Genomic DNA, 110,887 nt, shown 5'->3' with positions numbered 1-110,887 from the left:
AACGCCCGTAGTGAGGGCTTTGCGCCTGCCTGACAGACAGAGCGGGAAAAATGCGATCCATGCCGCTAAAAGGAAATTTTCCAAAAAGAAGTATTTGAAAAATTTATTTCATTGTAATAGCTTCATAGCACGCTTTTCGTATTGCCTGGTCAGGTGGTGTAGCAGTGATAACCGACTGCCTGCAGGGAACTTCACATCAAAGAGGCAACGACATGACTATCGTAGGAAACTTTATCGGCGGCAAAATTACCCACAGCGCCAGCAATGAAACCATCCCGGTATACGATCCAGCCACCGGCAAAGTCGCGCGTGAACTGACGCAGAGCACCGCTGCTGAAGTGGAAAAAGCGATCGAAATCGCCCATGCCGCGTTCCCTGAATGGTCGAAAACTGCGCCGCTGCGTCGTGCCCGTGTGATGTTCAACTTCAAAGCACTGATGGAAAAACACCGTGACGAGCTGGCTGCGCTGATTGTGTCTGAGCACGGCAAAGTGTGGTCGGATGCGTTAGGTGAGCTGACGCGCGGTATCGAAGTGATCGAGTTTGCCTGCGGAATCCCGCATCTGATCAAAGGTGAAAACTCACCAAGCGTCGGCACCGGCGTGGACAGCTACTCGCTGATGCAGCCGGTTGGCGTGGTCGCGGGTATTACGCCTTTCAACTTCCCGGCGATGGTGCCACTGTGGATGTTCCCTATCGCACTGGCGTGCGGTAACACCTTTATCCTGAAGCCACCGGCGCTGGATCCATCAGCCTCTGTGCGTATGGCTGAACTGCTGAAAGAAGCGGGACTGCCGGATGGCGTGTTCAACGTGGTGCACTCGTCTAACGAAGATGCTGAGCAGCTGTACAAAGATCCGCGTATTGCGGCAGTGAGCTTCGTCGGCTCTTCCGGCGTGGCCGAGCATATCTACAAAACCGCCAGCGCCCACGGTAAACGTGTGCAGGCGTTTGGTGCGGCGAAAAACCACGCTATCGTGATGCCAGATGCCGATCTGGATGCCACTGTGAATGCTATCATGGGCGGCGCCTTTGGTTCTGCCGGTGAGCGTTGCATGGCGCTGCCTGTGGTTGTCGCAGTGGGCAATGATACTGCTGACAAACTGATTGCGCGTCTGACTCCACTGATCAAAGCGCTGCGCATCGGCCCCGGTATCCAGAAAGGTGCTGAAGAGAACGAAATGGGCCCGGTGGTTTCTGCCGCACATCAGAAGAAAGTACTGGGCTACATCGACAAAGGTGAAGCCGAAGGCGCAAAACTGGTGGTAGATGGTCGTGGCGTGAAAGTCGCAGGCCATGAAGAGGGTTATTACGTGGGCGGCACCCTGTTTGATAACGTTACCCCGGACATGGTGATCTGGCGCGAAGAGATCTTCGGACCGGTATTGAGCATCATGCGTTCTACCGATTTCGACAGCGCGCTGAAGCTGGTAAACAGCCATGAATTCGGCAACGGCAGCGCCATCTTCACCAGCAACGGCCACACCGCGCGTGAGTTCGTGCAGAACGTGGAAGCGGGCATGGTAGGCGTTAACGTTCCCGTGCCGGTGCCAATGGCGTTCCACAGCTTCGGCGGCTGGAAGCGCTCAGTGTTCGGTGCCCTGAACGTGCACGGTCCAGACGGCGTGCGTTTCTACACCCGCATGAAAACCGCCACCGTGCGTTGGCCGAGCGGTCAGCAGACTGTTTCAGAGTTCAGCATGCCGACGCTGGGCTAATCTCGCTCTAACAAGGAGATCGATGATGTCTTTGATTTCGAAAGCACAGCAGCCAGACAGCAACGGCCGTATTCAGCACGTCACGCCGGAAAGTGCGGGCTGGGAGTATGTCGGTTTTGATGCTTATCTGTTGAAGAAGGGCCAAAGCCTGAAACTCAGCAGCGGCGATAAAGAGCTGTGCCTGGTGCTGGTGGCGGGTTTTGCTTCAGTGAAAACCCGCAACGCGGAGTTTCCCAATCTCGGCAAACGCCTGTCACCGTTCGAGCGTATTCCACCGTACTCGGTGTATGTGCCGCACGATGATGAAGTAGAAGTCTACGCCGACAGCGATCTGGAACTGGCGGTGTGTAATGCGCCGAGCAAAGGCAACCTGCCTGCGCGCCTGATTGCACCGGAAGATGTGGGTGTGGAGCACCGTGGTAAAGGGCGCAATCAGCGTCTGGTGCACAACATTTTGCCGGACAACAAAGAGGCCGACAGCCTGCTGGTGGTTGAAGTGTATACCGACGAGGGCGCGACCAGTTCGTACCCGAGCCATAAACATGACCAGAAAACCAGCCCGGATGAGACCTATCTGGAAGAGACCTATTATCACCGTTTCGATCCAGAGCCTGGTTTCGCGATGCAGCGCGTGTATACCGACGACCGTTCACTCGACGAGTGCATGGCGCCGTATAACCGCGATGTGGTGACCGTCCCGCGTGGCTACCATCCGGTGGCCACCATTGCGGGTTACGATAACTACTATCTGAACGTGATGGCCGGTCCGGTGCGTTTGTGGAAGTTTACCTGGGAAAAAGATCACGCCTGGGTGAACAGCGATAAGTACCCGCGCAGCAAATAAAGTCGCAGGTCGCCATAATGGCGACCTTATCGGCTAGCGATACGCTTGTCGTTGGGTGTGCAGTGATGCGCACCTGCCAGAACATCGCAAGATATGAATGACACATGTAAAAAGGGCAGCCAAATGGCTGCCCTTTTTGATGTGCAACGCTCGGCGAAGTTATTCGCCGGTGTTGGTATTATTCAACGCTAATGAAACCGCCAGCGTCTGCGCCAGACAGAGTGAGGCGACCTGCGAACGGAAGCCATCAACCTGCGCTTCGCGCACCACAAAACATACATCGCTGAAGGCGGCCAGCGGACTCACCTGGCTGTCGGTGATGGCAATCAGATGTGCGCCGCGTTTGGCACCCAACTCAACCAGCTCAACCGCTTCACGCGCATATGGCGAGTAGCTGATGGCAATCACCACATCTTTGGGATTCACCATGCTCAACTGCTCGGTAAACATGCCGCCGAGACCGTCGATCAGAAACGCACGACGCTCCAGATGGCGCAGTGCATACACCAGATAGGACGCAACGCTGAATGAGCGACGCAGGCCAATGATGTAGATATTCTCGGCTTCATCCAGCATTTTCACCGCTTTGTTCAGCTGGTCCGGATTGACCTGCATGGCTAGCTGCTGCAATGCCTGGCTGTTCACCATGGTGAATACGTTGAGAATCTCAACCGGGCTCTCAGGAGAACTGGCGCTGTCATCCGTTGCGGTCTGGCGGAACAGACGGGCGCGCTCGGTGTAGTTCACCGTTTCTTCCATCAGATGTTGACGGAAAACCTGTTTCATTTCGTTGAAACCACTGAAGCCAAATGCGTTGGCAAAGCGAATCAGCGTCGAGGGCGGCACATCGGCCTGTTGCGCGATGGAAGCGACGGTATCGAAAGCAATGCTGTTGCTGTTATCAAGAATATAACGAGCCACCTGCTTCAGGCGTTTACTCAGCGTCTCATAGCGGCGACGGATATCGTCCTGTAACAAGGTTAATTGGGTTGGATTATTGGTCATGACTTCGGCCCGTCAAAAAAGAAGATATGGCTGGATAATGAGCGCTATAGTACCAGATGGATGGAAAATTTCATTTGTTTGACGCTATCGTGACGCTTATTTCATCGGTTTATGAAATGCCTCACAAAAAGAAGTGATTAGCGAGAAGGCAAAAGCCAATAAAAAAAGCGGCTCTTGCGAGCCGCTTTTAACTGTGATTAAACCCTGTCAGCCACGCGCCGCGCGCCAGTAGCCAATCAGTCGCAGATAGTTGCCCTTCACCGTTTCAATCAGCGCTTTATCATCCAGTTCACCGTTGAGCCATTGGCGTGACGGTTGGCCGAAAATTGTGCGTCCGACGGCAAAGCCTTTCACCCACGGCGCTTGCGCCGCCGCCGCGAAACCGGCTTTCAGCGTCTCTTCCGGTGCATCGAGGCCGAGCAGCAGAATGCCGCGGCAGTGGGGATCGTTCTGTTCGATCAGCCCGCTGATGGCCTGCCAGCTCTCCGCCGACAGCGGTGGCAGCTTCCACCAGTCCGGCTGAATGCCCAGGCTGTAGAAGTGGCTCAGCATGTTGTAATAGTACGCTTCATTACGGTCAGGATTGCTCTCCGGCAGAATCAGTTCCAGCAGCAGCTCATGCCCGCTCTTGTTACAACCGTTCCACACATCGAGTACCAGTTCATCCTGCTCTTTACGCAGCTCGGCGCTGTCGTGCGGATGGTAGAACACCAGGCATTTCACCACGTGCTCTGCCGGCCAGTCGACCAGTTGCGAACCGATGTTGCCGTGCTCCAGACGCAGGGGACGCGAGCTTGGCAGTTCGATAGGTCGGCCAATCCACCAGTTTTTGCCGGTAATGGCGTTCAGCGCTTTCTGGCCGTAGGTGGTATCCGCCAGAATCCCACTCTTCTCATTTAAGCCTGCTTCGTTGGCCGCTTCCTGTGCCGCCTGCAGTAGCAGCAGTTTCAACTGCGGGATCTTATCTTCACTGACGCCCGCTTCACGTGCCATATCGGCCAACTGCTTACGGTGGTCAAAGGCGAACACGTTGAGTTCTGGCCACTGCTGTTTACGCGTGGTGACGCGGTGCAGATGGTTGAGTCGCGCATCCAAATCCGGACGTTTTACATCTTTATCGCGACCGAGGAAATCGTCCAACTCTTCTTTGGTTGGCATCGCTGGCGCGCAACCGTGGCGTGAGACCACCAGCGCACCACAGGCGTTGGCGTAGCGGCAAGCCTGTTCCCAGCTTTCATCGTTGAGCCAGCCGCGTAGCAGGCCAGACATAAAGGCATCGCCTGCGCCCAGCACGTTCAGGACTTCTACGCGCACACCGGTTTGCAGTTTGGTCTGTTCCCAGCTGTCCGGGATATCACCTTCAAACACCACGCAACCCAAGGGTCCACGTTTACACACCAGCGTGGCTTTGCTTGCCTGGCGCACATTTTTCAGTGCTGTCAGCGTATCCGTGCTGCCGCCGGCAATATGGAACTCTTCTTCCGTTCCTACCACCAAATCGAAATAGTGCAGCACTTCCTGCAGCTGTTTCGTGACTTCACCGGATTCAACGAAACGCGTTTCGCCATCGCCCAGTGACGTCAGGCCCCACAGCACCGGACGATAATCGATATCCAGTGCGGTGCGCAGACCATTTCGTTTGGCGATATCCAATGCTTTCAGCACCGCAGCGCGGGTTTGCGGATGTGAAAGATGCGTACCGGTGACCGCGACAGCGCGAGAGGAGGTGATGAATTCCTCTTTAATGTCATCCGGCACCAGGCCCATATCGGCACAGTTGTCGCGGTAGAAGATCAGCGGGAAGGTATCTTCATCTTTAATACCGAGGATCACCAGGCCGGTCAGGCGGTTTTTATCGGTGATCAGCCCATCGGTGTTACAACCTACGCGCTGCAATTCTTCTCGCAGAAAGCGGCCGTTATGTTCATCCCCTACGCGTGCCAGCATGGCTGATTTCAAGCCCTGAATGGCTGTTCCATAGGCCACGTTACCGGAAGAACCGCCCAGATATTTATTAAAGCTGGTCATATCTTCCAGACGTGATCCGATTTGCTGACCGTAGAGGTCGACGGCGATGCGTCCGATACAAATCACATCAAGCCGCTTCTGTTGTGTACTCATACCTGTGGTTTCCTTCTGTGATAAGCAGACACTGGGGCGAAAACGCCCAACATCAAGCGCTATGCTTCCGGGTTCTCAAGGTGCCTGATTGGCTATGGTCGCAGTATGAGGAATAAAAATTCCAAATACAATATGAAATGAAACATCCATCGCGATTTTGTGACCGAGGTAAAACTCTGCACAATGCGCTATCACGGCACGCTGTTTAGCATCAGTTTCACTGATGCTCTGGCTTGTGAGCCAGGTCGCAGGAAAATGGCTGTGAATAAAGGAAGCTACTGAAGTGAAATGAAATTTCGCTATCTTGTTAAAATGCTATTTTGTCATTCCACTTTTACCCCTGCAACGGCCTCCGCTGGCAACGTTTCATCGCTGAATTTGATCTCCATCGCAAAATGAAATGTTTCTTCTGTAATTACGTTTAATGAAAAAAATATTTGTTTATAATCGCCACACGTTTCACTTATCCGCGGGTGCCGTAACGGCAGTGAAAACCCGAACCGCGTTGTACCTCACGTCAGGTACCAGCATGTAAAGGAAGAAGCATATGGGCACAATCAGACTTACCACGGCACAGGCGCTGGTGAAATTTCTTGATAACCAGTATCTGAACGTTGACGGCGTTGAAACCAAATTTGTGAAAGGCATTTTTGCCATTTTCGGCCACGGTAACGTGCTGGGACTGGGGCAAGCGCTGGAGCAGGACAGCGGCGATCTGGTGGTGCATCAAGGTCGTAATGAACAGGGCATGGCGCATGCGGCGATTGGTTTCGCCAAGCAGTCACTGCGTCGTCAGATTATTGCCTGTACTTCTTCAGTGGGACCGGGCGCGGCGAACATGATCACCGCAGCTGCCACGGCGACCGCCAACCGCATTCCTTTATTGCTGCTGCCGGGCGATGTGTTCGCCACGCGTCAGCCCGATCCCGTTTTGCAGCAGATCGAGCAGAGCCACGATCTCAGCATCAGTACCAACGACGCCTTCCGCGCGGTGAGCAAATACTGGGACCGCGTTAGCCGTCCTGAACAGCTGATGACTGCCTGTATTAATGCCTTGCGTGTGCTGACCGATCCGGCGGAGACCGGTGCCGTGACCATCGCGCTGCCGCAAGACGTGCAGAGTGAGGCCTGGGACTTCCCGGAATATTTCTTCCAGAAACGTGTGCACCGTCTGGATCGCCGTCTGCCGACCGCTGCCCAGTTGGAAGATGCTCTGTCGCTGATTGCGCGTAAACACAAGCCGCTGATTATCGTGGGTGGCGGTCTGAAATATTCTGATGCCGGTGCCGCGCTGCTGAAATTCGCGGAGCGCTTTAACATCCCGTTTGCGGAAACACAGGCCGGTAAAGGCACCATTGTTTCTGATCATCCACTGAATGTGGGTGGCGTCGGCGAAACCGGTTGTCTGGCGGCTAACCTGTTGGCGAAAGAAGCCGATCTGGTAATCGGGATCGGCACGCGCTACACCGATTTCACCACCGCTTCGAAATGGATTTTCCAGAATCCTGAAGTGAGCTACCTCAACATCAACGTCAGCAATTTCGACAGCTACAAGCTCGATGCAGTGCAGTTGCTAGCGGATGCGCGTGAAGGGTTGACTGCACTGGAAAGCGGACTGAAAGGCTTTGAGAACCACTGGGGCGGTCAGGTTGAGCAGGCACAAAGGAAGCTGCTGAAAGAGACGCAGCGTGTGTATGCCGCCACTTATAACACCGACGATTTTATTCCCGAAATCGCCGATCACATTGACCGTGAAGCGCTGTTTACTGAGTTTGAGCGCCTGACGCAGTCAGTGCTGACGCAGAGCAGTGTGCTGGGCACCTTAAACGAGCAGCTCCCAAAGGATGCAGTGATTGTCGCGGCAGCGGGCAGTCTGCCGGGCGACCTGCAACGCATGTGGCGCACCAAAGATTACAACTCGTACCACGTTGAATATGGCTATTCCTGCATGGGCTACGAAGTCAACGCCGCGTTGGGCGTGAAGCTGGCGCAGCCGCAGCGTGAAGTCTACGTGATGGTTGGCGATGGCTCGTTCATGATGCTGCACTCCGAGCTGGTCACCTCGATTCAGGAAGGCGCGAAAATCAACGTGGTGCTGCTGGATAACATGACCAACGGCTGTATTAACAACCTGCAGATGGAACACGGCATGGACAGCTTCACCACCGAGTTCCGTTTCCGCAACCCGGAAGGCGGCAAGCTGGATGGCGGCTTTATTCCGGTCGATTTCGCGGCGATTGCGGGCGGTTACGGCTGTAAAACTTATCGCATCACCACGCTGGAACAGTTGGAAGCTGCACTGATTGACGCGCAGAAACAGACCGTTTCAGTGCTGTTCGACATCAAAGTGCTGCCAAAAACCATGATTCACAAATATTTTAGCTGGTGGCACGTTGGTGTGGCTCAGACTTCAACGTCTGAACGCACGCAGGAAGTCGCTGACAAGCTTAACGTGCATATCGAACAAGCACGTAAGTACTAACACCCTTTTTAGGCCGGCGTTCGCCGGCCTTGTTTAACCCTATGTACCCCAAATAATTCGAGAGTCAGGAAGGCGGCCAACGAGAGCAGCCAACGCACCTGCATCTTGAAATATGAAGGGCATACTTATCCGACTCTACAGGTGTAATTATGACGCTCAAACTCGGTGTAATTGGTACCGGTGCAATTGGTCAGGATCACATTCGTCGCTGCAACAATGTGTTGCAGGGCGCGAAAGTGGTGGCGGTTTCAGATATCAACGTGGAAGGGGCCCGTGCGGCGCTGCAGCGTCTGAATATCGAAGCTGAGGTGTATCAGGATGGTCATCAGGTGATTAACTCGCCGGAGGTGGATGCCATTCTGGTGACATCATGGGATCCGACCCACGAAGAATTCACCCTCGCCGCCATTGCTGCTGGCAAGCCGGTGTTCTGCGAGAAGCCGCTGGCGATGAGCGCCGAAGGCTGCCGCCGCATCGTTGATGCCGAAATTAAACACGGTAAACGCCTGGTGCAGGTGGGCTTTATGCGTCCGTACGATTCAGGCTATCGCGCGTTGAAGAAAGTGATCACTGACGGTGAAATCGGCGAGCCGCTGATGCTGCACTGTGCGCACCGCAACCAGAGCGTGGGCGAAAATTACACCACCGATATGGCGATCACCAACACCCTGATTCACGAGCTGGACGTGCTGCGCTGGTTGACCGAAGACGATTATAAATCGGTGCAGGTGGTGTTCCCGCGTTCCACCTCGAAGAGCCACGCCAAATTGAAAGATCCGCAAATCGTACTGTTCGAAACCCAGAAGGGCATTCGTATTGATGTCGAGATCTTCGTGAACTGCGCATACGGCTACGACATTCAGTGTGAAGTGGTGGGCGAAGAGGGCATTGCCAAACTGCCTGAGCCTTCCTCAATTCAGATGCGCAAAAACGCGCGTCTCGGCAATGCGCTGCTCACTGACTGGAAAGACCGTTTCATTGAGGCCTATGACGTTGAACTGCAGGCCTTCATCAATGACGCCACGGCGGGCAAGTTGACCGGTCCTTCCGCCTGGGATGGGTTTGCCGCTTCCGTTGCGGCGGATGCGTGCCATAAAGCCCAGAACAGCGGCGCTATTGAGCCGGTGACCATGCCAGCGCGTCCAGACTTTTACGCCAAATAACTGAATCCGTGCGCTAACACTTCTCTCTCAGAATCAGGGAATTGAAATGAACAAAGACAATGTAAAACTGGCGATTGCGCCAATCGGCTGGACCAACGATGACATGCCAGAGCTGGGCAGCGAAAACACCTTCCAGCAGACGGTGAGCGAAATGGCGTTGGCAGGTTTCACCGGCAGTGAAGTCGGCAGTAAATACCCGAAAGATCCCGCAGTATTGAAACCGATGTTGGATATTCGTGGTATCCAAATCTGCAATGCCTGGTTCAGCACTTTCTTCGCCAACGGTGACAAGGCGAAAACCATCGACGAGTTCACCCATCACATGAACTTCCTGCACGCCATGGGCGCGCGCGTGATTGGCTGCTCTGAACAAAGCAAAAGTATTCAGGGCACCACGCTGGCGGTGCTGGAGCAGAAACCGATCTTCACGGATGAAGAGTGGCGTCTGACGGCGGAAGGCTACAACGAGTTGGCTGAAATCGCGGCGAAGAAGGGCATGCGCGTAACGCTGCACCATCACATGGGGACCGGCATTCAGACCCCAGCGGAAATCGATCGCTTTATGGAATCGACCAATCAGAATGTCGGCCTGCTGTATGACACTGGCCACATCTACTATTCCGAAGGTTCGCAGCAGGCGATGCTGGATGTGCTGACCCAATACCTGCCGCGCATTTTCCATGTGCATCTCAAAGATGTGCGTGACAGCGTGGTGGCCGAAGTGCGCGAGAAATCCCTGTCGTTCCTCGATGGCGTGAAGAAAGGCACCTTCACCGTACCGGGCGATGGCGTGATTGATTTCAAACCGGTGTTCAAAATCCTCGACGATTACGGCTACAAAGGCTGGATGGTGGTGGAAGCGGAGCAGGATCCGGCACTGGCCAACCCGTTCGAATATGCGGTGAAAGCGCGCAAATATATTCGCGAGAATACTGGCTTATAAGTTCATTGATGCACAATAAATTGTGCCGCTACGGATTGTGCACTTCCGTTGTAGCGATTTGATTCATCGGTATGTGCACTTCATTGTAGCGGCGCGATTTATCGCGCTCTTTTGACCGTCAGATACAATAAAAAAGGCCGTTATCCCTTTCAGGATAACGGCCTTTTATTTGGCCAGGATTAAGATGCCAGCGACAGCGCCGGTTTCTGACCGTGTTCTGCCAGCCACTCACTAATGCGCGCCTGCTCAGCTTCTGTCAGCCACATACCTTGTTTGGTACGACGCCAGATCGCATCATCCAGTTCGCGCACCCACTCATTTTTCACCAGGTAGCGCAATTCAGCTTCATAAAACTCGTGGCCGAAGTTCTCGCCCAGATCCGCCAGACTGCTTGCGCCAGCCAGCAGTTCTTCGGTGCGGCTGCCGTAGGTACGGGCAAAGTGGCGCGCCATGCCTTCGCTGATAAACGGATAGCGACGACGTAAGCCTGCGGCGTAATCTTCACGGGTGCCAGAGAAATCACCGCCTGGCAGTACTGCTGATTTAGTCCAGGCTGGGCCAGCGTTGGGATAGTACTTCGCCAGTTTCTCCAGCGCGTGTTCTGCCAGTTTACGATAGGTGGTCAGCTTACCGCCAAACACCGACAGCAGCGGCGCCTGGCCGTTGTCATCGTGCACATCCAGCGTGTAATCACGGGTGATGGCCTGCGGAGAATCCGATTCGTCATCACACAGCGGACGCACACCAGAATAAGTCCAGACGATGTCATCTTTGCTCAGCTGCTGTTTGAAGTGTCCGTTAAACACTTTCAGCAAATAGCTAATTTCGTTGTCATCGATCTTCACGTCTTTCGGATCGCCTTTGTACTCCACATCCGTCGTACCGATGATAGAGAATTCGTCCATCCACGGAATCACAAACACGATACGGTTATCTTCGTTCTGCAGGATGTAAGCCTGCTTTTCACGGTGTACGCGCGGCACCACAATGTGGCTGCCTTTGATCAGGCGAATGCCATAGGGTGATTTTAGTTTCAGACCATCGTCGAACAGTTGCTTCACCCATGGGCCAGCGGCGTTGACCAGGCCTTTAGCGCGCCAGGTGAAAATTTTGCCGGTATCGATATCTTCCGCTTCCACCATCCAGAGACCGCCTTCGCGCCATGCACGGTTAACGCGGGTGCGGGTGCGCACTTCGCCACCCTGTTTCACCACTTCCTGCGCGTTAAGTACCACCATGCGCGCATCGTCCACCCAGCAGTCGGAATATTCGAATCCGCGCGTGATCTCAGGCTTAAGGGCCGATTCCGCGCCAAAACGCAGGCCTTTACTGCCCGGTAAGGTGGTGCGTTTACCCAGGCGGTCGTACATAAACAGGCCAAGGCGAATCATCCACGCCGGACGCAGATGCGGGCGATGTGGCAAGCGGAAGCGCATTGGGAAGGCAATGTGCGGTGCCATTTTCAGCAGCACTTCACGTTCGGCCAGCGCTTCGCCCACCAGACGAAATTCGTAATGTTCCAGGTAGCGCAGGCCACCGTGGATTAATTTAGAGCTGTTGGAGGAGGTTGCACAGGCCAAATCCCGCGCCTCCAGCATCAGCACTGACAGTCCGCGTCCTGCAGCGTCCACTGCAATGCCGGCTCCGTTAATGCCGCCGCCGATCACGATCAGGTCTTTGGTTTCCACGTCATCTCCTCCGATGTTCGGAATAGTTCTAAAATGTTCGTTTTCGAGCGTAATAATAATCGGAAACCAACATTGATGCCAGCGCTTAACTCAATAAAAACATTTTTGCGTGATATAGCTAACATCCCTGCAGGAAAAAAAATCCATAGCCATAACTTTTGTCAGGTTATCGCGACGGATTCTCAGGTTAAACTAGGCGCTAATTGTGACGACCTTATGAGAGACACCATGGAAAACTTCGAATGTATTTCGGTTCAGCAGGCTAACGAGCACCTGGCACAAGGCGCACAGCTGGTGGACATTCGCGACCCACAAAGCTTTGCCATGGGCCACGCGACAGGCTCGTTGCATCTGTCGAATGACAATCTGGCGGATTTTATCGCGCAGGCGAATCATGCGTTGCCGGTGCTGGTGATGTGCTATCACGGCAACAGCAGTAAAGGTGCTGCGCAGTTCTTGTTAGGGCAGGGATTCAGTGCAGCGTATAGCATCGATGGCGGTTTTGACGCCTGGCGTGCCGTCTTCCCCGCGCAGGTGGCCACTGGCGGCGTCTGAGACGATCACATAAAGGAAGGAGAACCCGCACGATGCGCATTACTCAGTTCAACAACCCGCGTATGGCGCAGGCGTTTGTGGATTACATGGCAACGCGCGGCGTCACGCTGCGTATTGAGCGCGAAAGCCACTATGTCATTATGCTGGATGATGAAGCCAGGCTGGAGATGGTTGAAAACGAACTTGCCCAGTTCGTACGCGACCCTAATCATCCACGCTATCAGGCCGCCAGCTGGCATACAGGCAGTACCGAAAGTGGCTTGCGCTATGAACGCAGCAACATCTGGGCGAATATTCGTGAACGCGCAGGCCCGCTCACCATGACGATCATGATCGCCTGCGTGGCGGTGTTCATCATGATGCAGATTGTCGGTGATGATGTGGCGCTGGATTGGCTGGCGTGGCCTGCTGACTCCTCGCAGTATTTCCAGGTGTGGCGCTGGTTTAGCCATGCGCTGTTGCACTTCTCACTGCTGCACATCCTGTTCAATCTGATGTGGTGGTGGTATCTCGGTGGCGCAGTGGAGAAGCGTATTGGCAGCGGCAAGCTGTTTGTGATTATGCTCATTTCCGCGCTGTTGAGCGGCTGGATGCAGGCTAAATTCAGCGGTGTACTGTTCGGCGGACTATCGGGCGTGGTGTATGCGCTGATGGGTTATTGCTGGCTGCGTGGCGAGCGCGATCCCGAAAGTGGCATTTATCTGGAGCGCGGTCTGATGGGCTTCGCTATTGTATGGCTGATTATTGGCTGGTACGGCGCTTTTGGGCTGTCGATTGCTAACGCTGCACATGTCACCGGCTTGCTGGTCGGCCTGGCAATGGCGTTTGTCGATACGCGCAATGTGGCACGTCGGTAGCAGGTATAAAAAGAAAACGGCTCTGAGCCGAGGAGAGAGATGTGAAGCAGACGCAACGTCATGACGCCATTATCGATTTGGTGCGACGCCAGGGATATGTCAGTACGGAAGAGCTGGTGGATCACTTTGAGGTGAGCCCGCAAACCATTCGGCGTGACCTGAACGATCTGGCCGATCAGAATAAAATCCAGCGTCATCACGGCGGCGCGGCGCTGCCTTCCAGCTCTGAAAACACCGCATGGCAGGATCGTAAAATGATGTGGTCGGCGGAGAAAGCGCGCATTGCCGAGCGTGTGGCGAGCCAGATCCCCGATGGTGCCACACTGTTTATCGATATCGGCACCACGCCTGAAGCGGTGGCGCATGCGTTGCTTAACCATAACAATTTGCGCGTGGTGACTAACAACCTCAACGTGGCCATTTTGCTGATGGCGAAACCGGACTTCCGCGTGATCATCGCCGGCGGTGAAGTGCGTACGCGCGATGGTGGCATCATGGGCGAAGCGACGCTGGATTTCATCTCCCAGTTCCGCCTCGACTACGGCATTCTCGGCATCAGCGGTATTGATATGGATGGCTCACTGCTGGAGTTCGATTACCACGAAGTACGCACCAAACGCGCGATAATCGAAAACTCACGCTGCGTGATGTTGGTGGTGGACCATTCTAAGTTTGGCCGTAATGCGATGGTGAACCTGGGGAATATGAGCCTGATTGACTATATGTATACCGATCAGACGCCGCCTGCCAGCGTGCTGAAGGTGATTGAGCAACACGAAGTCCATCTCGAACTCTGCTAATCCATCCTGCCGGGGCGGTCACAGTGCCGCCCGCAGGGTCGCATCAGGTTGAGCGCCACGCTTAAATCCACTTTTTTTCCCTTCATCCGCATTTCTCTGTCGCTTTTTTCTTCGCCCCCGGCTTTACTTATCCTTTCTGGTTATGCGCTCGCCCATCTTTACCGTTAACGGATTCGAAGGGATTGATATGTCGCAGCAAAAATTTAATAAGACACGTTTCGACGCCGCACTTACCCGCCAATGGCAGCACCTTGGACTCACCTCCGCCCAGCAAATGACACCGCATCAGTGGTGGCAGGCATTAAGCCGTGTGCTGACGGAGATGCTCGCCACACAGCCGCCCGCCACACCGCGCGCAGGCCAACGCCATGTGAACTATCTGTCGATGGAGTTTCTTATCGGCCGCCTGACCGGCAACAACTTGCTGAATCTCGGTTGGTACGACGAGGTGAAGGAAGCGCTGGTGGCCCATCAGGTAGAACTCAGTGAGTTGCTGGAGGAAGAGGTGGATCCGGCGCTTGGCAACGGTGGATTGGGGCGCCTGGCCGCGTGCTACATGGACTCCATGGCCACTGTCGGGCAGGCCGCGATGGGACATGGCCTTAATTATCAGTACGGTTTGTTTCGCCAGACCTTTGACGATGGCCAGCAAAAAGAGGCGCCGGACGACTGGCAGCGCAACAGTTATCCGTGGTTTCGCCATAACGCCGCGCAGGATGTGCAGGTTGGCATCGGCGGCAAAGTGAAGAAAAACAGCGATGGCTCGCTGCAGTGGCGACCTAAACTTCATCTTAAAGGTGAAGCCTGGGATTTGCCGGTGGTCGGCTACCGCAATGGCGTGACGCTGCCGTTACGTTTGTGGCAAGCCACCAGCGTGCATCCGTTCGATCTCACCCTGTTCAATGATGGCAAGTTTCTGCAGGCCGAACAGCCCGGGATTGATGCTGACAAACTCACCAAGGTGCTGTATCCCAACGATAATCACGCTGAAGGCAAGCGCCTGCGCCTGATGCAGCAATATTTCCAGTGCGCCTGCGCGGTGGGCGATATTTTGCGTCGTCATCATCTCGCTGGGCGCTCGATTCACAGCTTGCCCGATTTTGAAGTCATCCAGCTCAACGATACCCATCCCACCATCGCCATCCCGGAAATGCTGCGTATTCTGCTGGATGAGCATCAATTGAGCTGGGATGAAGCCTGGCACATCACCAGTCGTGTTTTCGCCTACACCAATCACACGCTGATGCCGGAAGCACTGGAGCGTTGGGATGAACAGCTGGTGCGCGATCTGCTGCCGCGCCATATGCTGATCATCCGCGAAATTAACCAGCGGCTGAAAAAAATCGTCAAGAAGCAGTGGCCTGGCGACAGCGCGACCTGGCAGAAGCTGGCGGTGGTGGCCGACGGGCAGGTGCGTATGGCGAACCTGTGTGTGGTGAGCTGTTTCGCCGTGAATGGCGTGGCTGCGCTGCACTCTGAGCTGGTGGTGAAGGATCTGTTCCCGGAGTATCACCAACTGTGGCCGACCAAATTCCACAATGTTACCAACGGCATCACGCCGCGCCGCTGGTTAAAGCAGTGCAATCCGCTGCTGTCGAACCTGATTGATGAGACGTTGCAGGTGGAGTGGGCCAACGATCTGGATGCGCTGGAGTGGCTGGCGCCCTATGCGCGTAAGAAAGCTTTCCGTCAGCAGTTCCGTATCATCAAGCAGCAGAACAAGCTGCGGCTGACCGTGTATATCAAACGCGTGACCGGCATTGATGTGAACCCTGATGCGCTGTTCGATGTGCAGATTAAACGGCTACACGAGTACAAACGTCAGCACCTCAGCCTGCTGCATATGCTGCACTGCTATCGTCAGTTGCGGGACAATCCTGATAACCCTGACTTTGTGCCACGCGTGTTTCTGTTTGGTGCGAAAGCCGCGCCAGGCTACTACCTGGCCAAGAACATCATCTACGCCATCAACAAAGTGGCTGAAGTGATTAACAACGATCCTAAAGTTGGCGATCGGTTGAAAGTGGTATTTATTCCGGACTATCGCATTACCGCCGCAGAGCTGATGATTCCGGCAGCCGATCTCTCGGAGCAAATCTCGACCGCCGGTTATGAAGCGTCCGGCACCGGGAATATGAAGCTGGCGCTGAACGGCGCGCTGACCATTGGCACGCTGGATGGCGCAAACGTTGAGATCGCCGAAGCGGTGGGCGAGAAGAACATCTTTATCTTCGGCAATACGGTGGATGAGGTAAAGGCGCTCAAAGCCAACGGCTACAGCCCGAAAAAGCTGCGCAAGCAGAATAATTATCTGGATGGTTTGCTGAAAGACCTGGAGAAGGGCAAGTTCAGTGCAGGTGACAAGCAGGCATTTGACATGCTGCTCACCAGCCTGACCAAAGGCGGCGATCCCTGGCTGGTACTGGCCGATTTCGAGGCTTATCTCGAGGCGCAGCAGCAGGTTGAAGCCTTGTGGAAAAATCCGGAGGCGTGGACCAAAGCGGCGATTCTTAACACCGCGCGCACCGGGCGTTTCAGCTCCGATCGTTCGATTCGCGATTACCAGCAGCGTATCTGGCAGGCCGCGCGCTGATTTACAGCTCGCCAACAATGGCAACCCGATGTTGTTCGGTACGGTTTTCGTCGGGTGCGCATGGATGCGCACCGCACCTAAGGAGATGCGATGACACTCAGTAAACTGGATAAGGCCGCGCAGGACGCGGGTATTGCGGTAGATTTTACCAACGCGAACGGTGAGCGGGTGCGCATTAGCGACGACACCAAACGTGCACTGCTGGCGGTGATGAATACGCCGGAAGGTAAAGCGCCACCACTGCCGCCGGTGCTGGTTTTTACCCCGCGCCGTCCGCGTCAGTGTTGCCCGCAGGGCAAAGGCGAGTTTAGCTGGCAGTTTGAAACCGAACGCGGCAAAACTTACAGCGGCACGCTACAGGCGGGGGAAGCCTTCGCGTTGCCACCGCGTCTGGCGCAGGGTTATCACCGTTTGACCTTGCGGCAGGGACGTCAGCAGTGGCACTCGCGCATTATTATCGCGCCACGTCGCTGCTATTTATCCGAACCGCTAGCGCAAGGCGACAAACGGTGGGGAGCGCTGGTACAGCTTTACACGCTGCGATCCGATCGCAATTGGGGGATCGGTGATTTTGGCGATCTTGCGCAAATGCTGGAGCAGGTTGCCGCTCACGGTGGCGATTTTGTTGGCCTCAACCCGTTACACGCGCTTTATCCTGCGCAGCCTGAACACGCCAGCCCTTATAGCCCCACCTCGCGTCGCTGGCTGAATATGTTGTATATCGACATCAATCAGGTCACGGCATTCGCACAAAGTGATGAAGCACAGCGTTGGTGGAAACGCGCTGAAACGCGCAAGGCTGTGCAAGCCGCGCGCGCAACTGACTATGTCGACTATCGTGCGGTGGCGGAGTTGAAAATCACGGCGCTACGTCTGGCCTGGCAGCATTATCAGCCTGAACAGGCGTTCCTGCAATTTGTCGCTGAGGGCGGCGATCATCTGCGCTATCAGGCGGCGTTTGACGGCATTCTGGCAGAACGCAGCGCTCAGCAGGAGAAGGCGTGGGGATGGGCGTCATGGCCGGAAACCTGGCGCAATGCGCATCAGCCCGAGGTGCAACAGTGGTGCTCGCAGCATGAGGACGAGATTCAATTCTGGTGCTGGTTGCAGTGGCTGGCGCAACAGCAATTTGCCGCCTGCTGGCAGCACAGCCAGCAACTCGGCATGACGGTGGGGCTTTACCGTGATCTCGCCGTGGGTGTGGCGCAGCACAGTGCAGAAACCTGGCAGGATGCGCAGCTGTATAAGCTGGGCGCTTCTGTGGGTGCGCCGCCGGATCGCCTGGGGCCACTGGGGCAAAACTGGGCGTTGCCGCCGCTTGATCCGCACGAGATGCGCGCGCGCGGCTATCAGCCTTTTATTGATTTGTTGCGCGCCAATATGCGTGATTGCGGCGCGTTGCGTATCGATCACGTGATGGCGTTATTGCGGCTGTGGTGGATTCCGTATGGTGAGACAGCGGATAAAGGCGCCTATGTGTCGTATCCGGTGGACGATTTAATGGCGATTCTGGCGCTGGAAAGTCAGCGCCATCGCTGCATGGTGATCGGCGAGGATCTGGGCATTGTGCCGCCGATCATCGTGCGCATGATGCGCAGCCACGGTATTTTCTCGTGGAAAGTGTTGTTCTTCGAACAGGAGCGCGATGGCCGCTACCGCCAGCCTTCGGCTTATCCTCGCCAGTCGATTGCCAGTGCCAGTACCCATGATTTGCCCACGTTGAGCGGATTCTGGCAGGCGGAAGATTTGGCATTGGGTGAAAAGCTTGGCATGTATCGCGATAGCGTGCTGCACTCCCTGCAACAACAACGCACGGCACAAAAGCAGGCTTTGCTGGATGCCTTACAGCAGGCGGGAGCCATGCCTGCTCGCAGTCGTCAACCTGCGTTGAAACAACCGCTTACGCCGGCGCTGAATGTGGCGATGCACCGTTACCTGGCCCGCACGGAAAGCGCACTACTGGGATTGCAGCCGGAAGATTGGCTCGGCATGACAATGCCGGTAAACGTGCCTGGCACAGTGGATGAGTATCCGAACTGGCGGCGCAAGTTATGTGTCTCGCTGGAAGAGATGTTTGCCGACAAAGCCGTGAAGCACGTTCTGAAAGCGGTGAATGACGGGCGCAAAGCGAGGTAGAAATCTGCGGCAGCTCGGGTGCGCTGCCGCAAGAAAATCAGTAGTAAGAGTGCTCGCCGCGCTGGTGTTCAGTGAGGTCACGCACACCTTTCAGCTCAGGGAACGCTGCCAACAGCTCTTTCTCGATGCCATCTTTCAGCGTGACGTCGATCATTGAACAGCCGTTACAGCCGCCGCCAAACTGCAGAATCGCGTAACCGTCATCGGTGATTTCCATCAGGGATACACGACCACCGTGACCAGCCAGCTGTGGGTTGATCTGCGCTTGCAGCAGATACTCCACACGCTCAACCATTGGCGCATCATCAGACACTTTACGCATCTTGGCGTTTGGCGCTTTCAGCGTCAGCTGGGAACCGAGGTTATCAGTGACAAAATCGATCTCAGCATCTTCCAGATAAGGCGCGCTCAGCTCATCAACATAGGCTGACAGCTTTTCGAACTTCATTTCAGTATCAGTGGCTTCAACTGCATCGGGTGGGCAGTAAGAAACACCGCATTCAGCGGTTGGCGTACCCGGATTAATGACGAATACGCGAATTTGTGTGCCATCTTCTTGTTTTGATAGCAATTTTGAGAAGTGCTCTTGCGCAGCATCAGTAATAACGATCATGGCGATTGCTCAATAGTTGACTAAAATACTTGGTTATAATACGCCCAACGCCGACGCTCTACAAGGTACGGCACAGACAGCCAATATGCACGCTGGCCGCGCCTTGCGCCAGCAAAATGCGGCTGATTTCTGCCACCGTGCTTCCGGTGGTCACCACATCGTCGATGAGCAGGATATGGCGTCCGCGCACCGGCATTTCAAGGGAAAAGGCCCCGCGCAGATTCTTTTTCCGCGCCGAAGCGCGCAACGCATGCTGGACCAACCCCCGCCGTCTGCGGCGCACCCCCGCACGATATTCACAACCTAGCCAGCGTGCCAGCGGTTTTGCCAGCAGCTCAGCCTGATTATAGCCACGCTGCCAGGCACGACGCCGATGTAACGGCACACTCAACACCAAATCGATGCGCGGCGTCAGGTTAACGCGGCGACTATTTAACAATTTTAACAAAAGTAGCCGCGCCAGCATCACTCTGAGTGCGGTTGCCCGAGAAAATTTCAGCTGGATGACCCAATCACTCAGCGGCGGCAGGTAATCGCTAACGCAGGTCAGGCTGTGCCACGGCGGTGGACGACGCAGACAGCGGCCGCACAATCGGGTGCCGTTGGCCGGCAGTGCACAGCAAGGGCAGATCGCGGGCAGCGCCGGGATTTGTTGCACACAGCGGCTGCATAGCCCATGTCTGGCAATCTGTAATGGCAGGCGGCATAGCCAACACAGGGCAGGGATTGATAGCATAGCGGCCTCTTTTCACTTTTCGGGAGTGTAACCGATGAGTTCGCTTTACTGGCACACCACAGGCACGGGCGATCGCGATCTTGTGCTGCTGCACGGCTGGGGATTGAATGCCGAAGTGTGGCAGAACATTGTTCCACGACTCAGCCCGCATTTTCGTCTGCACCTGGTGGATCTGCCCGGCTTTGGCCGCAGCCAGGGATTTGATGCACTGACCTTAGTCGACATGGCTCAACAGCTGGTTCCACAACTTCCTGAGCGTGCCGTGTTGCTCGGTTGGTCGCTGGGGGGACTGGTTGCCAGCCAGCTTGCACTGACGCAGCCTGAACGTGTCACCGCGCTGATTAGCGTGGCATCGTCGCCCTGTTTTACCGCGCACGAGGATTGGCCGGGCATCAAGCCTGAGACGCTGGAGAGCTTCCAGCAGCAGTTGAGCAATGATTTCCAGCGCACCGTAGAACGTTTCCTGGCCTTGCAAACCATGGGTACGGAAAACGCTCGCCAGGATGCACGTCAGCTCAAAGACGTGGTGCTATCGCAGCCAATGCCTTCGGTCGCGGTGCTGGAAGGTGGGTTAGAGATCTTGCGACAGGATGATCTGCGTACGGCGCTGGATAATCTTGCGCTGCCGTTTATGCGTATCTATGGATCACTCGACGGACTGGTGCCGCGTCGTATTGCGGCGGAGCTGGATGCGCGCTGGCCCGCGTCGCCATCGGTTGTGATGGAGAAGGCCGCCCACGCTCCCTTTATCTCTCATCCTGATGCGTTTTGTCAGCAGGTGCAGCAGTTTATCCACGCAGCCACATAAATTGCCACGCAGCCAGTGTCATCGGCTGGCTGCCGTCGATCTTCTCGCCGCTGATCACATCCTGAAAATGTCGTGTCTGTGGCAGATGCGTGGTGACTTCCCGGCTGCTGAGATTAAACACGCACAAGAGCCCGTCATCACTGCCTGGCGCATGCCGTCGCAACATCAGCACGGTATTTTCACTTTCCAGTAGCGTCATCGCATTATCCGGGTGGAACGCACTCTGGCGGGTGCGCAGCTGGATCAATGCGCTGAGTCGTTCATACACCTGCTGACGCAACGGGTCATCGCCGCTGATCCACTGTTCCATTTCACGCAAACTGTATTTCTGGCGATTGATGGCGCGGTTGTGTCCTGCCGCGCGCACGCCTTCATTGTCGTTGCGCGATCCCAGAATACTTTGGATATAGATCGCCGGCACGCCCGGAAAGGCGAGCAGAATGGCATGTGCCAGCAGGAAGCGACGCAGACGCGTGTCATCGTCATCATTTTGTTGGTTGAGAGCATCGAAATAGGTGACGTTAATTTCGTAAGGGCTGGTGGTGCCATCGGGATTATTTTTATAAGACACCAGCGCCCCTTCCAGCGCTAAATCTCGCACCAGTGCTACGATCTCCACTTCAGACAAAATACCGCGCGCAGGATTGAGGCCAATGCCATCGTGCGAGGCAAGGAAGTTGAAGAAAGTGGTGGTGCCGTTACTGGTGCCCAGCGTGCTGGCCCATTGGCGCAGCGCGCGTGCGGATCCTGAATGAATGGCATGCAGCACCAGCGGCGGCAGTGAAAACTGATACACCATCTGCGCTTCGTCGTGCCCGTTACCAAAATAGCTGATGTTGTCCTTGTGCGGCACATTGGTTTCCGTGACGATCACCGTGCCTGGTGCGACTTCGTTAGCGATGGCGCGAAACAGCTTCACCAGCTGGTGGGTCTTGGGCAGGTGAATACAATTTGTACCCGGCGTTTTCCACATATATCCCACCGCATCGAGACGAACGTAATCGGCGCCTTTGTTCAGGTAATCCAGCAATACGTCGACCATGCGAATCAGCACTTCAGGATTGGCAAAGTTAAGGTCGATTTGATCGGCGCTAAATGTGGTCCAGATAAAGCGTGTCTCACCATCGGCCATCTCGAAGGGTGTGAGCAGTGGCGAGGTGCGGGGACGCGTCACGGCGCTGAGATCGGTGGCCGGCGGCATGCTGATAAAAAAGTCATCCCAGCCGGGATCCAGCGCCAAAAAGTGGCGAAACCATTGGCTGTGCGCCGACATATGGTTGCAGACAAAATCGAACATCAGCCGGGTTTCACTGTGCAGCGCCGCAATATGCTGCCACTCGCCACAAAGAGGGTTCACCTGGTGATAATCAATCACGGAGAAGCCATCGTCGGAAGAGTAGGGAAAAAATGGCAGCAGATGGACCAGGCTGAAAGTGGATTGCAGATGCTGCTGATAGAAGTGCGAGAAGCTGGCAAGTGTGGGCTTATCGGGTTCACGGAACTGATCGGCGTAGCTGATCAATACCACATCCTTCTCATCCCAGTGGGCTTTGCGCGGCAGTTTAGCGGTATCTCGCGCTGCACGAATGTGGGAAAGCAGACGCTCACGTGCGGGGACGGGGAAGCGGCCTGCGTAAATCTCATCAAGTAAGGCGTTGATTATGTCCATCAGATCGTCGGGCCACGCGGAAGGTCATTTTTTCACACGGATTTTTTCAGCGTAGACGGATGAGGGGATTTATCAAATGTGTACGCGCGGAGCGAAGCCGCCTCCGCGCGTTATTCAGGGCTGGGCGTTAGCGTTTTTTGCCAAATGCTGCTGCCAGCGCATCACCCATCGCGCTGTTGCCTGCAGGTGCATTGGCAGGTTTACCGCGTCCTTTGCTGTTAGCGGCGGGACGTGCATTTTCTTTGCCGCTGCTGCGGTTATTGCCGCCGCGCGCATTGCTCTCGCCGGGCTGCTCGTCAAGACGCATGGTGAGGGCGATGCGTTTACGCTGCATATCCACTTCCATCACCTTCACTTTGACGATATCGCCCGCTTTCACCACCTGATGGGGATCTTCGACGAACTTGTCTGACAGTGAAGAGATGTGCACCAGACCATCCTGATGCACGCCGATATCCACGAAAGCACCAAAGTTGGTGACGTTGGTGACCGCGCCTTCCAGAATCATGCCCGGCAGCAGATCGTTCAGCGTTTCCACGCCTTCGGCAAACTGCGCGGTTTTGAACTCCGGACGGGGATCGCGCCCCGGTTTCTCCAGCTCTTTCATGATGTCGGTGACGGTTGGCAGACCAAAACGCTCGTCGGTGAAGTCGCGCGCGTTGAGATCGCGCAACCCACCCGGGTTGCCCATCAGTTCGCTCAGCGCCTGTTCAGTCGCGGCCAGAATACGTTCGACCAGCGGGTAAGCTTCCGGGTGCACGGTGGAGGCATCCAGCGGGTTATCGCCGTGATTGATGCGCAGGAAGCCGGCACACTGCTCGTAAGCTTTTGGCCCAAGACGGCTGACTTTCAGCAGCTGCTGGCGATTCTGGAAGCGGCCGTTCTCATCGCGCCAGGTGACAATGTTCTGCGCCATCATGCGGGTTAAGCCTGCCACGCGCGTCAGCAAGGCGACTGAAGCGGTATTCAGATCCACGCCGACGGCGTTTACGCAGTCTTCCACCACCGCGTCCAGCTTCTTCGCTAGCTGGCTTTGGCTCACATCATGCTGATACTGGCCAACGCCGATGGATTTCGGATCGATTTTCACCAGCTCGGCCAGCGGATCCTGCAAGCGACGCGCAATGGAGACGGCGCCGCGAATGGAAACATCCAGGTCCGGAAACTCCAGCGCGGCCAGTTCCGATGCGGAATAGACCGATGCGCCAGCCTCGCTGACAATCACTTTCTGCGCGTTGATCTGCGGGAACTGCTTCTGCACGTCGAGGAAGAAACGCTCGGTTTCACGTGAAGCGGTACCGTTACCAATCGCCACCAACTCTACCTGGTGTTTGATGCACAGTGCTGCCACAGCTGATGCGGCTTTCGCCACCTGTCCGGTGTGCGGATAGATGGTGTCATGTGCCACCAGTTTGCCGGTGGCATCCACCACGGCGACTTTCACGCCGGTACGCAGGCCCGGATCGAGCCCCATGGTGGCGCGCATGCCTGCCGGAGCCGCCATCAGCAAATCGTGCAGGTTGCGGGCGAATACGTTAATCGCTTCATCTTCTGCGCGTTCGCGAATGGTGCCCATCAGTTCGGTTTCGAGATGCAGCAGCACTTTGATGCGCCAGGTCCAGCTCACCACCGCTTTACGCCAGCTGTCTGCCGGTGCATTGTTCAGACGCAGTTGCAGATGGTCGGCGATCAGCGTTTCACCGTGGCTTTCGCGCGGCGCTTCTTCGAATTGTGGATCGGCGTTCAGAGAGAGTTGCAGCACGCCTTCATTGCGACCACGGAACATCGCTAGCGCACGGTGAGAAGGAACGGTGCTGAGAGGTTCGTGGTGATCGAAGTAGTCGCGGAATTTCGCGCCCTCTTCCTCTTTACCTTCCACCACACGAGCCACCAGATGCGCGTTTTTCCACAGATAATCACGCACTTTTGCCAGCAGCGTGGCGTCTTCGGCAAAACGTTCCATCAGGATATAACGTGCGCCATCCAGCGCTGCGCGAACATCGGCGACGCCTTTATCCGCATCCACATAGCTTGCAGCCAATGACTCGGGTTCCTGAGAAGGATCGCTCCATAGCGTTTCAGCCAGTGGCTCCAGGCCCGCTTCGATGGCGATCTGCCCACGCGTGCGGCGTTTCTGCTTATACGGCAGATACAGATCTTCCAGTTCAGTTTTGTTCAGCGTGCCATTGATGGCCGTGGCGAGTTCTGGGGTGAGTTTGCCCTGCTCATCGATGGATTTCAGAATTGACTGGCGGCGATCTTCCAGCTCACGCAGATAGCCAAGGCGGCTCTCCAGCTGACGCAACTGGGTATCATCCAGCCCACCGGTCACTTCCTTACGATAACGTGCGATAAATGGCACGGTGTTCCCTTCATCCAGCAAGCGTACAGCGGCGTCAACCTGGTCGGCGCGTGCCTTCAGCTCACTTGCGATAATCTGGCTCAGTGAATCTTTCATCATCATTAACAATGCTTACACAGGGTTGGAAAATAGGGGACAGTTATACGGATTGGGGCGGCAAATTGCCAGCCGGGGACAGGCGAATCCGTCTTTTTCTGAATGCAGCACGCACATCACTGCGCACACCTTGCTGATAGCAATGCAGTCGCTTATTGTTGGCCTCTTTGCTGTAAAGACCCATTATTGCCACGAGTAGATGTTATGAAAACCCAACTGATTACCCGCGAAGGCTATAACAAATTACGTGCCGAGCACGAGCATTTGTGGAACGAAAAGCGTCCGGAAATCACCAAAATTGTCTCCTGGGCGGCCAGCCTTGGCGATCGTTCGGAAAACGCCGATTACACCTATAACAAACGCCTGTTGCGGCAGATTGACCGCCGTGTGCGCTATCTGCGCAAGTGCCTCGCCGATTTGAAAATTGTCGATTATGCGCCGCAACAGGAAGGGAAGGTGTTCTTTGGTGCCTGGGTTGAGGTGGAAAATGAACAGGGTGATGCAAAGCGGTTTCGCATTGTGGGGCCGGATGAAATCTATGGCGATGCGGTTAAGGATTACATCTCCATTGATTCACCGATGGCCCGTGCGCTGATCAAGAAAGAGGTGGATGACGAAGTCGTGGTGAATACGCCGGAAGGGCAGAAAGTGTGGTTTGTTAACTGCATCGAGTATGTGAAGAACCCAGAGTAAAAAAGAGGCGGAGAATAATGGCTTGGGTAAAAAAGCCTTGGGTGCAACTTATTCTCCGGTGGCGAAATGGGCTGGCAGTAAAAGGGGGAAGCGCCGCAGCCTTGCCGCGCCTGAAACGTTCGGATTATTTGCCTGGTGTGGTCGCGGTGGTGGTCGATGTGCTGCTGGTGCCTTTGTCACCGCCGCCCATGGTTGCCAGCGCCACTCCCAACAGTGCACCCACGGCACCCACGCCAATCGCGTCTGAGTTGCCTTTGGCAGTGGTGGAAGCCTGGGCTCCCGCCGCTTCGCCCGCGCTAGTGGCAGCATGAGCCTGAGAAAGGCTGACCAGCACCAGTGCACTCAGCAAGACCGCAGTTTTTTTCATTTTTCTCTCTCCAAAGATGCGCAATTTCAGCAGGAACCCTTGCAGTTTCTGAGATCGTTATGCGGGATGAAAGTGCTGATTAGTAACTGATTAATCAGACTTTATTTAACGCTGGCCTTATCAGGCGCGAGATGCGTATTGTTCCGAGAGCAGATGAGCACTGAAAACGAAAAGAGCCAGATATTATGCTGCGAATGATCGCCAACCGAACGATTCTGGCCTGTCGACTTAAGTCAAATGGTCCCAAATGCTGTGATAACGAGCGGTCTGCGGCCCGGTGATCCATTTTCGAAAAGAAAACTACGGAAATTTTCGGATTAGCGCTAAGCGGCTGGAAAGCCCCGATAAAAAGCGGGAGACAACGCGCATTTCAGGGCTTAAATTAAATATAAGCTGCTGTTTAATATGCTTTGTAACAATTTCGGCTAGAATATAAACCATTAATAACTGTCACATGCAGGCATCTTTTTTACACAATATTGACTCAGGCAATGGCGCCTTTGGGAGTTGAACAATGCAAGAGAACTACAAAATTCTGGTCGTCGATGATGATATGCGTTTGCGCGCACTGCTCGAACGCTATCTCACCGAGCAGGGCTTTCAGGTGCGCAGTGTCGCCAACGCCGAGCAGATGGATCGTCTGCTGACCCGTGAATCATTCCATTTAATGGTGCTGGATCTGATGTTGCCAGGCGAAGATGGCTTGTCCATTTGCCGCCGTTTGCGCAGCCAGAGCAACCCGATGCCGATCATTATGGTGACGGCAAAAGGCGAAGAAGTGGATCGTATTGTCGGACTGGAAATCGGTGCTGATGACTACATTCCTAAGCCGTTCAACCCACGTGAACTGCTGGCCCGTATTCGTGCCGTGCTGCGCCGTCAGGCCAATGAATTGCCAGGTGCGCCTTCACAGGAAGAAGCGGTTATCGCCTTTGGTAAGTTCAAACTGAACCTCGGCACGCGTGAAATGTTCCGTGAAGATGAGCCAATGCCGTTGACCAGTGGTGAGTTTGCGGTGTTGAAAGCGCTGGTGAGCCATCCGCGTGAACCGTTATCACGCGATAAGCTGATGAACCTGGCGCGTGGCCGTGAATACAGTGCGATGGAACGTTCTATCGACGTGCAGATTTCCCGTCTGCGTCGCATGGTAGAAGAAGATCCGGCGCATCCGCGCTACATCCAGACCGTTTGGGGTCTTGGCTACGTCTTCGTTCCGGACGGCAGTAAAGCATGAGGCGATTGCGCTTCTCTCCTCGCAGTTCGTTTGCCCGCACCCTGTTATTGATCGTTACCTTGCTGTTCGTCAGCCTGGTAACGACCTATCTGGTGGTGTTGAATTTCGCCATTCTTCCAAGTTTGCAGCAGTTCAATAAAGTCCTCGCCTACGAAGTGCGTATGTTGATGACCGATCGACTGCAGCTGGAAGATGGCACGCAACTGGAAGTGCCACCCGCCTTCCGGCGTGAAATTTATCGTGAACTGGGTATTTCGTTGTACACCAACGCAGCGGCAGAAGAGAGTGGCCTGCGCTGGGCACAGCATTACGAATTCCTTAGCGAGCAGATGGCGCAACAGCTGGGTGGCCCGACCGATGTCCGCGTCGAGGTTAACAAGAATTCCCCCGTGGTCTGGCTGAAAACCTGGTTGTCGCCAGACATTTGGGTGCGTGTACCGCTGACTGAAATCCATCAGGGCGATTTCTCGCCACTGTTCCGCTACACCCTGGCGATTATGTTGCTGGCGATCGGCGGGGCCTGGCTGTTTATCCGCATTCAGAACCGACCCCTGGTCGACCTGGAGCACGCAGCGCTTCAGGTCGGTAAAGGCATCATTCCTCCTCCTCTGCGTGAGTATGGTGCATCGGAAGTTCGTTCCGTCACCCGAGCCTTTAACCAGATGGCGGCGGGCGTCAAACAGCTCGCCGATGACCGTACGCTGCTGATGGCGGGGGTGAGCCATGATTTGCGCACCCCCTTAACACGCATTCGTCTCGCCACCGAGATGATGAGTGAACAGGATGGCTATCTGGCCGAGTCGATCAATAAAGATATCGAAGAGTGCAACGCCATCATCGAGCAGTTCATCGACTATCTGCGTACAGGGCAGGAGATGCAGACCGAACGCGCCGATCTCAACAGCGTGTTAGGTGAAGTGGTGGCGGCGGAAAGCGGCTATGAGCGTGAGATTGAGAATGCGGTGATGCCGGAAGAGTTGATGCTGGATATCAACCCGCTGTCGATTAAGCGTGCCGTGGCGAATCTGGTGGTGAATGCCGCGCGTTATGGTAACGGCTGGATCAAAGTCAGCAGCGGTCAGGAACTGAATCGCGCCTGGTTCCAGGTGGAAGACGATGGTCCGGGTATTAAGCCCGATCAGCTTCAGCATCTGTTCCAGCCCTTTGTACGTGGCGATAGCGCACGCAGCACCAGCGGCACCGGCTTAGGGTTGGCGATTGTGCAGCGTATTATCGATGCGCATGAAGGCTCGCTGGAGATAGGTGAGAGCGAGCATGGCGGATTGCGCATTCGCGCGTGGTTGCCGATTCCGGAAAATAACAGTACAGCGTTAGTCAGTACGCATCACAGTTAACGCCTCGCTCAGATCGATGCAACGCGTTGGACTTCGTATCAATGAGCCGCCATTTGGCGGCTCATTCACATCACAACTGCGGTCCAGCCTGAACCAGCGCCTTGCCTGCATCGTTATCGGTATACTTCTCAAAGTTGGTGACAAAACGCTGCGCCAGCCCCTGCGCGGCCTCATGCCACGCGGCTTCATCCGGCCAGCTGCGACGTGGATCCAGAATCGCGTCATCGACTTGCGCCAGGGTTGCTGGCATCTGCAGGTTAAATACCGGTAGCGTTACCGTCGCTACGTCGTCCAGCTCACCCGCCAGAATCGCATTGATGATGGCGCGGGTATCTTTCAGTGAAATACGTTTACCGCTGCCATTCCAACCGGTATTCACCAGATACGCTTTTGCACCCGCTGCTTCCATGCGCTTCACCAGCACATCGGAATATTGCGTTGGATGCAACGTCAGGAAGGCCGCGCCAAAACAGGCTGAGAACGTCGGCGTTGGCTGGGTGACACCGCGCTCGGTGCCGGCCAGTTTGGCGGTAAAACCCGACAGGAAGTGATACTGGGTTTGTTCCGGTGTCAGGCGTGAAACCGGCGGCAGCACACCAAAGGCATCAGCGGTCAGGAAAATAACGCGTTGCGCATGGCCCGCTTTGGAGACCGGCTGCACGATGTTTTCAATATGCTCAATGGGATAGGAAACACGGGTGTTTTCAGTTTTGCTGGCATCAGCATAATCAACGCTGCCATCTGCCCGCACCACGACGTTCTCCAGCAGGGCATCACGGCGGATAGCGCGATAGATCTCCGGCTCAGCTTTCTCCGACAGATTGATGGTTTTGGCGTAGCAGCCACCTTCGAAGTTGAAGACACCATCATCGTCCCAACCGTGTTCGTCATCGCCAATCAGCTGGCGGTCGGGATCGGTGGACAGCGTGGTTTTACCGGTGCCAGACAGGCCGAAGAATACCGCAACGTCACCCGCTTTACCCACGTTCGCCGAGCAGTGCATTGACGCGATGCCTTTCAGCGGCAACAGGTAGTTCATGATGGCGAACAAACCTTTTTTCATCTCGCCGCCGTACCAGGTGCCGCCAATCAGCTGCATGCGTTCGGTGAGGTTAAAGGCGACAAAGTTCTCTGAGTGTAAACCCTGAGCCTGCCAGTCCGGGTTGGTACACTGCGCGGCGTTCATCACCACAAAATCCGGTTTAAAGGAGGCCAGCTCGGCTTCATCAGGGCGGATAAACATGTTTTTGACGAAATGCGCCTGCCAGGCCACTTCCATCACAAAGCGCACGCTCAGGCGGGTATCCGGATTCGCGCCGCAGAAGGCGTCGATAACAAACAGACGTTTGCCAGAGAGTTGCGCCGTGCAGCGATCTTTCAGCGCCTGCCAGGTTTCCTGCGACAGCGGCTGGTTGTCATTTTTGCCGTTTCCAACGTCATTCCACCATAAGGTGTCACGCGTGGTGTCATCGCGCACGATGTACTTATCTTTTGGCGAACGCCCGGTAAAGATGCCGGTATCCACGGCAATGGCGCCGCTTTGCGTCAGGGTGCCTCGCGCATAACCTTCCAGTTCCGGGCGGGTTTCTTCCTGAAACAGCGTATCAAAGTCAGGGTTGTACACCACTTCTGTGGTGTTGCTGATGCCCAAAGCGGCAAGGGCTTGCGATGTCAGGCCGTGAACGCGCATGTGGCTGCTCCTTAAATCAGTGCTTCATAGCATTTTTATGAGAGATTCTGCGTTCTGCCGCGCATAGCCGGACAGGGCAGATCGCGCGCAGTGTACACGTCTGAGCAGGGCGTAAAAGTGAGGAGAGTTAAAAATGCGAGCTGGAACGTGACAAGTAGAGAAATCCGCCACTTAAGAAACTAAAGTCAGTATAAGGTAGTTAATTTTCGCGAAAAAGTGATGAGTTCATTCCTGACAGGAATGCGGGCGGCGATGCCGCCCGTAGGGGGATTAGTGCAATTGATCGCTGTTAGGCGTTGGTGCGTTACGAATGGCAGCAATGTCTACGGCATCATAAACATAGTGCGAGCCACAATAATCGCAGTGCATATCGATCTTGCCATCCTCTTCGAGAATTTCGTCCACTTCTTCAACCGGCAGCGTGTTTAATACTTCGCCACAGCGTTCACGTGAACAGGTGCATTTGAAGCTGACCGGCGTCGGATCAAACACCGTGGCTTCTTCCTGGTGATACAAGCGCCACAGCACATCCGTCGCGGGCAGCTCAATCAGCTCTTCGCTCTTCACGGTTTCGGTCAGAGTGGCCAGATGGTTAAAATCATCCTGGCTCGGCTCTTGTGCAGGCAGAACCTGCAACAGAATACCGGCGGCGCCTTTATCGCTGGTACGAATAAACAGGCGAGTTGGCAACTGCTCAGAACGCATGAAGTAATCTTCCAGGCAACCAGCCAGCGTATCGGCTTCCAGACCGACGACGCCCTGATAACGCTCGCCTTTTTCCGGAGAAATGGTGATGACCAGATAGCCGTTGCCCACCATCTCTTTCAGGCTGCTGCCCGGCGCAATTTCGCTATCTTCCTTCACGCGTGCAACGCCACGTAATTCCTGTTTGTTGTTGCCGTTGATCACCGCCAATGTCAGTGGACCATCGCCCTGTAACTGAACGGTGATGTCGCCATCGAATTTCAGCGTTGCGGTCAACAAACTGGTCGCGACCAGCAATTCACCCAGCAGGTTTTTCACCGGTTCGGCGTAGTCGTGGTTTTTGACAATCTCACGCCAGGTTTCGGATACGTTGACCAGCTCGCCGCGCACGGCGACATTTTCGAACAGGTAACGGTGCAGTTGATCTTGAACAGACATAGTGTTTCTCTCGTTGGGGCGACGGTTATTCATCGCCCGACAATTTAAATTTCATCAGATCGCGGCGCTCTTTTTTATCCGGGCGGCGATCGGGGTGCGGCATGGTCAGGGCATTCATTTTGCGCGCCAGTGCCGTTTTTTCACGCTTCTCAATGCTGGCGGCGGTCTCCGCATACATCGCTTGCGCTTCAGTGGCTGGGCGGCGTTGATCGCCTATGGCGGTAATCACCACCGTTCGCTCATCGTTGCCCTGGCGCAGTGTTAGTTCGGCCTGCAATTCCACGATTTTACTCGGTTTGCTGCGCTGGCCGTTGTAATGCACTTTACCGCCATCGATCATTTCGCGAGCCAGCGCGCGCGTTTTATAAAAACGCGCAGCCCACAGCCATTTATCGAGGCGGACACCTTCGCTGGTTTTTTCTTTCATTGCGGCTCCTGCTTTAACGCAGCGTTTCACACAACTGGCGATAGTCTCGCACTGCAGCATGACGCTGGAAAGATTGATCGGGCCGACCGGAATCCGGATTGCTGACGCCTAAACACCAGCGAATGCCCCAGCGTGCCGCTGCATCAAGGATCGCTTCGCTATCATCAATGAACAGCGTGCGTTCGCTATCGAATGCCGTTTGCTGCTGCACGGCCTGCCAGAGACGTGGATCCTCTTTCGGATACCCAAAGGTATGGGTAGAAAGTAATAAATCAAGGTGGGGAGCCAAACCGGTTTGCTCCAGCTTTACCTCGAGGTTGTACGGATGCGCATTGGTCAGCAAGATGGTGCGTTTACCCGCAGCACGCAGTGCCTGGAGTAGCGGTAGCGTATCCTCGCGCATGGCCGCACGGTGACGCTTTTCCCATGTCATGGCGCGGATATCCAAGGCCAGTTCTTGCGACCAGTAATCAAGACAATACCAGTTTAGCGTATGCACCACGGCTTGATACTTCTGCTGAATCAGCTGGTGTGCTTCGGCCAGCGTGATATCACGCTCGCGGCTCAGGGTTTCCGGAACGTGCTCCAGCCAGAAATGGCGGTCAAAGGCGAGATCGAGCAGCGTGCCATCCATATCCAGCAGCACGGTATCAATCCCGGACCAGTTTAGCGTCATCGTCATACTCTCTCGCCCTAAAAAATAGGGCGACAGGGTAGCACAGAAGGGAAGGGCTCAGAACAGTGAGCGCACGCTCTGCATAGTGCTCAGATTGTGATTGAAGCACTTGTCGTAATACTGCTGAATTTCCACCATGCGCAGGCGATTACGATGCACACGTCGCAGGGCCAACAGCCCATTGGTGACGCCGCAGAGGATCAGCACCAGCATCAATAATGCGGTACCGAGGTATCGCCATTGCGCCATCGCATCCGGTTCATTGTGCAACGCAATGTGGCGTGTGCCGTTAGCGTCAGTGGTGATGCTGGTAATAATGCCGTTGGCAGCAAACGGTGTGTGCAACAGCATACCGGACATGCGTTGCAATTCGCGCCATTGCGACGGCGCATCGAGATCAAACAGCGACACGGAAGGCTGTGGCTGGTTCACCATCTGACGGCCCTCATCACTCATTATCAGGAAGCCGCCCGGTGGTGGGCTATTCAGATTTTCTGCTGCACGACGGGTTTCACGCGAGAAGAAAGTCGAGGTCGCGGTATTCACCAGGTTCTCCAGCGCTTCCGCACTGACCGGGCGTAACAGCACGTTCATGCCGTTAAGCTTGCCGGAATCAGCGCGGTGGATCAGTGAATCCCAATCCTTAGCATTGCCCAGATTCACCAGGGCATTTTTCAGCCGGACGCAATCTTGCTGCTGGCTGCACAGATCCTGTGTTTTCAGTACTAAATCAGAGAAATCATCCAGCAGAATCATGCCCGATTTCTGAATCGCGGAGGCAAGCTGTGGATTGAGTTTCGGATCGGTGTTGGTTTCCGGATGCAGCTGACGTGTGGTGGTATCAAGCAGAGCGGCAGCTTTATCGATGATATCTGACTGCGGCTGCGGCAGAGGTGCTGCGTTATTCCAGTAAATGGCTGAGCAGTCGAACGGCATATACGCATAGCTGCGATTGCTTTGATAGTTGCCCGGTACGGAACACATGCCGGTTCCACTCACCTTCAGGTTGTCACCGATGTGCAGCGGCAGGGCGTTGAGTTTATCCACGCTATTCACTTCAATGCTTTCGGTGCCTTTTACCCAGGCGAGGCTGAGCTTGATCGGCATACTGAGCGGAATCCAGGTAAACAGCATCACCAGGACCACCAGCGAACCACAAGCCAGCACCAGATTTTTGCGCCAGCGCTGAACCGGGAAATTGCGAACCTCATCGTGCAGTGAGAGGAAACGCCCCTGGCGCACCACTTGCCGATTCAGATAGATGTCGACATCCGTCACCTGGCCCAAATCGTGCGCCACATAGGGTTGCCAGTGGGCGGGATAAATTAAATCGATAATGCCCAGCGAGATATTGCTCTGCTCCTGATTGGATTCACCAAACAGGCCCCAGCGTTTCGGTGCTCCGCGCAAACAGTGCACATCGCGCAGCCCTTTTTCACCCGGGAAGCGGTAAAGGAACCACAAGCTAACCGCGATCGTTGCGCAGGCTGGCAGGGCAATCCACACCATCAGGCTTCCGGGCAGCACCAGGCTGAGGAAGAACAGCAGGAAGGCAAAGCAGATAACAATGGCCTCGCGCGTGCCATCTGGCCGCGATAGACGGTACTCTTCCGGCGATTCTTTACGCACCTGCAGCAGCTCGACATTTTCGCTCTCCTCTTTACGAATAGAGGCGTTGGTCGACATTGAACGCACCAGCGGCGGCAAGGCGGGTTGTTCTACGGCATAATTCACTAACGAGTGACCGTTGAGTGAGATCACCAGTGGCAGCGTTTGAGTGCGGATCAGCTCAACATAATTCTCTTCCGCAATGTACTGCTCCCACAGCGGTGGCAGATGCACTTCCACTTCATCGAGGTAGTAGCGCCATTGATGCGCATCATCCGTTGAGAGGCCATAGCGAGTGATGGAACGCGTGACGGGATAAACATTGTTGCTTTGCGCCGTGAGCGTCAGGGATTCGGTCTCACGCGACTTCTTTGAGGAGCGGGCAGTACTCTGTTTTTGCTGTTTCGCCAGGGACGCAATGTACGCTTCAACGGCGAGACGTTCTTCATCAGTGAGTTTGCGGCAGGGGGGACTAATAAACGGCAGCGGTTTCGCCAACGGCGGACGATGCCGCATAGCGTACCAATAACCTATTCCTGCTATAAGAGAGCAGGCCAGCATGACAGCCAGAATGATGATAAAAGTGCTCATGCTTTGCTCAATCCAGCCAAAAAACTGCCTTCACGTTTACGATGTGCTCCCGGTGGAACCATTATTACCAGTCAATTTTGGCGAGCAGAAGTCATTCTTACAAGAAAAAACTCAGATAAAATAACGCACAAAATCATTGAATTATAATTTATTAGATTATTCCTTAATGGGATGTTAACCACAGGACACTCAATTAAATATCGGTATTTTCTGAATTTAACAAAACCCCATTGACTTATTGTGAAAATTTAAGTGTATAGATAACAATAAGTTGTTAGCAGGCGTAAGCAAATGTGTGTCACGATGCTTTCCCTGCGCTGCGTGTCGCACATTGCTGCGGGCTTCGGTATGCTGGCGTCATCGCGATTCACAAGGCTGTGCTAAGTTTGAGGCTGATATGAAAACTCCAATGAAAAAACCTGACATCCTCAACGTGGAAGCGGTGGCCCGCTCCCGCTTGTTTACTATTGAAGCGGTTGATCTCGCTTTCAGTAACGGTGCACGCCGTGTCTATGAGCGTATGAAACCTTCCAACCGGGAAGCGGTGATGATTGTGCCGATTCTGGGTGATGATGTGATCCTGATTCAGGAATATGCCGTAGGGCTGGAAAGCTATGAGTTGGGTTTTCCTAAGGGGTTAATCGACCCAGGCGAAAGCGTGTTTGAAGCCGCAGACCGTGAGTTAAAAGAAGAAGCCGGCTTTGGTGCCCGAAAACTCGAAGCGCTGGGTAAACTCACTATGGCACCCTCTTACTTCTCCAGCAAAATGAACATTGTGGTGGCAGAAGGGCTGTATGAAGAGAAGCTGGAAGGGGATGAACCTGAACCGCTGATTGTTCACCGCTGGCCGCTCAATAACCTGCTGGCGTTGCTGGAAGAGCCAGATTTCCGTGAAGCCCGGAATGTCAGTGCGCTGTTCCTGGTGCGTGAGTGGCTGGTGAAGCAGGGTCGATTGACCTACTGAAGACGACAAATACACAATAAAAAAGCCGGCGAATACGCCGGCTTTTTTTATCAGAACAGTTCGTGGCTTTGGCCGTTGTCCATGAGTGTGGTGCCCACATCATGCACTGAATACTCCGTTGGCTGAGTGCCATTGATGAAGTACTCCTGACGGGTATTGCCGCCACCGTTGGCCAGCTTGCCCGTACCGCGATCGATCGTCACAGTGACAACGCCATCTGGCGGTGTCAGCGGCTGTACCGGCACGCCATCCAGCGCAGATTTCATGTAATCATCCCAGGCTGGCTGAGCACTCTTCGCGCCGCCTTCATAGCCAGAAATCTGGTCAGGAATCGCACCTGACATGGTCGAGCGGCCCAGCGCGCGTGAATCATCGAAACCAATCCACACTGAGGTCACGACACCAGGGCCGTAACCAGAGAACCACGCATCCTTCGAGCTGTTAGTGGTACCGGTTTTTCCGCCGATATCGTTACGCTTCAGGTCACGACCCGCGCGCCAGCCTGTTCCCATCCAGCCGGGCTCACCGAACACGTTGGAGTTCAGTGCGCTTTTGATCAGGAACGACAGCGGCGTATTGATCACATGCGGAGCATATTGCTGATCACCCGCGGGTTGCGGTTGAGCGGGCACTTGCTCCAGCTCGGGCTGTGGTACCGCTTGGTTCTGCGATTGATCGGAGGTTGCGACGTTTTCCACGCTCTCTTCATTCAACGCCAGCGATTTTTTGGTGTCGCCGTAGATCACCGGCAGATTGCACTGCGGGCAGGCAATCTTCGGTTTCTCTTCAAACACCACGCCGCCTTGCTCATTTTCAATTTTGGTAATGAAGTAAGGATCGACAAGGAAGCCGCCGTTAGCCATCACGGCATAACCGCGCACCACCTGCATTGGGGTAAACGAAGCCGCACCCAGTGCCAGCGATTCGGTATGGATGATGTTCTGTGCAGGGAAACCGAAGCGCTGCAGATACTCTGCGGCGTAATCCACACCCATCGCACGCATTGCACGAACCATCACCACGTTTTTCGACTCACCCAGGCCCTGACGCAAGCGGATAGGTCCCGCATAGGTCGGCGGGGAGTTTTTGGGGCGCCAGTCCGCTCCGGCACCCGCATCCCAACGTGAAATGGGCACATCGTTCAGTATGGAAGCCAGCGTCAGTCCACGGTCCATCGCGGCGGTATACAAGAACGGTTTGATGTTTGAACCGACCTGACGCAGTGCCTGTGTCGCGCGGTTAAACATACTCTGGTTGAAGTCAAAACCACCGACCAGCGCGCGTACCGCACCGTCTTCTGGATTGAGCGAGACGAGGGCCGAGTTGACCAGCGGCACCTGACCTAACCACCAGTCGTTATCGACTTTACGCACCCAAATCTGCTGGCCAGCCTGCAGTACCTGCGTCACGCTGCGGGGCGTAGGGCCTTGTAGCGTGTCGGATTTGTAAGGACGCGCCCAGCGAACGCCCGCCATACTCAGAGAGACGCTGCTGCCGTCTTTCATCATCGCGGTGGCTTCATCGGCCGTGGCCGTGGTCACCACGGCGGCATTCAGTGGGCCGTAGGTGGGCAGGTCTTTCAGCGCGTTTTGAATGCGGCTCTTATCCCAGCTTGCTTCGCCCACTTTCCACAACACGTTGGTCGGGCCGCGATAACCATGACGCATGTCATACGCCATCACGTTATTGCGAACAGCTTGTTGTGCGGCCTCCTGCAGATGACGCGTGACGGTGGTATACACCTTGTAGCCATCATCGTAAGCGGCGTCACCATAGCGTTTCACCATCTCCTGACGCACCATTTCGCTCAGATAAGGTGCGGAGAAGGCAATTTCGGGACCATGATAGGTTGCGACCAGCGGCGTGTTGCGCGCGTCATCATACTGCTGCTGCGTGATGTAATTCTGGTCGAGCATACGCGCCAGTACCACATTACGACGCGCCAGCGCGCGCGCATGAGAGTAAAGCGGGTTAAAGGTTGACGGTGCTTTCGGCAGACCGGCAATCATCGCCATCTCACTCAGTGAGAGCTGATCAACCGGCTTACCGAAGTAGACCTGTGCTGCCGCTCCGACACCATAGGCACGGTAGCCGAGATAGATTTTGTTGAGGTAGAGCTCGAGGATTTCATCCTTGCTCAGCAGCTGTTCAATGCGAATCGCCAGGAACGCTTCCTTGATCTTACGCATCAGCGTGCGTTCGGGGCTAAGGAAGAAGTTACGCGCCAGCTGTTGCGTGATGGTACTGGCACCCTGCGAAGCATGGCCGGACACCAGCGCGACGCTGGCGGCACGGAAAATGCCCACCGGATCGACGCCGTGGTGCTCATAGAAGCGGCTGTCTTCCGTTGCAATGAACGCTTTGATCAGCTCAGGCGGCATCTGTTGCAGGGTGAGCGGCACGCGGCGCTTCTCACCATACTGGGCGATCAGTTCGCCATCCGCGCTGTAAACCTGCATCGGGGTTTGCAAACGCACGTCTTTCAGCGTGTTCACATCGGGCAGCTGCGGCTCTATGTATTTGTACAAACCATAAACCGTGCCTGCTCCCAGCAGAATGCAACACACTGTAAGAATCAATAAATACTTTACGAACTTCACCTGAGAATTCCCATCTGTTGTCGTTTGGGCAGTTTATAAACAATCGCGCGGTAGTATAAAGGCAAGCCTGACGCTTTGATATACCCGTCATACTTCGAGCTGCAGCTGTGTCGGCTGCGCGAGCTTACCTTAGATGCTGACTTCAGTAAGCGCCTGAGCCATCGCTCGTTTTCCGCCTTGCCGCGACTCGAAAGATTTAGGGTATCTCTTTTTTTACCTTAAAAGATAAGGAGATCGCGCATATGGCTTTTCAGCGCTGGCAAATCGGATTGGACATCCAAAACGGGCAACTCTGCGCCCTGGGCATTGAACGCCGACGTCATGGCTGGCAGTTACGCCATTGGTGGCAACAACCGCTGCCGCACGATACGTTACGCAACGGCGTGTTGCAAACTACCCCACTGTTACAGGAGATGTTGACGCGCTGGCAGCGTCATCTGCCGAAACGCTATTCACTGCGAGTTGGCTTGCCGCCGCAACTGGTGTTGCAGCGAACATTGCCGCTGCCAGAAACCTCGCTCAGTGAGCCGGCGATGAGCCGTTATGTGGCATCCTCGGCACCACGCCTGTTTCCGGTTGAACCCGCCACGCTGTCGATTGACTACCGCTCGGCACGTAATGCAACGCAACTGTGCATTACGGCGGCACGGCGTGAAGTGATTGCGCAGTGGCTGGCGCCGCTAAAGGAGGCTGGCCTGCGACCCGATGTCTTTGAACTGAGCAGCCTGGCGTTGACCCAAATCGCCATGCGCATGCCGCTGCATCGTGACCAACTTTTAATCCATCCGCTTAGCGATCACTGGCTATGGACGTTAGCCAGTGAGCCGGGCACTTCAGGCGCGGCCACAGAACCTCTAACGCTGGCGAAACTGCGTGAAACCTTCCCTCAGGCATCGTCCATCTTTTGCACCTCGGCCTTCAGCCTGGCTGAACCCAGCGTGACGCACTGCCGACCGCTCTCATTACTGCACTATCGGCAGCCGCCACTGCCCGCGCAAGAAGGTGAGTTTGCTATTGCGCTCGGTCTGGCGCTGCGCCCGGAGGATGCATGATGCTGGCCGTCAATTTATTACCCTGGCGCGTGCGGTTGCAGCAGCGCCGCCGCCAGCAAAGTTTTTCCCTGTTGGGATGCGTCCTGCTGGCGACGGTAATGATGGTGCTGTCGTTATGGTGGCGCGGAAGCCAGGCACAGGGCCAGATGCACAGGACGTTGGCGGAGATCAGCCAACAGCATGAAGCGTTGCAACGCCAGTTGACGCAACAGCAACTGCTGCTGCAGCAACGCGATGAGCTATTAGAGGCGCAGCTGATACGGCAGCGTAAAAAGGATGAGCATCAGCGCTGGCAACAGTTCTGGCAGCGCTTGCCGATGTTGATGCTGGACACGCTTTGGCTCAAACGGGTGGAGCGGCGCCAGGGCATCTTGCTGTTCGAAGGGCAGGCGCAGAGCATGATGGCGATCCAGGATTTTCGTCATCAATTGATGAGGCAGCCGCTGTTTGCCACGGTAAAACCGGCCAGCGTGCAGCGCCAAACTGCTGGGCACTATCGATTTGTCTTGCGCGCGCGGATGCAGGAGAACATCGGTGAATGATGCATTGCAGCGCTGGCTCGCTTTAGCCCTGATGTGGCGCATTGCCTGCCTGTTGGGCATGTCTCTGCTGCTGATGCTTTTGGCGTGGTGGGTTTTACTACGCCCGCAGCAACAGGTCCATGCTGCCCAATTACGCCAGCAGGCGGTGATGTCACAGCAGGTGATGCAGCGTCAGCAGCTATTGGCTGCACGACCTGCCATCAACCTGCTGGAACAGGAAATCGCACGGTTACAGCAACCCATTAGTGGCGTCACTGAGCAAGTTACGCTCGAAGCTTTGATCACCGAGCGTGGCGAGCAACTGGAAAGCTGGCTGCCGGATAATCAGCCACAGCAGTTACAGCTGCGGCTCGGCTGGACGCAATTTGTCCCGCTGTTTTCAGAGTTGTCATTGACTCGCCTGCCTGTACCGCAGCGCTTTGAACTCAAAGAAGAGCAGGGATCGCTGAACACACAGCTGTGGCTGGAGGATGGAGATGCGCCATAGTGCATGGCTGTTAGTACTGTGGAGCGGCTTTACGCTGGCACGCGATCCCTTTCAGCCGCAGGCCGAGGTGCAATGTCGGATGCAGGTGGCTGAACCTGATGGCTGGCGGTTGCAGGGCATTATCGGTACTCCCACGCGCTATGTTGCCTGGCTACGCTCACCAGAAGGAAAAAACCATCGGCTTGGCCCTTCGGCTCGGTTACCGCGCTCAAGCTGGCAGGTGGCAGCGTTAACCGCGAATAGCATGACCTTGCATGTCGCGCAAAGCTGCCCACCGCAGCAAATCACCTGGTCTATAAAAGGAGGATATTATGAAATGGATGACACTACTGCTGTGCCTGAGTTTTAGCCTGCCCCTGCAGGCAAATGAGGAACGCTTAAGCCTGGTGTTTGATGATGCTCCCGTTGAACGTATTTTGCAGGCGCTGGCAGATTATCAACAAACCAACCTGCTGATTGCACCCGGCGTTGAAGGGCGATTATCACTGCGCCTGGAAAATGTAGGATGGGAGCGCGCACTGGCGCTGGTGACCCGGTTGGCAAAACTCACCGTGGTGCAGGAAGAGGGCGTGCTGCTGGTTTACCCCGAAAGCTGGCAACAGATGCAGACACAACAGGCGAAAACAGAACATGAGGAGCGGCAACAGCGACTTCCTCTCGAACAGCAGTCCGTCACGCTGCATTACGCCAATGCCAGCGATGTCTATCGTAGTCTGCAAGCGGAGCGTTCACTCCTCACTCCACGCGGCAGTGTCACGGTCGATAGCCGCACCAACAGCTTGTTATTGCGTGACACCGCCGCCGCGCTGCGTGATGCCTCGCGCTGGTTGCGCGCGCTGGATATGCCACTCGAACAGATCGAGTTGTCTGCCCACATCATCACTATCAATGAAGAACATCTGCGTGAGCTGGGGGTGAACTGGCACACCGCGCCTGCGCAAAGTGTGACGACGGCATTGCATCATCCACAACTGGCGATCCCATTGGCCGTGAATAGTCCTGCGTTGCGCGTGGGCGTCACGCTGGGGCAGGTTAGTGGGGAATTGTTGAATCTGGAACTCAGCGCGCTCGAGCAGGAGAACCAAATCGAAATCATCGCCAGTCCGCGGCTTTTTACCTCTCACCAGCAAACCGCTTCCATTAAACAGGGAACCGAAATTCCTTACGAGGTGAAGTCGGGCAGCAGTGGTGCAACGGCGATTGAATTTAAAGAGGCAGTGTTAGGGATGGAAGTGACGCCCATGGTGCTGGGGAATGGACGGATTCAGTTAAAACTGCGCTTAAGCCAGAACATGCCGGGGCGCAGCCTGAACGTGGGTGAAAGCAACGTGCTGAGTATTGATAAGCAGGAAATTGAAACGCAGGTGACGCTGCGTGATGGCGAAACGTTGGCGCTGGGCGGGATTTTCCAGCAACAGCGCATGCAGACCGAACAGCGTGTACCGTGGTTGGGTGAACTGCCCTTGCTGGGAACGCTGTTTCGTCAGCAAACCAAAGAACATAAAAAGAAGGAGTTGGTGATCTTCATTACCCCCAGACTGGTCAGGGAAGCAGCGCTTACTACCGGATAAAGCGGAAAATTCACTCTGATTTGCCATCTGCGTTGACGCAGGGCAGGAATTAGCTTACAAGGTTTAGCGATTTTTAAAATGGTGTAGCGGAACGCGGCAGGATAACCTTCCGATGGGCGTCAGTCACAAGCGATACTGGCGTCAGAATATATTTTCCCTAAATAATTCGAGTTAAAGCACGGCGGTGAAAGCGTTAATTCCTAAGCTTATATCTGTAAGTTTAAGGGACGCGAAGACACGGCCAGCGCGCATGGTGCTTGAAGTGTGAGGGAAAACAGGAGGGGCGTTACCGTCTCGCGAACCACAGACCGGTCCTGTTACAAGGTCGCCGGGGGCAATTTATTCGGTTGCCAAACGGCCATGAGTGTTGAGATAATTTTCCGTCTGACTCTTGTTAATGCTCATGAGGTCTCAGTTCCTGTCCCGCCAGCACTATGCTGAACGCGGGGTATCATCAACGAATTCTTAGTAATACCGATAAAATGGCAGAGAAACGCAATATCTTTCTGGTTGGGCCGATGGGTGCCGGCAAAAGCACTATTGGTCGTCAGTTAGCTCAGCAACTCAATATGGAATTTTTCGATTCCGATCAGGAAATTGAGCGACGTACCGGAGCGGATGTAGGCTGGGTATTTGATGTGGAAGGCGAAGACGGTTTCCGCGATCGCGAAGAGAAGATCATTAATGAACTCACCGAGAAACAAGGCATTGTCCTGGCGACCGGTGGTGGTTCTGTCAAATCCCGTGAAACCCGCAATCGTCTCTCCGCCCGCGGCGTGGTCGTTTATCTTGAAACGACTATCGAAAAGCAACTTGCTCGTACACAGCGTGATAAAAAACGTCCGTTGTTGCAGGTTGAAGAGCCACCGCGCGAAGTACTGGAAGCTTTAGCTGGCGAACGTAATCCACTTTATGAAGAGATCGCTGACGTCACTATTCGCACTGACGATCAAAGTGCAAAAGTTGTCGCCAATCAGATCATCAACATGCTGGAAAAAAATTAATCCAGCGCCCTGACGGCTCAGCAATAGGTATCGGTCATCATGGAGAAGATCACTGTCTCACTCGGGGATCGTAGTTACCCCATCACCATCGCTGCCGGACTGTTTAACGATCCGGCTTCTTTTTGGCCGCTAAAAGCAGGCGATAACGCCATGCTGGTGACCAATGAGACGCTTGCCCCGATCTACCTCGATAAGCTGTCAGCACTGCTTTCGCAGGCGGGCGTAAAGGTGGATCAGGTGATTTTACCTGATGGTGAAAAGTACAAGACGCTCGCTGTGATGGACGATGTCTTCACCGCGCTGCTGCAGAAACCGCATGGACGTGATACCACGTTAATTGCGCTCGGCGGCGGTGTGATTGGTGATCTCACTGGGTTTGCCGCTGCGAGCTATCAACGCGGTGTGCGCTTTATCCAGGTACCGACAACGCTGCTGTCTCAGGTCGACTCTTCAGTCGGCGGTAAAACAGCCGTCAACCATCCGCTGGGCAAAAACATGATTGGTGCCTTCTACCAGCCCGCCTCAGTGGTGGTCGATACCGATTGCCTGGCTACGCTGCCGGCGCGCGAATTGGCGTCTGGTCTGGCGGAAGTGATCAAATACGGCATTATCCTCGACGGGGAATTCTTTCAGTGGCTGGAGCAGAATCTTGATGCTCTGCTGGCACTGGATCAGCAAGCCCTGGCCTACTGTATCCGTCGCTGCTGTGAACTCAAAGCTGAAGTGGTTGCCGCCGATGAACGTGAAAACGGTCAACGCGCACTGCTCAATCTGGGCCATACTTTTGGTCATGCGATTGAAGCGCACATGGGCTATGGCAACTGGTTACACGGTGAAGCGATTGCGGCGGGAATGGTCATGGCTGCCCGTACCGCCGAGCGGCTGGCTCAGTTCACTTCGACGGATACCGATCGCATTATTGCGCTATTTTTGCGAGCGGGTTTACCGGTGCACGGCCCGGCAAGCATGCAAGCAGAAGCGTATCTTCCGCACATGATGCGCGATAAAAAAGTGCTGGCGGGTGAAATGCGTTTGGTGCTGCCTCTCGCAATTGGTCGCTCTGAAGTGCGCGCAGGTGTGGCACATGATATGGTGCTGGCTGCGATTAACGATTGTATAAAATACTGAAGATATCCGGAATAAGTTGAGCTGCAGCAAGGTGGCCATCGCATGCGTTCCAGGCGCTGACATCAGTGAGATGTCTGGATGCATAGGATGCAGCCAACGTCGTTTCAGCTCGAAGTATCACGGATAAAGCAGTGAGTGGTGATGCGGTGCGTGGGAAGCGTGCTGTTTTACGGAGGAGGCTAGATGGATGAGTTCAAACCGGAAGACGAGTTAAAACCTGATGCCAGTGACCGCCGTCCAACGCGGCCACGCAAAACGTCTTCTGCGCCGAAAGCGAAGGTACCTGTTTCTCGTCAGCATATGATGATGGGGATCGGCATCCTTGTTCTGCTGTTGGTGGTGCTGGGTATTGGTTCGGCATTGACCGGTCCGGATGATAAGAAACCTGCAAACACGGCCAGCAATGGCAATGCGGCGCCAACGGCAACCGGTGGTGAAAAGAACATCGACCTTTCCGGCTCGACGTCCATGAGTGGCCAGCAAAGCGCCACACCTTCAGTGGACACACCGCAGACGCCAGCGACATCCTCCTCTTCAGCAGGCGGCGATTCCAACTCGATTTCTATGCCAGCAGTGTCTTCAACGCCGACGCAAGCTGCACCTGTCGATACGCCAGCCAATCAGCAACGTGTAACGCTGCCGGGCGATCTCAACAGTGCGCTGAGCAATCAGCAAGGCCAGGTTGATAACGCGGCACAGGGTGCACAAGGCAACAGTTCATTGCCGACCGCCCCTGCTACCGTAAGCGGTAACGGTAAAGCGATGACGCCTCCGGCGATGCGTTCTGAGACACCTGCGCGTACCAACAGCAATGGTTCACGTGAAACGCACAGCAACACCGCGCATAAAGCGCCGACCACGTCGAAACCGGCAGCCGGAGCAAAAGAGAATAAAACGCATACCACTGCCGCGCACAATGCGCCGGTGAGCGCCAGCAGCGGTGCCAGTAAGTCACTGCCAACGGGCGGTAGTTACACGCTGCAGTTGAGCGGTGCGTCGAAAGAAGAGAGCCTGAATGCCTGGGCGAAGAAACAAAATCTGAGCGGTTATCACGTGTATAAAACCACGCGTAACGGTCAGCCCTGGTATGTGTTGGTCAGCGGTGCTTACGCTACGCCAGCCGATGCCAAGCGTGCAGTGGCATCACTGCCGGCTGAAGTCCGTGCGGCAAATCCGTGGGTAAAACCGTTGAGTCAGGTGAAGAAAGAAAGTCAGTAATTGATGTGGGGCTGCGATCGCGCGGCCCCGTTTAAAGCGCAAAGCTGCTGTCGGTTCCACCACAGCCTATAATTAAGATGTAATAACCACGACAGCATGAAGAAAAATCGCGCTTTCCTTAAATGGGCCGGAGGGAAATACCCGCTGCTTGACGATATCCGTCGTCATTTGCCACAAGGTGACTGTTTAGTCGAACCTTTTGTGGGTGCCGGTTCCGTGTTCCTCAACACCGATTATGATCGCTATCACCTGGCGGACATCAACGGTGACCTAATCAATCTCTATAACATCGTTAAAAACCGCACGGCTGAGTTCATTGAAGACGCGCGGCAACTGTTCACGCCTGAAGGTAATATCGCAGAGACCTATTACGCGCAACGTCTGGCATTTAACGCCAGCAAAGATGAATATCAGCGTGCATTACTGTTTCTCTATCTCAATCGGCATGGTTACAACGGTTTGTGCCGTTACAATCTGCGCGGTGAGTTCAATGTGCCTTTTGGTCGTTATCGCAAACCTTACTTCCCGGAAGCGGAGCTGTTGTGGTTTGCCGAACGGGCGCAAAAAGCGACCTTTGTCTGTGAATCGTACGATGTTACTCTGAACAACGCCCCTGCTGGCTCAGTGGTTTATTGCGATCCGCCGTATGCGCCCTTGTCGGCGACGGCGAACTTTACCGCGTACCACACCAATAGCTTTAGCCTGCGCGAGCAGCAGCATCTGGCCGAGCTGGCAAATAAGCTGGCACATGAAAACAGCATACCGGTGCTGATTTCCAACCACGACACGCTGCTTACGCGTGAGTGGTATCAGAATGCGGTTTTACACGTAGTCAAAGCCCGGCGTTCCATCAGCCGAAGCATAAGTGGTCGCACTCAGGTTGACGAACTGCTGGCGCTTTTCCGCTAGCCTGTTTCGTCCGCGACCAACGCATTACGCCAGCTCTGGCTGGCGCACAAAATTGGGAGAATCGGATGAAACAATTTTTGCTGGCCCCTTCAATTCTTGCTGCTGACTTTGCTCGCCTGGGCGAAGATACCGCCAAAGCGCTGGCAGCAGGCGGGGATGTGGTGCATTTCGACGTGATGGATAACCACTATGTGCCTAATCTGACCATGGGGCCAATGGTGCTGAAAGCGCTGCGCGACTATGGCATTACGGCACCGATTGATGTGCATCTGATGGTGAAACCGGTGGATGCGCTGATTCCAGAGTTCGCTAAAGCGGGCGCGACTTACATTACCTTCCATCCTGAAGCCAGTGAGCACGTTGACCGCACGCTGCAACTGATCAAAGAGCACGGCTGTAAAGCGGGTCTGGTGTTCAATCCGGCGACGCCGCTCGATTACCTCGACTACGTGATGGATAAACTCGACATCATTCTGCTGATGTCAGTGAACCCTGGCTTCGGCGGTCAATCTTTCATTCCTGGCACGCTGGACAAATTGCGTCAGGCGCGTCGTCTGATTGATCAAAGCGGTTACGATATCCGTCTGGAAGTGGACGGTGGCGTGAAGATCGATAACATCGGTCAGATCGCGGCGGCAGGTGCGGATATGTTTGTGGCTGGTTCAGCTATCTTTGGCCACCCCGATTACAAGAAAGTGATCGACGAAATGCGCGGCGAACTGGAGAAAGTTAATGGCTCATTTCACTGATATCCGCGCGCTGGCGTTTGATCTCGATGGCACGCTGGTCGATAGCGCACCGGGTCTGTCCCAGGCCATCGATCATGCTTTAGGTGATTTGCAGCTGCCGCCGCCCGGCGTTGCGCTGGCCTCCACCTGGATTGGCAATGGCGCAGATGTGATGATGACACGCGCGCTGACCTGGGCATTAGGCCGCGAACCGCACGCCGAGGAGCAGCGCGACGCGCGCTCGTTGTTCGATAAGTACTACGCCGAAACAGTGGAAGCGGGCAGCACGCTGTTTCCGCAGGTGAAAGAGACGCTGGCGGCGCTGCACGCCAAAGGCTTGCCGATGGCCATCGTCACCAATAAGCCGACGCCGTTTGTCGCGCCTTTGCTGCAATCGCTGGGCATTGCCGATTTCTTCACGCTGATTATTGGCGGTGATGATGTGGTGGTGAAAAAGCCCCATCCGGCAGCGATCTTCCTTGTTTTGGGTCACTTTGGCGTACTGCAAAAAGAATTACTGTTTGTCGGTGATTCTCGTAATGATATTCACGCAGCTCAGGCTGCGGGTGTACCCAATGTCGGTATGACTTTTGGCTACAACTATGGCGAGCCGATTGCCGCCAGCAAACCCGATTTAACTCTCGATACTTTTAGCGAACTTTTGCCCGCTCTCGGGCTGTAATTATCAGGATATAACATGAGCAAACCCATCGTTTTCAGCGGCGCCCAGCCTTCCGGTGAACTGACCATTGGCAACTATATGGGTGCGCTGCGTCAGTGGGTGCAGATGCAGGATGATTTCCACTGCATTTACTGCATCGTCGATCTGCACGCCATCACCGTTCGTCAGGACCCTGCTGCGCTGCGCAAAGCCACGCTGGATACGTTAGCGTTGTACCTTGCCTGCGGTATCGACCCGGCAAAAAGCACCATCTTTGTACAGTCGCATGTGCCTGAGCACGCGCAGCTGAGCTGGGTGCTGAACTGCTATGCCTACTTTGGCGAGCTGAGCCGTATGACGCAGTTTAAGGATAAGTCCGCGCGTTATTCTGAAAACATCACCGCGGGTTTGTTCGATTACCCGGTGCTGATGGCGGCCGATATTCTGCTGTATCAGACCAACCAGGTGCCCGTGGGCGAAGATCAGAAGCAGCATCTGGAACTGAGCCGCGATATCGCCGGTCGTTTCAACGCACTGTATGGCGATGTGTTCAAAATTCCTGAGCCGTTTATTCCGAAATCAGGCGCACGTGTGATGTCGCTGCTGGAACCGACCAAGAAAATGTCGAAGTCGGATGACAACCGCAACAACGTGATCGGCCTGCTGGAAGACACCAAAGCGGTAGTGAAGAAGATCAAACGCGCGGTAACTGACTCCGCTGAGCCGCCAGTCGTACGCTACGACGTCAAAGAAAAAGCCGGTGTCTCTAACCTGCTGGATATCTTGTCGGGTGTCACCGGCAAGTCGATTCCACAGCTGGAGCAGGAATTCGAAGGCAAGATGTATGGCCACCTGAAAGGCGAAGTGGCGGAAGCGGTTTCCGGCATGCTGACTGAGCTGCAGGAGCGTTATCATCGTTTCCGTAATGATGAAGCTTTCCTGAATCAGGTCATGCGCGATGGTGCCACCAAGGCCCGTGCGCAGGCGCAAGAGACACTGAAGAAAGTCTACGAAGCAGTGGGTTTTGTGGCTCAGCCTTAAGCGACGAGCGGTATGATCTAACAACGGCGAGTTGTCATGACTCGCCGTTTTTTTATGAATTTGCGCGTAAGACCTCGCCCAATCGTACGGGTGCAGCCAAGTTTAAAACCAGCGTAACTGGCGGCGCAGGCTGACCACGCGCCCGACGATAATCAGCGCTGGGCTGGCAAACTGCTGCGCCAGCGTGTTGAGTTCAGCCAGCGTTGCGGTCTCTACCCGTTGCTCTGATGTCGTGCCGTTCTGCACGATGGCGACCGGCATTGTTGCATCCATACCATGCTGCAACAGCTGGCGCTGAATCTCGGGTGCCTGATTCAGGCCCATGTAGAACACCAACGTTTGCTGTTCTGCTGCCAGCTTACTCCACTCAATTTCGCCCTGCTGTTGCAGATGGCCGGTAACAAAGCGCACACTCTGGGCGTGATCGCGATGTGTCAGTGGAATGCCGCTGTAGGCGGCACAGCCCGATGCGGCGGTAATACCCGGTACCACGCTGAACGGAATGTGGTGCTGTGCCAGCACCTCCAGCTCCTCGCCGCCACGACCAAAAATAAAGGGATCGCCGCCTTTCAGTCGCACCACACGTTTGCCGCTCTGGGCCTGCTCCAGCAGAAGCTGGTTGATTTGTGACTGTGGGACGCAGTGATGTCCCGCCTGTTTACCGACAAAGATGCGCTCTGCATCGCGGCGCACCAGGTTGAGAATCGGTTCGGATACCAGGCGGTCATACACCACCACATCGGCCTGCTGGATACACTGCAACCCTTTTAGTGTCAGCAATCCGGCATCGCCCGGACCCGCGCCCACCAGCACCACTTCACCTTGTTGTGACAGCGGCGCATTGAACAGCGTATCAACGATATGATCGGCGCGTGGCTGGTCGCGATTCGCCAGCGTTTGTGCCAAACGATCGCTGGCAAAGAAGCGTTCCCAAAAAGCCCGGCGCTGTCCCATGCTGGCGAAAGTGTTCTTCACCCGACTGCGCAGTGTGCCAGCGAGTGAAGCCAGTTGGCCTAAATGCTGTGGCAGCATCGCTTCCAGCTTCTCGCGTAGCAGGCGAGCCAGCACCGGAGCACGACCACCGGAGGACACCGCAATCATCAGCGGGGAGCGATCGATAATCGATGGCATGATAGCGCTGGCTTCCTGTGGTGCATCCACCAGATTGCAGAAGATGCGGCGTGCTTCGGCAGCATCGCCCACTTGCTGATTCACGGTGTCATCGTCGGTGGCGGCAATCACCAGCCAGCAGCCTTCTAGCCAGCACTCTTCAAAGGTGCCGGACATGAGGTGCAACTTTCCCTGCTCGGCCCACTGCTGAAATACAGGGGAGAAATCCAGTGCGCCGACGTGCAGATCGGCACCGGCATCCAGCAGCAGGCGCGCTTTGCGTTCTGCCACATCGCCACCGCCAACCAGTAAGCAGCGTTTGCCCTTCAGGCGGCAAAACAGTGGAAAATAGTCCATCGCTCATCCTCAAAAAAGCCCGCGAGCCGTGCGATGGTAATCAGTTAAGCAACTTAGTTTCGGTACGCATAATCCGTAGCGGCGCGATTTATCGCGCAGGCGCTTAAACACGCGCAATAAATTGCGCCGCTGCAAATCTGTGTGACCGTTAATGTTGATAACGTGATTCACATAACGAGGTTCGTGGGCTTAGAAACATTTAAACCGATTTGAGCGCAGCGGCTTGTGTCGCCACTTGCGGTCTTTGAGCTTGCGGGGTGGCGTACCAATAACCGAGGCCCATTAACACCATACCAGAGAACATATTACCCAGCGTCACCCACAGCAGGTTATGGCCGATGCCGCTCAAGGTGAGTTCGGCATTATGCTGACCAAACCACGACAGTGCAAAGACCGTCATATTCGCGACAGAGTGCTCATAGCCGGAGGCGATAAAGGCCAGCAGGCACCACCAGATGGCAATGAATTTTGCCGTGCCTTCGGTGCGCACTGCCATCCAGATCGCCAGACACACCAGCCAGTTGCACAGCGCCCCTTTAAAGAACAGCGCTATTGCCGGTTGCGTGGTTTTCGCCAGCGCCGCGCTGTGAATCAGTGCGCCTGCATTGGGCAGCATCGCGCCTGCCGCGTAGTAATAGAGCAGGGCGACAAATACCGAGCCGATCAGGTTGCCCAGCCAGGTTTGCGGCAGCACACACCACATCTGACCCTGGCTAATGCTACCGGCTTTAACGCCCACGGTGAGGAACATCGTATGGCCCGTAAACAGTTCTGACCCTGCAATGATCACCAGGGTCAGAGCGATACCAAAGGTAGCGCCCATGACTAACGGACGCCAGGCTGGATCGGCCAGATTGCCGAGGGTGAAAATCAGGATGATGGCGAGGCCAACGTAAGCGCCCGCCATCGCCGAACTGATCCAGAAGGCCAGCGGGCTGTGTTGTGCCGTACGCACAATGCGCGCCGCGTTGGCGGCGCAGGTATTCAGGGTGTCAGTAAACATAGTGACGTCTCATAAAGTAAAAGAATTCTGTCAGGCGCACACTTCGACCTGGCCCGCAGTAACGCGCACCGGATAGCTCGCCACGGAACGGGCGGCATCTTCCAGGCAGACGCCATCGCTTAAACGGAAGCGCTGTTTTTTCAGCGGGCTGGCGACCCACAGCGTGTGCTGATGTTCGGCAATCAGGCCGCGTGACAGCACGCTGGCGGCGGAGAAAGGATCGATGTTACTCAGCGCATAGAGTTGCTCATCATCATGCGGACGGAAGATGGCAATCTGCTGGCCTTTCACCAGCGCGCAGACGCCGGTGGCAGGCAGGATTTGTTCGAGTTCACACACGGAATGCCACTGGCTCATGCGTCGATCTCCTCAATCTGGGTGATGGCAATACGCTCGGCAGGGCTTGCCGGACGGTGCTGATCGCGCTGAGCGACGTGCTGCACCAGCGGATCGCGCTGATCGCTGTTGATGAAGGTGCTGAAGTGGATGTGCTGCCGGGGATCGTTCACCGTTGCAGTCCATTCACACTCGACTTCAGCCCGAAGGCGCGCCAGTTCAGCTTCCAGCTGCGCATTCAGGCTGAGTTTGTCATCGATAATCACGCTGCGCAGATAGTCGATACCGCCTTCCATGCTTTCCAGCCACAGCGAGGTACGTTGCAGGCGGTCACCGGTGCGGATATAGAACATCATAAAGCGGTCGAGATAAGTCAGCAGGGTATCGCGATCCAGGTCCGCTGCCAGCAAATCGGCGTGGCGTGGCTTCATGCCACCGTTGCCGCACACATACAGATTCCAGCCTTTTTCCGTCGCGATAATGCCGACATCTTTGCCCTGCGCCTCCGCACATTCGCGTGTGCAGCCCGAGACGCCAAACTTCATTTTGTGCGGTGTACGAATGCCTTTGTAGCGGTTCTCGAGCTCGATACCGAAGCCGAGGCTATCGCCGACGCCATAGCGACACCAAGTGCTGCCCACACAGGTTTTTGCCATGCGCAACGCTTTGGCATACGCCTGGCCGGTTTCAAATCCGGCATCAATCAGCAGCGACCAGATGGCAGGCAGGTCATCACGCTGGGCACCGAACAGGCCAATACGCTGCGAGCCGGTGATTTTGGTGTAAAGGTTGTACTGGCGCGCCACCGCACCGATCGTCATCAACCCTTCTGGCGTGATTTCGCCCCCGGGTGAGCGCGGGATGACCGAGTAGGTACCATCTTTCTGGATATTGCCAAGGAACAGATCGTTGCTGTCCTGAAGTGGCGCGAGTTGCGGTTTGAGCACATAGTCGTTCCAGCAGGAGGCCAACAGCGAGCCCACGGTCGGTTTGCACACTTCACAGCCATAACCCTGACCGTATTTCGCCAGTAAGGCTTCGAAGGAAGTGATCTCTTCGACACGAATCAGGTGATACAACTCCTGGCGTGAATAGGGGAAGTGCTCGCACAGGTGATTGTTGACTTCGATGCCCTGGCGGCTCAGTTCCGCGTTGAGCACCTGAGTGATCAGCGGAATGCAGCCGCCGCAGCCCGTTCCGGCACGGGTATCGCTTTTCAGCATCGCCACGGTATGGCAACCGCCTTGCACCGCTTTGACGATATCGCCTTTACTGACATCAAAGCAGGAGCAGATTTGCGCGCTGTCCGGCAGGGAATCGACGCCCAATACCGGCTTCTCGCCACTGCCTGCTGGCAAAATCAAACCTTCAGGATTATCGGGCAGCGCGATGTTATTCAGCGCCAGCTGCAGCAGATTGCCGTAATCACTGGTGTCACCGACCAATACCGCGCCGAGCAGCGTGCGGTTGTCTTCGCTGACAATCAGGCGTTTGTAGATGTGCTTTTGCTCATCAAGCCACATATAGCTGCGCGCGCCCGGCGTGCGGCCATGCGCATCGCCAATACCACCGACATCCACGCCCAGCAACTTAAGTTTGGCGCTCATATCGGCACCAGAAAAGGCACTGTCGCGTCCCAGCAACGCATCGCTGGCGACCTGTGCCATTTTGTAGCCCGGCGCGACTAAGCCGAACAGCCGGTTCTGCCAGGCTGCGCATTCGCCGACGGCATAAATCGCCGGATCGCGCGTCTGGCAGCGGTCGTTGATGGCAATGCCGCCACGCTGGCCGATTTCCAGCCCACACTGTTTTGCCAGCTTGTCTTGCGGACGAATGCCGGTGGAGAACACGATGAAATCGACATCCAGCGCGCTGCCATCGGCGAATTCCAGCGTCTTACCGCCTTTAGCGTGGTGCACAATTTGCTGGGTATTTTTGCCGGTGTGCACACGCACACCCATTTGTTCGATCTTACGACGCAGTTGCTCGCCACCTTGCGCATCCAGCTGTTCCGCCATTAATCCGGGCGCGAACTCAATTACATGGGTTTCGATACCGAGGTTTTTCAGTGCGCCTGCCGCTTCGAGGCCAAGCAGACCGCCGCCAATCACGGCACCGCGTTGGCTGCGGCGGGCGCAGGCTTCTATGGCGTTGAGATCTTCGATGGTGCGATAGACAAAGCAGTCGCTGCCTTCGGCGCCTTTTATCGGCGGTATCCACGGATAAGAGCCGGTGGCAAAAATCAGCGTGTCGTAATGCACCGCGCGACCGGTATTGGAGTGAATCAGTTTTTCGTCGCGGTTGATGGTAATCGCCCGTTCACCGATCAGCAGTTTGACCTGATGTTTTTCGTAATAGCCGGGGCGAACCAGTGACAGCTCTTCAGCGGTGTGATGGGAGAAGTAGGCGGAAAGGTGGACGCGGTCATAGGCGACGCGCGGTTCTTCACAAAAGACGGTAATGGAAAATTGGCCGGGCTCGGCTTTATCGATCAGTTCTTCTATAAAGCGGTGGCCCACCATGCCGTTGCCAATGATCACGACACTGTGCTTGCTCATGCTTGCCTCAAAAATTGCGGTATCTGCGCTTACGATAGCGCGCTACATCAGGCGCTTATTGATGCACATCAAGCACACCTTCATATACCTATTTAGAGGTATGTAATTGATTTTGAACGAAATAGATAAGTGACTTATTTGGTTGAATATTGTGCAGTGCTGGTCACTGCCGATGACGCCGTGAAAAGTCACTCGCTGGTTCGCCAATAATGACATCCGAAAAATCGATGACGCTGACAGACAGTTTTTCGTGCTAGCTTAACCTGTTGCTTTGAACAGGAGGATGGCATGGCGAACCGGTCACTGAAGTGGATCAACAATCTGCGCTTAGCGGGCCAGCAGGGCTTGTGGCAAATGGAAATCAACGGTGGAAAAATTGCGGCGATACGTCCCCAGCCACCGCAAATCGTGGATCAGAGTGACGCACTGGACGCCGAAGGAGGGCTGGCGAGTGCGCCGTTTATCGAACCGCACATTCACCTCGACACCACGCAAACTGCCGGGCAGCCTGCCTGGAATCAGTCCGGCACCCTGTTTGAAGGTATTGAACGCTGGGCGGAGCGCAAAGCGCTGCTCAGCCATGACGATGTCAAACAGCGCGCACAGCAGACGCTGAAGTGGCAAATTGCCAACGGTATCCAGCATGTGCGTACCCACGTTGATGTTTCCGATCCCACTCTCACCGCGCTGAAAGCGATGCTGGAAGTGAAAGCGGAAATGGCGCCGTGGATCGATATTCAAATCGTGGCGTTTCCGCAGGAGGGAATTCTCTCCTATCCAAATGGTGAAGCACTGCTGGAAGAGGCATTGCGTCTCGGCGCCGATGTGGTGGGTGCCATCCCGCACTTCGAGTTCACACGCGAGTATGGCGTGGAATCGCTGCATAAAACCTTCGCGCTCGCCAACCGTTATGACCGCATGGTGGATGTACACTGTGATGAGATCGATGATGAGCAATCGCGCTTTGTCGAAACCGTCGCGGCGCTGGCGCATCGTGATGGCAATGGCGAACGCGTAACCGCCAGCCACACCACGGCGATGCACTCCTATAACAACGCCTACACCTCGCGATTATTCCGCTTGCTGAAGCTGTCGAAGATTCACTTTGTGGCTAATCCGCTGGTGAACATTCATTTGCAGGGACGTTTTGATAGCTTCCCCAAACGTCGCGGCATCACGCGAGTGAAAGAGTTGCTCGACGCCGACATCAACGTCTGTTTTGGCCATGATGATGTGTTTGATCCCTGGTATCCGCTCGGCACGGCCAGTATGCTGCAGGTGCTGCATATGGGATTACATGTCTGTCAGTTGATGGGCTACGAACAGATCGACAACGGCCTGAGTCTGATTACCACCAACAGCGCGAAAACGTTGCAATTGAAGGATTACGGTCTGGCGGTGGGTGACCATGCCAGTCTGATTATTCTGCCGGCTGAGAGTGGCTTTGATGCGGTACGCAGACAAGTGCCTGTGCGCTATTCGATACGGCAGGGAAGCGTGGTGGCGTCAACGCAGCCCGCGAGCAGTGAAATCTATTTGGGCGAGGCGGAAGCGGTGACATTCCGACGATAGTCGCTTAATAAAAAAGAGTGCGCATCACTGCGCACTCTCTTGCTACTGCACCAGGCAACGGAGGCAAACGTTCACCCCTGCACGTCACCGATTAGTGCGTAATATGACCGTGCTGGCGATGTTTGGTCACAAAGCCCAGCAGCACACACATCACAAACACCACGGCATACAAGCCATTCGCGGTAGAGAGTGCCGCATGTGCGCCGCCTTTTGCCACAATCGGGCCGGTGACCACAAAGGTCAGCATGGTGCCGACGGTGCCGCAGGTGAGGATAAAGTTCACCAGCTTCGGCGAAGAGACTTTGGTTTGCAGCGAACCGAGGGTGATGATGGTGGTGTAAATGGCGCTGGAGCTGAAGCCGAGAATCATGATGATCCAGTGCAGCATGCTGGCGTCGTTTGTGGTGACAAACCAGTACATCAGGCCCGTCGCTAATGCGGCCAGCACCATCAGGATGCGCTGTAGATCGAAGAAGCGCAGCAGGAAGCTGAACACCCACATGCCGACCATGTACGCGGTCCAGAAGTTACCCACCAACTGACCGGCTGCCGCAATGTCCATACCCATCGATTTGGTCGCGTACTCTGGCACCCAGGAGATAAAGCCCAGCTGACCAAGGATGTAGCACAGCGCCGCGATCGACAGGAACAGCACGCCGATGCCCCATTTCTCTTTCTCGCCACCTTGTACGGCAGCTTCGCTTTTCAGTTCCGGGAATTCCACCATCAACGTCAGAACGAAGATGGCGATGTAAATGACGCCGATGCAGGCATATACCCAGTACCATGGCAGCATGCGCGCTAGTAACACACCGGCGATAATCGGGAAAATGGTACCGGCCATGCTGAAGAAGGAGTCGGTAAACAGCAGGCGGGAGCCACGCTGACGGCCATCGTACAGATGGGTAATCAGGAAGGTACCGATCGACATGGTGATACCGCTGACCACACCGAGCACAAACATGCACAGTGAGAAGATGGTCAGGTTATGGCTGGTCATCAGGCCTGCCACCGCGAGGATCATCAGCACAAAGCCAAAAATCAGCTGGCGTTTCAACGGCACAATCACCATCAGCCAGGCGTTAAGGAATACCGCGACCAGGATACCGGCATTCAGGAAGGTGAAAGTGTTGCTCATTTCTGAGATGGGCAACTGGAAGTATTGGGCAATATTATCCAGTACCATACCGGTAACGATCACCAGCGCGCCGGTGAGCGCGTAGGAGAAAAAGCTGATCCAGGTAAGGCCAATGCGATTACGGTTTGTCATGTTCTGAACCTGTGATGCGCCGGGATTGGCAAAAAGTGTCATGAATTGTAAATGCAACTGTGATCTTAATAAACAACGAGTGTAACGAGCGGGAAATATTTCATTAATAGTGTGATTTTCATCACGCAAATGATTGCGTGCCCAAAAAAGTATGACAATCGCAACATCAGCGTAAATATCGGTAAAACGCTGGCTCTTATATAACTTGCTCTTTACAATCGATCTCGTTTTTGAGCTTGCACTTCATGGTAAGGAATCTTTCATGTTTAAACGTACTTTGACAGCGGCAGTCGCCCTGTTAGCGCTCTCTTCTGTATCCGCTTCGGCTCTGGCCGCTAAAGGGGATACTCATGTGCTGCTCACCACCTCTGCGGGCAATATCGAACTCGAACTGAACAACCAGAAAGCCCCGGTTTCGGTGAAAAACTTTGTCGACTACGTCAACAACGGTTTCTACAACAACACGATTTTCCATCGCGTGATTCCTGGCTTTATGATCCAGGGCGGCGGTTTCACCACGGATATGCAGCAGAAGCAGACCGTGGCACCGATTAAGAACGAAGCCGACAACGGCTTGCGTAACCTGCGTGGCACCATCTCGATGGCGCGTACTGCTGATAAAGACAGTGCGACCAGCCAGTTCTTCCTCAACGTCGCGGATAACGCGTTCCTCGATCACGGCCAACGTGACTTCGGTTACGCGGTATTTGGTAAAGTTGTGAAAGGCCAGGACGTGATCGACAAGATTGCTCAGGTGCCAACCAAGGATGTCGGCCCGTACCAAAATGTGCCGTCAAAACCGGTTGTTATCCTTTCTGCGAAAGTCCTGCCTTAATGATTTAACGCGCCGGCGATCGTCGGCGCGTTCTGCTGCTCTCCAGCAAAGCTAAAATTAGCTCTTATACTTAGGGCAAATTGCTTGTTGGAGGCGCCATGACCAGCCAACTCACCGAAAAACAGAAAGCCACCCTGTGGCAACAGCGCCGCATGGCCAGTTATCAGGCCAGTTGCCGTCTTGCAGGCTACGTACTCAGCGATATGACGGCTGAGCAACATGAAGAGCGACTTGAGTCACTGAGGAGGCAATATGGCGGATAACACGCTGGCCGTGCGCGACCCTTATGTCTGGCACAATGATACGGTGCTGAAAAACCGCCTTGATATTCATGATGACGTGCAGTTGCGTAAAGCCGAACTGGCTTTCAGTGCCGCCCGGCTAGCCACGCTGGAACTCGGCCCGCGCAGCACCGGCATGCCATGGCTATGCCATATTCATCGCACGCTGTTTCAGGATCTCTACAATTGGGCAGGGGAGTTACGCAGCATCGATATCTGGCGTGATGAGACACCCTATTGCCACTGCGAATATATTGAGAAAGAGGGCAACGCGCTGATGAGCGCGCTGGAAGATGAACATCAACTGACAAACCTGACGCAGGATGAGTTTGTTGCGCGGCTTGCGCATTACTACTGTGAAATCTTCGTATTGCATCCGTTCCGCGCCGGCAACGGCCGCACGCAGCGCATTTTCTTTGAACAGCTGGCGCTGCACGCCGGTTATCTGCTGTCATGGGATAAGCTGGATCGAGAGGCGTGGCGTACCGCACTGTATGCTGGTGTATCGGGCGATCTGACGCCGCTGACGGCGCAGTTTGCAAAAGTGGTGAGCCCAGCCCGGTAAAATGCGTAGAATAGCGGCGGTTTGACTGGCCTGAGGGCACTATGCTGCTGTTAATTGATAACTACGACTCCTTCACCTGGAATCTCTACCAGTATTTCTGTGAGCTGGGAGCACAAGTCCGCGTGGTGCGTAACGATGCCATCACGCTGGCGGAGATGGAGACGCTGCCACTCACCCATTTGGTGATCTCCCCTGGCCCCTGCACGCCGGATCAGTCTGGTATCTCACTGGACGCCATCCGCCATTTTGCTGGGCGTTTGCCGGTTCTGGGTGTTTGCCTCGGCCATCAGGCGATTGCGCAAGCCTATGGCGCGCAGATAGTGCGCGCGCGGCAGGTGATGCACGGCAAAACTTCTGTTATCCAGCACACCAATCAGGGCGTTTTTCGCGACCTTAATAATCCGCTCACCGTTACGCGCTACCATTCACTCATTGTGGCGCGCGATACGCTACCTGCAGAATTCGACGTCACGGCCTGGAGCCTGCGTAACGGCGAGCCGGATGAGATCATGGGCTTCCGCCACCGTACGCTGCCCTTAGAAGGGGTGCAGTTCCATCCTGAGAGTATCCTCAGCGAGCAGGGCCATCAGCTGTTGGCTAATTTCCTCGACACGTAACTTATGTTTGCCTTCGTGTGATTTTTTATGCATATTTTGTGATTATAATTTCACTTCAGCTCAATAAATAACCCAATGAGGTCGGCAATGGCAGCGGAAAAACTAGCGGTAACCCGGGAAACGTTCGATAACGTGATTTTGCCTGTTTATGCACCTGCGCAGTTCGTGCCGGTGAAAGGCAAGGGCAGCCGAGTCTGGGATCAGCAGGGCAAAGAGTATATCGACTTCTCCGGCGGTATCGCGGTGACGGCTCTGGGTCATTGCCATCCGGCGCTGGTGGAAACGCTGAAAAGCCAGGGTGAAACCCTGTGGCATACCAGCAACGTGTTTACCAATGAACCGGCATTACGTCTGGCGAGCAAACTGATTGCCGCGACCTTTGCCGATCGCGTGTTCTTTGGTAATTCCGGTGCGGAAGCCAACGAAGCCGCCTTCAAGCTGGCACGTTACTACGCCTGCAAAAAACACAGCCCGTTCAAAAGCAAAATCATCGCCTTCCACAATGCGTTCCACGGTCGTACCTTGTTTACCGTTTCTGTTGGCGGCCAGCCGAAATACTCCGACGGCTTTGGTCCAAAGCCGGCAGATATCGTACATGTGCCGTTTAACGATCTGGATGCGGTGAAAGCGGTGATGGATGACCACACCTGCGCGATTGTCGTGGAGCCGATTCAGGGTGAAGGCGGCGTGGTGGCTGCGACGCAGGAATTTATGCAGGGTCTGCGTGCGCTGTGCGATGAGCATAAAGCGCTGCTGGTGCTGGATGAAGTACAGAGCGGCATGGGTCGTAGCGGTAAGCTGTTCAGCTACGAACATTACGGCATCAAGCCAGACATCATCACCACCGCGAAAGCGCTGGGCGGCGGTTTCCCGGTGAGCGCGATGCTAACCACCAATGAAATCGCGTCGGTGATGGCTCCGGGCGTGCACGGCACCACCTATGGCGGCAACCCGCTGGCCTGTGCGATTGCTGAAACCGCGCTGGATATCATCAACACCCCAGAAGTGCTGGGTGGCGTAGAGGCCCGTCGTCAGCAGTTCGTGGATGCACTGCAGGCGATCGACAGCAAATACGATCTGTTCAGTGAGATTCGCGGCAAAGGTTTACTGATTGGCGCAGCGCTGAAGCCACAACACGCCAGTAAAGCGCGCGATATCCTCAATGCCTCAGCAGCAGAAGGGGTGATGGTTCTGACCGCGGGCACTGATGTGATGCGTTTTGTGCCGTCACTGGTGATCGAGCCGACTGACATCGAAGAAGGCATGGCGCGTTTCGCCAAAGCGATTGAGAAAGTGCTGGCGGCGTAATCAGCCCTTCGGACGTAACACTTTCAGCCAGCGGCCGTGATGCGGTCGCTGGCTCCACGCCAGTGAAGAGATGGTGTGCATCACATTCAGGTGTTGCAGGATGCGCTTCACATGCTGCTCGACAATCGTTACCGGCCCTTCATTCATATTCTCCGGCGCTTCCAGAATATTGCTGTCATTGCCTGGCCCATCATACGCCAGCCGCTGCTGACAGCGCTGCAGCGCAATTTCACAGGATTGCAGATAGCGTTCCGCCAGCTTCGGCGTCAGCATGGTGTGCTCACGCGCCAGGATCGTCATCGCGTTGATGTGTTCCACAATGAACTGGCTGTGGGTCACCCACATGCGCATATCTTTCAGGTACTGCGCGTTGAAGCCCGGTTCGCTTGAGGCCTGATTCAGTGAGTTGAAGAGCGCATTGTGCGCCTGATTGACCTTCATGCGCTGATACGCCAGCTTTTCAGGAGACTGCTCCGGCCCCAGCAACATCCGCAAGGCTTCCTGATAAGCCTCCAGCGCATCATGCGCGTTGCTGCGCAGTAATCCGCTCTGCCACTGTGGCCACAGCCAGATCATACCGGCAAAGGCGATCAGGCAGCCCATCAGGGTATCCATCATGCGCGGCAGCAGAAACTGCGCCCCGTTCAGCGACAACAGCTGAAGTGAATACACCGCCGTCACGGTGAAGCCAATCATCGACCAGCCGTAATACTTGCGCGTGACCAGGTAGCTGGCGAGGGTGATGGCCAGCATGAACAGTAGGGTGATCGATTCGGGGACGTCGAGCTGTAGCGATCCTGCGGCGATCAGCAATCCGGCAAAGGTGCCCAGCGCACGGTGCTGGATACGCACCCGTGTCGCGCTGTAGCCATTCTGGCTGACAAACATGATGGTCATCAGAATCCAGTAAGGCTTGGGGATATTGAAGAACAGCGCCAGCGCGCTGCCGAACATCAGCATCACCGAGATACGCGCGGCGGTGCGCAATGCGGCGGACTTGAGCGACAGGTAGCTGCGCAGCGCCGGGAACAGCGGCAGGCGACGCTGGCGATCCGCCATCAAGTCTCGGGTGTATAACGGCTTTTGCGTGCGCAACACGCGGGCGATGCGGCTAAAGTGGTAGTAGCAGAAGTTGCCCACCGGGTTATCAGGATGCTGGCGCGCGATTTTTTCCAGCGCACCCAGTTGCTTCTCCATGTGGAAGCGATCGGGCAACTGATGATAGAGAATGGCATCGGCCAACAGGCGCAGGCGCGCAGAGATGGTTTTGGCATTCCAGCGGATCACCGCTTCAGCGTGACTCTGCTCGACCAGCTTTTGCACTTCTTCCGGCTGATGCAGGCTCACCGAGATGTGCTCCTGCAAATCAAGCGCCACCTGGAAAGCCCGCGTCAGGCGCTTGTGGCTGTTATCGCGGCTGGCAGAGAGCATGTGCATCTGCTGATAGCAGGTGGTGATCAGGTCAACGGCTTTTTGCTGACGTGCCAGCAACGGCGGCAGCGCTTTCTCGGGATCGGTAAGCTGCGTCAACAGGGTGTATTTGGCATCGCAATAATCTGCCAGTTCCCGATACAGCAGGCTGAGGGTTTCGCGCATTGGCTGCTCTTTCCACAGCCAGAACCAGAACCAGTTAAACAGGCCGTACCACAGCGTGCCACCAATATACAGCAGAGGCGGCACCCACATGGGCATGCGGCCCACCAGGCTGAGGCTGAAGATGGCAGCAATGAGCGTAGCGGGCAGTAAGCGGCCGTGCAGCGGGCTGATTTCGCCGGTCACGCCAATCAACAGCGGCAGCACAAACAGGATCAGCGGTAACGGAATGGCGTCACTTGTAAGAAATTGGATCAGGAAACTGGCGGTAGCAAACAGTGAGCCGCCCACAATCAGGCGTTTAAAGAAGCGCTTATGTGGTGTATCGAGACCCGCCATGTTGCAGCAGGCAGGAACTAATGAGAACAGCAGGCCTTTTTGCAGATCGCCAAACAGCCAGCCTAGTGCCACAGGCAGGCACAGCACCAGCGTTTGCCGCAGTGCGTAGTTGACCTCAGGATGATAGATGATTCGGCGCCACATCAGCTCATCGCAAACAAAAACGGCGCGATGTTGCCATCACGCCGTGGGTGATAAGAAATTAGCGGGTGCCGTAGACGACGATGGTTTTACCGTGTGCGGAGATCAGGTTCTGATCTTCCAGCATTTTCAGGATACGACCCACGGTTTCGCGTGAGCAACCCACGATCTGACCAATCTCCTGACGGGTTATTTTGATTTGCATCCCGTCGGGGTGCGTCATCGCATCGGGTTGTTTCGCCAGATTAAGCAGTGTTTGCGCGATACGGCCCGTCACATCGAGGAAGGCAAGGTTGCCCACTTTCTCGGAGGTGACTTGCAGACGACGCGCCATCTGCGACGAAAGTCGCATTAAAATATCCGGGTTTACCTGAATCAGCTGACGGAATTTTTTGTAAGAAATTTCAGCCACTTCGCAGGCAGTCTTAGCACGTACCCAGGCACTACGTTCCTGGCCTTCTTCAAACAGGCCGAGTTCGCCGATGAAGTCTCCCTGATTGAGGTAGGAGAGGATCATCTCTTTGCCTTCTTCATCTTTGATCAGAACCGCAACGGAACCTTTCACGATGTAGTACAGCGTTTCCGCTTTCTCACCCTGATGGATGAGCGTGCTTTTGGACGGATATTTGTGAATATGGCAATGGGACAGGAACCATTCGAGTGTAGGGTCTGTTTGCGGTTTGCCGAGAACCATTCGCTATTATCCTCTGTTGTAATCGTGCCCAAAATACAGGGGGCAGTTTTCCCTGTCAGGCGGTGTAATCGTCGAGCGTTTCCAGTAAAGGAAAATTATTTCCGGGTGATTCTTAAGCTACGCTTTTGATTCTTCCCGCCTTCGTCTGTGATGACGAAAATATTTTCAGCACTGTTTGTAGCACAGCTTTTGCAAGCTGTCTTCTGTTGTCTCGCTTCAGCAACAGGCGGAAGAGTCTGGATTGCTGTTTATCAAGTGAAAGCGTACTCTGGCGGCAAAACCGCCACTTCAGGAGAAAGAATAATGCAGGCACGAGTGAAATGGGTGGAAGGGCTGACCTTTCTCGGAGAATCCTCATCTGGCCATCAGGTATTAATGGACGGTAACTCGGGTGACAAAGCGCCAAGCCCGATGGAGATGGTTTTGATGGCAGCAGGCGGCTGTAGCGCGATTGACGTGGTATCGATCCTGCAGAAAGGCCGAAATGATGTGGCTGACTGCGAGGTGAAACTCACCTCCGAGCGCCGTGAAGAAGCGCCACGTATTTTTACGCACATCAACCTGCATTTTATCGTTAGCGGCACCGCGCTAAGCGATAAAGCGGTGGCGCGGGCTGTCGATCTGTCGGCGGAGAAGTATTGCTCGGTGGCGATCATGCTCGGCAATAGTGTGAAAATGACGCACAGTTACGAAGTGATTGAGCGATAACATAAGCGGGCGGCCAAACGGCCGCCGCTACAGAATTTCTGGATTATTCAATCCGTTTACCTTCAATCAGCCGCTGCACCAGTGGCGTCATGATTAACTCCATTGCCAGCCCCATTTTGCCGCCCGGCACCACTAGCGTGTTCATATGTGAAATGAACGAGCCCTGGATCATCGCCAGCAGGTAAGGGTAAGCAATGCCTTCCAGCCCACGGAAGTGAATTACCACAAAACTTTCATCGAGTGACGGAATTTCACGTGCGGCAAAGGGGTTTGACGTATCCACCGTTGGCACACGCTGGAAGTTGATGTGGGTGCGCGAGAACTGCGGCGTGATGAAGTTGATATAATCCTCCATCGAACGCACCACTGAATCCATCACCGCTTCACGGGAATGGCCGCGCTCACTGGTGTCGCGCACCAGCTTTTGAATCCACTCCAGATTGACAATCGGCACCACGCCGACCAGCAAATCGACATGCTCGGCGACGTTGTGCTGCTGTGTTACCACGCCACCGTGTAATCCTTCATAGAACAGCACGTCAGTGTTTTCCGGCAGCGGCTGCCAGGGCGTAAAGGTGCCCGGCACCTGATTCCACGGCACCGCTTCGTCGTAGGTGTGCAGATATTTGCGCGACTCACCCAACCCGGTTTTTCCGTAATGCTTAAACGTCTGTTCCAGCAGCCCGAAGTCATTGGCTTCCGGGCCGAAGTAACTGATATGGCGGCCCAGATCGCGTGCCTTACGGATCGCCATATCCATTTCTGGACGGGTATATCGGTGAAAACTGTCACCTTCCAATTCCGCAGCATGCAGATCCAGCTGCTGGAAAATCTTACGGAAGGCGAGGCTGGTGGTGGTGGTACCGGCACCGCTGGAACCGGTCACGGCAATGATTGGATGCCTGGCTGACATAACAGAACTCCCTGTGAAGTCGGGCGATGAGCATTGTTACCACGAATTACTGTGCGGTGCATTAACCGCGAAACTCGCCTTTCGGCATAATGTTGACGGATTCATGCAGTTCCGACCACACCAGCACAACGTCTCCGCGCTCCAGTTGGCGGCGCACGTCGGCGACTTTCTGTTCCAGGCTGCGCTCCTGCTCACCATAGTCGGTACCTTCGCGCAGCACGAAAGTTTCAATCAGGTTTTCCAGTGTTGCGACTTCAAGTTCTTGCCAGGGAATAATCACGATCACACATCCAGATAGGTTGAAAGCCAGTCAGGCACACGCTGTTCCAGCCACATTTTCGGCTTCATTAACGTACCGCCAACAAAGCCAACGTGACCGCCTTTTTGCGTCAGCTGATATTCAATCGAAGGCGACAGTTGCTCCGGCTGCGGGATCACCGCATCGGTCATAAAGGGATCGTCTTTGGCATGGATGATCAGCAGCGGCTTGCGCACGCCCGTGAGCAGCGGCATAGCGCTGGCACGTTGATAATAGTCGTTGGCATCCAGAAAACCGTGCGCCCGTGCAGTAATCGCATCATCAAACTCACGAATACGGCGAAATGCCCGCAGCTGGCTCAGTTCCACCGGCAGTGTGCCAGGCCAGGCCAGCAGTTTGCGCGTGGCGTTCTGTTTCAGCTTGGTCAGTAAATAGTGCTGATAGAAACGAGAGAAGCCGGCATCGAGCTTTTCACTGCAGGGTTCGAGCGCAAAGGGTGCCGAAATCGCGACGGCTGCATCCACAGGCACATCATTGCCCTGCATGCCCAATAAATAGGCCAGCATATTGCCACCGAGTGAAACGCCCACTGCTGCCGTTGGCACCGTGCCCCATTCGCGCTGCAGCCAGTGTAAGAAAAAGGTCGCATCTTCGGTTTCACCGGAATGATAAATGCGTTCCAGGCGATTAGGTTCGCCACTGCAGCCACGAAAGTGCATCACCACCGCCAGCCAGCCCCGCGCCTGACACGCTTGCATCAGACCATGGGCGTATGGGCTACGAAAGCTTCCTTCCAGGCCATGAAACATCACCATACGCGGCTTGTGGCGCGCCTGCGCGGGGTCTTCGCTCCAGGCGAGATCAACAAAATCGCCGTCAGGCAGATCAAGTCGCTGCCAGTGCGGACGCAGGGTTACGCGCCGACGCAGTATGCGCGGCAGCAGGGTTTGCAGATGCGCGTTACTGAATCCGCGCAGCGGAGTGAATCGCTCGCCGTTCAGGCGATCAAAATAGCTTGGGTAAAGGCTTGTCTGATGCATAACTCGCTGATAGCTTCGATGGGTTGTCCGCTTTACTGGGTGAGGAGCACCCGAATTTACATGGAACTGAGTCTTTTTTTATCAATGTTGGGTTTTCTTTGGGTCGCTGCCATCACGCCAGGGCCCAATAATATGTTACTTACCGCCTCAGGTGCTAATTTTGGCTTCCTGCGCACCATCCCGCTGCTCATTGGTATCATGATTGGTATGCAAGTCATGTTGCTGATGGTGGCATTTGGCATCGGCGGTTTGATCCTGCTTTATCCTTCACTGCATCTGGTGCTGAAGATTGCCGGTAGTCTCTATCTGTTGTGGCTGGCGTGGAAAATTGCTAGCGCAGAGTACGAGAAGCTGGAAACCGAAGACGCCACGGTGAAACAGATGCCGTTCTGGCAGGGTGGTCTGTTACAGCTGATCAACCCAAAAGCCTGGCTGATGGCGTTGGGCGCGGTGGCCAGCTTCAGCCTTGCAGGCGACGCGTATCTGCATTCCGTGATTGCGATCAGTATCGGCATGGCGCTGGTTAATGTGGTATCCGGTGTTATCTGGATGGGATTTGGTTCGCTGATTGGCCGATTGTTGCGCAGCCCGCGTGCGTGGAAAATCTTCAACCTGGCGATGGGTGCGCTCACGGCAGCCTGTGTACTGCTGATCTGGCGTTGAGTTAACTGGAGGCGCGTTCAACGCGCTTCCAGGGTAACACTTCACGCACCACTTCACTGTGCGGCTGGCGGATGCGGTTCAATAACAGCTGAACACTGCGTGCACCCAGTCGATTCATCGGTTGTTCGATGGTGGTCAGTGGTGGATTGAGGCTGCTGGTGAAGGGAATGCCATCGAATCCTACTACCGCCAAATCCTCTGGTACCCGCAATCCCGCTTCCAGCGCTGCATGGATCACGCCAACCGCCAGCACATCAGAAACCGCAAACACGGCGTCTGGTCGCTCCGGTCGCGCCAGCAGTTCACGCAGTGCGGCACTGCCCGCTTCACACGAAATGTTTTCCGCGTAAGCCACGCCACCCCAACTCAGTTCCAACTGCTCCAGCGCTTCGCGATAACCCGTTTCGCGCTGATGTGAATAGAGATAGCGCATATCACAATTCACCAGCGCGATACGTCGGCGGCCTTTGTTGGCCAGATAACGCACCGTTTCAAATGCGGCTTCTTTATTATCAATGGTGACACTAGAAGCGGGAATGGCTGGATCGTATTCGGCGCATTGCACCCAGGGGGCGTCACCAATCAAATCTTTTAACTGCTGCAAACAGGCGGCGGCATCCATAGTGATCACACCGTCAACCACTTTACCGCTTAATAACGCCAGATAAGCGGCTTCGCGCGGCAGCTGCGAGGCCGAATTGCACAACAGGATGTGATAACCCTGCGCTTCGGCTTCAGCTTCAATGCCTTGTACCACGCGTGAGCAGAAGGGATTAGTGATGTCTGATATTAACACCAGCAACATATGACTCTGGGCAGTACGCAGCTGGCGAGCCAGCAAATTGGGCTGATAGTCACAGTGATTGATGGCCGCCAATACTTTTTCTCGCGTATCTGTTCGCACGCCGGGATGCTGGTTCAACACCCGAGAAACCGTGGCTTTAGACACGCCAGCAAGACGGGCAACTTTTTCAATCGACATGGATTTCAGTACCGCCAGTAGAGGTGAAAAATCAGAAGCCTATCAATAGCACAGTCGTTATGTGAGCGCGTGACATATTTCCGTCTTTACGCGTTCTTTGCATTTGCATATTTCGCATATCCTTGCCCAATGTTGATCTAAGAACAGATTTTCATTAGGGATAATTTTTAATTCCTTTATGAAATTATAGCCGCTGGAGAAACTGCCATCACGACATAACATTGGGGTGAACGATGATGGCAGTAAAAAAAACAATAACGGCAGTGGCGGCAGCATTGGCCCTGATGGCGTTTCAGGTACAGGCGGTGAATGTCACCGTGGCGTATCAAACCTCGGCGGAACCGGCCAAAGTGGCGCAGGCCGATAACACCTTTGCCAAAGAGAGTGGCGCGACGGTGGACTGGCGCAAGTTTGATAGCGGTGCCAGCGTGCTGCGGGCATTGGCTTCCGGTGATGTGCAAATCGGTAATATCGGGTCCAGCCCGTTAGCCGTGGCGGCAACACAGCAGTTGCCCATCGAAGCTTTCTTACTGGCATCACAGCTTGGCAATTCCGAAGCGCTGGTGGTCAAAAAATCCATCACCCGTCCCAAGGATCTGATTGGCAAACGCATCGCCGTGCCTTTCATCTCCACCACCCATTACAGCCTGCTGTCAGCGCTCAAGCATTGGGGCATCAAGCCGTCGCAGGTGCAGTTAGTGAATCTGCAACCGCCTGCCATTATTGCGGCGTGGAAACGCGGTGATATTGACGGCGCGTACGTCTGGTCACCGGCGGTTAACGAGCTGGAAAAGGATGGCACGGTGTTAACCGACTCTTCTCAGGTGGGCAAATGGGGATCGCCAACGCTGGATGTGTGGGTGGTGCGCAAAGATTTCGCCCAGCAGCATCCTGAAATCGTCACTGCCTTTGCGCGCAGCGCGATTGAGGCACAGCAAGCCTACATTGCTAATCCAGAACAGTGGCTGAAGCAGCCCGACAATCTCAGCAAACTGGCGCGCCTGAGTGGCGTACCGGAAAGCGATGTGCCGGTGCTGGTCAAAGGCAATACCTACCTGACCGCACAGCAGCAGGTTGAACAGCTGGGCAAGCCAGTGAACAAAGCCATTGTTGATACCGCGCACTTCCTGAAAGAGCAGGGCAAAGTGCCGGACGCGGCTAATGATTACAGCAGCTTTGTCACCACGCAATTTGTTGCACCTTTAGCGAAATAACGGAGGCGCTATGCTCAGCATCACCAACCTGAATGCACGTTACGCCGGACAACCCGCGCTGCAGGATATCAATCTGCAACTGGATCAACGCGACCTGCTGGTGGTGCTGGGACCGTCTGGCTGTGGCAAAACCACCTTACTGAACTTGATCGCCGGATTCCTGCCGCTGGAGTCAGGCAGTATCACGCTTGATGGTAAAGCGGTAAATGGACCGGGCGCAGAACGCGGCGTGGTGTTTCAGAATGAAGGGCTACTGCCGTGGCGTAACGTGATCGATAACGTGGCGTTTGGCTTGCAGCTGGCGGGAATGGACAAGGCTGAACGCCACACCATTGCTCGCCGTTTAATCCGCAAAGTCGGACTGGAAGGGGCAGAAAAGCGTTATATCTGGCAGCTCTCTGGGGGTCAACGTCAGCGCGTGGGGATTGCGCGTGCGCTGGCGGCTGATCCTCAGTTGCTGCTTTTAGATGAGCCATTTGGTGCGCTGGATGCCTTTACACGCGAACAGATGCAAACCCTGCTGCTGACGCTGTGGCGCGATACCGGCAAACAAATTCTGCTGATTACCCACGATATTGAAGAAGCGGTGTTTCTTGCCAGCGAACTGGTGCTGTTATCACCGGGACCCGGCCGTGTGGTGGAGCGTATCAAACTCGATTTTGGTCAGCGGTTCGCTGCCGGTGAAGCGTGCCGCAGTATTAAATCCGACCCGGCCTTTATCGAGCGCCGTGAATATGTGCTGAATCAGGTCTTTTCTCAGCGGGAGGCGTTTGTATGAGTGCGGTGATTGATGAGAAAACCCAGACTCGCCGACGCACACTGCGCTGGCCGTTTTCCCCCCAGTTTTCATTGAGTCTACTGAGTGTCGCGTTGTTGCTGCTGGTGTGGTGGGGCGTCACAACGCTGGGTTTGGTGGCCCCTCTGTTTCTGCCGCCGCCACAGCAGGTGCTGCAAAAGCTGCTGCTGATTGCCAGCCCGCAAGGCTTTATGGATGCCACGTTATGGCAGCACCTGGGCGCCAGCCTGACGCGCATGCTGGTGGCGCTGTTCTTTGCCGCGCTGATTGGCATTCCCGTCGGCATTGCGATGGGCCTAAGCCCGGCGATTCGGGGGCTGCTCGATCCACTGATTGAACTCTATCGCCCGGTGCCGCCGCTCGCTTATTTGCCGCTGATGGTGATTTGGTTTGGTATCGGTGAGACCTCAAAAATTTTACTGATATATCTGGCGATCTTCGCGCCGGTGACGCTCTCGACGTTGGCGGGTGTGAAAAATGCTCAGCAGGTACGGATTCGGGCTGCACAAGCATTGGGCGCGTCGCGCTGGCAGCTGCTGCGCTTTGTCATCTTGCCGGGCGCCTTGCCGGAAATTCTCACGGGTTTGCGCATTGGCCTTGGCGTCGGCTGGTCAACGCTGGTGGCTGCCGAACTGATTGCCGCCACACGCGGACTGGGATTCATGGTGCAGTCAGCGGGCGAGTTCCTTGCCACTGATGTGGTACTGGCCGGAATCGCCGTGATTGCCTTGATCGCTTTTAGCTTAGAACTGGGTCTGCGCGCTTTGCAGCGCCGATTAACGCCCTGGAATGGAGAACAGCAATGAACGAACGTATCACTTTTACCGCGCTGGGCCCGCATATCGGTGCGCAGGTTAGCGATCTTGATCTCAGCCGCCCGTTAAGCGACGCGCAGTTTGAGCAGCTTTATCATGGTCTGCTGCGCCATCAGGTGTTGTTTCTGCGTAATCAGGTGATCACACCGGAACAGCATCGCGCTCTGGCGATCCGCTTCGGTGATCTGCACATCCATCCGGTGTATCCGCATGCCGAGGGGGTGGAAGAAATTATCGTGCTGGATACCCATCAGGATAATCCACCGGACAACGATAACTGGCACACCGATGTGACCTTTATTCAAACGCCGCCAGCGATTGCGATTTTAGCGTCGAAGCTGCTGCCGGACAGCGGTGGCGACACGCTGTGGTCCACGGGGATTGCGGCTTATGAAGCGCTGTCCGAGCCTTTCAAGCAGCTACTGAGTGGCTTACAGGCAGAACACGATTTCAAGAAGTCATTCCAGGAATACAAATACCGTAAGACTGAAGAGGAACATCAACGCTGGCAACAGGCCGTGGCGAAGCATCCGCCGGTGCACCATCCCGTCATTCGCACGCACCCGGTGAGCGGGCGTAAGGCGCTGTTTGTGAATGAAGGCTTTACGACGCGTTTACTGGGATTGCGTGAGAAGGAGAGCGAAGCACTGCTGAATTTCCTGTTCTGGCACACGGCAAAACCGGAGTTTCAGGTGCGCTGGCGCTGGCAGGAGAATGATGTGGCTATTTGGGATAACCGCGTCACGCAGCATTATGCCAATGCGGATTATTATCCGGCGCGTAGAGTGATGCATCGTGCAACCGTGCTGGGTGATGTGCCGTTCTAACTGGCTGATTCATATCCGTAGCGGCACTATTTATCGCGCGTGTCTAAAAAAATGCGCAATAAATTGCGCCGCTACGAAGTGTGCAAACATCCAGACAAGCGCACAAGATACAGCGATGAGAATCTAAACAGGACAGGAAAGCCCCGCCCGAAGAGCAAAGCGTCCGCCACATGGATGTGGCTGTCGATCAGCATGGATGCGTAATCCCTTTGCGATCGGGCGGGGCTTTTCTGGCCCTTACACCAAACCCGGCAGCAACATAAACAGCAACACAATTTACCAGGTTCGCAAAATGCTAACCCTACAGAATCAACCTAGCGGCTAGCCCGCCAGCATCTGCTCCAGCTGTTCTTGCGCATCCAGCCAGGCCATTTCAACGTCTTCCAGCGCCGATTTGCTTTCAGCCTGGCGTTGCAGCGCCGAAGTGAGGTCCGCTTTACGACTCTGATGGTAAATCGCACTGTCTGACAGCATCGCTTCCGCTTCGCTCAGTTGGCTCTGCCACTTCGCCATCTGCTTCTCTAACTTCTCGATCTCTTTACGCAACGGCTGGGTTTGCGCACGCAGTTCGGCATCGCGGCGTTTCTGATCTTTACGAGACTGGGCGCTGTTGGCGTTATCCTGCTTCGGTGCCGCATCCTGCTGGGCTTGCTGCTTTTGCAGATCGCTCAACCACTGCTGGTAATCATCGAGATCGCCTTCAAACACATCGACTTTGCGGTCATGCACCAGATAGAGATCGTCGGTGGTGGATCGTAGTAAATGACGGTCATGCGAAACCACAACCAGCGCGCCTTCGAAATCAATCAGCGCTTCGGTCAATGCCTGACGCATGTCGAGATCGAGGTGGTTAGTCGGTTCATCGAGTAGCAGCAGATTTGGACGTTGCCAGACGATCAGTGCCAGCACCAGCCGCGCTTTTTCACCGCCGGAGAAACGTTCGGTGATTTCACTGACTTTATCCCCCTGGAAACCGAAGCCGCCGAGATAATCACGCAGCTGTTGTTCCAGCGTTTGTGGCGCAATGCGGGCCAGATGCTGCAATGGCGATTCATCGGCGCGCAGGTATTCAAGTTGATGCTGAGCGAAGTAGCCAAGCTTGATGCCTTTTGCCAGGCCAACTTTGCCATCCAGCGCTTCAATCTCGCCGGCCAGCAGTTTGATCAGCGTTGATTTACCCGCACCGTTACGGCCGAGCAGACCGATGCGTGAACCCGGCACCAGATTCAGTTTGATGGCATCAAGAATGATGCGTTCGCCGTAACCCGCCGTGACTTTCTCCATTTTCAGTAAGGGATTCGGCAGGCTTTCTGGTGCGCGGAAGCTGAAGCTGAACGGGTTATCGACGTGAGCCGGCGCAATTAACTCCATGCGCTCCAGCATCTTGATACGGCTCTGCGCCTGTTTGGCTTTAGTGGCCTGGGCGCGGAAGCGATCGATGTACTTTTGCAGGTGCTGGACTTTTTCCTGCTGGCTCTGGAACAACGCCTGCTGCTGCGCCAGTTTGGCGACGCGCTGGCGCTCGAACGAGCTGTAGTTGCCGGTGTATTCGAACATCGTCTGCTGTTCGATATGAATGATTTTATCCACCACCGGATCAAGGAAGTCACGGTCATGCGAGATGAGGATCAGCGTGCCTTCATAGCTTTTCAGCCAGCGCTCTAGCCAGATAACGGCGTCAAGATCGAGGTGGTTAGTCGGTTCATCAAGTAGCAGCAGATCGGAGCGGCACACCAGCGCTTGCGCAAGGTTAAGGCGCATACGCCAGCCGCCGGAGAAATCACTCACCGGCCGCATTAATTGTTCCTGGCTAAAGCCCAATCCGTGCAGCAGGCTGGAGGCGCGAGCATGTATGCTCCACGCCTGAATCGCATCCAGCTTGCCATGCAGCAGGGCGATGGCGTTGCCGTCATCCCTGGCGTTGGCATCAGCTAATTCGGATTCAAGCTGACGATATTCGCGGTCGCCGTCGATAACATATTCCAGCGCGGCTTTACTGAGGGCCGGCGTTTCCTGGTTCACCCATGCCAGCGCCCAGTTACCTGGGAAAGTGAAATTGCCTGCATCACTGCTAATTTCGCCCTTCAGTAGCGACAGCAGCGTGGATTTTCCACAGCCGTTCTTACCCACCAAACCGACTTTTTGGCCGGGATTAATGGTGGCTGTTGCGTTGTCCAGCAGCACGTTGGTGCCGCGGCGTATTTGTAATGCGGAAAAGACAATCATAAGCGCCGTATCGTCAGAATATGTTAATTTATCGGCAACATAATTCAATAATGGTTAGTTGCGTCGAGCATGGTAGCGGAATTCCGCTGCGGTGACGACGCTTTGGAGGGGAACGATGTCGCAGCCACCCAAAATTTTGCTGCTTTACGCCCATCCGGAAACACAGGATTCGATTGCTAATCGGGTTTTGCTGCAGTCGGCTATGGAACTGGACCACGTCACGGTGCACGATTTATACGCCCACTATCCGGACTTTTTTATCGATATTCATTACGAGCAGCAGTTGTTGCGCGAACACCAAATCATTGTTTTCCAGCACCCGCTATACACCTATAGCTGCCCGGCTTTGCTGAAAGAGTGGCTGGATCGCGTGTTGTCGCGCGGGTTTGCCAGCGGTCAGGACGGGAATGCGCTGGAGGGCAAGTACTGGCGCAGCGTGGTGACCACCGGAGAACCAGAAACCGCGTACCACCACAATGGTCTGAATCGTTATCCGATGAGCGACATCATGCGTCCGTTTGAGCTGACGGCGCAGATGTGTCGTATGCACTGGATGACGCCGATGGTGATCTACTGGGCGCGCCGCCAGACGCCGGAAGTGATGCGCAATTATGCGCGCGCCTACCGTGACTGGCTCTCGTCACCGTTGCCGCAGGGAGTGATGTGATGGAAGGTCAAACGTTACTCACCGCCGGAGTGATTTATCTGGTGGCTGCTGTGGTTGTGGTGCCGATTGCGGCACGACTTGGCATTGGTGCCGTACTGGGTTATCTGCTGGCCGGCATTGCCATCGGCCCGTGGGGGCTAGGCTTTATCAGCGACGTTGATGAGATTCTGCACTTCTCCGAACTCGGCGTGGTGTTCCTGATGTTCATCATCGGGCTGGAGTTGAATCCCGCCAAGCTCTGGGCGTTAAGACGTTCAATCTTTGGCGTGGGCGCTGCGCAGGTATTGGTTTCTGCGGCGATTCTTGGTGTGCTGTTGTGGCTAACCAACTTTAGCTGGCAGGCCGCGATTATCGGCGGGATTGGCCTGGCAATGTCCTCCACGGCCATGGCACTGCAATTGATGCGCGATAAAGGCATGAATCGTAGCGAAGCGGGACAGCTCGGCTTCTCAGTGCTCCTCTTCCAGGATTTGGCTGTCATCCCCGCATTAGCACTTGTGCCCTTGCTGGCCGGTGGGGACAGCGGTCATGTTGACTGGCTGAAAGTGGGTATGAAGGTGCTGGCGTTTGCCGGCATGCTGGTGGGTGGCCGTTATCTGCTGCGTCCGATTTTCCGCTTTATCGCCGCTTCCGGTGTGCGTGAAGTGTTCACGGCGGCTTCATTATTACTGGTGCTGGGCTCGGCGCTGTTTATGGATATGCTAGGGCTGTCGATGGCCCTCGGCACCTTTATCGCCGGGATCCTGCTGGCCGAGAGTGAATATCGGCACGAGCTTGAAGTGGCGATCGAACCCTTCAAAGGGTTGCTGCTCGGGCTGTTCTTTATTTCCGTCGGCATGGCGCTGAATTTGGGCGTGCTCTATACCCATATCGCGGAAATTATCCTTGGCGTAGTGATTCTGGTGGCGGTGAAAACGCTGGTGCTCTATGTGCTGGGCCGTATTTATGGCTTACGCAGTTCCGAGCGCCTGCAGTTTGCCGGGGTGCTTAGCCAGGGCGGTGAATTTGCTTTTGTGCTGTTTTCGGCGGCCTCGTCGGCCAAACTGTTTAGCGGCGATCAATTACCCCTGTTGCTGGTGACGGTGACGCTGTCGATGATGACTACACCGCTGTTGATGCAGGGTGTAGATAAAATTCTCGCACGTCGGTTCAATGAGCCCGATGATGACAATGAGAAGCCGTTTGTCGAAGATGATCAGCCGCAGGTGATTGTGGTGGGCTTTGGTCGTTTTGGTCAGGTGGTGGGCCGCTTGCTGATGGCTAACAATAAGCGGATTACGGTGCTGGAGCGTGACATCTCGGCTGTCAGCCTGATGCGCAAATATGGCTATAAGGTTTACTATGGCGATGCCACTGAGCTTGAGTTACTGCGTGCTGCCGGTGCGGAGAATGCACAATCCATTGTGATTACCTGCAATGATCCAGAAGATTCGATGTCCATCGTTCACCTTTGCCAGCAGCACTTCCCGCAGTTGGAAATCCTGGCGCGTGCGCGTGGCCGTGTGGAAGCCCATGAATTATTGCAAGCGGGCGTCACGCTGTTCTCGCGTGAAACCTTCTCCAGTGCGCTGGAACTGGGGCGCAAGACGCTAATTTCACTCGGCATGCATCCGCATCAGGCGCAACGTGCGCAACAGCACTTCCGTCGACTCGATATGCGCATGCTGCGTGAGCTGGTGCCAAGCCACGATGATAACGCGCAGGCCTCACGTGTGCGTGAAGCTCGCCGTGAGTTAGAAGACATCTTCCAGCGCGAAATGCAGCATGAAAAGCGCCAGATCGACGGTTGGGATGACGAGTAGGACTACACTTAACATATCCGTTGCTTAATAGCGGGCAGGAAAGAGTATGCGTAAACGTTTTATTGCTGGTGCGGTATGTCCGCAATGTCAGGAAAAAGACACGCTGGCGTTATGGCGTGAAAACAATGTCGAAGTGGTGGAGTGCGTGCAGTGCGGCCATCAAATGCGTGAAGCGGATAAACAAGTTCGCGATAAGGTGCGCAGCAATGAGCAAGTGATCGGCATTTTTCATCCTGAGTAGCGGAATGGCGCAGCTTTTTTTAAGCTTAAACTTACAGCGGGATTGAATTCCGCTACAATCGGCGCCATTAACGCTGAGCAGTATGCAGCAACACATTTGTTGGCATCCTCAGTCTTGAACCTTTCTGGTTGGTTATTGCACGCAAAATAGACCAATGAGACGGGATCTCAGTTCTCAACGGTTAGGAGATATCATGAAAGTAGCAAAAGACCTGGTGGTGAGCCTGGCGTATCAGGTTCGTACCGAAGACGGTGTGTTGGTTGACGAGTCACCGGTGAGTGCACCGTTGGACTATCTGCACGGTCATGGTTCCCTGATTTCTGGTCTGGAAAAAGCGCTGGAAAATCACGCGGTTGGCGATAAGTTTGATGTGCATATTCCAGCAAACGACGCTTACGGTCAGTACGATGACAACCTGGTGCAGCGTGTACCAAAAGACGTGTTCATGGGCGTCGACGAACTGCAGGTTGGCATGCGCTTCCTGGCAGAAACCGATCAGGGTCCAGTGCCGGTTGAAATCACCGAAGTGGAAGACGAGCACGTTGTGGTTGATGGTAACCACATGCTGGCGGGTCAGAACCTGAACTTCAACGTGGAAGTGGTAGCGATCCGTGAAGCAACGGAAGAAGAAATCGCTCACGGCCATGTGCATGGCGCGGATGGTCATCATCATGACCACAATCACGACCATGGTCACGATCACGGCCAGGGAGGTTGTGGTACTGGCGGTTGCGGCTGCAGCCACTAAGTTCTGCATTGAACAACAAAAGGCCACCTCCGGGTGGCCTTTTGCTTTAATAGTGCGGTGGTGGCGTCTCTTCGGACTGCGAAGCAATCGGTGAGGGTGTCGCTGCTTTCACTTTATCCACTAATAAACGTACCTGTTCGCGCATACGACTCATCTCTAGTTCGTGTTGAGTCACCGTCAGATTGAGCTGATCGATGGTATGCTCCTGAAATGCCAGTTTGCTCTCCAGCGCCTCAAGGCGTTGTTCCCACTCTTCATGCTGCATCATCTCTTCTCCTGTCACGGTGCTGCGCCTGGCGCGTATCGGGCGTGATTCTACGGCCTTTAGCGCCAGAATCACCCGATTTTTAACCTTTATGGGGCTTTGCGGTTGAAATCAGCGCTAATGCCTTCACCTCTGGTGAAACTTCCTGATGCAAAAAAGGTCGGATGTTAAGCGGGTAATTACGTTGTGGGAGTGTTCGCCGCTGCCACGTAAAGTTATAGTGTGGGCCACTGTCCGCAATGATTCCCGAGGTTTAGATGCTTCGGTTTTGGAGAAAGGATGAAATCACTGTTTAAAGTCACATTGTTAGCTACCACCATGGCCATTGCGCTGAATGCACCGCTGGCAATGGCAGCTGAAACCGCTGCGGCTCCGGCTGACGCTGCTCAGGCAGCACCGCAGGCACCGAAAAATGCTGCCTTCAAAAACGAAGACCAGCAGTCAGCTTATGCGCTGGGTGCCTCTTTGGGTCGCTACATGGACAACTCTCTGAAGGAACAAGAGAAGCTGGGCATCAAACTGGACAAAGATCAGTTGATCGCAGGTGTTCAGGATGCATTCGGTGGCAAGAGCAAACTGTCTGATCAAGAGATCGAGCAGACACTGCAAGCCTTCGAAGGCCGCGTGAAAGGCGCTGCACAGGCCAAGATGGAAAAAGACGCGAAAGAGAACTCTGACAAGGGGGCCGCTTACGCTGATAAATTCGCCAAAGAAAAAGGCGTGAAGAAAACTGAATCTGGCTTGCTGTATCAGGTTGAGAAAGAAGGCACCGGTGACGCACCTAAAGACAGCGACACCGTCGTCGTGAACTATAAAGGTACGCTGATCGACGGTACCGAGTTCGATAACTCTTACACCCGTGGCGAGCCACTGTCATTCCGTCTCGACGGCGTGATCCCAGGCTGGACCGAAGGTCTGAAGCACGTGAAGAAAGGCGGCAAGATCAAGCTGGTTATCCCACCGAACCTGGCTTACGGCAAAAATGGCGTTCCGGGCATTCCGGCCAACTCAACGCTGGTATTTGATGTTGAGCTGCTGGATATCAAGCCAGCGCCAAAAGCGGATGAGAAAGCACAGGCTCCGGCCGCTGCTGATAAGAAAGCGCAGTAATCTGCTTGCGCTTCTGACGCCGCCTCCGGGCGGCGTTTTTATTTGTCCGCCAGACTTGAGATTCGCTGGCTGTACTCGCAATGCTCAGGTCTGAACGAACATGCCGTCTTGCAGCAACCCAAATTGTTTAGGGGAATGAGTAAAGCTCTGGCTAAACATCCCGACATTTGCCAGACTAGCGCCTGCACAACTATCACAATATGAGTCTGCCCCAAAGCTGTCGAGACAGGCTCCAGCCATTTAGGGTAATGTCTTCGATGTCTAATCCATTCAATCCCGGTGAACTGACTGACTTCGATTTACTGGAGCAACGTCCGTTCGAGCAAGCCGATTACGATATTCTCAAATCTTACGAAGCCGTCGTTGATGGCCTCGCGATGCTGATCGGCTCGCACTGCGAAATCGTGCTGCATTCACTGGAAGATTTGAAATGCTCCGCCGTGCGCATCGCCAACGGTGAACATACCGGCCGTAAAGTGGGCTCGCCGATTACCGATTTGGCATTGCGCATGCTGCATGATATGCATGGCGCAGACAGCAATGTGTCCCGTGCTTACTTCACGCGCGCCAAAAGCGGTGTGCTGATGAAATCTGTCACCATTGCGATTCGCAATCGTCAGCAGCGAGTGATTGGCCTGCTGTGTATCAACATGAACCTTGATGTGCCGTTCTCGCAGATTATGTCGACCTTTATGCCGCCCGAGATGCAGCAGGTGGACTCCAACGTCAACTTTGCCAGCTCAGTCGAAGACCTGGTGATGCAAACGCTGGAATTTACCATTGAGGAAGTGAGTAACGACCGCAACGTCTCGAACAACGCCAAGAATCGCCAGATTGTGCTCAACCTGTATGAGAAGGGAATTTTTGATATCAAGGATGCGATTAACCAGGTCGCTGACCGTCTCAATATTTCTAAGCACACGGTTTACCTCTACATCCGTCAGTTCAAAAGCGGTGACTTCCAGGGGCAGGATCGCTAATGCGCTATACCTTGCTGGTGACGGGGCCGGCGTACGGTACGCAGCATGCCAGTAGTGCATTGCTGTTTGCTCGTGCGTTGCTCAAAGCAGGGCATCAGCTGGAAAGTGTTTTCTTTTATAGAGAAGGCGTGCTGAATGCCAACCAGCTTAGTGCACCTGCCAGCGATGAAGTGGATGTGGTGCGCGCATGGCAACAACTGCGCGAAGAGAGCGGTGCCGCGCTGAATATTTGCGTGGCTGCCGCATTGCGCCGTGGCGTGACGGATGAACAGGAAGCCACTCGCTTGCAACTGGCAGGCAGTAATTTGCAGCCTGGTTTTGAACTGAGCGGCTTAGGTGCGCTGGCAGAAGCCGCGCTGAGCTGTGATCGTCTGGTGCAATTCTGATGAATCGCGTGGCATTTCTTTTCACTCAGGCACCTCACGGTAGCAGCGCGGGCAGGGAAGGGCTGGATGCGGTGCTGGCTACTGGCGCGCTCAGCGAAGACATTGGACTGTTCTTTATTGGCGATGGCGTGCTGCAACTGCAACGCGAACAGCAGCCTGAGCAGATTTTGGCTCGCAACTATATCGCGACGTTTGGCGTGCTCGATCTCTACGACATCGACCAGTGTTTCGTCTGCCGCGAGTCACTTGATGCGCGTGGGCAAAGTCTGACTGCTGAACGTGTGATGACGGCTGAAGTGCTGGATGCCGCGACACTGCGCCAGACACTCGCCACTTATCATCGAATCCTTCGTTTCTGAGAATCCAACATGCTCTACACGCTGCTGCAATCACCCTGGCAATGCGATATCGATAGCCTGTTACTGCTGATGCAGGAGGGCGACGATTTGCTGCTAATGCAGGATGGCGTCACGGCGGCGCTTGAGGGCAGCCAGATGTTCATCAAGCTGCAAGCCTCTCCGGCCGCGCTTTGGGTCCTTGAGGAAGATGTGGTCGCGCGTGGGTTGGTTGAGCAAATTTCGACCAAAGTAGCACGTTTGGACTATACTGGTTTCGTTGCGATGACGGTGAAGCACCAACAACAAGTGGCCTGGTAGCAAGGAAAACCTGGTTATTTCTTGACACCCTTTTGACACAGCCCTAAAATTCTGCCTCCTCGTAGTAATACGAGGCGATTTATTACGTGTTTACGAAGCAAAAAGCTAAATCCCAGGAGCTATTTAATGGCAACAGTTAACCAGCTGGTTCGCAAACCACGCGTACGCAAAGTTGCAAAGAGCAACGTGCCTGCGCTGGAAGCTTGCCCGCAGAAACGTGGTGTTTGTACTCGTGTGTACACCACTACCCCTAAAAAACCAAACTCAGCACTGCGTAAAGTTTGCCGTGTGCGTTTGACTAACGGTTTTGAAGTTACCTCCTACATCGGCGGTGAAGGTCATAACCTCCAGGAACACTCAGTGATCCTGATCCGTGGCGGTCGTGTTAAAGACTTGCCAGGTGTGCGTTACCACACCGTTCGCGGCGCGCTTGACTGCTCAGGTGTTAAAGACCGTAAGCAGTCACGCTCCAAGTACGGCGTGAAGAAGCCAAAGGCTTAATGGTTCTCCGTTAAGTAAGGCCAAACATTTTCACTTTAATGTCAAAATAAACTCGTAGAGTTTTGGACAATCCTGAATTAACAACGGAGTATTTCCATGCCACGTCGTCGCGTCATTGGTCAGCGTAAAATCCTGCCAGATCCTAAGTTCGGATCAGAATTGCTGGCTAAATTTGTAAACATCCTGATGGTAGATGGTAAAAAATCTACTGCAGAATCTATCGTCTATACCGCACTTGATACCCTGGCTCAACGTGCAGGTAAAGATGGTCTGGAAGCTTTCGAAGTTGCTCTCGAAAACGTACGTCCGACTGTAGAAGTTAAGTCACGTCGCGTTGGTGGTTCAACCTACCAGGTTCCAGTTGAAGTCCGTCCGGTTCGTCGTAATGCTCTGGCAATGCGTTGGATCGTTGAAGCTGCTCGTAAACGCGGTGATAAATCAATGGCTCTTCGCCTGGCGAACGAACTTTCTGACGCTGCAGAGAACAAAGGTACTGCAGTTAAGAAACGTGAAGACGTTCACCGTATGGCTGAAGCCAACAAGGCGTTCGCACACTACCGCTGGTAACAGCCACGTAGTTGTTATTAACCCAGCGGGCGTCCCAGTGGCTTACCTGCTGGGCTTTTTTAACTTAGAACGTCTCAGAATCAGAGGAATCAAATGGCTCGTAAAACACCCATTGAGCGCTATCGTAACATCGGTATCAGTGCTCACATCGACGCCGGTAAAACTACCACTACCGAACGTGTTCTGTTCTACACCGGTGTAAACCACAAAATCGGTGAAGTGCATGACGGCGCCGCAACCATGGACTGGATGGAGCAGGAACAGGAACGTGGTATTACCATCACTTCCGCTGCAACCACCTGTTACTGGTCAGGTATGGCTAAGCAGTTCGAGCCACACCACGTCAACATCATTGACACCCCGGGACACGTTGACTTCACCATCGAAGTTGAGCGTTCTATGCGTGTGCTTGATGGCGCAGTAATGGTTTACTGTGCGGTTGGTGGTGTTCAGCCACAGTCTGAAACCGTATGGCGCCAGGCTAACAAATATAAAGTTCCACGCATCGCGTTCGTTAACAAAATGGACCGCATGGGTGCTAACTTCCTGAAAGTTGTTGACCAGATGAAAACGCGCCTGGGTGCAAACCCGGTTCCACTTCAGCTGGCTATTGGCGCAGAAGAGAAATTCACCGGTGTTGTTGACCTGGTGAAAATGAAAGCCATCAACTGGAACGATGAAGATCAGGGCGTTACCTTCGTTTACGAAGATATCCCAGCTGATATGCAGGAACTGGCTGAAGAGTGGCGTGCCAACCTGGTTGAAGCCGCTGCTGAAGGTTCTGATGAGCTGATGGAGAAATTCTTCGGCGGTGAAGAGCTGACTGAAGAAGAGATCAAAACTTCTCTGCGTAAGCGCGTGCTGAAAAACGAAATCATCCTGGTAACCTGTGGTTCTGCATTTAAGAACAAAGGTGTTCAGGCGATGCTGGATGCGGTTGTTGAATACCTGCCAGCACCGACTGACGTTACCGCGATCAACGGTATGCTGGACGACGGTAAAGACACGCCGGCTGAGCGTCATTCTGACGACAACGAGCCGTTTGCTGCTCTGGCGTTCAAAATCGCAACCGACCCGTTTGTGGGTAACCTGACCTTCTTCCGCGTTTACTCTGGTGTTGTTAACACCGGTGACACCGTGTTCAACCCGGTTAAGTCAAACCGTGAGCGTCTGGGCCGTATCGTTCAGATGCACGCAAACAAACGTGAAGAGATCAAAGAAGTTCGTGCGGGCGACATCGCAGCAGCGATCGGCCTGAAAGATGTGACCACTGGTGACACCCTGTGTGATCCAGAAAATGTCATCATTCTTGAGCGCATGGAATTCCCAGAGCCGGTAATCTCTATCGCCGTTGAGCCGAAAACCAAAGCTGACCAGGAAAAAATGGGTCTGGCTCTGGGTCGTCTGGCGAAAGAAGATCCATCATTCCGTGTATGGACTGACGAAGAATCTAATCAGACCATCATCGCGGGTATGGGTGAGCTGCACCTCGACATCATCGTTGACCGTATGAAGCGTGAGTTCAACGTTGAAGCGAACGTCGGTAAACCACAGGTTGCTTATCGCGAAGCGATTCGTTCTAAAGTTACCGATGTTGAAGGTAAACACGCTAAGCAGTCTGGTGGTCGTGGTCAGTACGGTCATGTTGTTATCGACATGTACCCACTGGAGCCGGGTGTTAACCCGAAAGGCTACGAATTTGTCAACGATATCAAGGGCGGTGTGATTCCAACTGAATACATCCCTGCGGTTGATAAAGGTATCCAGGAGCAGCTGAAGTCTGGTCCACTGGCCGGTTATCCGGTAGTTGACCTGGGTGTTCGTCTGCACTTCGGTTCTTACCATGACGTTGACTCCTCTGAGCTGGCGTTTAAACTGGCCGCTTCTTTAGCCTTCAAAGATGGCTTTAAGAAAGCACAGCCAGTTCTGCTTGAGCCGATCATGAAGGTTGAAGTAGAGACTCCGGAAGAGAACACCGGTGACGTTATCGGTGACCTTAGCCGTCGTCGTGGTATGCTCAAAGGACAGGAATCTAACGCTACTGGCGTTCAGATTCATGCTGAAGTTCCGCTGTCTGAAATGTTCGGATATGCAACCCAGCTGCGTTCTCTGACCAAAGGCCGTGCTTCTTACTCCATGGAGTTCCTGAAGTACGATGATGCGCCGAACAACGTCGCTCAGGCCGTTATTGAAGCTCGTAGCAAATAAGCTACGGTTTAAAAATTGTGAACTGATGCCTTCATGACTCATGAAGGCACAACGTAAGGAATTATCGCCATGGCGAAAGAGCAATTTCAGCGTAACAAACTGCACGTAAACGTTGGCACCATCGGTCACGTTGACCATGGTAAAACCACTCTGACTGCAGCTATCACCACCGTTCTGGCTAAAACCTACGGCGGCTCTGCTAAAGCGTTCGATCAGATCGATAACGCACCAGAAGAGAAAGCTCGTGGTATCACCATCAACACTTCACACGTTGAATATGAAACCCCGACTCGCCACTACGCACACGTTGACTGCCCAGGCCACGCCGACTATGTGAAAAACATGATCACCGGTGCTGCGCAGATGGACGGCGCGATCCTGGTTGTTGCTGCGACTGATGGCCCAATGCCACAGACCCGTGAGCACATCCTGCTGGGTCGTCAGGTTGGCGTTCCTTACATCATCGTGTTCCTGAACAAGTGCGACATGGTTGATGATGAAGAGCTGCTGGAACTGGTAGAGATGGAAGTTCGCGATCTGCTGTCAGCATACGACTTCCCAGGCGACGATACTCCAATCGTACGCGGTTCTGCTCTGCAGGCACTGAACGGTGTTGCTGAGTGGGAAGAGAAGATCATTGAGCTGGCTGGTCACCTGGATAACTACATCCCAGAGCCAGTACGTGCAATCGACCTGCCGTTCCTGCTGCCAATCGAAGACGTATTCTCAATCTCAGGCCGTGGTACTGTTGTAACCGGTCGTGTTGAGCGCGGTATCGTTAAAGTGGGCGACGAAGTTGAAATCGTTGGTATCAAGGCGACTGTTAAGTCTACCTGTACTGGCGTTGAAATGTTCCGTAAGCTGCTGGACCAGGGTCAGGCGGGTGAAAACTGTGGTGTTCTGCTGCGCGGTATCAAGCGTGAAGACATCCAGCGTGGTCAGGTACTGGCTAAGCCAGGCACCATCAAGCCACACACCAAGTTCGTATCAGAAGTATACGTCCTGTCTAAAGACGAAGGCGGCCGTCATACTCCGTTCTTCAAAGGCTACCGTCCACAGTTCTACTTCCGTACTACTGACGTGACTGGTAACGTTGAGCTGCCAGAAGGCGTTGAGATGGTAATGCCAGGCGACAACGTGAAAATGACCGTTGAGCTGATCCACCCAATCGCGATGGATCAGGGTCTGCGTTTCGCAATCCGTGAAGGCGGCCGTACTGTTGGTGCGGGCGTTGTTGCTGAAGTTCTGGCTTAATCGCGGAATGTCGGTGGCTGCCTGGGTAGCCGCCGCAGCACGAAAAGAGAGCACTTCGGTGCTCTTTTTTTTTTCTGAAATTCGCCACTCAAGTCAATCCCACACAAAAGCTACGTTTGAAATAAAAACTATTCTCATTTACACTTTGATCAGAATTTGTACTGGAGTCGCAGTAAATGTACGTCTGTCTGTGTAATGCCGTGAGTGACAAAACCCTCCGTGAAGTAGTACGTCGCTATCAGCCCAAATCGATCCAACATCTTCGTCAACTGGTTCCTATCGGAAAACAGTGTGGTAAGTGCATCCGTTTTGCGCGCGAGATTATGGATGATGAGTTGCTGAAGGTACCGCTGTACAAAGAAATCGCTTAGGTCGAATCGACATCCTCTGGCAATAACCACAAAAACAGTCCTGTTTTTTTGACTTCTTTTTATCCGCATCTACGATCTATTTACCTGGAAGCGGAGGAAGCAAAATGAAGGGCGACAGTAAAATCATAACTCATCTCAATAAACTACTGGGGAATGAACTGGTTGCGATTAATCAGTACTTTCTTCATGCACGTATGTTCAAAAACTGGGGGCTTATTCGCCTCAACGATGTCGAGTATCACGAATCCATCGATGAAATGAAGCATGCGGACAAATACATCGAGCGCATTCTTTTTCTTGAAGGGATTCCAAATTTGCAGGATCTTGGCCGGTTGCGTATTGGTGAAGATGTACCGGAAATGCTGCAGTCCGATCTGACGTTGGAGTTAGAAGGGGCGAAGGATTTACGTGAAGCGATTGCCTATGCCGACAAGGTACATGACTACGTAAGCCGCGACATGATGATTGAGATTCTGGGCGAGGAAGAGCATCACATTGACTGGCTGGAAACCGAACTCGACCTGATTCAAAAACTCGGTTTGCAGAATTACCTGCAGGCGCAATTAAAAGAAGAAAGCACAGACTAAAACCCTTTCGTTGTAGCAATGTCACAGAGCCTGTAAGGGGAAATATCGAGCCCCATACAGGCTTTTTCGCATTTAGTCCGCAATTGATGTGGTTAAAAACGCATCACGGGTTGCTTCCTGAACTGATTTGCGTATAATGCGCGGGCCTGCCGATATTGGTATGGCGCGATTCGAGCAGAATCGCAGGTGATAGCAAGCGATGTATCACCTGACAATACTCCCGATTGGGGAGTTATATGCTGAACGATTACACTCCTCCATCAATCGTAATGGGTGTGGGTAGTAATTCTTTTCGTTTATAAAATGTTTGGAGCCTTGGTCTCATGTCGAACCAAAGAATCCGTATCCGTCTTAAAGCGTTTGATCATCGCCTGATCGATCAATCAACCGCGGAAATCGTTGAGACTGCCAAGCGCACTGGTGCGCAGGTACGTGGTCCGATCCCGCTGCCAACTCGCAAAGAGCGTTTCACCGTTCTGATCTCTCCGCACGTTAACAAAGACGCGCGCGATCAGTACGAGATCCGTACTCACAAGCGTCTGGTAGACATCGTTGAGCCAACTGAAAAAACCGTTGATGCACTGATGCGTCTGGATCTGGCTGCCGGTGTTGACGTGCAGATCAGCCTGGGTTAATCAGGTCATCGAGCGATTGAGAGGTTGATACAATGATTGGTTTAGTCGGTAAAAAAGTGGGCATGACTCGCATCTTCACTGAAGATGGCGTTTCAATCCCAGTAACCGTAATCGAAGTTGAAGCAAACCGCGTTACTCAGGTCAAAGGCCTGGAAAACGACGGTTACCAGGCTATCCAGGTGACCACCGGTGCTAAAAAAGCAAACCGTGTGAGCAAGCCGGAAGCAGGTCATTTTGCTAAAGCTGGCGTTGAAGCTGGCCGTGGTCTGTGGGAATTCCGCACCGAAGGTGAAGAGTACTCAGTAGGCCAGAGCATCAGTGTTGAAATTTTCGCTGACGTTAAAAAAGTAGACGTTACCGGTACCTCTAAAGGTAAAGGTTTCGCAGGTACCGTTAAGCGCTGGAACTTCCGTACCCAGGACGCTACACACGGTAACTCCTTGTCTCACCGCGTTCCGGGTTCTATCGGTCAGAACCAGACTCCGGGCAAAGTGTTCAAAGGCAAGAAAATGGCTGGTCAACTGGGTAACGAGCGCGTAACCGTTCAGAGCCTGGAAGTGGTACGTGTTGACGCTGAGCGCAACCTGCTGCTGGTCAAAGGTGCTGTCCCGGGTGCAACCGGCAGCGACCTGATTGTTAAACCAGCTGTGAAGGCGTAAGGGGATAGCAATGGAATTAGTACTGAAAGACGCGCAGAGCGCGCTGACTGTTTCCGAAACTACCTTCGGTCGTGATTTCAACGAAGCGCTGGTTCACCAGGTTGTTGTTGCTTATGCCGCTGGTGCTCGTCAGGGTACTCGTGCGCAGAAAACTCGTGCTGAAGTAACTGGTTCAGGCAAAAAGCCTTGGCGCCAGAAAGGTACCGGCCGTGCGCGTTCAGGTTCTGTAAAGAGCCCGATCTGGCGTTCAGGTGGCGTGACCTTCGCTGCGCGTCCACAGGACCACAGTCAAAAAGTTAACAAGAAGATGTACCGCGGCGCGCTGAAAAGCATCCTGTCCGAACTGGTACGTCAGGACCGTCTGATCGTTGTCGAGACGTTCTCTGTAGAAGCGCCTAAAACTAAGCTGCTGGCACAGAAACTGAAAGACATGGCGCTGGAAGATGTGCTGATCATCACCGGTGAACTGGATGAGAATCTGTTCCTGGCTGCGCGTAACCTGTACAAGGTTGACGTGCGTGATGCAGCAGGTATCGACCCAGTTAGCCTGATCGCCTTCGACAAAGTCGTTATGACTGCGGAAGCAGTTAAGCAAGTTGAGGAGATGCTGGCATGATCCGTGAAGAACGTCTGCTGAAAGTAGTGCGTGCACCGCACGTATCTGAAAAAGCATCTACTGCGATGGAAAAAAGCAATACCATCGTTCTCAAAGTTGCTAAAGACGCGACCAAAGCAGAGATCGTTGCTGCTGTTGAGAAGCTGTTCGAAGTTGAAGTTAAAGACGTAAACACCCTGGTTGTTAAGGGCAAAGTTAAGCGTCACGGACAGCGTATCGGTCGTCGTAGCGACTGGAAAAAAGCTTACGTCACCCTGAAGGAAGGCCAGAACCTGGACTTCGTCGGCGGCGCTGAGTAAGTCGGAGGAGAAAGACAATGGCAGTTGTTAAATGTAAACCGACATCTCCGGGTCGTCGTCACGTAGTTAAAGTGGTGAACCCAGAGCTGCACAAGGGCAAACCTTTTGCTCCGCTGTTAGAAAAAAACAGCAAATCCGGTGGTCGTAACAACAATGGTCGTATCACTACCCGTCATATCGGTGGTGGTCACAAGCAGGCTTACCGTATTGTTGACTTCAAACGCAACAAAGATGGTATCCCAGCAGTTGTTGAGCGTCTTGAGTACGATCCGAACCGTTCTGCGAATATCGCACTGGTTCTGTACAAAGATGGCGAGCGCCGTTACATCCTGGCCCCTAAAGGCCTGAAAGCTGGTGATCAGGTTCAATCTGGCGTTGATGCTGCGATTAAAGCAGGTAACACCCTGCCAATGCGTAACATCCCGGTGGGTTCTACCGTTCACAACGTAGAAATGAAACCAGGCAAAGGCGGTCAGATTGCTCGCTCAGCTGGTACTTACGTGCAGATCGTTGCGCGTGATGGTTCCTACGTAACCCTGCGTCTGCGTTCAGGCGAAATGCGTAAAGTCGAAATCGACTGCCGCGCAACCCTGGGCGAAGTCGGTAACGCTGAGCACATGCTGCGCGTTCTGGGTAAAGCTGGTGCAACCCGTTGGCGTGGTGTTCGTCCTACCGTTCGCGGTACTGCGATGAACCCAGTCGATCACCCGCACGGTGGTGGTGAAGGTCGTAACTTTGGTAAGCACCCGGTAACTCCGTGGGGCGTTCAGACCAAAGGTAAGAAGACCCGTAGCAACAAGCGTACTGATAAATTTATCGTACGTCGCCGTAGCAAATAATTTTAGAGGATAAGCCATGCCACGTTCTCTCAAGAAAGGTCCTTTTATTGACCTGCACTTGCTGAAGAAGGTAGAGAAAGCGGTGGAAAGCGGTGACAAGAAGCCCCTGCGCACTTGGTCCCGTCGTTCAACGATCTTCCCTAACATGATCGGTTTGACCATCGCTGTCCATAATGGTCGTCAGCACGTTCCTGTCTTTGTATCCGACGAAATGGTCGGCCACAAACTGGGTGAATTTGCACCGACACGTACTTATCGCGGCCATGCTGCAGATAAGAAAGCCAAGAAGAAATAAGTAGGAGGAAGAGATGGAAACTATTGCTCAACATCGCCATGCTCGTTCTTCTGCTCAGAAGGTCCGCCTTGTTGCTGACCTGATTCGCGGTAAGAAAGTGTCGCAGGCTCTGGATATTCTGACCTACACCAACAAGAAAGCTGCTGTGTTGGTTAAGAAAGTCCTGGAATCTGCCATTGCGAACGCCGAACACAACGATGGCGCTGATATCGACGATCTGAAAGTCGCGAAAATCTTCGTAGACGAAGGCCCAAGCATGAAGCGCATTATGCCGCGTGCGAAAGGTCGTGCAGATCGCATCCTGAAGCGCACCAGCCACATTACTGTGGTTGTGTCCGATCGCTGAGACTCTGGAGACTAGCAATGGGTCAGAAAGTACATCCTAATGGTATTCGCCTGGGTATTGTAAAACCATGGAACTCTACCTGGTTTGCGAACACCAAAGAATTCGCTGACAACCTGGACAGCGATTTTAAAGTACGTCAGTTCCTGACTAAGGAACTGGCTAAAGCGTCTGTATCTCGTATCGTTATCGAGCGTCCGGCTAAGAGCATCCGTGTGACCATTCACACCGCTCGCCCGGGTATCGTTATCGGTAAGAAAGGTGAAGACGTAGAAAAACTGCGCACGGTCGTAGCGAAAATCGCTGGCGTTCCTGCACAGATCAATATCGCCGAAGTCCGTAAACCGGAACTGGACGCTAAATTGGTTGCTGATAGCATCACTTCACAGCTGGAGCGTCGTGTGATGTTCCGTCGTGCTATGAAGCGTGCTGTTCAGAACGCAATGCGTCTGGGCGCGAAGGGTATTAAAGTTGAAGTTAGCGGCCGTTTGGGCGGAGCCGAGATCGCACGTACCGAATGGTACCGTGAAGGTCGCGTGCCACTGCACACTCTGCGTGCAGACATTGACTACAACACCTCTGAAGCGCACACCACTTATGGTGTAATCGGCGTTAAGGTATGGATCTTCAAAGGTGAGATCCTGGGTGGTATGGCTGCTGTTGAACAACCGGAACCGGCTGCTCAACCTAAAAAGCAGCAGCGTAAAGGCCGTAAGTAAGGAGAGTCGCTGATGTTACAACCAAAGCGTACGAAATTCCGTAAAGTGCACAAAGGCCGCAACCGTGGTCTGGCGCAGGGTACGGATGTCAGCTTCGGTACTTTCGGTCTGAAAGCTGTTGGCCGTGGTCGTCTGACTGCTCGTCAGATCGAAGCAGCACGTCGTGCTATGACCCGTGCAGTTAAGCGTCAAGGTAAGATCTGGATCCGTGTATTCCCGGACAAACCGATCACCGAGAAGCCGCTTGAAGTGCGTATGGGTAAAGGTAAGGGTAACGTGGAGTATTGGGTTGCCCTGATCCAACCGGGTAAAGTCCTGTATGAAATGGACGGTGTTCCGGAAGAGCTTGCCCGTGAAGCATTCAAGCTGGCAGCAGCAAAACTGCCTATCAAAACCACCTTTGTTACTAAGACGGTGATGTAATGAAAGCAAATGAGCTGCGTGAAAAAAGCGTTGAAGAGCTGAACGCTGAGCTTCTTAACCTGCTGCGTGAGCAATTCAACCTGCGCATGCAGGCAGCATCCGGCCAGCTGCAGCAGACACATCTGCTGAAGCAAGTGCGCCGTAATGTTGCACGTGTTAAGACTTTACTGACTGAGAAGGCGGCGTAATGACCGATAAAATCCGTACTCTGCAGGGTCGTGTAATTAGTGACAAAATGCAGAAATCTGCAGTTGTTGCTATCGAACGTGTCGTGAAACACCCGATCTACGGTAAGTTCATCAAGCGTACGACTAAGCTGCACATCCATGACGAGAACAACGAATGTGGAATCGGTGACGTGGTAGAAATCCGCGAAACCCGTCCACTGTCTAAGACTAAGTCTTGGGCGCTGGTTCGCGTTGTAGAGAAAGCGATTCTGTAATAGAATCCGCTTCCTCTAAAAAATAAAATGAACGGCTCGTCTGAGCCGTTCATTTTTTCTACCCATCTGCGAGATCCGGTGTTATAATGCCGCGCCCTCAATTATGGGGCTTTTTAACGACCTGAGGTTTGGGTCCCGAAGTAGTAGTTGACATTAGCGGAGCACTAAAATGATCCAAGAACAGACTATGCTGAACGTCGCCGACAACTCCGGTGCACGTCGCGTAATGTGTATCAAGGTTCTGGGTGGCTCGCACCGTCGCTACGCAGGCGTCGGCGACATCATTAAAGTTACCATCAAGGAAGCAATTCCTCGCGGTAAAGTTAAGAAAGGTGATGTCCTGAAGGCGGTAGTGGTGCGCACCAGGAAGGGTGTTCGTCGCCCGGACGGTTCTGTCATTCGCTTCGATGGTAATGCATGCGTTATTTTAAACAATAACAGCGAGCAGCCTATCGGTACGCGTATTTTTGGGCCGGTAACTCGTGAACTTCGTACTGAAAAGTTCATGAAAATTATCTCTCTGGCACCAGAAGTACTCTAAGGAGCGAGCAATGGCAGCGAAAATCCGTCGTAACGACGAAGTTATCGTGATTACCGGTAAAGACAAAGGTAAACGCGGTAAAGTAAAGAATGTCCTGACTTCTGGTAAGGTCATCGTTGAAGGTATCAACCTGGTTAAGAAACACCAGAAGCCGGTTCCGGCTCTGAACCAACCAGGCGGCATCGTTGAAAAAGAAGCTGCTATTCAGGTTTCTAACGTTGCAATCTTCAATGCGGCAACCGGCAAGGCTGACCGTGTAGGCTTTAGATTCGAAGAAGGCAAAAAAGTCCGTTTCTTCAAGTCTAATAGCGAAACTATCAAGTAATTTGGAGTAGTACGATGGCGAAACTGCATGATTACTACAAAGACGAAGTAGTCCAGAAACTCATGACTGAGTTCGGCTACAATTCTGTCATGCAAGTCCCTCGGGTCGAGAAGATCACCCTGAACATGGGTGTTGGTGAAGCGATCGCTGACAAGAAACTGCTGGATAACGCAGCAGCTGACCTGGCAGCAATCTCCGGTCAAAAACCGTTGATCACCAAAGCACGCAAATCAGTTGCAGGCTTCAAAATCCGTCAGGGCTATCCGATCGGCTGTAAAGTAACTCTGCGCGGCGAGCGCATGTGGGAGTTCTTTGAGCGCCTGATCACTATTGCTGTTCCACGTATTCGTGACTTCCGCGGCCTGTCTGCTAAGTCTTTCGATGGTCGTGGTAACTACAGCATGGGCGTTCGTGAGCAGATCATCTTCCCAGAAATCGATTATGACAAAGTCGATCGCGTTCGTGGTTTGGATATTACCATTACCACTACTGCGAAATCTGATGATGAAGGCCGTGCTCTGCTGGCTGCCTTTGACTTCCCGTTCCGCAAGTAAGGTAGGGTTACTTAATGGCTAAGCAATCGATGAAAGCACGCGAAGTAAAGCGTGTGAAATTAGCAGACAAGTTCTTCGCTAAGCGCGTTGAACTGAAAGCGATCATTTCTGATGTGAACGCATCCGACGAAGATCGTTGGGATGCCGTTCTCAAGCTGCAGAGTCTGCCGCGTGATTCCAGCCCTTCCCGTCAGCGTAACCGCTGCCGTCAGACAGGTCGTCCGCACGGTTTCCTGCGGAAGTTTGGGTTGAGCCGTATCAAGGTCCGTGAAGCCGCAATGCGCGGTGAAATCCCGGGTCTGAAAAAGGCTAGCTGGTAATTGTCACCATTTGAATCACGGGAGTAACACAGATGAGCATGCAAGATCCGATCGCGGATATGCTGACCCGTATCCGTAACGGTCAGGCCGCGAACAAAGTTGCGGTCTCTATGCCTTCCTCCAAGCTGAAAGTGGCAATTGCCAACGTGCTGAAGGAAGAAGGCTACATTGAAGATTTTAAAATCGAAGGCGACATCAAGTCTGAGCTGGAAGTTACTTTAAAGTATTTCCAGGGCAAGGCTGTGGTAGAGAGCATTCAGCGTGTTAGCCGTCCAGGTCTGCGCATCTATAAGAAAAAAGATGAGCTGCCAAAAGTAATGGCTGGTCTGGGCATCGCTGTAATTTCTACCTCTAAAGGTGTCATGACTGATCGTGCAGCGCGCCAAGCTGGTCTTGGTGGCGAAATTATCTGCTACGTAGCGTAATCGGAGGATAAAATGTCTCGTGTTGCAAAAGCACCTGTCGTTGTTCCTGCGGGCGTAGAGGTAAAACTCAACGGTCAGGAAATTTCGATCAAAGGCAAAAACGGCGAGCTGACTCGTACTATCAACAGTGCTGTAGAAGTTAAGCATGCAGACAACGCCCTGACTTTCGCTCCACGCGAAGGCTTCTCGGACGCTTGGGCACAGGCAGGTACTGCTCGTGCGCTGCTGAACGGCATGGTTATCGGTGTTACCGAAGGCTTCACCAAGAAGCTGCAACTGGTTGGTGTTGGTTATCGTGCAGCTGTTAAAGGCAACTCTGTGAGCTTGGCCCTGGGCTTCTCTCACCCTGTTGACCATGCACTGCCGGCCGGCATCACTGCTGAATGTCCAACTCAGACTGAGATCGTGCTGAAAGGCGCTGATAAACAGCTGATTGGTCAGGTTGCAGCGGATCTGCGCGCCTACCGTCGTCCTGAGCCTTACAAAGGCAAGGGTGTTCGTTACGCCGACGAAGTCGTGCGTACCAAAGAGGCTAAGAAGAAGTAAGGTAACACTATGGATAAGAAATCTGCTCGTATCCGTCGTGCGACCCGTGCACGTCGCAAGCTCAAAGAGCTGGGTGCTACTCGCCTGGTGGTACATCGTACCCCGCGTCATATTTACGCACAGGTGATCGCCCCGAACGGTTCCGAAGTTCTGGTTGCTGCTTCTACTGTAGAAAAAGCTATTGCCGAACAACTGAAGTACACCGGTAACAAAGACGCTGCTGCAGCCGTAGGTAAAGCTCTGGCTGAGCGCGCTGTCGAGAAAGGCATTACAAATGTTTCTTTCGACCGTTCCGGGTTCCAATATCATGGTCGTGTCCAGGCACTGGCAGATGCTGCCCGTGAAGCTGGCCTTCAGTTCTAAGGTAGAGGTCTAAGATGTCAAACATCGAGAAACAAGCTGGCGAACTGCAGGAAAAACTGATCGCGGTAAACCGTGTATCTAAAACTGTAAAAGGTGGTCGTATTTTCTCCTTCACCGCACTGACTGTAGTGGGTGATGGTAACGGCCGCGTTGGTTTTGGTTACGGTAAAGCGCGTGAAGTTCCAGCAGCGATCCAGAAAGCGATGGAGAAAGCCCGTCGCAACATGATTAACGTCGCGCTGACTCACGGCACCCTGCAGCACCCTGTTAAAGGTGCTCACACGGGTTCTCGTGTGTTCATGCAGCCAGCTTCTGAAGGTACCGGTATCATCGCCGGCGGTGCAATGCGCGCTGTTTTAGAAGTTGCTGGAGTACATAACGTTCTGGCTAAAGCGTATGGTTCTACTAACCCGATTAACGTGGTTCGTGCAACTATCGATGGCCTGGGCAATATGAATTCTCCAGAAATGGTCGCTGCCAAGCGTGGTAAATCCGTTGAAGAAATTCTGGGGTAATCACGATGGCTAAGACTATTAAAATTACACAAACCCGCAGTTCAATCGGCCGCCTGCCTAAGCACAAAGCCACTCTGGTTGGCTTGGGTCTGCGTCGTATTGGTCATACCGTTGAGCGTGAAGACACGCCAGCAGTGCGCGGTATGGTTAACGCGATTTCCTACATGCTGAAAGTGGAGGAGTAAGAGATGCGCTTAAACACTCTGTCTCCGGCCGAAGGGTCTAAACACGCTTCTAAGCGTCTGGGTCGTGGTATCGGTTCTGGCCTCGGTAAAACCGGTGGTCGTGGTCACAAAGGTCAGAACTCTCGTTCTGGCGGTGGCGTACGTCGCGGTTTCGAGGGTGGTCAGATGCCTCTGTATCGTCGTCTGCCGAAATTCGGTTTCACCTCTCGCAAAGCAATGGTCACTGCAGAAGTTCGTCTGTCTGACCTGGCGAAAGTTGAAGGCGGTATTGTTGACCTGAATACTCTGAAAGCAGCCAACATCATCGGTGTTCAGATCGAGTTCGCGAAAGTGATTCTGTCTGGTGAAGTTTCTGCACCGGTAACGATTCGTGGTCTGCGTGTCACTAAAGGTGCGCGTGCTGCAATCGAAGCTGCTGGCGGTAAAATCGAGGAATAAGTAGCAGATGGCAAAGCAACCGGGATTAGATTTTCAAAGTGCCAAAGGTGGCTTTGGTGAACTGAAGCGCAGACTTTTGTTTGTTATCGGTGCACTGATTGTCTTCCGTATTGGCTCTTTTATTCCAATCCCTGGTATCGATGCCACTGTACTTGCCAAACTGCTTGAGCAACAGCGTGGCACCATCATTGAAATGTTCAACATGTTCTCTGGTGGTGCTCTCAGTCGTGCCTCAATCTTCGCACTGGGTATTATGCCGTATATTTCGGCCTCTATTATTATCCAGTTGCTGACGGTGGTTCACCCAGCGTTGGCCGAGATTAAGAAAGAGGGTGAAGCTGGTCGTCGTAAGATTAGCCAGTACACTCGCTATGGCACCCTGGTTCTGGCTGTATTCCAGTCGATCGGTATTGCTACCGGTCTGCCGAATATGCCTGGAATGCAAGGCCTGGTAATGAATCCAGGTTTCGCATTCTACTTTACCGCTGTTGTAAGTCTGGTTACCGGGACAATGTTCCTGATGTGGCTGGGCGAACAGATTACTGAACGAGGTATCGGTAACGGTATCTCGATCATTATCTTCGCAGGTATTGTTGCGGGTCTCCCGCCGGCCATTGGCCATACCATCGAGCAAGCGCGGCAAGGTGACCTGCACTTCCTCCTGTTGCTGTTGGTTGCAGTTCTTGTATTTGCAGTGACGTTCTTTGTTATTTTCGTTGAGCGTGGCCAGCGCCGCATTGTGGTCAACTACGCTAAACGTCAGCAAGGTCGTCGTGTATATGCTGCACAGAGCACACATTTACCGTTGAAAGTGAATATGGCGGGTGTAATTCCGGCTATTTTTGCTTCCAGCATTATTCTGTTCCCAGCAACCATCGCGTCATGGTTCGGGGGCGGAACCGGTTGGAACTGGCTGACAACAATTTCGCTGTATTTGCAACCAGGACAGCCGCTTTATGTGCTACTCTATGCGACTGCAATCATCTTCTTCTGTTTCTTCTACACGGCGTTGGTTTTCAACCCACGTGAAACAGCTGATAACTTGAAGAAGTCTGGAGCATTCGTACCGGGAATTCGTCCGGGAGAGCAAACGGCGAAGTATATCGATAAAGTAATGACACGTTTGACCTTAATCGGCGCACTGTACATTACCTTTATCTGCCTGATCCCGGAGTTCATGCGTGATGCCATGAAGGTTCCCTTCTACTTTGGCGGCACATCGCTGCTTATCGTAGTGGTTGTCATCATGGACTTTATGGCTCAAGTGCAAACTCTGATGATGTCGAGTCAGTATGAGTCTGCATTGAAGAAAGCAAACCTGAAAGGCTACGGCCGTTAATTCAGGCGCTTGAGAAGTTACGGAGAGTAAAAATGAAAGTTCGTGCTTCCGTCAAGAAATTATGTCGTAACTGCAAAATCATCCGCCGCGACGGTGTCGTACGTGTGATTTGCAGCGCCGAGCCAAAGCATAAACAGCGCCAAGGCTGATATTGTCACATATTTTTCTTGCAAAGTCGGGTTGAGCTGGCTAGATTAGCCAGCCAATCTTTTGTATGTCGATGCGTTACCATTTGAGTATCCTGAAAACGGGCTTTTCAGCATGGGACGCATTTATTTAATTATAGGAGTGCATAGTGGCCCGTATAGCAGGCATTAACATTCCTGATCAAAAACATACCGTAATCGCATTAACTTCGATCTTCGGTATCGGCAAGACCCGTTCTAAAGCCATCTGTGCTTCAACGGGTATCGCTGAAAATGTTAAGATCAGAGAGCTGTCTGAAGAACAAATTGAACAGCTGCGTGAAGCAGTTGGTAAATTCGTTGTTGAAGGTGATCTGCGCCGTGAAATCACCCTGAGCATCAAGCGTCTGATGGACCTTGGTTGCTATCGTGGTTTACGCCATCGTCGTGGTCTGCCAGTTCGCGGTCAGCGTACTAAGACCAATGCACGTACCCGTAAGGGTCCGCGTAAACCGATCAAGAAATAATCGGGGTGAGTAAATAATGGCAAAGGCACCAGTTCGTGCACGCAAGCGTGTAAGAAAGCAAGTCTCAGATGGCGTGGCTCATGTCCATGCATCTTTTAACAACACCATCGTTACCATTACTGATCGTCAGGGTAACGCACTGGGTTGGGCAACCGCCGGTGGTTCCGGTTTCCGCGGTTCACGTAAATCTACTCCGTTTGCTGCTCAGGTAGCTGCAGAGCGCTGTGCAGAAGCAGTGAAAGATTACGGTATTAAGAATCTGGAAGTTATGGTTAAGGGTCCAGGTCCAGGCCGCGAATCAACAATTCGTGCTCTGAACGCTGCTGGTTTCCGCATCACTAATATTACTGATGTGACTCCAATCCCTCACAACGGTTGTCGTCCGCCGAAAAAACGTCGCGTTTAACGCCCGTTTTTAGGTTAGTTGGAGAAAGAAAATGGCAAGATATTTGGGTCCTAAGCTCAAGCTGAGCCGTCGTGAGGGCACCGACTTATTCCTTAAGTCTGGCGTTCGCGCGATCGATACCAAGTGCAAAATTGAACAACCACCTGGCCAGCACGGTGCGCGTAAACCGCGTCTGTCTGACTACGGCGGTCAGTTACGTGAGAAGCAGAAAGTTCGTCGTATGTACGGCGTACTGGAGCGTCAGTTCCGTAACTACTACAAAGAAGCAGCACGTCTGAAAGGCAACACCGGTGAAAACCTGTTGGCTCTGCTGGAAGGTCGTCTGGATAACGTTGTTTACCGTATGGGCTTTGGCGCCACTCGTGCAGAAGCACGTCAGCTGGTTAGCCATAAATCTATCCTGGTAAACGGTCGCGTTGTTAACATCGCTTCTTATCAGGTATCTCCGAATGATGTCGTTAGCATCCGTGAGAAAGCCAAACAGCAATCTCGCGTGAAGGCCGCTCTGGAGCTGGCTGAGCAGCGTGAAAAGCCAACCTGGCTGGAAGTTGATGCGACTAAGATGGAAGGTGTGTTCAAGCGTATTCCTGAACGTACTGATCTGTCTGCGGACATTAACGAACACCTGATCGTCGAGCTTTACTCTAAGTAAAGCTTAGTACCAAAGAGAGGACACAATGCAGGGTTCTGTGACAGAGTTTCTAAAACCGCGCCTGGTAGATATCGAGCAAGTGAGTTCGACGCACGCCAAGGTGACCCTTGAGCCATTAGAGCGTGGCTTTGGCCATACTCTTGGCAACGCACTGCGCCGTATTCTGCTTTCTTCCATGCCGGGTTGCGCGGTGACCGAGGTTGAGATCGATGGCGTGCTCCACGAGTACTCCACCAAAGAGGGCGTACAGGAAGATATCCTGGAAATCCTGCTCAATCTGAAAGGGCTGGCGGTAAGAGTTCAGGGTAAAGATGAAGTCATCCTTACTTTGAATAAATCTGGCATTGGCCCTGTGACTGCAGCCGATATCACCCACGACGGTGATGTCGAAATCGTCAAGCCGCAGCACGTGATCTGCCATCTGACCGATGAAAACGCATCTATTAGCATGCGTATCAAAGTTCAGCGTGGTCGTGGTTATGTGCCGGCTTCTGCCCGAATTCATTCGGAAGAAGATGAGCGCCCAATCGGCCGTCTGTTGGTTGACGCTTGCTACAGCCCTGTAGACCGTATCGCCTACAATGTTGAAGCAGCGCGTGTAGAACAGCGCACCGACCTGGACAAGCTGGTCATCGAAATGGAAACCAACGGCACAATCGATCCTGAAGAGGCGATTCGTCGTGCGGCTACCATCCTGGCAGAACAACTGGAAGCTTTCGTTGACTTACGTGATGTACGTCAGCCGGAAGTGAAAGAAGAGAAACCAGAATTCGATCCGATCCTGCTGCGCCCTGTTGACGATCTGGAATTGACTGTCCGCTCTGCTAACTGCCTCAAGGCAGAAGCTATCCACTACATCGGTGATCTGGTACAGCGTACCGAGGTTGAGCTGCTTAAAACGCCTAACCTTGGTAAAAAATCTCTTACTGAGATTAAAGATGTGCTCGCTTCACGTGGTTTGTCTCTGGGCATGCGCCTGGAAAACTGGCCACCAGCAAGCATTGCTGATGAATAATCAGATCACAGGTTAAGGTTTCACTGAGAAGGATAAGGTCATGCGCCATCGTAAGAGTGGTCGTCAACTGAACCGCAACAGCAGCCATCGTCAGGCTATGTTCCGCAACATGGCCGGTTCTCTGGTTCGTCACGAGATCATCAAAACGACTCTGCCGAAAGCCAAAGAACTGCGTCGCGTAGTTGAGCCGCTGATTACTCTTGCCAAGACCGACAGCGTAGCTAATCGTCGTCTGGCATTCGCCCGCACTCGTGATAACGAGATCGTGGCAAAACTGTTTAACGAGCTGGGCCCGCGTTTCGCGAGCCGTGCCGGTGGTTACACTCGTATTCTGAAGTGTGGCTTCCGTGCTGGTGACAACGCTCCGATGGCTTACATCGAGCTGGTTGATCGTCCAGAAGCTCAAGCAGAAGCTGCTGCAGAGTAATTTGCAGTAACGTAGAAAACCCGCTTCGGCGGGTTTTTTATTGCCTCCAATTCCCCATCTCCCCCATCTTTCGCTATGCTGAACGCTGTTGTCAGTCGCAGAGGTTCATTATGTGGTTAATTGACCAGCTGGTAGAGCAGCAGATACGCGCCGCGCAGGAAAAAGGTGAACTGAGTAATCTACCTGGTGAAGGTGCACCTTTGCAGCTCGAAGACGAAAGTGGCGTGCCGCCAGAGTTACGCACGGCATATCGACTGCTGAAAAACTCAGGTTTTTTACCCCCTGAACTTGAAATGCGCCGCGAAGCTGTGCAACTCAACGATCTTTTACAGCATTTGGATCCTGACGATCATCAAGTCAGTGAACTCAATAAAAGATTAACCCTGCTGGAGATGAAGTTACAGCAGGCCGGTATGAGCACAGATTTTTTACGTGGTGAATATGGCGGGCCCGTTCGGCATCGTCTATTGCAGGAGAAGTAACATGTATAAAATTGGCCAGCTGGCTAAACTTGCGGACGTCACACCTGACACCATACGTTTTTATGAAAAGCAGCAAATGATGGATCATGAGATTCGTACTGAAGGTGGCTTCCGTCTCTATAACGATGATGATCTTCAGCGCTTGCGCTTCATTCGCTATGGGCGTCAGCTCGGTTTTAGCCTGGATTCGATCCGCGGTTTATTATCGATCCGTATCGATCCCGAACACCATACCTGCCAGGAGTCCAAAGCGATCGTTGCCAGACGTCTGGATGAAGTGAATGGTATGATTACCGAGTTGCAAACCATTCAGCGCTCACTAGAACGTTTAGCCGCGACCTGTTGCGGGGACCTACATAGCAGTGCCTGCTGTTCTATCCTTGAAGCGCTGGAAAAAGGTGAAGAGCCGCAGGTGGAAATTTGTTGTAGCAAGGATTGAATTTCACGCAGGAAAGCCTATAGTTGCGCCATTATTAACCGGAGGACACTATGAGTCGCTATCAGCATCGCAAAGGCAAGATTAACGATAACGCTTTGGAGGCACTGTTACATGATCCGCTGTTTCGTCAGCGAGTTGAACAGAATCAGAAAGGGAAAGGCAGCTACCGACGTAAAGATAAACATCTGAAGGGTAGAAACTGGGAGGCCAGTGATAAGCAGAAAAGTTTATCACTGGCCTTCTGCTTTACAGACAAAAAAGCCGCCTGAACATGGCGGCTTTTTTATCACAATTTATCGCTGTTCTGCTGTTTCAACAGATCGCGAATTTCAGTGAGCAACACTTCTTCGTTGGTTGGCTTTGGCGCTGGTTTTTCAACTTCTTTCTTCTGATACAACTTGTTCATCAACTTGATGGCCATAAAGATGGCAAAGGCAACGATTACAAAGTCAAAAATGGTTTGAATAAAGTTACCGTATTCCATTACGACAGCAGGTACATCACCCTCGGCCGGTTTTAGGACCCACTTAAACTGTTTAAAATCGACCCCACCAATCAGTAATCCCAGTGGTGGCATGATGATATTCGCGACCAGTGATGAAACAATCTTGCCGAAAGCGGCACCGATAATCACACCGACTGCCAAATCAACCACGTTCCCACGCATTGCAAAATCACGAAACTCTTTGAATAAACTCATTGTTATCTCCTTGCCTTGGCCAATGGCTAAAGTCTAACAAACCTTTGTGCAATTGCCATGATAACAGCGGATTAAGCAAAATTATCATGGCGGGCAAACGCCCGCGGCGATTTAGAGGAAGAAAGGACTTGGCTGGAAGAGACGTTCAACATCGGGGACAAACTTCTTATCTGTCAGGAACATAATGACATGGTCGCCCTGCTCAATACGCACATTGTCATTCGCGATGATGACTTCATCACCACGTACGACGGCACCGATTATCGTACCTGGCGGCAGTTTAATATCTTCAATTAAACGGCCCACCACGCGGGACGTGGTCTCTTCCCCGTGTGCGATAGCTTCGATAGCTTCGGCAATACCGCGTCGCAGTGAGGAGACGCCAACAATATCTGCCTTGCGCACGTGACCAAGCAGGGCGGAAATGGTGGCCTGCTGCGGAGAGATGGCAATATCGATCACGCTACCCTGAACCAGATCGACATAAGCACGACGCTGGATCAAAACCATGACCTTTTTCGCTCCCATCTTCTTTGCGAGCATGGCCGACATAATGTTGGCTTCGTCGTCATTGGTGACGGCGATGAAAAGATCCACCTGATCAACATGTTCTTCGGCGAGCAATTCCTGATCTGAAGCATCACCATAAAACACCACGGTGTCGTGCAGACGTTCAGCCAGTTCTGCTGCGCGTTGTTGATTACGTTCAATCAACTTCACGCTGTACTGTTTTTCCAACCGCTGGGCCAAACCAAAACCGATGTTGCCGCCGCCGACCAGCATAATGCGTTTGTAGGGTTTCTCAAGGCGCTGCATTTCGCTCATTACCGCGCGAATATGCTGGCTTGCGGCAATAAAGAAAACTTCATCGCCCGCTTCGACAATCGTTGAACCCTGAGGGCGAATAGGGCGGTCCTGACGGAAAATAGCCGCTACGCGTGTATCGATATGCGGCATATGTTCACGCAAAATGGACAACGGGTTACCGACCAGAGGCCCACCGTAATAAGCTTTAACTACCGCAAGGCTCACTTTTCCTTCGGCAAAGTTAACGACCTGCAATGCGCCAGGATACTGAATCAGGCGATAGATGTTGTCGATCACCAACTGTTCCGGTGAAATCAAATGATCGATCGGCACAGCTTCCGGTACAAACAGCTTTTCGGCATCCCGCAAATATTCCGCCGCGCGAATACGGGCAATTCGGTTCGGTGTATTGAAGAGCGAATAGGCAATCTGACAGGCAATCATGTTGGTTTCGTCGGAATTGGTGACAGCAACCAGCATATCGGCATCTTCAGCGCCGGCTTCACGCAATATACGTGGATGGGAACCATGGCCGTGCACTACGCGCAGGTCAAATTTGTCCTGCAACGCGCGCAGACGGGTGGCATCCGTATCTACAACCGTGATGTCGTTATTTTCGCCCACCAGGTTTTCAGCAAGCGTGCCGCCAACCTGCCCGGCGCCGAGGATAATAATTTTCATCGTTGAATCGCTCTTGTCAGAATGCGCCGCGCTATTTTTTTATTAATTTAGCGTAAAAGAATCCGTCACCGCCATCAACGCTCGGGAAGACTTGCCACCCATTGATTTGGCCTTCGGGCAGCTGCTCAGCGACAGCATCATCGTGCTCAGCCAGAAAGGCCGCGATCTGCTGATGGTTTTCTTCGGGCAGGATCGAGCAGGTCGCGTAAAGCATCGTGCCGCCGGATTTCAAACGTGGCCAAACTGCATTGAGGATTTCGCGCTGCAGTGTAGCCAGCTCTGGGATATCACGATCACGGCGCAACCATTTAATATCAGGATGACGTCGAATCACACCGGTTGCAGAACAAGGTGCATCCAGCAGAATACGGTCAAATTGCTGGTCGCCGCACCACTCTGCAGGTGTCCGGCCATCGCCCTGGCGGACTTCGGCTTGCATGCCCAGGCGCTGGAGATTTTCATGCACGCGAGTCAAACGTTGTTGATCAATATCCACGGCCAGCACGTTTGCCTGAGGGGCGATTTCCAGAATATGCGTGGTCTTGCCGCCAGGTGCTGCACAGAGATCGAGAATGGCTTCATTGTTTTGTGGCTCAAGCAGCAGAGCACAGCGCTGTGCAGACAAGTCTTGTACTGTCACCCATCCTTGATCGAAGCCCGGTAGCTGACTGACGGGGGCAGGGGATTCAAGACGCAGAGCATCCGGCGCATCGGCGGGGAAAGCTGCTTTATCTTCAGCCTGCAACAGGCTTAGCCACGTATCGCGGCTATGATGCTGACGATTGACGCGCAACCACATCGGCGGACGCTGATTATTGGCGTCAACGATCTGCTGCCAACGATCTGGCCATGCGGTCTGCAAACGTTTGAGTAACCAACCGGGATGCCAGTAGCGCTGCGGGCCTTGATCCACTTCAGCAAGCAGCGTTTCTTGCTGACGCTGGAACTGACGTAGCACACCGTTAATCAATCCCTTCAGCGCCGTGCGTTTTAGCACTTCTGCACCTGCAACCGTTTCGGCCAGTGCGGCATGTGCTGGCACGCGCGTGTACAGCAACTGATACAACCCAATCATGATCAGGTAGTGCAGCACGCGCTGCTTACCCGTTAGCGTGCGCTCCATCAGTTTGCCAATCAGCGCTTCCAGCTGCGGCAAAGTGCGCATTACGCCAAAGCAGAGTTCCTGCAACAGCGCGCCATCTTTATCAGCCAATGTTTTTTGCGCGCCAGGCAGAATGGCACTGAGTGATTCACCTTTATCTACCACGCGTTCAATGAGTTGCGCGGCAAGGCTACGCAGGTTAGTTGCTTTTTTCATATTCATTCATCAAACAAAAAGCCCGGTTAAACCGGGCTGGAGATCAGGCCAGAAGGGTGCCAGTGGCAAACCATTCACGACGCGAATTCAGCAGATCTTGCGCGGACATGGCTTTCTTACCCGCAGGCTGCAGCGAAAGTAGATTGAGTACGCCGTCAGCGGTGGCAATCTGAATGCCATTTTTATCAGCATGGATGATTTCGCCCGGCCGTTTGTTCTGATGAGGTAAAACGCTAGCCTGCCACACTTTGACGGGCTGATCCTCGATCAGGAAGAAACTCACCGGCCAGGGATTGAAGGCGCGAATGCAGCGCTCAAGCTGTACAGCAGAAAGTGACCAATCAAGACGCGCCTCTTCTTTGCTCAACTTTTCAGCGTAAGAAACCAGTGCTTCATCCTGCACTTCCGGTTGCGCTTTGCCGCTAGCGAGCAGGTCGAGTGTATCCAGCATGCCTTGTGGCCCGAGCTCGGCCAGTTTGTCATACAGTGATGCGCTGGTGTCTTCAGGCGTGATAGGGCAGGAGAGCTTATGCAGCATGTCACCCGTATCCAGACCCACATCCATCTGCATGATGGTCACGCCGGTTTCGCGGTCGCCAGCCCAGAGCGAACGTTGAATAGGTGCCGCACCGCGCCAGCGTGGCAGGAGTGAACCATGGACATTGATGCAGCCGAGTCGCGGCATATCGAGAACGGCCTTCGGCAGAATCAGGCCATAAGCCACCACGACCATGATATCGGCTTGCAAATCCGCGACCAGTTGTTGGTTCTCTTCAGGTTTTAGCGATTTCGGCTGAAACACAGGAACATCGTGTGACTGCGCCAGCACTTTGACGGGACCTGGAGTGAGTTTATTACCGCGGCCCGATGGACGATCGGGCTGAGTAAATACGCCAACCACCTGATGCTCAGAAGCAAGCAGCGCGTCGAGATGACGCGCTGCAAAGTCAGGTGTACCGGCAAAGATAATTTTTAGCGATGCAGACACAGTTTAACCTTCTGTTAGTACTCAGGCTTCGCGTGCATTCATGCGGGCCAGCTTTTCCAGTTTCTGTTTAATGCGCTGACGCTTGAGCGGCGACAGATAATCGATAAACAGCTTGCCATCCAGGTGGTCGATTTCATGCTGAATGCAAATTGCCAGCAGACCATCCGTTTCCAACTCAAAACTTTTACCGTCACGATCCTGCGCACGGACTTTGACCCATTCCGCACGCGGCACGAAGGCACGTTGTTCAGGGATTGAGAGGCAACCCTCTTCAATGCCGGTTTCACCGCTTTTTTCCAGCAGTTCCGGGTTAATCAACACCAGACGTTCGTCTCGATTTTCAGAAACATCGATAACAATGATGCGTTGATGAATGTCGACCTGAGTGGCCGCTAAGCCAATGCCTTCTTCGGCGTACATGGTTTCAAACATGTCATCGACAATGCGCTGAACGTCTGCGTTTACGGTAGCCACCGGCGCAGCGATTTTGCGAAGGCGATCATCAGGGAAATGTAATACCTGCAAAACTGACATAAATATCCAGATCTGTATGCGTTAAAGAAAAGATTACTACCTCATATTGTAGACTTTTTGTGGCCTGATTGACAGCATTGCACCGCATGTGAGCAGGCTTAAGGATGGACGCGTGGAGCGAGTGGAAGGGATACTCCGGCTGGCAAATGTTAAAGGCCTGCGCCGGCATCGCGTAGTGAATCTCGCGCGGAATTTGCAAAACGGTGCCGCCGTCGATGACGAATTACTGCACAGCCATGGTTTGAATGAATTGCAGCGCCAACAGTTTAACGATTATTGCCCACGGCAACTGGCGCGCACGTTACAGTGGCTGGATCAACCTCATCATCATTTAGTCTCCTGCATAGATGCTGATTATCCGGGCCACCTGGCTGAAATCAGTCAACGCCCCTCATTGCTCTATGTATCTGGTCACCTCTCCGTTTTGCAGACACCGCAATTAGCTGTGGTGGGCAGTCGGCACTGTTCCCACTATGGCAAAGAGTGGGGCACATGGTTTACACAGCAACTTGCACTCAGTGGGTTGACCATCACCAGCGGACTGGCTCGCGGTATTGATGGCGTTGCACACCGTGCAGCCTTGGATGCAAGTGGTAAAACAATCGCAGTGCTGGGTAGCGGCTTGCAACATATCTACCCCAAAAGCCATCAGTCGCTGGCGCAGGCGATCATGGATAACGAAGGGGCTTTAGTCTCTGAATTTCCTCTTGATATGGCGCCACATGCTGTTAATTTTCCGCGCCGTAACCGCATCATCAGTGGGTTGAGCCAGGGAGTGCTGGTCGTTGAGGCTTCACTGAAAAGCGGTTCGCTGGTCACGGCTCGCTGCGCGCTGGAACAAAATCGCAATGTTTATGCGTTACCCGGAGCATTGGGTAATGATGGCAGTGAAGGTACGCATTGGTTGATTCAGCAGGGAGCACTGTTGGTTGCCCATCCAAATAACATCCTTGAAGATTTGCATTCCAATTTGCAATGGCTGCCGGCAACCACTTCAGAAACAATATATTCACAAGACAGTGACGATGTTCCATTGCCATTTGCAAGCGTGTTGGCTAACGTAGGTGATGAGGTTACACCTGTTGACGTCGTCGCTGAACGTGCCGGCCAACCTGTGCCAGTTATCGCAGCCCAGTTGCTGGAGCTGGAGTTAGCAGGATGGATCGCAGCTGTACCCGGCGGCTATGTCCGATTGAGGAGGGCATGCCATGTTCGACGTACTTATGTACTTGTTTGAGACCTATATCCACAACGAAGCTGAAATGCGTGTTGACCAGGATAAATTGACCGATGATTTGGCCGATGCGGGTTTTCATCGTGAAGATATCTACAATGCGTTGAATTGGCTTGAACGTTTAGCGGACTATCAGGATGGTCTGGTCGCGCCAGTACAATTGGCTGCCGACCCGCTCTCAATGCGAATTTATACGGACGAGGAATGCCAGCGTCTTGATGCTGATTGTCGCGGTTTTATTTTGTTCCTGGAACAAGTTCAGGTGCTGAATATGGAAACGCGCGAGATGGTCATCGAACGGGTCACGGCTCTTGATACTCAGGAATTCGATCTTGAAGATCTTAAATGGGTGGTGCTGATGGTGCTGTTTAACATCCCTGGATGTGAAAACGCTTATCAGCAGATGGAAGAACTGTTATTCGACGTCAATGAAGGTATGCTGCATTAATTTGCGATTAATGTATCCGGAAATATGAGTAAACCAGCACTGTTTTCTGTGCGTAAACACGATCCCTGCCCCGCTTGCGGGGCAGATTTAGTGATACGCAGTGGTAAACACGGCCCGTTTCTTGGCTGTGTGAATTATCCAACCTGTGATTATGTTCGTCCCCTGAAAAATCAGGCCGATGGGCATATCGTTAAAGTGCTGGAAGGGCACGTGTGTCCTCAGTGTGGCGCAGATAAAGTTCTGCGTCAGGGGCGATTTGGGATGTTTGTTGGTTGTAGCCACTATCCTGAATGTGATTACACAGAAACCATCGATAAGCCCGACGAGACCGCGATTGCCTGTCCCCAATGTCAGAACGGAAAGCTGGTTCAGCGCCGTTCGCGCTATGGCAAAACCTTTCACTCCTGCGACCGTTACCCCGATTGCCAATTTGCAATCAATGCAACGCCTGTTGAAGGTATCTGTCCGCATTGCCAGTTTCCCTTATTAATAGAGAAGAAAACCGTACAAGGCATGAAGCGCTTATGCGCCAGCAAACGCTGTGGCAAGCTCATCGCCCAGGACGAAGAACGATCATGAAGCAAAAAGCGTATGTTCCCGGAAGTCTCGAGTTTTGCATCGAGCAACTACAACAGCAGGCGGTTATTGCCTATCCAACAGAAGCGGTATTTGGCTTAGGCTGTGATCCCGATAGCGAAAGCGCCGTCATGGCCTTACTGGCGCTCAAACAGCGTCCGGTTGAGAAAGGGCTTATCCTGATTGCAGCAGATTATGCGCAACTGGAACCCTACATTGCCGATCGTGAGCTCACGGTGCTACAGCGTGAGCGCATGTTTGCTAGCTGGCCAGGGCCGGTGACTTATGTGGTTCCGACAACACCTCATACGCCACGCTGGCTAACAGGACGTTTCGATTCGCTGGCTATCCGCGTTAGCGATCATCCGGATGTGCAGGCACTTTGCCGTGGCTTCGGCAAACCATTGGTGTCTACCAGCGCCAATCTCTCCGGCGAGGCGCCGTGCCGCAATGCTGATGAAGTTGCACAGCAATTCGGTGCTCAATTCCCCGTGTTGCACGCTGCAACGGGCGGGCGGTTAAATCCTTCTGAAATTCGCGACGTTATCAGCGGCGAACTTATTCGTCAGGGTTAATTTATGGAACACTTCGCCGTTTTTGGTCATCCCATTGCACACAGTAAGTCACCATTCATTCATAGCCTTTTTGCCGAGCAGACAGGAATCGCGCACACCTATGGCCGGGTTTGTGCACCGCTGGAGGGGTTTCCTCAGTCAATTAGCGACTTTTTTACTGTCGGTGGAAAAGGTGCAAATGTCACACTGCCATTTAAACAACAGGCGTGGGAACTGGCCGATGAACTCAGTGAACGTGCAGCCTTATCTGGGGCGGTTAACACCTTAAAGAAAAAGGCAGATGGCTCGATCTTTGGTGATAATACCGATGGGATTGGCCTGCTAAGCGATCTGGAACGATTGAATTTGATCCGTTCTGGTGACCGCATTTTACTGGTGGGAGCCGGTGGGGCAGCTCGAGGTGTGATCCTTCCCCTGCTTTCTTTTGGATGTTCAGTGGTAGTGGTCAACCGAACGGTTGCCCGCGCTGAAGAATTGGCAGATATCTTCCAGCATAGTGGGGATATCCAGGCCAACGGCTTTGCTGAGCTCTCCGGTCAGGCATTTGATCTGATCATCAATGCAACTTCCAGTGGCGTTGAGGGTAAAGTGCCGCCGTTGCCAGACTCATTGATCACCCCGCAAACACGCTGCTACGACATGTTCTATCAGCAAGGGCTGACGCCATTCTTGTTGTGGTGTCAGCAGCACGGTGCGGGTCAGCTGGCAGATGGATTGGGCATGCTGGTGGGGCAGGCGGCGCATGCTTTCCAACTGTGGCATGGCGTGATGCCAGAAATTACCCCCGTTATTGCTCAATTAAAGCAGGCCATGAAGGAGTGAATCAGGCGATCCATTTTCCCGATCGTGAACGTTGGGACGAGGAACGAGGAGCGATCGTCTTTCCGGTGCTGGTGCAAGGAATGGAGTTAACTTGTGCTATCAAGCTCGACGGATTACAGGATCGATTTGGAACGGGTGCTGCGATGGCGCTGTTTAGCGCGCATCGCTGGGATCTGGAAGAAGAAGAAGAAGCGCTTATCCGGCAGGATGAGATCGATGATCAAGGTTGGATCTGGCTTTCCTGAGCGAGGTATTCATCTTTCCAGCCAACATAATTGCTCGATGAATAGAGCAGGTCTGCGATTTCCGCCTCACTCAATGGGCGGATTTGTTTAACCGGGCTGCCTAAATAGAGATAGCCGCTCTCCAGTCTTTTACCCGGCGGAACCAGACTACCCGCTCCAATCATGACATCCTCTTCAACAAACACACCATCCAGCAAAATCGATCCCATGCCAACCAGTACGCGATCGCTGATATGACAGCCGTGCAGCATCGCTTTATGACCGACAGTCACGTCTTCACCAATCACTAAAGGATGCCCTTCCGGGTTGCTGGTGGACTTGTGCGTGACATGTAAAACGCTGCCGTCCTGAATATTGCTTCTTTTACCTATCACAACTTTGTTCACATCACCGCGGATAGTAACCAGCGGCCAGATGCTGACATCGTCGGCGAGTTGCACTTCACCCACCACCACGCTACTGCGATCGATCATTACGCGATCGCCGATTTGTGGAAAATGGTTCTTATAAGGTCGTAGGGCTACAGACATGATCGTTCTCCTTTTGCACTTTTCCCCCTAGCCTGCGGCTTATCAGGCGGGCAAACAAGATGAATTTTGAGCGGATCGCTCGCGATCGCAGCGAAAAGATTGAAAACTCGCCAGTCGATTAAAAAGATCGAAAAAAGGGGTTGTGCAAAAAAATCGGATCCCTATAATGCGCATCCACTGAGACGGCAAAGCGGCAACGCAAGCGGCTCAGCAGGGAGTGAAGCGATTCACCCCGCCAGATAAAACGCTGAAAAAAGTGTTTGACTCTGAAGGAGGAAAGCGTAATATACGC

General features: G+C 53.8%; 124 protein-coding genes. 91 read left to right on the top strand and 33 right to left on the bottom strand.

All coding sequences use genetic code 11. From position 1 onward, the window contains the following. Positions 1 to 212: 212 nt before the first annotated feature. Both IAE30_RS15285 and iolB read left to right on the top strand, forming a co-directional pair. A complete protein-coding gene (locus IAE30_RS15285; protein ID WP_038644250.1) occupies positions 213 to 1,718 on the top strand; it encodes a CoA-acylating methylmalonate-semialdehyde dehydrogenase in 1,506 nt (501 codons plus the stop codon). Between the two features lie 25 nt (positions 1,719 to 1,743). Continuing rightward, positions 1,744 to 2,562 carry a 5-deoxy-glucuronate isomerase gene (gene iolB / locus IAE30_RS15280; RefSeq protein WP_200680361.1) on the top strand — a complete coding sequence of 273 codons (819 nt, stop codon included), beginning with the start codon at positions 1,744 to 1,746 and terminating at the stop codon, positions 2,560 to 2,562. A gap of 159 nt (positions 2,563 to 2,721) precedes the next feature. Here the strand turns inward: iolB and IAE30_RS15275 are convergent, their stop codons facing one another. Next, positions 2,722 to 3,567 carry a MurR/RpiR family transcriptional regulator gene (locus IAE30_RS15275; RefSeq protein ID WP_045833767.1) on the bottom strand — a complete coding sequence of 282 codons (846 nt, stop codon included), beginning with the start codon at positions 3,565 to 3,567 and terminating at the stop codon, positions 2,722 to 2,724. Between the two features lie 207 nt (positions 3,568 to 3,774). Next, positions 3,775 to 5,688: a 5-dehydro-2-deoxygluconokinase gene (iolC, locus tag IAE30_RS15270; RefSeq protein ID WP_200680311.1), complete on the bottom strand. Its 1,914-nt coding sequence runs from the start codon at positions 5,686 to 5,688 to the stop codon at positions 3,775 to 3,777. Positions 5,689 to 6,235: 547 nt separating this feature from the next. On the opposite strand from iolC, the gene iolD reads away from it, so the two are divergent. The 3 genes from iolD to iolE all read left to right on the top strand — a co-directional run bounded on the left by iolD (position 6,236) and on the right by iolE (position 10,276). Continuing rightward, on the top strand, positions 6,236 to 8,170 hold the full coding sequence (iolD, locus tag IAE30_RS15265) for a 3D-(3,5/4)-trihydroxycyclohexane-1,2-dione acylhydrolase (decyclizing) (RefSeq protein WP_200680309.1): 1,935 nt from the start codon (positions 6,236 to 6,238) through the stop codon (positions 8,168 to 8,170). Between the two features lie 149 nt (positions 8,171 to 8,319). Beyond that, complete coding sequence (locus tag IAE30_RS15260) at positions 8,320 to 9,333, top strand: Gfo/Idh/MocA family protein (RefSeq protein WP_038644253.1); 1,014 nt, start codon at positions 8,320 to 8,322, stop codon at positions 9,331 to 9,333. A 46-nt stretch (positions 9,334 to 9,379) separates the two neighbouring features. After that, a complete protein-coding gene (gene iolE, locus IAE30_RS15255; RefSeq protein ID WP_045814078.1) occupies positions 9,380 to 10,276 on the top strand; it encodes a myo-inosose-2 dehydratase in 897 nt (298 codons plus the stop codon). A gap of 179 nt (positions 10,277 to 10,455) precedes the next feature. Here iolE and glpD read toward each other — a convergent pair whose 3' ends face one another. Beyond that, on the bottom strand, positions 10,456 to 11,964 hold the full coding sequence (glpD, locus tag IAE30_RS15250) for a glycerol-3-phosphate dehydrogenase (protein ID WP_200680307.1): 1,509 nt from the start codon (positions 11,962 to 11,964) through the stop codon (positions 10,456 to 10,458). Positions 11,965 to 12,192: 228 nt separating this feature from the next. On the opposite strand from glpD, the gene glpE reads away from it, so the two are divergent. From glpE to malQ, 5 genes are all read left to right on the top strand, one after another. Then, positions 12,193 to 12,519, top strand: coding sequence for a thiosulfate sulfurtransferase GlpE (gene glpE / locus IAE30_RS15245; RefSeq protein WP_045833772.1), 327 nt, complete (start codon positions 12,193 to 12,195; stop codon positions 12,517 to 12,519). A gap of 32 nt (positions 12,520 to 12,551) precedes the next feature. Then, positions 12,552 to 13,376 (top strand): rhomboid family intramembrane serine protease GlpG, encoded by an 825-nt coding sequence (glpG, locus tag IAE30_RS15240; protein WP_038644257.1) that lies wholly within the window; start codon positions 12,552 to 12,554, stop codon positions 13,374 to 13,376. A gap of 41 nt (positions 13,377 to 13,417) precedes the next feature. After that, positions 13,418 to 14,176: a DeoR/GlpR family transcriptional regulator gene (locus IAE30_RS15235; protein WP_034819687.1), complete on the top strand. Its 759-nt coding sequence runs from the start codon at positions 13,418 to 13,420 to the stop codon at positions 14,174 to 14,176. Positions 14,177 to 14,363: 187 nt separating this feature from the next. Then, complete coding sequence (gene malP, locus IAE30_RS15230; protein ID WP_200680305.1) at positions 14,364 to 16,769, top strand: maltodextrin phosphorylase; 2,406 nt, start codon at positions 14,364 to 14,366, stop codon at positions 16,767 to 16,769. Between the two features lie 90 nt (positions 16,770 to 16,859). Beyond that, positions 16,860 to 18,905, top strand: coding sequence for a 4-alpha-glucanotransferase (malQ, locus tag IAE30_RS15225; RefSeq protein ID WP_200680302.1), 2,046 nt, complete (start codon positions 16,860 to 16,862; stop codon positions 18,903 to 18,905). Between the two features lie 37 nt (positions 18,906 to 18,942). Here malQ and nfuA read toward each other — a convergent pair whose 3' ends face one another. Next, entirely contained in the window at positions 18,943 to 19,518 is a 576-nt protein-coding gene (nfuA, locus tag IAE30_RS15220; protein ID WP_034819678.1) for a Fe-S biogenesis protein NfuA, read from the bottom strand. Between the two features lie 58 nt (positions 19,519 to 19,576). Beyond that, complete coding sequence (gene gntX, locus IAE30_RS15215) at positions 19,577 to 20,254, bottom strand: DNA utilization protein GntX (protein WP_200680300.1); 678 nt, start codon at positions 20,252 to 20,254, stop codon at positions 19,577 to 19,579. A 34-nt stretch (positions 20,255 to 20,288) separates the two neighbouring features. On the opposite strand from gntX, the gene bioH reads away from it, so the two are divergent. Continuing rightward, the gene (gene bioH, locus IAE30_RS15210) at positions 20,289 to 21,062 is read left to right on the top strand and encodes a pimeloyl-ACP methyl ester esterase BioH (protein ID WP_200680297.1); all 774 of its coding nucleotides are present in this window, start codon (positions 20,289 to 20,291) and stop codon (positions 21,060 to 21,062) included. On the opposite strand, the gene IAE30_RS15205 is transcribed toward bioH, so the two are convergent. Together IAE30_RS15205 and IAE30_RS15200 are read right to left on the bottom strand one after the other, a co-directional pair. After that, positions 21,043 to 22,731 carry an alpha-amylase family glycosyl hydrolase gene (locus IAE30_RS15205; protein ID WP_200680295.1) on the bottom strand — a complete coding sequence of 563 codons (1,689 nt, stop codon included), beginning with the start codon at positions 22,729 to 22,731 and terminating at the stop codon, positions 21,043 to 21,045. The genes bioH and IAE30_RS15205 overlap by 20 nt on opposite strands. 127 nt (positions 22,732 to 22,858) lie before the next feature. Beyond that, positions 22,859 to 25,189 carry a Tex family protein gene (locus IAE30_RS15200; protein WP_038649829.1) on the bottom strand — a complete coding sequence of 777 codons (2,331 nt, stop codon included), beginning with the start codon at positions 25,187 to 25,189 and terminating at the stop codon, positions 22,859 to 22,861. Between the two features lie 204 nt (positions 25,190 to 25,393). Here IAE30_RS15200 and greB point away from each other — a divergent pair, with 204 nt between their 5' ends. Further along, the gene (greB, locus tag IAE30_RS15195; RefSeq protein ID WP_038644265.1) at positions 25,394 to 25,882 is read left to right on the top strand and encodes a transcription elongation factor GreB; all 489 of its coding nucleotides are present in this window, start codon (positions 25,394 to 25,396) and stop codon (positions 25,880 to 25,882) included. A gap of 124 nt (positions 25,883 to 26,006) precedes the next feature. On the opposite strand, the gene yjbE is transcribed toward greB, so the two are convergent. After that, positions 26,007 to 26,249, bottom strand: a complete 243-nt coding sequence (gene yjbE / locus IAE30_RS15190; protein ID WP_038644267.1) for an exopolysaccharide production protein YjbE — start codon at positions 26,247 to 26,249, stop codon at positions 26,007 to 26,009. 514 nt (positions 26,250 to 26,763) lie between these two features. Between yjbE and ompR the strand changes: the two genes are divergently transcribed. Both ompR and envZ read left to right on the top strand, forming a co-directional pair. Continuing rightward, positions 26,764 to 27,483, top strand: a complete 720-nt coding sequence (gene ompR, locus IAE30_RS15185; protein WP_001157751.1) for a two-component system response regulator OmpR — start codon at positions 26,764 to 26,766, stop codon at positions 27,481 to 27,483. Beyond that, positions 27,480 to 28,838 carry a two-component system sensor histidine kinase EnvZ gene (gene envZ / locus IAE30_RS15180; RefSeq protein WP_034819650.1) on the top strand — a complete coding sequence of 453 codons (1,359 nt, stop codon included), beginning with the start codon at positions 27,480 to 27,482 and terminating at the stop codon, positions 28,836 to 28,838. The genes ompR and envZ overlap by 4 nt, the downstream gene beginning before the upstream one ends. A 70-nt stretch (positions 28,839 to 28,908) precedes the next feature. On the opposite strand, the gene pckA is transcribed toward envZ, so the two are convergent. The 5 genes from pckA to IAE30_RS15155 form a co-directional block, all read right to left on the bottom strand. Continuing rightward, positions 28,909 to 30,528, bottom strand: a complete 1,620-nt coding sequence (gene pckA / locus IAE30_RS15175; RefSeq protein ID WP_200538706.1) for a phosphoenolpyruvate carboxykinase (ATP) — start codon at positions 30,526 to 30,528, stop codon at positions 28,909 to 28,911. Between the two features lie 270 nt (positions 30,529 to 30,798). Further along, positions 30,799 to 31,671 (bottom strand): Hsp33 family molecular chaperone HslO, encoded by an 873-nt coding sequence (gene hslO, locus IAE30_RS15170; RefSeq protein ID WP_038644271.1) that lies wholly within the window; start codon positions 31,669 to 31,671, stop codon positions 30,799 to 30,801. A gap of 25 nt (positions 31,672 to 31,696) precedes the next feature. Continuing rightward, positions 31,697 to 32,098, bottom strand: coding sequence for a ribosome-associated heat shock protein Hsp15 (hslR, locus tag IAE30_RS15165; protein WP_038644272.1), 402 nt, complete (start codon positions 32,096 to 32,098; stop codon positions 31,697 to 31,699). A 13-nt stretch (positions 32,099 to 32,111) separates the two neighbouring features. Continuing rightward, complete coding sequence (gene yrfG, locus IAE30_RS15160; RefSeq protein WP_038644273.1) at positions 32,112 to 32,780, bottom strand: GMP/IMP nucleotidase; 669 nt, start codon at positions 32,778 to 32,780, stop codon at positions 32,112 to 32,114. 51 nt (positions 32,781 to 32,831) lie between these two features. Next, on the bottom strand, positions 32,832 to 34,973 hold the full coding sequence (locus IAE30_RS15155; RefSeq protein ID WP_200680293.1) for an intracellular growth attenuator family protein: 2,142 nt from the start codon (positions 34,971 to 34,973) through the stop codon (positions 32,832 to 32,834). A 397-nt stretch (positions 34,974 to 35,370) separates the two neighbouring features. On the opposite strand from IAE30_RS15155, the gene nudE reads away from it, so the two are divergent. Then, entirely contained in the window at positions 35,371 to 35,937 is a 567-nt protein-coding gene (gene nudE / locus IAE30_RS15150) for an ADP compounds hydrolase NudE (RefSeq protein WP_038644276.1), read from the top strand. Between the two features lie 50 nt (positions 35,938 to 35,987). Here the strand turns inward: nudE and mrcA are convergent, their stop codons facing one another. Further along, the gene (gene mrcA / locus IAE30_RS15145; RefSeq protein WP_038644278.1) at positions 35,988 to 38,537 is read right to left on the bottom strand and encodes a peptidoglycan glycosyltransferase/peptidoglycan DD-transpeptidase MrcA; all 2,550 of its coding nucleotides are present in this window, start codon (positions 38,535 to 38,537) and stop codon (positions 35,988 to 35,990) included. 242 nt (positions 38,538 to 38,779) lie between these two features. On the opposite strand from mrcA, the gene pilM reads away from it, so the two are divergent. The 12 genes from pilM (at position 38,780) to trpS (ending at position 48,878) form a co-directional block, all read left to right on the top strand. Continuing rightward, complete coding sequence (gene pilM / locus IAE30_RS15140) at positions 38,780 to 39,589, top strand: pilus assembly protein PilM (RefSeq protein ID WP_200680291.1); 810 nt, start codon at positions 38,780 to 38,782, stop codon at positions 39,587 to 39,589. Beyond that, positions 39,586 to 40,131 carry a PilN domain-containing protein gene (locus IAE30_RS15135; protein WP_234465510.1) on the top strand — a complete coding sequence of 182 codons (546 nt, stop codon included), beginning with the start codon at positions 39,586 to 39,588 and terminating at the stop codon, positions 40,129 to 40,131. The genes pilM and IAE30_RS15135 overlap by 4 nt, the downstream gene beginning before the upstream one ends. Beyond that, positions 40,124 to 40,618 (top strand): hypothetical protein, encoded by a 495-nt coding sequence (locus IAE30_RS15130; RefSeq protein WP_038644281.1) that lies wholly within the window; start codon positions 40,124 to 40,126, stop codon positions 40,616 to 40,618. The genes IAE30_RS15135 and IAE30_RS15130 overlap by 8 nt, the downstream gene beginning before the upstream one ends. Then, on the top strand, positions 40,608 to 40,967 hold the full coding sequence (locus tag IAE30_RS15125) for a HofP DNA utilization family protein (RefSeq protein WP_045833784.1): 360 nt from the start codon (positions 40,608 to 40,610) through the stop codon (positions 40,965 to 40,967). The genes IAE30_RS15130 and IAE30_RS15125 overlap by 11 nt, the downstream gene beginning before the upstream one ends. Next, positions 40,930 to 42,189, top strand: coding sequence for a DNA uptake porin HofQ (gene hofQ, locus IAE30_RS15120; RefSeq protein ID WP_200680290.1), 1,260 nt, complete (start codon positions 40,930 to 40,932; stop codon positions 42,187 to 42,189). The genes IAE30_RS15125 and hofQ overlap by 38 nt, the downstream gene beginning before the upstream one ends. A gap of 482 nt (positions 42,190 to 42,671) precedes the next feature. Beyond that, complete coding sequence (gene aroK, locus IAE30_RS15115; RefSeq protein WP_034820046.1) at positions 42,672 to 43,193, top strand: shikimate kinase AroK; 522 nt, start codon at positions 42,672 to 42,674, stop codon at positions 43,191 to 43,193. A 39-nt stretch (positions 43,194 to 43,232) separates the two neighbouring features. Continuing rightward, the gene (gene aroB / locus IAE30_RS15110) at positions 43,233 to 44,321 is read left to right on the top strand and encodes a 3-dehydroquinate synthase (protein ID WP_200680289.1); all 1,089 of its coding nucleotides are present in this window, start codon (positions 43,233 to 43,235) and stop codon (positions 44,319 to 44,321) included. Positions 44,322 to 44,504: 183 nt separating this feature from the next. Further along, positions 44,505 to 45,539: an SPOR domain-containing protein gene (locus tag IAE30_RS15105; RefSeq protein WP_038644285.1), complete on the top strand. Its 1,035-nt coding sequence runs from the start codon at positions 44,505 to 44,507 to the stop codon at positions 45,537 to 45,539. Between the two features lie 96 nt (positions 45,540 to 45,635). After that, positions 45,636 to 46,448: an adenine-specific DNA-methyltransferase gene (gene dam / locus IAE30_RS15100; protein WP_038644286.1), complete on the top strand. Its 813-nt coding sequence runs from the start codon at positions 45,636 to 45,638 to the stop codon at positions 46,446 to 46,448. Positions 46,449 to 46,513: 65 nt separating this feature from the next. Beyond that, positions 46,514 to 47,197 (top strand): ribulose-phosphate 3-epimerase, encoded by a 684-nt coding sequence (gene rpe / locus IAE30_RS15095; RefSeq protein ID WP_034819612.1) that lies wholly within the window; start codon positions 46,514 to 46,516, stop codon positions 47,195 to 47,197. Continuing rightward, the gene (locus IAE30_RS15090) at positions 47,181 to 47,858 is read left to right on the top strand and encodes a phosphoglycolate phosphatase (protein ID WP_200680288.1); all 678 of its coding nucleotides are present in this window, start codon (positions 47,181 to 47,183) and stop codon (positions 47,856 to 47,858) included. Before rpe ends, IAE30_RS15090 begins: the two co-directional genes overlap by 17 nt. A gap of 15 nt (positions 47,859 to 47,873) precedes the next feature. Then, positions 47,874 to 48,878 carry a tryptophan--tRNA ligase gene (gene trpS / locus IAE30_RS15085; protein WP_034819607.1) on the top strand — a complete coding sequence of 335 codons (1,005 nt, stop codon included), beginning with the start codon at positions 47,874 to 47,876 and terminating at the stop codon, positions 48,876 to 48,878. Between the two features lie 102 nt (positions 48,879 to 48,980). On the opposite strand, the gene cysG is transcribed toward trpS, so the two are convergent. The 4 genes from cysG to nirB all read right to left on the bottom strand — a co-directional run bounded on the left by cysG (position 48,981) and on the right by nirB (position 54,242). Continuing rightward, positions 48,981 to 50,345 (bottom strand): siroheme synthase CysG, encoded by a 1,365-nt coding sequence (cysG, locus tag IAE30_RS15080; RefSeq protein ID WP_038644288.1) that lies wholly within the window; start codon positions 50,343 to 50,345, stop codon positions 48,981 to 48,983. Positions 50,346 to 50,544: 199 nt separating this feature from the next. Then, positions 50,545 to 51,348, bottom strand: a complete 804-nt coding sequence (gene nirC / locus IAE30_RS15075) for a nitrite transporter NirC (protein ID WP_200680287.1) — start codon at positions 51,346 to 51,348, stop codon at positions 50,545 to 50,547. A gap of 30 nt (positions 51,349 to 51,378) precedes the next feature. Then, positions 51,379 to 51,705, bottom strand: a complete 327-nt coding sequence (gene nirD, locus IAE30_RS15070; RefSeq protein ID WP_038644290.1) for a nitrite reductase small subunit NirD — start codon at positions 51,703 to 51,705, stop codon at positions 51,379 to 51,381. After that, the gene (gene nirB / locus IAE30_RS15065) at positions 51,702 to 54,242 is read right to left on the bottom strand and encodes a nitrite reductase large subunit NirB (RefSeq protein ID WP_200680286.1); all 2,541 of its coding nucleotides are present in this window, start codon (positions 54,240 to 54,242) and stop codon (positions 51,702 to 51,704) included. The genes nirD and nirB overlap by 4 nt, the downstream gene beginning before the upstream one ends. Positions 54,243 to 54,530: 288 nt before the next feature. Here nirB and IAE30_RS15060 point away from each other — a divergent pair, with 288 nt between their 5' ends. Beyond that, positions 54,531 to 55,814 carry a cytosine deaminase gene (locus IAE30_RS15060; protein ID WP_200680285.1) on the top strand — a complete coding sequence of 428 codons (1,284 nt, stop codon included), beginning with the start codon at positions 54,531 to 54,533 and terminating at the stop codon, positions 55,812 to 55,814. A 91-nt stretch (positions 55,815 to 55,905) separates the two neighbouring features. Here the strand turns inward: IAE30_RS15060 and tsgA are convergent, their stop codons facing one another. Next, entirely contained in the window at positions 55,906 to 57,084 is a 1,179-nt protein-coding gene (tsgA, locus tag IAE30_RS15055) for an MFS transporter TsgA (RefSeq protein WP_045814054.1), read from the bottom strand. Positions 57,085 to 57,346: 262 nt separating this feature from the next. On the opposite strand from tsgA, the gene ppiA reads away from it, so the two are divergent. The 5 genes from ppiA to IAE30_RS15030 all read left to right on the top strand — a co-directional run bounded on the left by ppiA (position 57,347) and on the right by IAE30_RS15030 (position 60,690). Next, positions 57,347 to 57,919 (top strand): peptidylprolyl isomerase A, encoded by a 573-nt coding sequence (ppiA, locus tag IAE30_RS15050; RefSeq protein WP_038644294.1) that lies wholly within the window; start codon positions 57,347 to 57,349, stop codon positions 57,917 to 57,919. Between the two features lie 98 nt (positions 57,920 to 58,017). Further along, entirely contained in the window at positions 58,018 to 58,182 is a 165-nt protein-coding gene (locus IAE30_RS15045) for a YhfG family protein (protein ID WP_071845582.1), read from the top strand. Further along, positions 58,172 to 58,765, top strand: coding sequence for a putative adenosine monophosphate-protein transferase Fic (locus IAE30_RS15040; RefSeq protein WP_200680283.1), 594 nt, complete (start codon positions 58,172 to 58,174; stop codon positions 58,763 to 58,765). The genes IAE30_RS15045 and IAE30_RS15040 overlap by 11 nt, the downstream gene beginning before the upstream one ends. A 41-nt stretch (positions 58,766 to 58,806) precedes the next feature. After that, positions 58,807 to 59,382 carry an aminodeoxychorismate synthase component II gene (locus tag IAE30_RS15035; protein ID WP_038644298.1) on the top strand — a complete coding sequence of 192 codons (576 nt, stop codon included), beginning with the start codon at positions 58,807 to 58,809 and terminating at the stop codon, positions 59,380 to 59,382. 87 nt (positions 59,383 to 59,469) lie between these two features. Continuing rightward, complete coding sequence (locus tag IAE30_RS15030; protein ID WP_038644299.1) at positions 59,470 to 60,690, top strand: aspartate aminotransferase family protein; 1,221 nt, start codon at positions 59,470 to 59,472, stop codon at positions 60,688 to 60,690. On the opposite strand, the gene IAE30_RS15025 is transcribed toward IAE30_RS15030, so the two are convergent. Together IAE30_RS15025 and crp are read right to left on the bottom strand one after the other, a co-directional pair. Beyond that, positions 60,691 to 62,766: a YccS/YhfK family putative transporter gene (locus IAE30_RS15025; protein WP_038644300.1), complete on the bottom strand. Its 2,076-nt coding sequence runs from the start codon at positions 62,764 to 62,766 to the stop codon at positions 60,691 to 60,693. It abuts the gene before it with no gap. A gap of 58 nt (positions 62,767 to 62,824) precedes the next feature. Further along, positions 62,825 to 63,457: a cAMP-activated global transcriptional regulator CRP gene (crp, locus tag IAE30_RS15020; protein WP_000242758.1), complete on the bottom strand. Its 633-nt coding sequence runs from the start codon at positions 63,455 to 63,457 to the stop codon at positions 62,825 to 62,827. Between the two features lie 303 nt (positions 63,458 to 63,760). Between crp and IAE30_RS15015 the strand changes: the two genes are divergently transcribed. Beyond that, entirely contained in the window at positions 63,761 to 64,165 is a 405-nt protein-coding gene (locus IAE30_RS15015) for an OsmC family protein (protein WP_038644303.1), read from the top strand. 43 nt (positions 64,166 to 64,208) lie between these two features. Here the strand turns inward: IAE30_RS15015 and IAE30_RS15010 are convergent, their stop codons facing one another. The 3 genes from IAE30_RS15010 to IAE30_RS15000 form a co-directional block, all read right to left on the bottom strand. Further along, positions 64,209 to 65,078, bottom strand: coding sequence for a phosphoribulokinase (locus IAE30_RS15010; protein ID WP_038644305.1), 870 nt, complete (start codon positions 65,076 to 65,078; stop codon positions 64,209 to 64,211). Positions 65,079 to 65,139: 61 nt separating this feature from the next. After that, positions 65,140 to 65,358, bottom strand: a complete 219-nt coding sequence (locus IAE30_RS15005; protein WP_034820041.1) for a YheU family protein — start codon at positions 65,356 to 65,358, stop codon at positions 65,140 to 65,142. Between the two features lie 2 nt (positions 65,359 to 65,360). Further along, on the bottom strand, positions 65,361 to 66,377 hold the full coding sequence (locus IAE30_RS15000) for a hydrolase (protein WP_038644307.1): 1,017 nt from the start codon (positions 66,375 to 66,377) through the stop codon (positions 65,361 to 65,363). Between the two features lie 60 nt (positions 66,378 to 66,437). On the opposite strand from IAE30_RS15000, the gene IAE30_RS14995 reads away from it, so the two are divergent. After that, the gene (locus IAE30_RS14995) at positions 66,438 to 67,040 is read left to right on the top strand and encodes a LysE family translocator (protein ID WP_200680281.1); all 603 of its coding nucleotides are present in this window, start codon (positions 66,438 to 66,440) and stop codon (positions 67,038 to 67,040) included. A gap of 1 nt (position 67,041) precedes the next feature. Here IAE30_RS14995 and IAE30_RS14990 read toward each other — a convergent pair whose 3' ends face one another. Continuing rightward, on the bottom strand, positions 67,042 to 68,022 hold the full coding sequence (locus IAE30_RS14990) for a LacI family DNA-binding transcriptional regulator (protein ID WP_045833793.1): 981 nt from the start codon (positions 68,020 to 68,022) through the stop codon (positions 67,042 to 67,044). Positions 68,023 to 68,255: 233 nt separating this feature from the next. Between IAE30_RS14990 and tauA the strand changes: the two genes are divergently transcribed. Genes tauA through tauD form a run of 4 tightly spaced genes read left to right on the top strand, consistent with a single transcriptional unit; the run spans position 68,256 to position 71,674 of the window. Beyond that, positions 68,256 to 69,236: a taurine ABC transporter substrate-binding protein gene (gene tauA, locus IAE30_RS14985; RefSeq protein ID WP_370585607.1), complete on the top strand. Its 981-nt coding sequence runs from the start codon at positions 68,256 to 68,258 to the stop codon at positions 69,234 to 69,236. A 10-nt stretch (positions 69,237 to 69,246) separates the two neighbouring features. After that, positions 69,247 to 70,014, top strand: a complete 768-nt coding sequence (gene tauB / locus IAE30_RS14980) for a taurine ABC transporter ATP-binding subunit (protein ID WP_038644313.1) — start codon at positions 69,247 to 69,249, stop codon at positions 70,012 to 70,014. After that, positions 70,011 to 70,838, top strand: a complete 828-nt coding sequence (gene tauC, locus IAE30_RS14975) for a taurine ABC transporter permease TauC (protein ID WP_038644315.1) — start codon at positions 70,011 to 70,013, stop codon at positions 70,836 to 70,838. The genes tauB and tauC overlap by 4 nt, the downstream gene beginning before the upstream one ends. After that, positions 70,835 to 71,674, top strand: a complete 840-nt coding sequence (gene tauD / locus IAE30_RS14970; protein WP_038644316.1) for a taurine dioxygenase — start codon at positions 70,835 to 70,837, stop codon at positions 71,672 to 71,674. Before tauC ends, tauD begins: the two co-directional genes overlap by 4 nt. 321 nt (positions 71,675 to 71,995) lie before the next feature. On the opposite strand, the gene IAE30_RS14965 is transcribed toward tauD, so the two are convergent. After that, the gene (locus IAE30_RS14965; protein ID WP_038644318.1) at positions 71,996 to 73,900 is read right to left on the bottom strand and encodes an ABC transporter ATP-binding protein; all 1,905 of its coding nucleotides are present in this window, start codon (positions 73,898 to 73,900) and stop codon (positions 71,996 to 71,998) included. 115 nt (positions 73,901 to 74,015) lie between these two features. Here IAE30_RS14965 and kefG point away from each other — a divergent pair, with 115 nt between their 5' ends. From kefG to slyD, 4 genes are all read left to right on the top strand, one after another. Beyond that, on the top strand, positions 74,016 to 74,567 hold the full coding sequence (kefG, locus tag IAE30_RS14960; protein ID WP_034830789.1) for a glutathione-regulated potassium-efflux system ancillary protein KefG: 552 nt from the start codon (positions 74,016 to 74,018) through the stop codon (positions 74,565 to 74,567). Beyond that, entirely contained in the window at positions 74,567 to 76,369 is a 1,803-nt protein-coding gene (kefB, locus tag IAE30_RS14955; protein ID WP_200680279.1) for a glutathione-regulated potassium-efflux system protein KefB, read from the top strand. The genes kefG and kefB overlap by 1 nt, the downstream gene beginning before the upstream one ends. Positions 76,370 to 76,415: 46 nt before the next feature. Then, entirely contained in the window at positions 76,416 to 76,610 is a 195-nt protein-coding gene (locus IAE30_RS14950; RefSeq protein WP_034830784.1) for a YheV family putative zinc ribbon protein, read from the top strand. A gap of 193 nt (positions 76,611 to 76,803) precedes the next feature. Beyond that, the gene (slyD, locus tag IAE30_RS14945) at positions 76,804 to 77,358 is read left to right on the top strand and encodes a peptidylprolyl isomerase (protein WP_200680277.1); all 555 of its coding nucleotides are present in this window, start codon (positions 76,804 to 76,806) and stop codon (positions 77,356 to 77,358) included. 46 nt (positions 77,359 to 77,404) lie between these two features. On the opposite strand, the gene IAE30_RS14940 is transcribed toward slyD, so the two are convergent. Next, positions 77,405 to 77,623 (bottom strand): SlyX family protein, encoded by a 219-nt coding sequence (locus IAE30_RS14940; protein WP_034830802.1) that lies wholly within the window; start codon positions 77,621 to 77,623, stop codon positions 77,405 to 77,407. A gap of 279 nt (positions 77,624 to 77,902) precedes the next feature. Between IAE30_RS14940 and fkpA the strand changes: the two genes are divergently transcribed. The 42 genes from fkpA to IAE30_RS14730 all read left to right on the top strand — a co-directional run bounded on the left by fkpA (position 77,903) and on the right by IAE30_RS14730 (position 101,406). Then, on the top strand, positions 77,903 to 78,733 hold the full coding sequence (gene fkpA / locus IAE30_RS14935) for an FKBP-type peptidyl-prolyl cis-trans isomerase (RefSeq protein ID WP_045833796.1): 831 nt from the start codon (positions 77,903 to 77,905) through the stop codon (positions 78,731 to 78,733). Positions 78,734 to 78,990: 257 nt separating this feature from the next. Next, entirely contained in the window at positions 78,991 to 79,713 is a 723-nt protein-coding gene (locus IAE30_RS14930) for a transcriptional regulator (RefSeq protein ID WP_034830776.1), read from the top strand. Further along, the gene (gene tusD, locus IAE30_RS14925; protein WP_038644322.1) at positions 79,713 to 80,099 is read left to right on the top strand and encodes a sulfurtransferase complex subunit TusD; all 387 of its coding nucleotides are present in this window, start codon (positions 79,713 to 79,715) and stop codon (positions 80,097 to 80,099) included. Before IAE30_RS14930 ends, tusD begins: the two co-directional genes overlap by 1 nt. Continuing rightward, a complete protein-coding gene (gene tusC, locus IAE30_RS14920) occupies positions 80,099 to 80,458 on the top strand; it encodes a sulfurtransferase complex subunit TusC (RefSeq protein WP_038644324.1) in 360 nt (119 codons plus the stop codon). Before tusD ends, tusC begins: the two co-directional genes overlap by 1 nt. A gap of 9 nt (positions 80,459 to 80,467) precedes the next feature. After that, positions 80,468 to 80,755 (top strand): sulfurtransferase complex subunit TusB, encoded by a 288-nt coding sequence (gene tusB, locus IAE30_RS14915; RefSeq protein ID WP_034830769.1) that lies wholly within the window; start codon positions 80,468 to 80,470, stop codon positions 80,753 to 80,755. A 126-nt stretch (positions 80,756 to 80,881) separates the two neighbouring features. Continuing rightward, complete coding sequence (rpsL, locus tag IAE30_RS14910; RefSeq protein WP_006120575.1) at positions 80,882 to 81,256, top strand: 30S ribosomal protein S12; 375 nt, start codon at positions 80,882 to 80,884, stop codon at positions 81,254 to 81,256. A gap of 96 nt (positions 81,257 to 81,352) precedes the next feature. Next, positions 81,353 to 81,823 carry a 30S ribosomal protein S7 gene (gene rpsG / locus IAE30_RS14905; protein ID WP_007886246.1) on the top strand — a complete coding sequence of 157 codons (471 nt, stop codon included), beginning with the start codon at positions 81,353 to 81,355 and terminating at the stop codon, positions 81,821 to 81,823. A gap of 93 nt (positions 81,824 to 81,916) precedes the next feature. Further along, entirely contained in the window at positions 81,917 to 84,031 is a 2,115-nt protein-coding gene (fusA, locus tag IAE30_RS14900; RefSeq protein ID WP_038644327.1) for an elongation factor G, read from the top strand. A 69-nt stretch (positions 84,032 to 84,100) separates the two neighbouring features. Continuing rightward, the gene (gene tuf, locus IAE30_RS14895) at positions 84,101 to 85,285 is read left to right on the top strand and encodes an elongation factor Tu (protein ID WP_034830763.1); all 1,185 of its coding nucleotides are present in this window, start codon (positions 84,101 to 84,103) and stop codon (positions 85,283 to 85,285) included. 176 nt (positions 85,286 to 85,461) lie between these two features. Beyond that, positions 85,462 to 85,656 (top strand): bacterioferritin-associated ferredoxin, encoded by a 195-nt coding sequence (gene bfd, locus IAE30_RS14890; protein WP_045816954.1) that lies wholly within the window; start codon positions 85,462 to 85,464, stop codon positions 85,654 to 85,656. Between the two features lie 104 nt (positions 85,657 to 85,760). Further along, a complete protein-coding gene (bfr, locus tag IAE30_RS14885) occupies positions 85,761 to 86,243 on the top strand; it encodes a bacterioferritin (protein WP_034830757.1) in 483 nt (160 codons plus the stop codon). A 323-nt stretch (positions 86,244 to 86,566) separates the two neighbouring features. After that, positions 86,567 to 86,878 carry a 30S ribosomal protein S10 gene (gene rpsJ / locus IAE30_RS14880; protein WP_006120582.1) on the top strand — a complete coding sequence of 104 codons (312 nt, stop codon included), beginning with the start codon at positions 86,567 to 86,569 and terminating at the stop codon, positions 86,876 to 86,878. A gap of 32 nt (positions 86,879 to 86,910) precedes the next feature. Then, positions 86,911 to 87,537 (top strand): 50S ribosomal protein L3, encoded by a 627-nt coding sequence (gene rplC / locus IAE30_RS14875; protein ID WP_038644330.1) that lies wholly within the window; start codon positions 86,911 to 86,913, stop codon positions 87,535 to 87,537. Between the two features lie 10 nt (positions 87,538 to 87,547). Further along, complete coding sequence (rplD, locus tag IAE30_RS14870) at positions 87,548 to 88,153, top strand: 50S ribosomal protein L4 (RefSeq protein WP_034830751.1); 606 nt, start codon at positions 87,548 to 87,550, stop codon at positions 88,151 to 88,153. Beyond that, positions 88,150 to 88,452, top strand: coding sequence for a 50S ribosomal protein L23 (gene rplW, locus IAE30_RS14865; protein WP_034830749.1), 303 nt, complete (start codon positions 88,150 to 88,152; stop codon positions 88,450 to 88,452). The genes rplD and rplW overlap by 4 nt, the downstream gene beginning before the upstream one ends. Before the next feature lie 17 nt (positions 88,453 to 88,469). Beyond that, positions 88,470 to 89,291: a 50S ribosomal protein L2 gene (gene rplB, locus IAE30_RS14860; protein WP_034830746.1), complete on the top strand. Its 822-nt coding sequence runs from the start codon at positions 88,470 to 88,472 to the stop codon at positions 89,289 to 89,291. Positions 89,292 to 89,307: 16 nt separating this feature from the next. After that, complete coding sequence (gene rpsS, locus IAE30_RS14855) at positions 89,308 to 89,586, top strand: 30S ribosomal protein S19 (protein ID WP_001138115.1); 279 nt, start codon at positions 89,308 to 89,310, stop codon at positions 89,584 to 89,586. A gap of 13 nt (positions 89,587 to 89,599) precedes the next feature. Next, on the top strand, positions 89,600 to 89,932 hold the full coding sequence (gene rplV / locus IAE30_RS14850) for a 50S ribosomal protein L22 (protein ID WP_007891659.1): 333 nt from the start codon (positions 89,600 to 89,602) through the stop codon (positions 89,930 to 89,932). Between the two features lie 17 nt (positions 89,933 to 89,949). Further along, entirely contained in the window at positions 89,950 to 90,648 is a 699-nt protein-coding gene (gene rpsC, locus IAE30_RS14845; RefSeq protein ID WP_034830744.1) for a 30S ribosomal protein S3, read from the top strand. A 12-nt stretch (positions 90,649 to 90,660) separates the two neighbouring features. Then, on the top strand, positions 90,661 to 91,071 hold the full coding sequence (gene rplP, locus IAE30_RS14840; protein ID WP_002438716.1) for a 50S ribosomal protein L16: 411 nt from the start codon (positions 90,661 to 90,663) through the stop codon (positions 91,069 to 91,071). Then, a complete protein-coding gene (gene rpmC, locus IAE30_RS14835) occupies positions 91,071 to 91,259 on the top strand; it encodes a 50S ribosomal protein L29 (RefSeq protein ID WP_034830743.1) in 189 nt (62 codons plus the stop codon). Before rplP ends, rpmC begins: the two co-directional genes overlap by 1 nt. Beyond that, positions 91,259 to 91,513 carry a 30S ribosomal protein S17 gene (rpsQ, locus tag IAE30_RS14830; protein ID WP_038644333.1) on the top strand — a complete coding sequence of 85 codons (255 nt, stop codon included), beginning with the start codon at positions 91,259 to 91,261 and terminating at the stop codon, positions 91,511 to 91,513. The genes rpmC and rpsQ overlap by 1 nt, the downstream gene beginning before the upstream one ends. Before the next feature lie 169 nt (positions 91,514 to 91,682). Next, on the top strand, positions 91,683 to 92,054 hold the full coding sequence (rplN, locus tag IAE30_RS14825; RefSeq protein ID WP_006120590.1) for a 50S ribosomal protein L14: 372 nt from the start codon (positions 91,683 to 91,685) through the stop codon (positions 92,052 to 92,054). Positions 92,055 to 92,064: 10 nt separating this feature from the next. Further along, the gene (gene rplX, locus IAE30_RS14820; RefSeq protein WP_034830741.1) at positions 92,065 to 92,379 is read left to right on the top strand and encodes a 50S ribosomal protein L24; all 315 of its coding nucleotides are present in this window, start codon (positions 92,065 to 92,067) and stop codon (positions 92,377 to 92,379) included. A 14-nt stretch (positions 92,380 to 92,393) separates the two neighbouring features. After that, entirely contained in the window at positions 92,394 to 92,933 is a 540-nt protein-coding gene (gene rplE, locus IAE30_RS14815; protein WP_013510763.1) for a 50S ribosomal protein L5, read from the top strand. 14 nt (positions 92,934 to 92,947) lie between these two features. Then, a complete protein-coding gene (gene rpsN / locus IAE30_RS14810; protein ID WP_007891666.1) occupies positions 92,948 to 93,253 on the top strand; it encodes a 30S ribosomal protein S14 in 306 nt (101 codons plus the stop codon). A gap of 32 nt (positions 93,254 to 93,285) precedes the next feature. Then, positions 93,286 to 93,678 carry a 30S ribosomal protein S8 gene (rpsH, locus tag IAE30_RS14805; RefSeq protein WP_007891668.1) on the top strand — a complete coding sequence of 131 codons (393 nt, stop codon included), beginning with the start codon at positions 93,286 to 93,288 and terminating at the stop codon, positions 93,676 to 93,678. A gap of 12 nt (positions 93,679 to 93,690) precedes the next feature. Then, positions 93,691 to 94,224 (top strand): 50S ribosomal protein L6, encoded by a 534-nt coding sequence (gene rplF / locus IAE30_RS14800; protein ID WP_038644335.1) that lies wholly within the window; start codon positions 93,691 to 93,693, stop codon positions 94,222 to 94,224. Positions 94,225 to 94,233: 9 nt separating this feature from the next. Further along, the gene (rplR, locus tag IAE30_RS14795) at positions 94,234 to 94,587 is read left to right on the top strand and encodes a 50S ribosomal protein L18 (protein ID WP_008104733.1); all 354 of its coding nucleotides are present in this window, start codon (positions 94,234 to 94,236) and stop codon (positions 94,585 to 94,587) included. A 14-nt stretch (positions 94,588 to 94,601) separates the two neighbouring features. Beyond that, positions 94,602 to 95,102, top strand: coding sequence for a 30S ribosomal protein S5 (rpsE, locus tag IAE30_RS14790; RefSeq protein ID WP_007891679.1), 501 nt, complete (start codon positions 94,602 to 94,604; stop codon positions 95,100 to 95,102). Positions 95,103 to 95,107: 5 nt separating this feature from the next. Then, positions 95,108 to 95,287 (top strand): 50S ribosomal protein L30, encoded by a 180-nt coding sequence (gene rpmD, locus IAE30_RS14785; RefSeq protein WP_021186404.1) that lies wholly within the window; start codon positions 95,108 to 95,110, stop codon positions 95,285 to 95,287. Positions 95,288 to 95,290: 3 nt separating this feature from the next. Continuing rightward, a complete protein-coding gene (gene rplO / locus IAE30_RS14780; protein ID WP_034830738.1) occupies positions 95,291 to 95,725 on the top strand; it encodes a 50S ribosomal protein L15 in 435 nt (144 codons plus the stop codon). A 7-nt stretch (positions 95,726 to 95,732) separates the two neighbouring features. After that, on the top strand, positions 95,733 to 97,064 hold the full coding sequence (gene secY / locus IAE30_RS14775) for a preprotein translocase subunit SecY (protein WP_007891686.1): 1,332 nt from the start codon (positions 95,733 to 95,735) through the stop codon (positions 97,062 to 97,064). Positions 97,065 to 97,096: 32 nt separating this feature from the next. Next, positions 97,097 to 97,213, top strand: coding sequence for a 50S ribosomal protein L36 (gene rpmJ / locus IAE30_RS14770; protein WP_004160566.1), 117 nt, complete (start codon positions 97,097 to 97,099; stop codon positions 97,211 to 97,213). 146 nt (positions 97,214 to 97,359) lie between these two features. Further along, on the top strand, positions 97,360 to 97,716 hold the full coding sequence (gene rpsM, locus IAE30_RS14765; RefSeq protein ID WP_034830736.1) for a 30S ribosomal protein S13: 357 nt from the start codon (positions 97,360 to 97,362) through the stop codon (positions 97,714 to 97,716). A 16-nt stretch (positions 97,717 to 97,732) separates the two neighbouring features. Continuing rightward, on the top strand, positions 97,733 to 98,122 hold the full coding sequence (gene rpsK / locus IAE30_RS14760) for a 30S ribosomal protein S11 (RefSeq protein WP_004160563.1): 390 nt from the start codon (positions 97,733 to 97,735) through the stop codon (positions 98,120 to 98,122). 31 nt (positions 98,123 to 98,153) lie between these two features. After that, the gene (gene rpsD / locus IAE30_RS14755; RefSeq protein WP_007891687.1) at positions 98,154 to 98,774 is read left to right on the top strand and encodes a 30S ribosomal protein S4; all 621 of its coding nucleotides are present in this window, start codon (positions 98,154 to 98,156) and stop codon (positions 98,772 to 98,774) included. Between the two features lie 25 nt (positions 98,775 to 98,799). Next, positions 98,800 to 99,789 (top strand): DNA-directed RNA polymerase subunit alpha, encoded by a 990-nt coding sequence (rpoA, locus tag IAE30_RS14750; RefSeq protein WP_007891688.1) that lies wholly within the window; start codon positions 98,800 to 98,802, stop codon positions 99,787 to 99,789. Positions 99,790 to 99,829: 40 nt separating this feature from the next. Further along, on the top strand, positions 99,830 to 100,216 hold the full coding sequence (gene rplQ / locus IAE30_RS14745; protein ID WP_003850180.1) for a 50S ribosomal protein L17: 387 nt from the start codon (positions 99,830 to 99,832) through the stop codon (positions 100,214 to 100,216). Positions 100,217 to 100,326: 110 nt separating this feature from the next. Next, positions 100,327 to 100,698: a DUF1992 domain-containing protein gene (locus tag IAE30_RS14740; RefSeq protein WP_038644337.1), complete on the top strand. Its 372-nt coding sequence runs from the start codon at positions 100,327 to 100,329 to the stop codon at positions 100,696 to 100,698. Position 100,699: 1 nt separating this feature from the next. Beyond that, a complete protein-coding gene (zntR, locus tag IAE30_RS14735; protein WP_200538690.1) occupies positions 100,700 to 101,137 on the top strand; it encodes a Zn(2+)-responsive transcriptional regulator in 438 nt (145 codons plus the stop codon). 50 nt (positions 101,138 to 101,187) lie between these two features. Then, positions 101,188 to 101,406 carry an alternative ribosome-rescue factor A gene (locus IAE30_RS14730; protein WP_200680275.1) on the top strand — a complete coding sequence of 73 codons (219 nt, stop codon included), beginning with the start codon at positions 101,188 to 101,190 and terminating at the stop codon, positions 101,404 to 101,406. Positions 101,407 to 101,423: 17 nt separating this feature from the next. Here the strand turns inward: IAE30_RS14730 and mscL are convergent, their stop codons facing one another. The 5 genes from mscL to def all read right to left on the bottom strand — a co-directional run bounded on the left by mscL (position 101,424) and on the right by def (position 106,165). After that, positions 101,424 to 101,837 carry a large-conductance mechanosensitive channel protein MscL gene (gene mscL, locus IAE30_RS14725; protein ID WP_034830732.1) on the bottom strand — a complete coding sequence of 138 codons (414 nt, stop codon included), beginning with the start codon at positions 101,835 to 101,837 and terminating at the stop codon, positions 101,424 to 101,426. A gap of 111 nt (positions 101,838 to 101,948) precedes the next feature. Beyond that, positions 101,949 to 103,325, bottom strand: coding sequence for a Trk system potassium transporter TrkA (gene trkA / locus IAE30_RS14720; RefSeq protein ID WP_038644340.1), 1,377 nt, complete (start codon positions 103,323 to 103,325; stop codon positions 101,949 to 101,951). A 31-nt stretch (positions 103,326 to 103,356) separates the two neighbouring features. Beyond that, positions 103,357 to 104,643: a 16S rRNA (cytosine(967)-C(5))-methyltransferase RsmB gene (gene rsmB / locus IAE30_RS14715; protein WP_038644341.1), complete on the bottom strand. Its 1,287-nt coding sequence runs from the start codon at positions 104,641 to 104,643 to the stop codon at positions 103,357 to 103,359. A gap of 43 nt (positions 104,644 to 104,686) precedes the next feature. Then, positions 104,687 to 105,631 carry a methionyl-tRNA formyltransferase gene (gene fmt, locus IAE30_RS14710; RefSeq protein ID WP_038644343.1) on the bottom strand — a complete coding sequence of 315 codons (945 nt, stop codon included), beginning with the start codon at positions 105,629 to 105,631 and terminating at the stop codon, positions 104,687 to 104,689. A gap of 21 nt (positions 105,632 to 105,652) precedes the next feature. Continuing rightward, positions 105,653 to 106,165, bottom strand: a complete 513-nt coding sequence (def, locus tag IAE30_RS14705; RefSeq protein WP_034830726.1) for a peptide deformylase — start codon at positions 106,163 to 106,165, stop codon at positions 105,653 to 105,655. A 112-nt stretch (positions 106,166 to 106,277) separates the two neighbouring features. Here def and dprA point away from each other — a divergent pair, with 112 nt between their 5' ends. The 6 genes from dprA to IAE30_RS14675 are packed head-to-tail and all read left to right on the top strand — an operon-like array spanning position 106,278 to position 110,065. Next, the gene (gene dprA, locus IAE30_RS14700; protein ID WP_200538688.1) at positions 106,278 to 107,402 is read left to right on the top strand and encodes a DNA-protecting protein DprA; all 1,125 of its coding nucleotides are present in this window, start codon (positions 106,278 to 106,280) and stop codon (positions 107,400 to 107,402) included. Continuing rightward, positions 107,374 to 107,847, top strand: coding sequence for a DUF494 family protein Smg (smg, locus tag IAE30_RS14695; RefSeq protein ID WP_034830723.1), 474 nt, complete (start codon positions 107,374 to 107,376; stop codon positions 107,845 to 107,847). Before dprA ends, smg begins: the two co-directional genes overlap by 29 nt. Positions 107,848 to 107,871: 24 nt before the next feature. Beyond that, on the top strand, positions 107,872 to 108,426 hold the full coding sequence (locus IAE30_RS14690) for a type I DNA topoisomerase (RefSeq protein WP_071845583.1): 555 nt from the start codon (positions 107,872 to 107,874) through the stop codon (positions 108,424 to 108,426). Further along, on the top strand, positions 108,423 to 108,998 hold the full coding sequence (gene tsaC, locus IAE30_RS14685) for an L-threonylcarbamoyladenylate synthase type 1 TsaC (protein ID WP_045833801.1): 576 nt from the start codon (positions 108,423 to 108,425) through the stop codon (positions 108,996 to 108,998). The genes IAE30_RS14690 and tsaC overlap by 4 nt, the downstream gene beginning before the upstream one ends. Positions 108,999 to 109,001: 3 nt before the next feature. Next, on the top strand, positions 109,002 to 109,820 hold the full coding sequence (gene aroE, locus IAE30_RS14680) for a shikimate dehydrogenase (protein WP_038644347.1): 819 nt from the start codon (positions 109,002 to 109,004) through the stop codon (positions 109,818 to 109,820). Next, a complete protein-coding gene (locus IAE30_RS14675; RefSeq protein ID WP_200680273.1) occupies positions 109,817 to 110,065 on the top strand; it encodes a DUF1488 domain-containing protein in 249 nt (82 codons plus the stop codon). Before aroE ends, IAE30_RS14675 begins: the two co-directional genes overlap by 4 nt. Here the strand turns inward: IAE30_RS14675 and IAE30_RS14670 are convergent. Then, positions 110,041 to 110,595, bottom strand: a complete 555-nt coding sequence (locus IAE30_RS14670) for a gamma carbonic anhydrase family protein (protein WP_200680271.1) — start codon at positions 110,593 to 110,595, stop codon at positions 110,041 to 110,043. The genes IAE30_RS14675 and IAE30_RS14670 overlap by 25 nt on opposite strands. Positions 110,596 to 110,887 lie beyond the last annotated feature (292 nt).

The organism is Pantoea sp. S61 (genome assembly GCF_016625145.1).
Classification (GTDB): domain Bacteria; phylum Pseudomonadota; class Gammaproteobacteria; order Enterobacterales; family Enterobacteriaceae; genus Pantoea; species Pantoea rwandensis_B.
The sequence above is the reverse complement of the archived record's forward strand: the minus strand, read 5'-3'. Positions and strand labels throughout refer to the sequence as shown.

Bases quoted from the DNA above. Each gene is read 5' to 3' on its own strand.
- IAE30_RS15285 (WP_038644250.1), top strand. From the start codon at position 213: ATGACTATCGTAGGAAACTTTATCGGCGGCAAAATTACCCACAGCGCC.
- iolB (WP_200680361.1), top strand. From the start codon at position 1,744: ATGTCTTTGATTTCGAAAGCACAGCAGCCAGACAGCAACGGCCGTATT.
- IAE30_RS15275 (WP_045833767.1), bottom strand. From the start codon at position 3,567: ATGACCAATAATCCAACCCAATTAACCTTGTTACAGGACGATATCCGT.
- iolC (WP_200680311.1), bottom strand. From the start codon at position 5,688: ATGAGTACACAACAGAAGCGGCTTGATGTGATTTGTATCGGACGCATC.
- iolD (WP_200680309.1), top strand. From the start codon at position 6,236: ATGGGCACAATCAGACTTACCACGGCACAGGCGCTGGTGAAATTTCTT.
- IAE30_RS15260 (WP_038644253.1), top strand. From the start codon at position 8,320: ATGACGCTCAAACTCGGTGTAATTGGTACCGGTGCAATTGGTCAGGAT.
- iolE (WP_045814078.1), top strand. From the start codon at position 9,380: ATGAACAAAGACAATGTAAAACTGGCGATTGCGCCAATCGGCTGGACC.
- glpE (WP_045833772.1), top strand. From the start codon at position 12,193: ATGGAAAACTTCGAATGTATTTCGGTTCAGCAGGCTAACGAGCACCTG.
- glpG (WP_038644257.1), top strand. From the start codon at position 12,552: ATGCGCATTACTCAGTTCAACAACCCGCGTATGGCGCAGGCGTTTGTG.
- malP (WP_200680305.1), top strand. From the start codon at position 14,364: ATGTCGCAGCAAAAATTTAATAAGACACGTTTCGACGCCGCACTTACC.
- malQ (WP_200680302.1), top strand. From the start codon at position 16,860: ATGACACTCAGTAAACTGGATAAGGCCGCGCAGGACGCGGGTATTGCG.
- nfuA (WP_034819678.1), bottom strand. From the start codon at position 19,518: ATGATCGTTATTACTGATGCTGCGCAAGAGCACTTCTCAAAATTGCTA.
- gntX (WP_200680300.1), bottom strand. From the start codon at position 20,254: ATGCTATCAATCCCTGCCCTGTGTTGGCTATGCCGCCTGCCATTACAG.
- bioH (WP_200680297.1), top strand. From the start codon at position 20,289: ATGAGTTCGCTTTACTGGCACACCACAGGCACGGGCGATCGCGATCTT.
- IAE30_RS15205 (WP_200680295.1), bottom strand. From the start codon at position 22,731: ATGGACATAATCAACGCCTTACTTGATGAGATTTACGCAGGCCGCTTC.
- IAE30_RS15200 (WP_038649829.1), bottom strand. From the start codon at position 25,189: ATGAAAGATTCACTGAGCCAGATTATCGCAAGTGAGCTGAAGGCACGC.
- greB (WP_038644265.1), top strand. From the start codon at position 25,394: ATGAAAACCCAACTGATTACCCGCGAAGGCTATAACAAATTACGTGCC.
- yjbE (WP_038644267.1), bottom strand. From the start codon at position 26,249: ATGAAAAAAACTGCGGTCTTGCTGAGTGCACTGGTGCTGGTCAGCCTT.
- ompR (WP_001157751.1), top strand. From the start codon at position 26,764: ATGCAAGAGAACTACAAAATTCTGGTCGTCGATGATGATATGCGTTTG.
- envZ (WP_034819650.1), top strand. From the start codon at position 27,480: ATGAGGCGATTGCGCTTCTCTCCTCGCAGTTCGTTTGCCCGCACCCTG.
- pckA (WP_200538706.1), bottom strand. From the start codon at position 30,528: ATGCGCGTTCACGGCCTGACATCGCAAGCCCTTGCCGCTTTGGGCATC.
- hslO (WP_038644271.1), bottom strand. From the start codon at position 31,671: ATGTCTGTTCAAGATCAACTGCACCGTTACCTGTTCGAAAATGTCGCC.
- hslR (WP_038644272.1), bottom strand. From the start codon at position 32,098: ATGAAAGAAAAAACCAGCGAAGGTGTCCGCCTCGATAAATGGCTGTGG.
- yrfG (WP_038644273.1), bottom strand. From the start codon at position 32,780: ATGACGATGACGCTAAACTGGTCCGGGATTGATACCGTGCTGCTGGAT.
- IAE30_RS15155 (WP_200680293.1), bottom strand. From the start codon at position 34,973: ATGAGCACTTTTATCATCATTCTGGCTGTCATGCTGGCCTGCTCTCTT.
- nudE (WP_038644276.1), top strand. From the start codon at position 35,371: ATGAAAACTCCAATGAAAAAACCTGACATCCTCAACGTGGAAGCGGTG.
- pilM (WP_200680291.1), top strand. From the start codon at position 38,780: ATGGCTTTTCAGCGCTGGCAAATCGGATTGGACATCCAAAACGGGCAA.
- IAE30_RS15135 (WP_234465510.1), top strand. From the start codon at position 39,586: ATGATGCTGGCCGTCAATTTATTACCCTGGCGCGTGCGGTTGCAGCAG.
- IAE30_RS15125 (WP_045833784.1), top strand. From the start codon at position 40,608: ATGCGCCATAGTGCATGGCTGTTAGTACTGTGGAGCGGCTTTACGCTG.
- hofQ (WP_200680290.1), top strand. From the start codon at position 40,930: ATGAAATGGATGACACTACTGCTGTGCCTGAGTTTTAGCCTGCCCCTG.
- aroK (WP_034820046.1), top strand. From the start codon at position 42,672: ATGGCAGAGAAACGCAATATCTTTCTGGTTGGGCCGATGGGTGCCGGC.
- aroB (WP_200680289.1), top strand. From the start codon at position 43,233: ATGGAGAAGATCACTGTCTCACTCGGGGATCGTAGTTACCCCATCACC.
- IAE30_RS15105 (WP_038644285.1), top strand. From the start codon at position 44,505: ATGGATGAGTTCAAACCGGAAGACGAGTTAAAACCTGATGCCAGTGAC.
- dam (WP_038644286.1), top strand. From the start codon at position 45,636: ATGAAGAAAAATCGCGCTTTCCTTAAATGGGCCGGAGGGAAATACCCG.
- rpe (WP_034819612.1), top strand. From the start codon at position 46,514: ATGAAACAATTTTTGCTGGCCCCTTCAATTCTTGCTGCTGACTTTGCT.
- IAE30_RS15090 (WP_200680288.1), top strand. From the start codon at position 47,181: ATGGCTCATTTCACTGATATCCGCGCGCTGGCGTTTGATCTCGATGGC.
- trpS (WP_034819607.1), top strand. From the start codon at position 47,874: ATGAGCAAACCCATCGTTTTCAGCGGCGCCCAGCCTTCCGGTGAACTG.
- cysG (WP_038644288.1), bottom strand. From the start codon at position 50,345: ATGGACTATTTTCCACTGTTTTGCCGCCTGAAGGGCAAACGCTGCTTA.
- nirC (WP_200680287.1), bottom strand. From the start codon at position 51,348: ATGTTTACTGACACCCTGAATACCTGCGCCGCCAACGCGGCGCGCATT.
- nirD (WP_038644290.1), bottom strand. From the start codon at position 51,705: ATGAGCCAGTGGCATTCCGTGTGTGAACTCGAACAAATCCTGCCTGCC.
- nirB (WP_200680286.1), bottom strand. From the start codon at position 54,242: ATGAGCAAGCACAGTGTCGTGATCATTGGCAACGGCATGGTGGGCCAC.
- IAE30_RS15060 (WP_200680285.1), top strand. From the start codon at position 54,531: ATGGCGAACCGGTCACTGAAGTGGATCAACAATCTGCGCTTAGCGGGC.
- tsgA (WP_045814054.1), bottom strand. From the start codon at position 57,084: ATGACAAACCGTAATCGCATTGGCCTTACCTGGATCAGCTTTTTCTCC.
- ppiA (WP_038644294.1), top strand. From the start codon at position 57,347: ATGTTTAAACGTACTTTGACAGCGGCAGTCGCCCTGTTAGCGCTCTCT.
- IAE30_RS15045 (WP_071845582.1), top strand. From the start codon at position 58,018: ATGACCAGCCAACTCACCGAAAAACAGAAAGCCACCCTGTGGCAACAG.
- IAE30_RS15040 (WP_200680283.1), top strand. From the start codon at position 58,172: ATGGCGGATAACACGCTGGCCGTGCGCGACCCTTATGTCTGGCACAAT.
- IAE30_RS15035 (WP_038644298.1), top strand. From the start codon at position 58,807: ATGCTGCTGTTAATTGATAACTACGACTCCTTCACCTGGAATCTCTAC.
- IAE30_RS15030 (WP_038644299.1), top strand. From the start codon at position 59,470: ATGGCAGCGGAAAAACTAGCGGTAACCCGGGAAACGTTCGATAACGTG.
- IAE30_RS15025 (WP_038644300.1), bottom strand. From the start codon at position 62,766: ATGTGGCGCCGAATCATCTATCATCCTGAGGTCAACTACGCACTGCGG.
- crp (WP_000242758.1), bottom strand. From the start codon at position 63,457: ATGGTTCTCGGCAAACCGCAAACAGACCCTACACTCGAATGGTTCCTG.
- IAE30_RS15015 (WP_038644303.1), top strand. From the start codon at position 63,761: ATGCAGGCACGAGTGAAATGGGTGGAAGGGCTGACCTTTCTCGGAGAA.
- IAE30_RS15010 (WP_038644305.1), bottom strand. From the start codon at position 65,078: ATGTCAGCCAGGCATCCAATCATTGCCGTGACCGGTTCCAGCGGTGCC.
- IAE30_RS15000 (WP_038644307.1), bottom strand. From the start codon at position 66,377: ATGCATCAGACAAGCCTTTACCCAAGCTATTTTGATCGCCTGAACGGC.
- IAE30_RS14995 (WP_200680281.1), top strand. From the start codon at position 66,438: ATGGAACTGAGTCTTTTTTTATCAATGTTGGGTTTTCTTTGGGTCGCT.
- IAE30_RS14990 (WP_045833793.1), bottom strand. From the start codon at position 68,022: ATGTCGATTGAAAAAGTTGCCCGTCTTGCTGGCGTGTCTAAAGCCACG.
- tauA (WP_370585607.1), top strand. From the start codon at position 68,256: ATGATGGCAGTAAAAAAAACAATAACGGCAGTGGCGGCAGCATTGGCC.
- tauB (WP_038644313.1), top strand. From the start codon at position 69,247: ATGCTCAGCATCACCAACCTGAATGCACGTTACGCCGGACAACCCGCG.
- tauC (WP_038644315.1), top strand. From the start codon at position 70,011: ATGAGTGCGGTGATTGATGAGAAAACCCAGACTCGCCGACGCACACTG.
- tauD (WP_038644316.1), top strand. From the start codon at position 70,835: ATGAACGAACGTATCACTTTTACCGCGCTGGGCCCGCATATCGGTGCG.
- IAE30_RS14965 (WP_038644318.1), bottom strand. From the start codon at position 73,900: ATGATTGTCTTTTCCGCATTACAAATACGCCGCGGCACCAACGTGCTG.
- kefG (WP_034830789.1), top strand. From the start codon at position 74,016: ATGTCGCAGCCACCCAAAATTTTGCTGCTTTACGCCCATCCGGAAACA.
- kefB (WP_200680279.1), top strand. From the start codon at position 74,567: ATGGAAGGTCAAACGTTACTCACCGCCGGAGTGATTTATCTGGTGGCT.
- IAE30_RS14950 (WP_034830784.1), top strand. From the start codon at position 76,416: ATGCGTAAACGTTTTATTGCTGGTGCGGTATGTCCGCAATGTCAGGAA.
- slyD (WP_200680277.1), top strand. From the start codon at position 76,804: ATGAAAGTAGCAAAAGACCTGGTGGTGAGCCTGGCGTATCAGGTTCGT.
- IAE30_RS14940 (WP_034830802.1), bottom strand. From the start codon at position 77,623: ATGCAGCATGAAGAGTGGGAACAACGCCTTGAGGCGCTGGAGAGCAAA.
- fkpA (WP_045833796.1), top strand. From the start codon at position 77,903: ATGAAATCACTGTTTAAAGTCACATTGTTAGCTACCACCATGGCCATT.
- IAE30_RS14930 (WP_034830776.1), top strand. From the start codon at position 78,991: ATGTCTAATCCATTCAATCCCGGTGAACTGACTGACTTCGATTTACTG.
- tusD (WP_038644322.1), top strand. From the start codon at position 79,713: ATGCGCTATACCTTGCTGGTGACGGGGCCGGCGTACGGTACGCAGCAT.
- tusC (WP_038644324.1), top strand. From the start codon at position 80,099: ATGAATCGCGTGGCATTTCTTTTCACTCAGGCACCTCACGGTAGCAGC.
- tusB (WP_034830769.1), top strand. From the start codon at position 80,468: ATGCTCTACACGCTGCTGCAATCACCCTGGCAATGCGATATCGATAGC.
- rpsL (WP_006120575.1), top strand. From the start codon at position 80,882: ATGGCAACAGTTAACCAGCTGGTTCGCAAACCACGCGTACGCAAAGTT.
- rpsG (WP_007886246.1), top strand. From the start codon at position 81,353: ATGCCACGTCGTCGCGTCATTGGTCAGCGTAAAATCCTGCCAGATCCT.
- fusA (WP_038644327.1), top strand. From the start codon at position 81,917: ATGGCTCGTAAAACACCCATTGAGCGCTATCGTAACATCGGTATCAGT.
- tuf (WP_034830763.1), top strand. From the start codon at position 84,101: ATGGCGAAAGAGCAATTTCAGCGTAACAAACTGCACGTAAACGTTGGC.
- bfd (WP_045816954.1), top strand. From the start codon at position 85,462: ATGTACGTCTGTCTGTGTAATGCCGTGAGTGACAAAACCCTCCGTGAA.
- bfr (WP_034830757.1), top strand. From the start codon at position 85,761: ATGAAGGGCGACAGTAAAATCATAACTCATCTCAATAAACTACTGGGG.
- rpsJ (WP_006120582.1), top strand. From the start codon at position 86,567: ATGTCGAACCAAAGAATCCGTATCCGTCTTAAAGCGTTTGATCATCGC.
- rplC (WP_038644330.1), top strand. From the start codon at position 86,911: ATGATTGGTTTAGTCGGTAAAAAAGTGGGCATGACTCGCATCTTCACT.
- rplD (WP_034830751.1), top strand. From the start codon at position 87,548: ATGGAATTAGTACTGAAAGACGCGCAGAGCGCGCTGACTGTTTCCGAA.
- rplW (WP_034830749.1), top strand. From the start codon at position 88,150: ATGATCCGTGAAGAACGTCTGCTGAAAGTAGTGCGTGCACCGCACGTA.
- rplB (WP_034830746.1), top strand. From the start codon at position 88,470: ATGGCAGTTGTTAAATGTAAACCGACATCTCCGGGTCGTCGTCACGTA.
- rpsS (WP_001138115.1), top strand. From the start codon at position 89,308: ATGCCACGTTCTCTCAAGAAAGGTCCTTTTATTGACCTGCACTTGCTG.
- rplV (WP_007891659.1), top strand. From the start codon at position 89,600: ATGGAAACTATTGCTCAACATCGCCATGCTCGTTCTTCTGCTCAGAAG.
- rpsC (WP_034830744.1), top strand. From the start codon at position 89,950: ATGGGTCAGAAAGTACATCCTAATGGTATTCGCCTGGGTATTGTAAAA.
- rplP (WP_002438716.1), top strand. From the start codon at position 90,661: ATGTTACAACCAAAGCGTACGAAATTCCGTAAAGTGCACAAAGGCCGC.
- rpmC (WP_034830743.1), top strand. From the start codon at position 91,071: ATGAAAGCAAATGAGCTGCGTGAAAAAAGCGTTGAAGAGCTGAACGCT.
- rpsQ (WP_038644333.1), top strand. From the start codon at position 91,259: ATGACCGATAAAATCCGTACTCTGCAGGGTCGTGTAATTAGTGACAAA.
- rplN (WP_006120590.1), top strand. From the start codon at position 91,683: ATGATCCAAGAACAGACTATGCTGAACGTCGCCGACAACTCCGGTGCA.
- rplX (WP_034830741.1), top strand. From the start codon at position 92,065: ATGGCAGCGAAAATCCGTCGTAACGACGAAGTTATCGTGATTACCGGT.
- rplE (WP_013510763.1), top strand. From the start codon at position 92,394: ATGGCGAAACTGCATGATTACTACAAAGACGAAGTAGTCCAGAAACTC.
- rpsN (WP_007891666.1), top strand. From the start codon at position 92,948: ATGGCTAAGCAATCGATGAAAGCACGCGAAGTAAAGCGTGTGAAATTA.
- rpsH (WP_007891668.1), top strand. From the start codon at position 93,286: ATGAGCATGCAAGATCCGATCGCGGATATGCTGACCCGTATCCGTAAC.
- rplF (WP_038644335.1), top strand. From the start codon at position 93,691: ATGTCTCGTGTTGCAAAAGCACCTGTCGTTGTTCCTGCGGGCGTAGAG.
- rplR (WP_008104733.1), top strand. From the start codon at position 94,234: ATGGATAAGAAATCTGCTCGTATCCGTCGTGCGACCCGTGCACGTCGC.
- rpsE (WP_007891679.1), top strand. From the start codon at position 94,602: ATGTCAAACATCGAGAAACAAGCTGGCGAACTGCAGGAAAAACTGATC.
- rpmD (WP_021186404.1), top strand. From the start codon at position 95,108: ATGGCTAAGACTATTAAAATTACACAAACCCGCAGTTCAATCGGCCGC.
- rplO (WP_034830738.1), top strand. From the start codon at position 95,291: ATGCGCTTAAACACTCTGTCTCCGGCCGAAGGGTCTAAACACGCTTCT.
- secY (WP_007891686.1), top strand. From the start codon at position 95,733: ATGGCAAAGCAACCGGGATTAGATTTTCAAAGTGCCAAAGGTGGCTTT.
- rpmJ (WP_004160566.1), top strand. From the start codon at position 97,097: ATGAAAGTTCGTGCTTCCGTCAAGAAATTATGTCGTAACTGCAAAATC.
- rpsK (WP_004160563.1), top strand. From the start codon at position 97,733: ATGGCAAAGGCACCAGTTCGTGCACGCAAGCGTGTAAGAAAGCAAGTC.
- rpsD (WP_007891687.1), top strand. From the start codon at position 98,154: ATGGCAAGATATTTGGGTCCTAAGCTCAAGCTGAGCCGTCGTGAGGGC.
- rpoA (WP_007891688.1), top strand. From the start codon at position 98,800: ATGCAGGGTTCTGTGACAGAGTTTCTAAAACCGCGCCTGGTAGATATC.
- rplQ (WP_003850180.1), top strand. From the start codon at position 99,830: ATGCGCCATCGTAAGAGTGGTCGTCAACTGAACCGCAACAGCAGCCAT.
- IAE30_RS14740 (WP_038644337.1), top strand. From the start codon at position 100,327: ATGTGGTTAATTGACCAGCTGGTAGAGCAGCAGATACGCGCCGCGCAG.
- zntR (WP_200538690.1), top strand. From the start codon at position 100,700: ATGTATAAAATTGGCCAGCTGGCTAAACTTGCGGACGTCACACCTGAC.
- IAE30_RS14730 (WP_200680275.1), top strand. From the start codon at position 101,188: ATGAGTCGCTATCAGCATCGCAAAGGCAAGATTAACGATAACGCTTTG.
- mscL (WP_034830732.1), bottom strand. From the start codon at position 101,837: ATGAGTTTATTCAAAGAGTTTCGTGATTTTGCAATGCGTGGGAACGTG.
- trkA (WP_038644340.1), bottom strand. From the start codon at position 103,325: ATGAAAATTATTATCCTCGGCGCCGGGCAGGTTGGCGGCACGCTTGCT.
- rsmB (WP_038644341.1), bottom strand. From the start codon at position 104,643: ATGAAAAAAGCAACTAACCTGCGTAGCCTTGCCGCGCAACTCATTGAA.
- def (WP_034830726.1), bottom strand. From the start codon at position 106,165: ATGTCAGTTTTGCAGGTATTACATTTCCCTGATGATCGCCTTCGCAAA.
- smg (WP_034830723.1), top strand. From the start codon at position 107,374: ATGTTCGACGTACTTATGTACTTGTTTGAGACCTATATCCACAACGAA.
- IAE30_RS14690 (WP_071845583.1), top strand. From the start codon at position 107,872: ATGAGTAAACCAGCACTGTTTTCTGTGCGTAAACACGATCCCTGCCCC.
- tsaC (WP_045833801.1), top strand. From the start codon at position 108,423: ATGAAGCAAAAAGCGTATGTTCCCGGAAGTCTCGAGTTTTGCATCGAG.
- aroE (WP_038644347.1), top strand. From the start codon at position 109,002: ATGGAACACTTCGCCGTTTTTGGTCATCCCATTGCACACAGTAAGTCA.
- IAE30_RS14670 (WP_200680271.1), bottom strand. From the start codon at position 110,595: ATGTCTGTAGCCCTACGACCTTATAAGAACCATTTTCCACAAATCGGC.